We start from the raw sequence: 115,343 nt of genomic DNA, 5'->3' as shown, positions 1-115,343 counted from the left end.
GGGCATCTGCATGTGCCTTATGGGTTGCAAACTTGCTGGATGAGTCCGGTACGTCACGCGCATAGCCTCCTCCTGGTGGCGTGCCGTCTTGTAAGCGCTTTAGATGTTGCTCAGGTGTAGTTTGAGCGCCATGATCCTTATAAGAGTGGCCTCCTGCATCATCTGCCCTCTGTGCATTTTGTTTATATTGCCGCCGTCTTGTCCTGACGCTTGTAACAAGAGTTTTACTAGCGATCATAAAGATTGAGAAAGCATCGCTAGATTTTGGCTCTGCCTCAAAAGTATTAATCCACCTATAGCGGGCTTTGAGCGGTATCAGCGCGGCTACAATAGCAGGTATGGGAACTCCTGTAGCTTCTAGGGACTTGGCAATAGCTGTCGCCTCTGCAAGTGCTTGTGGCATTTCAGCAGCCTTATTAGCTGTTTCCTTGGTAGCTTTTTCACCAGTTTCTTCAGCTGTTTCCTTGGTAGCTTTCTCACCAGCTTCTTCAACTGTCTCTTTGGTAGCTTTCTCAGCCCCTTCTTCAACTACCTCGCTAGCTGCGCCTTTCTCAGCCCCTTCTTCGGCTACCTCCTTAGCAGCTTTCTCAGCCCCTTCTTCAACTACTTCGCTAGCTGCGCCTTTGGCTGCTCTACCTAGCAGTTCGTCAGCAAAGGTAATCAGCTTTTGCCCAATCTCACCCAGAGCATCCAGGATGACTTTTGCCGCACCACCCGCCTTGTTTAAAAGCTTGCCTAATCCCTTGATGCCATCCAGGATAAAGCCACCAACTTTAGCCAAGCCCTTAAACGCCAAGCCCATTACTTCGCCTGTCCAGTCGAGAATCTTGGCAAAGAGCTTGAGTCCTTTCATCGCACCCTTGGCGGCTGTCCAGGAACCTGCTGTTAGAATGCCGAGAACGACTTCAAAGGCGATCGTTCCGGCTAACCAACCGACTGTTTCGCCCATCTGGCCTTCGGCGCTATCCTGCAACATGAATTCACACACTTTATCAGCCAAAGTACCGCCTGCATTCATTAACGCTGTTTCTACAGCACCCCAGGCATCACCAAGTTTCTGCATTAATTGCTCGAACGACATACCACCGCCGCCGCTAAATACCTCCTGCACGGCTGGCATAAAGCCCTGACTAACCTGCTCTACAGGCGGTTGCAGTTCTCCAGCCATTTGCTGCATCCGTTCACCCATTTCCACGTTGTTGTTAGCAGTGGTTGCCGGCGATGCTGTTCCTTCTTGGGCTGATGCTGGTTGCTCATTTGTCGGTGTGGGAGAAAGCGCTTGGTTAGCCACATCACTAAGCCAAGTGACTAAATTGCCCAATCCTTTAATTGCTTCATATATCAACACAAATGGGTCAGTAAGACCTTCCCAAATGCCCTGGAGTAGTCCCTTGACAAATCCCAGAATAAATGCAGGACTGCCACCACTGATGATTTTAGCTAACTTGTTGGCGATCGCAACCTTTTGGTCATCTGACTTGCCTTTCACTCCTTGAAGGAAACCAAGGACACCTGCCTTAATCATTGGCCAGAGCAACCCAAACATGGGTAATGACGGCGCAGCCTGCAATATACCAATAACAATGTCAAGTAAGAAATTAATAATTGGCGCTTTGTAGCAGTCATCTAGCATCTGCCAAGCTGAACCTGCCAAGATTACCGGAATCATTGCCGGATTTACAATGGCTAACCCCAATGAAGTTAGCACGCTAATATATGGTTTAATCTTCGTGACAATTTTGCTGGCGAATTCTTGGACTGACTTAGCGGCTGATTGGAATCCTTCTTGACACCAAGTTATGAATTCCTTTACGCCATTGGATACTGTCTGCACTAGGCTTTGTGCCATGCTTAATAATGGCACGCCGCTAATTGAGCCTAGCAATTCTAAAACTGCTTCACTGAGTTGAACTGCTTGATTTACCAAACTGGTAACTGTAGATTGCATCGTTTGGCTAAATCCTTCTACAGTACTCAGCAGTTCCGGCAAAATCGTACCGCCCATTTCCTCATGAGCTTTTTTGACAATATCTTTATCGTCTTTGTGCGCCCATAACCATTGCACCGCTTTGACTAGCTGCGGCACATATTTAACGATGAGGTAGATTGAACCCACTGGTGAAAAAGCCAGTAATACACTGCCCACAGTCTTCAATGGCCCAAGCACTGGAGCAAGAACGCCTTTAATTTCTGTCCACACCTGGGAAGCTTTAGTCTTCAGCCATCCCAGCACGCCACCTTCGCCATCACCACCAATGCCGAGTTGTTCTTTCACCCAATCCCAGGCAGCACCTAGAGTATTGCGAACGGGCGCACCCCATTCCCAGATTGTAGTTGCCAATCCTTTAACGGTATCAAATACGCCCCCGGCAACATTCATCAAGGCATCAAAGGCTGGGGCAATTACTAAATCAGTAACTTTTTGGAAAACGCCTTTAACTTGAGAAAACACTGCCTGAATTTGCTTAACAGCAGGATTTTCCATGAAGGCGTGTCCCAAGTCTTGCAACGCCTTTAAACTATTGGCAAAATTACTACAAGAGGCTGGATCGCCTTTGACAGCATTCTGAATCCCTTCAAAGACCCCTGTAAAACTGCCCCGCAGCTGGGCAATTATACCAGCAATATCGATGTTTCCGGTGATACTAGATACCCAGCTTTTGATGCCGTCTTTGATTTTTTCACCCAATAACCCTATTGGGCCTTGGCGAATCAAATCAGCTAAACCTGGGGCAACTCTCGCAACTAGGGCAGCAAATGCTTCTTTGCCCATAGATGCGACATCACTAGCCCTATCCCCAACCCATTCAGCGCCTGCACTGGCTTTATCTCCAACCCAATTAGCAGTAGCACCTGCTGCATCCGTGATATCGCTCCAACCCAGTTTTTGAATTGATTTGTTGTCTTTGTGGGGGGTGATATTCTGGGCGATCGCCTTACGTTGTGCGCTATCCTCTTGATCACAAGCACTACATTTCATCTGTACTTTGTTAGTCTGCGGTTGTGCTTGGATGGTCGAGTGGGGTTGCGAAGTAACTGAAAGAGTAGGGCTAAGTTTGGTTTGCAGAGTTGTTTTATTAGATAAAAAATCATTAGCAGGTTTGCGTTGTAGCGTTTTTGCTTCTACCTGTTTAGTTTGAACTTCTATCTGTGCATTGGATTCATCTTCATTTTGAGAAACTTTTTCTGGGCCACACTGTACTGGCGTTACTCCTGTACCTTGAGTCAGCCCGTGCTTAGTTGTGGTATCGTAAGTGGTGTTATCAGTATTTGCTTTGGTATAAGTATTGTTAAAAATATTGTCGGCTTCTGAAGGTTTTTTACCAAGCAACTTTTTGTGTAAATCTTTAAAAGCTTTCTCATCAATACTGATATGCCCATTTTCGTGGGTATTTAAAGCGCTATAAAACCTTGCCCATTCTTTTTTAACTGGTTCGCACTGCGTGTCAAGTTCAGTCCAGACGGGCATTGCCTTGGTTTCTGTTACTGAAACGTCTGCCTCGTAGACAATTTCATCAGATTTATCATCAGCTTGGTAAGTTTTGACATCTTTTTCCGGGGCACAAGTAACACTACCAGCTTCGCCCTTTCCTTGCGATGTTAAGTTGGTAATTGCTTCGGTAATGTTTTTCCCGGAGGCAGTAATTTTGGTATCCTTTTTGTCAATTTTAGTTGTGCCTTTTTTGGGAGGCATTGCATCTGGTGCGCGTTGAATATGAGTTGGCGCTGGGGCAACATCACTTTTTTTCTGCACTGCGCCTGTTTGTTGCACTACATGAGTTAATTCGTGGGCAGTCAACTCATTATTACCTGGTGATTTTCCTGCACCAAAGTAAACATCGCTACCATGAGTAAATGCCTGCGCTCCTAATGATCTACTCATTTGGATAGCATTGGAGCCAGTATGTACTCGCACATTGTCGAATTTACTACTAAAGCGAGGTTCCATAAAGTCTCGGACTTCAGCAGATAACGGACTCCCACCGCCCTTACTACTATTCAATTGACTCTCAATATTAGCCTCACTATGGACACTGCCATCATTAGCGGGCTTAGTTTGTACTTCTTCTTCCTCACAAGCTGCACACTTTCGCTGCATTATATCTTGTGAATTCATCCCACCGAAATTGATCTTTGGCTCAGGTCTAGCCATCCGCATGATTTGGTTGGCAACTGAGTCGGCTTCCTGCTCATACTGATCTCCTGGCTGGCTAACTGTCAGTTGCGGCTGTAGACGACGCAAGGATATGCGACTTATGTCGTGAACCAGAGGTTTTTCTTTGATGGCTTCTGGTTCTAATGATTGCTCATCAGCAGACTGGGCTTCTTGAACGTCTGCTACCTCGGTGACTGTGGTGAGTGGAGTATTCGTTGGTGCAAAACCGCGTGTTGGATTTGCCAATGTGGGAGTAGTTGGTGAGACAAGGGATGGATTGGTAAAATTTGATGTACCTGCGTTGTGTCGCCGAAAAGTGCGATCGCTCATCTCTCACTTCCTACATTAATTTAGCAAATCCCTTATCTTTTTTATCTACGCCTCTTGTATCACATTTTATAGTTGTATCTACATAGAATTGCTCTAGACTAAAGTCTAATCGTGAATTACCTCTACCTTCAAGGTGTATGTTCTTGTTGGGGACGTAAGGTCTTAATTGTAGCGATTAAAACCAGGGCAATTGCTAAAATCAATGCCGCATTTCTGAGTATAGGGTTATTCCAGTGCTTGATTGCGATCGCCACCAATGCCCAAAGCATTACTCCTGTATAAGCCATGTCTCGACGCTGAATAAGAAGAGTTGCTGCAATTGCTGTTGCGATCGCTAACATGATTAGAGTCCATATTACAGGAGAAATCCCCCAACCGTTCCACCCTTGAAAATACAAGGTACACGCTATGTTGACAATGGTCGCCACGCTAATCCAACCTAGATAAATGCTGATTGGAAAGTGAATACACCATTTCATGAGTCGAGTTACACGCTTGTTACCAATTTCTAACTGCACATAAATACCAATCAGGGGTAACAAAATCAAGAGCATTGCAATTATAGAAAGAGCAAAAAGTCTAGACAAGAATAGATACACCCAAATACTTTGGGCAACACAGGCAATTACTAACAAATAACCTGTCTTACGTAAATCAGGCTCTTGTCGTTGGTTAGGTAGAGCTTGATATACTCCAAAAGCAAACAAACCAAGGTAAATTAGTCCCCAGATGGCAAAGGCGTAATTGGCAGGGATAATCAGGACATCTTTAAACAAGGTATTGGAAATTTCCCCTATGTTTATTCCATTGAGTGGGAAAATGTTCGATACTACGTTGATAATGAAAGCTCCAAGGATTGCAACCAATGTAGCAAGCTGCCGCCAAAAATCCCGGTTATTGCCTCTTGTGGACTGCTGCATAGGATGTTAACTCATTTCTTCTGTGCTTTTAGCTTACATCTGAAGAAGAGTGATGCATCATATTAAGTCAATACGGTTCAGTTCAAGCTAAAACTCTTTGCAAAAGTCAATTTTTTAACGAACCGCCAAGAACGCCAAGGACGCAGAGAGAAGAAATAAATGCTTAATCCAAGGGTATTGGCATTTGAAAAAATAATGCCATTTGTAGAGACGCGATTCATCGCGTCTTGACTTTACGTCAAAAATAGCCCAAACCTTTATTTCTCGGTAGGGGTAATTCATGAATTACCCCTACTGCGTGTATGGCGTAAGTCCTAGAACAAACTAAGCCACAATGCTAGGAGAGAAAACGAAGTCATTTGCACTCAGGCTAGTTGAGGTAATTCCTAGTAATGAAACCAACTCTGTATTTCCGGTTTTAACTAGAGTGTCATTGCCTTGTTGCAATAGTGCGATCGCGCTAAACTCACTTACGCCGATACCACCTAGCCCGATTTTATCAGTGCCGATGGTAAAATCAGTAACAATATTTTTGCTAGTTGGCAGACTGGCGTTAGCAATCCAAAATTGGTCTGCACCAGTACCACCAGTGAGGCGATTACTGCCCTGTTGACCAGCAAATAGCACATCATTGCCATCGCCACCAAATAACGAATCATTGATATTAGAGAAGAGTGTATCATCTCCAGAACCGCCGTAGAGACGGTTATTGTTACCGCCACTACGAAGGGTATCGTTACCTGAGCCACCGAATAATGATTGACGTGAACCTTCAATTACTGTGAGAGTATCATCGCCTTCTGCCCCAAACAAATCATTACTACCACTGGCTTCCACGACGGTAATAACATCATCACCATTGCCTCCATCAGCGCTGGTATTTTTAGCTGGGCTATTTTGACCAATAAATATGCGATCGCTACCCTCATTCCCTGATACTGAAGATTCACTCCCTGCAAGCACAGTGTCATCACCGTTACCAGCTTCGATTGTGTTACCTTCAGTACCTTCGATAAAGTCTGCTCCGTCACCTGCATTAAAAAATTGCCCTGACTCAAGATTGACAGTATCGCTGTTGTTAGAACCAAAACCGTCCGGGAAAGTAGGCTCTACAACTGTTAGGTTATTTGGTAGTTCGAGAATACCGAGTTTCTCAGTAGGCGTATTACCTGTAACGTTGAAATCGTTGTCGTTAATCAAAGCTAGAGTGTTCGGTGCTACCAGTGCCAGACCTTCTAATTTTTCTACCCCGGTGTAACCCAACTGAGCAGCATTAGCGATTAGACTTTTGGTGACGGGCGTAATATTGGCAGCAGCTAATTCCTCGGTGTTGAGTTGTTCAATAGTTTTACCATCTGGCAAGGTAAAGTTAGCTGCGTTGTTGATGTTGGTCGCCCCAGCTAAATCAATTTGGTAAATTAATTTATTGCCAGCAGACGTAGCATTGTCATCTCGCTCAACTACTGCAAATTTGCCGTTACCCAAGGAAACTGCATCGCCAATCTTATCGGTTGCTGGTAAACCTTCTAAACGATATAAATACTCCCCTGTTACTTCCTTGCTGACAATATCAAACTCTAGAATTCGCAGGTTGAGAGAAGCTTTGGAAGTTGCATCATTGGCGACATCGGGATTATCAATTGGGCTTTGGATAAAGGCATATAATTTATTACCTTCCAAAGCTACAGCTTCAAATCCTCGGTTATTGCGGCGTTGGGCATAAACTTCTGGTAATATCTCTGTACCATAAGTCCCGGCGGGTTCGTCTGGGTTGGCAGTTCCTTGAGGAATAAAGCGCTCAAGTAATTTACCATTAACATCAAAGTGGTAAATTGCCGGACGGTATTCATCTACCATCCAGTAGTCCCCATTTTCGGCAATTACAATCCCTTCTAAATCAGCACCCAAAGGATCGTTAGCTAAAACATTGTTGTCTAAATCAACGGCAATTTCATCAGTGTAGGCAGTACCATTTGCGCCAGCTTGCAAATTAGGCAATCCCGTTAATGGAGTTGTCCCATCTTGGCGGAATAGTCCCGTTCTCTTGGTAATGCTGATTTCGCCTGTGGTGCGGTTGAGTTCAAAGCTAACTATTTCTGGCTGGAAGTCGGGTAATAAAAATGGTCTGTTGACACCATCAGGTTCTCCATTTGGGCCACGGTCTGTATGGGTGACAAATTTCAGGTTGCCGTTTGCTGCAAATCCTTGGAAATACAACCCAGAAAAACCACCTAAGAAAATATCTTGATTTTCAGAGGTCGTACCTAATTTGGGTAGGTTTTCAAATTCATAAATTGTCAGCTTGGGTTGAGCAACTGGATTTCGTGGATCGTAACTAGTGGTGTCAATATCTAAAGAATTGGGGAAGGAATTGGCTATATTCTCCCAAGGTACGAGCTTGAAGTTAGAACTGATATTTTCTTCTTCACCTTCATCGCTAACTATTTTGGCAGGTTCATTGGAACCATCTTGGGTAACAAATAAACCAAATGGAAAGTCAGACCCCAGTGGTACGTTAATGACATCTGCGCCGTCTGACTCTTGTACGCTGTCGATTGACCCACTGTTACCAACGGCAAAGTTACCCACATATTCGTTATTACCTTCACGGGTGTAAGTAACAAAGGTATTGTCACCTTGGCTGGATGCTAGCAAGTAGCCTGTGCCATTTTTGCCGTAATAAATGGTCAGTCCTTCCACGTCATCGGTGAGGTAATTACCGCCCAAGTCTTTAACTTTATCAATTAACTTGCCAGTTGTGCCGCCGTTTGGTTCTGCTTGGAACTTCCAGATACCGACATTTTCCTGACCGATGTAGAGAAAGCCAGTTTCCTGGTCTACTACCATACCCTCGGTTTGAGGATCGCGTCCCTCAATTGTGGGTACAGTGAACTCCCGCACCCGTTCAGCCCCAATTTGACCATTACCTTTGTCAATCAGCTTAAATTGAGCGATATCTCCGGTTTCTCGGCGACTGGTAAAGACGTAATAATCATTGGTGATGGGGCTACGGTACAGAGTAAGTCCGTAAGCACTTCGAGAGGATGAAGAATAAGGTTCTGCAAAAGGTGCTGCTTGGAAGATAGTTCCAATGGTGCTGTCGGTGATATTTTCGAGGTAATTGCCGTCAGCGCCAGGGTTTGGGTTAATTTTGAAGATTGCTAGTTTATCATTGCCGCGATCGCTAGCTACGGCAATATCAATAGATTGATCGCCTAATTTGAAACCGTATTGCAAATCAATATTGTTGTAGCGAATACCACCAGGATTAACTGTTTGCAACAAATTACCAGACAAATCATAAACCCGCAATCCAGCATTTTTGACTGAGGTTAAGACTAGACTATCAGCAGCATTTGTGGCATTGACATAGATGGCAGGATCGTCAGCATCGGCATTTTGATCTACAACAGCAAGTGCTGGATCATCACTATCTAACAAATCGGGACGGGTTTCTACTGTAGGCGTAACAGTGGGAACTAAGTCTGCATCCAAGGTGAGAATTTGGGTAAATTGGCTGCCACTAAAGTTGTTGTCACTCACCAGCACAATGGATTGACGACCATCTTCTAATTTGGGGCCAAAGGCAAGACCTTCTATATTATCTAGTCCTGTAATCGGGTGATTTGCATCGGTGGGCAAATTCAAATCGTTTAAATTTAACAGCAGACGTTTTTGAGCGAGTTGGATAGCTGCTAGTTGTTCAGTACTCAAATTATTGAGAGAATCGTAGAAGCTAATATCTGTTGCACCTTGCAAAGATACTTCGTAAATTTTGATGGTGTTGCCTACACCTTGGGCAAAGGAACGTTCTAACGCTAGGAAAGTACCACGATTATCTATTGCTAATAAATCTACCAAACCATTGTCAGCAAAGCCTGTGCTAGGGTTGGGTACATCTGCGATCGCATCCGTAATATAAAGATATTCTTTTTCTGGTTGTCCAGTTACCAGATTGTATTGCAGAATCCGGGAAGGACTACCACTGTTAAGCGAAGCCCTTAATCCATCTTGGGATAGGGCGTTTTCGGTGGCAGTAAATAAGGTTTTTTGGTCGGGTGTGATAGTGAGGCTTTCAAATGCCAGGTTATTGTATACACCTGATGTCTGCGTATCTCCTGTATTTACAACACCATCGTTGTTGGTATCTTCAACTACTGGTAGGAATTTGCTGGGGACTAATAGCGATCGCACTTCTTCGCCTGTAGTTAGTGAAAACTCTTTAATAAAGGGATCGCTAACACGACCTGCACCAAGATTAACTTCACCTTCAGAAGAGATGAAAACAGTACCATTGTTAGTTAAAGCAATGCCTTCTGGGTCAATACTAAATGTTGCAAATAAGTTGCCATTGCTATCTTTCAGGGGCGTGACATTGGTAAAAGTCACCCCAGTATCAGTAGTAAAAGTATAGAAGCGGGCGGGGCCAAATTGAGAGCGATCGTCTGAGATGGCGTAGTAACGATTGTTAACTGCATCGTAGGTAATGCCAGACAATCCACCTAATGGGGTTTCTACACCATTCACACTTCCCGCAGCGCCAGCAGGAATAAAGCCAGTAGCGAAGGTAGTCTGTCCTACGAATTCTATATTAGGAATGGTTTTACCCGCTTCAGTTGGCCCTGTTTGCACATCTGCAAACACTAAACGATGGTCAGAACTAGGAAAGGGGAAAGTACCGACTGCGGAGAATGTCGGGTCAGTATTCAGTGGCCAAAATACTCCTGAGTTGGCAATTTGCAGGTCAGCAGAGGGTAGCACGTAATCTGTCCGCAGATTTCCCGGAGTCGTATCGGCAAAGTCTGCGGTATCAAAGCTAGGATTACCTTCTTGGTTGACATTTGCACCACCTTGTAACTCTGCTTGTTGGGAACCACCAAGACTGGTAGGGATGACATTAGTATTAATATTAGGATTTTGTAATAGTTGCCGGATAGCATTGTCATAACTATCACCATCCACGGGGTCAGCATTTTGATCGCCCATAATTACAAAGTCTGAACCAGCAGCAAGACCGCCCGTTTTACCTGCATCATCGTAGATGTAATCGCCTTTACCAGGGGTTATGTAATCTGACCAAAAGCGGATTTCATCATGGTTGCGCTTGCCGTTGCGGTCTTCTTCGCCGTCAAAGGTTGGTGGTGTCGGGTGGCTGGCGAGGACATGAATTGTCTCGCCATTTACTTGAATGGGTACATCCCAGTGGCTTTTAGAGGAGAGGCGTAAAACTGCCAATTCATCCTCAGAATACCAATCATTCGGTTGTGGTGTTGTAGGATCGTCGGGAAGTAAAGCATCGGGCATATCTTCCCAGAGGAAGTTTTGGAAGGTGCGGATGTTTGCAGTGTCAATGGGATATTTGGATAATAACAACATCCCATATTGACCAGAAAAATTACCGAATCCAAAGGCATCATCACCATATCCGGCTGCGCCTGGGGTTGTAACTGCTGTGCCGTTGTTGTTCAAGTCATAGCCAGAGGCAATACCTGTGTTGGAAGGGGCGATGTAAAAGTAGGGATAGTCAACGGGGGTTGCACCATTCTGGCTAACTGCAAGGTAATTTTGCTTGAATAGTTGAACTGCTTCTGGGGAATAATCAAACTCATTAATTAGCAGTACGTCTGGGTTGTTACGTTGGATAATTTCTGCAACTGCTTTTGCTTGAGGATTATCGGGGGTGGAGAGATCGGTTACTAACTCTCCTTCTGTGTTGCGATTTAAGGAAGCATTGAACTGAGAAAATCGAATTGTGTTTGTAGTGACCATAGTTTATGAAGTTGATTTGAGAGGTTTTGAAGATTAGATTTATGGAGGAGTTATACCAATTCTTTAGGAAGATGCACTTAATCTTTATTGGACGAACCGCAAAGGACGCAAAGGAAGAAATAAGTTAAGCATTATTCAGTGCAAGTTTACAGAGAATTGCTATTAGGAACCGCAGAGGTGTAGAGAAGGTAGTGCGCCTTTGCGGTTTCACGACTTGTTAGCTCTTAGGAGTCGTGTAAAAATAAGTGGAGCAATTTAATATTTGTAGTGCGAGCATCTTGCTCGCACTACTTATTTTTACTTGATGCCTAAACAAAGACGAAACGAGTATCTGTTGCCAAATTGGTGTTGCGGTTTAACCCGTTTTCTACAACAGCAATCAATTCTGTACCATTGTTTGTGAAGATACCCACAGCAGATTTATCGAGAGATACGGCTGATGCTGACCCTAATGAGTAATTGGCCGCAACTCCCTTGATCTCGATGCGATCGCTTGCTTGGAAGTTGACAATATTGGCATAGTCTCTTTTGCCGGAACTGGCATAGAAAACTGAAGTTGCATCACCCAAGACGTAGGTATCTGCGCCTTGATCGCCGTTGAGAAGGTCAATTTCATTCGTACCGCCTCCCCAACCAGTTAGCCGATCGCTACCATTACCGCCAGAAATGATGTCACTGCCAAGCCCACCAAAGATTGTGTCGTTGCCGTCACCCCCAAGGAGGATGTCGATACCGCCTTTACCATCAATGTAATCATTGCCTGTTCCACCATTGATTAACTCGCTGGTATTAGTGCCGATGACGCGATCGCTCCCAGCTAGTGCATTGACTATGTATTGGTTTAAACCCGTAAGTTCGCTGACAAAAATGATATCGTTGCCAGTTGTCGCCTGATTATTGGCAACTGTCAGGTCAAAGGTATCGCTGACATTGCCACCTTTGTCATCATTTGCGGTAACTGTAACTGCAAAAATGCCGACTTGGGAAACAGTACCGGATATCACACCTGTGTTTGCAACGATACTAGAACCAGTGGGTAAACCTGTAGCACTGTAGCTGAGGGTGTCAGCTTGATCGATGTCAGCAAATTTGTTACTGATATTGAAAGAAAACGATTTGTTTGTAGAGATGATTTGGTCATCAATCGGTTGCACCACCGTAGGGGCATCATTAACACCAGCGACGGTGACGCTAACGATCGCAGTAGATTGTAAACCTTTACTGTCTGCGATCGCATAAGTAAAACTATCGCTGGCTGTTTGCCCAAGGGATAGATAGTCAAAACTAGAGGCTGTGTAAGTCAAGTTTTGGGTATTCTGATTAAAGGAAACTTGCCCTTTTGTACCTGTGGTATCAACAGCAATGATGTTTTTGGTATCTCCCTGATTGGGGTCGGTGTCGTTACTTAGTAAGTTGAGATAGAGATTGGATGTGGTTGCATCTTCAGCGATGTTGACTGTATCAGCTACGGCTGTCGGTGCTTGGTTTGCAGGTAGATTAAACCTAGCTAGGCTAGGATCGTGATCGCTATCCTGATCGGCAAACTCTGAGTTGATGTGAACGACATCATACCCATCCAGGCTAGTAAGCAAATTGCTACTAACTAAAATGTGGTCAAGGGTTTGGGCGTTACCTTGAAAGTTGTAGGTGTAACGCTCATTTTCCGGTAAAGTTTCAATTAAGGAAGTCAGTCCAGCGCTTTCTAGGGTAGTAATGGGGTTGGAAAACTCAAAGTCATTCAAATCACCCGCTACTACTACATTGGCATTGGGGTCGATCGCTAAAATGCTTTCGACAAAGTTTTTCACCAACGTGGCTTGTTCTTGGCGCTGCGCTTCGCTGCTAAGGGTTGGGGGTTGATTTGGGCCGTATAACGGTTGGTCGCCACCTTTAGAATTAAAGTGGTTGCCAATTACATACACAGTTTGACCATTAAAAGTAAATTGCCCAACTAACGGTTTGCGACTGCTGGTAAAAGCTGAGTTGGTGGGTTCAATCAAACCAGGGCTAGCAGAAATGCTGGGAACACCTTCAACTTCTGTGACTGTAGTGTTGGAGGTGGAAGTACCACCGGGAGTATCTACAAAGCTGACGCGATCGGGATTAAATAAGAAGCCAACGCGGATATTTCCCCCAGGTTCACCGCCGTTGGTATCATCCACTGGGTTAATTTGGCGATATTGATAGGTTGGGCCACCAGCAGCAGCGATCACATCAATTAATGTTTGGAAGGTCAGGCTAACATCAACTACGCTATCATTCGTCGCCCCATTATTGTCCTGAATTTCTTCTAGAGAAATGATGTCTGGGGATTTCAGGTTATTGACAATGCGGTAGGCAAGGTTATTAAACTTGGTTGCGCCATCCCCTGGATCGAGGTTTTCGACGTTGAAGGTAGCAATTGTCAATTGGTCGTTAGTGGGAGTTAAATTAGTGACTTCCCTAGTTAGCGTGTTTGAAGTTACTGTAACCGAGGTAGGCAGAACTTCATAGTTGCTGAAGTTATAATCAACCACACCTGTAATCGTGTCTAAAGTAGCACCGACGTTAACTTTGGGTGAACTACCAGTAAGCAGCGTGTCATCAATTTGGATACGCTCTGGATTAAAATCGTTAGGGCTAACAACGATACCGCCACGGGCTGTACGTCCGGTGGCATTAGCGCCATTGTCTGCTAGTACCCAAATTTCCCCAAAAGAATTTGTCGGGCTAACTGCTACAGGATTGTTTACCTGTACTAGCATTCCTTCTAAGCTTTCGTAGAAATCAATGCCATCCTGGGCGGGATCAAAGGTGGTAGTTCCAGTTTCGATATTTCCCGTAGTGTCGTTATCGATTACCGAAGTTGGAATAGTTCTGCCACCATCACCCAAAATTGTCGCAGTTGGTAAAGCATTGCCACTGGAGAGTTTGACTATGGTGGGGCTAGTAATTTGGGTATTCGTCAAGTTATTGGCATTATTACCTGGACGAAACTCGCTCACCGTACCGCCAACGAGTAATGAATCACCTACTTGGACAGTTGGTGCTGATGAGGTAAAAACAAAAATTCCTTCGGAAGTGCGATCATTGTTGTCTGGGGTAGGATCTTGTAAATAGAAGCCATTAGACCTGATGACTGTGACAATTCCCGCTACATTGCTAACGGTTTGACCTCTCAAGGGTGAGATATGCGCCGTTCCCTGAATGTCGCTAATCCGAACGGATGGTGTTACTTCAAATACAGAAACCGTTTTGCTGACTTCGGCTGTGGTGACTAACAGAGGCTTACCTGTGGGACTATCAGCCGCCGAGACAAAAGTTACCCCTTCGATCGCAACATCTTCGGGAGTGTTGATATATTGAACGAAGCTTGGCTTGTTGGGATTTGTCACCTCGTAGACGATGACATCGCCAGTACGTTCTAAACCAATAAAAGCATAAGTGCGGTTGTTGATGGCTCCGATCGCTACGCCTTCGGGTTCTGGCCCTTTATTATCGCTGCGCGTATCAAAGGTATTAGCTGCACCATCTGAGTTAAACAGGGTTGGTACTTTGGTTGCGGTGATTTGTTCAAATTGGTCGCCACTGTCGAATATCTGATTACCGCTTGCATCCCAAATCGAAAAGGAACGCGCCCCAAATGATTCGATGCGATCGAAATCTCCGTCTCCGTCGGTGTCACCTGTGGCATTTGTAACTGCTAAGCGTCCCAGATTGGTGTTTTGCTTCAGGGTTGCGGCATTGGGGAAAGCAGTTGAATCTAAAACATATCCGGCTGCACCTACCCGGATTTCTTCGCTAAAACCAGTATAATCACGGGAATCTCCTTCGTTGGCGGTGATGTAATAGGTTTGTCCGTTGGCGGAAAAGCTAGCGATCGCATCGGGTTGATATAAGCCAAACACCGGCGCATTCTGAATATTAATCCCACCATCGCGATCGCTCGCATCTAATCCATTGCCTGGAAGATTGTAATTTTTCGTACCCAGAGGCAAAATATCGGTAATGGTAGCACTAGCAATATCCAGAATAGCGATCGCATTGTTTTCTTGCAGAGTAATCCATGCCGTTTTACCATCTGAAGATACAGCAATATACTCTGGTTCTAGGTCTTGCGCGACTGTCGAACCGGGGCCAGTAATCCGCACACCTGCGGCTTTAAGTGCGTCAATTTGACTATTAAAGCTTGTAAATGTGGCTTGGGTAACGGTTGCACTCGCCACGCCACCGGAAACATCAATAATGCTAACTGAACCTTCAGGATCTACCGAATTGGCTTGTCCGTAGCTATTAGGTTCTCCCTCATTTGCTACCAATACCTTCGTACCATCGGGCGTAAAAGTGAGCATATCGGGTAATGCGCCCACTGCAACCGAATTCAAGAAAGTACCTGCGGCATTATAAAAACTCACCTGTCCTGTCTGTTGGGCGTTTGTGGTGGTGTTTTGAATGGCGTAGGCGACTGCGACAATCCCATTTTTGACTGCAACGCTGTTGGGAATCGCTTGTGTACCTGCGGGGGGTGTAAATCCCGTTGTCAAGGAACCAGCTAAGGTTAACGTGCCTGTATTGCTGACATCATAGATTTCAATTGTGCTGGTAGCAATTACAAATAGGCGATCGCTTCCAGAATCAAAGGCGGATATTTCGGCTCCATTAGTGCTGGTGAAGCCGCCAACTTTCTGCAAAAAGCTGGAGTTATTATTAGTAATCGTAATATTTTGCGAAGTGGTGCTACCCAGGATAATACCTGCCGAAGGTGTAGCAATGGTTAATATTGCAGTTTCTGTTACTTCTGCGATCGCATCATCGGCAACAATAAAGGTAACAGAACCACTGGTTTGTCCGCTAGGAATGGTGATGATATTGTTGGTCAGGTAGTAATCCCCAGTGGTAATACCTGTTCCTGAAACCCCTAAGCTAACGGTTTGATTACCAGATACGGCGCTGGATGCAGTAGCAGTAACGGTGATGGCTGTTGTGTTTGCTTCTAAACCAGTACTAGTGCTGACAGATAAGTTAACAATTGGAAACGCAGGAATATCGTTATCAGCGATCGTGATATTTTGGGAAACGGTAGTACCAAGACCAATATCAGCAGAAGGGTTGCTGATGGTTAGAGTAGCGGTTTCTGTACCCTCAACTAGAACATCATCTACAACGGTGAAGGTGACAGAACCTGTGGTTTGTCCGTCGAGAATTGTGATTACAGTATTGCTGAGGCTGTAATCTTCGGCGGTGATGTTAGTTCCGGTTACGCCTAAGTTAACTGTTTGATTACCGGAAACAGCACTAGAAGCCGTGGCTGTAACTGTAATTTCGGTTGTATCTGCTTCAGTTGCTGAATTAGTATTGACGGCTAAGTTAACTGTGGGATTTCCACTGGCGATCGCAAAGTTTGTAGTATCAGGAACTGTCGTAGCATAGTTACCATTAACAGTATCGACTGTCCAATTACTGACGTTGTTAACAGAAAGTTTATAGTTGGCAAAACTTGACTCTCCACTGCGTGCGCCATTGTATACACCGTAATCAGCGCTACTATTGAGCAAAATTGCATTAGTGCCAATAGTCAAACCCGCAGTAGTTAAATCAGTTGTTCCTTGTGCATTAGTATCATTTGATATGCCCGACAAGAATACAGTCGGACTATCAGCACTCGTTCCGAGATAAGCATAAATAGTCTCATTAGTTGCACTCAGGCCATAGTTACTACTACCCGAAACGCTAACCCGACTAAATGCCCCAATTGACGCTGCTAGATTAGTAGCATTGTCAATTGCACTGAAGCGAATTACAGTACCAGCAGTAATTGTATTAGCTCCTGAGTTCCACTGAAAATAAGACTCGCCAGTGTTAAAAGTTGTAAGGCTACTAGCTTCGTTATCGGTAAAGTAAATTATGGTATTGGGATCTATGTCTACAAAAGTGACAATAGACCAGCCATCTTCATCGGCATTGAAAGAGATAAAAGCAATATCGCCTTGTGTCAAAGCCATTAATAACGTCTCCTTCAATTTATTTTGAGTTGTATTTAACTTGAAACTGCCAGAGAGTTTTATGTTGTTTGAAGAAAACCGCCTGTAAATTTGGTATTCAGGAATAATTTGCAACCGTAGTAAAATCGTATTGCCTGATATTTTTTACACAAGCGAAACCATTCAATATCCATCCGAATTATTGATAACTCAGCAGCTGATGGTGGCGATAAAGTTAAACTACTGGCGATCGCTTCGCATCATCATATTTTTACTAAGCATTACAAAAAGTTAACCGCAAAGATGCACTTCACAGCTTGAGCGATCGCAATACCACCATAAAAAACCTGTTTTTTTAGTAAAAAAGACTACATAAATTAATAGTATTAATCCATATTTACCAAGTTCAAACTATCTTAGTAATGTTAAGAAACAGCTAGGGAAAGGTTAAAAAAACAAATATTTGGCATGAAGTTGCATCCAGATACACAAGCTGGTGTTTTGGATGCACCCAATTTGTATAGACACACAGCCGCAATACAGCCCAAAACCTCATGTAGAGACGCGATAAATCGCGTCTTGATTCATCGCGTCTTAAAATACCAATTATCCAAACCGTATTTAGCTATAACGATGAAGAGTGTGGTTATAGCGATCGCTCTAACTATCCCAGCTTAGATTAGCAGTCCGGCAAATACTTATATTATAAATTACAAGCTTACAACTTTCATGTCCAAAGCTTTCTAGGCTTTTCGTAATTATTTTGACACTATAAGTACTAAGTATTGACAGCTTGAGAATTTTCAACTCTAGACTTTAGCTACAGATTAAAAAATATCCTAAAATCAATTATTCGGTAAAAATACGTATGCGGTTTTAAGTCATCTCACTATATGAATAGTAGAATTAGCCCATATAGGAGAAGACTGTGACGCTCTTAAATCAAGCTCAAGTAGAGCAGCTAAAGGAAATAAGCACACACTTGCGACAAGTAAGACAAGAAAAATCCATACGCATAGAAGAAATAGCCGCTCAAACCCTGATTCGAGCAGGTGTTTTACAAGCTTTAGAAGAAGAACGATTTGAAGAATTACCTGAGCCGATTTTTCTTCAAGGATTCATCCGTCGCTATGGAGATGCTTTAGGGCTGGATGGAGATGCTTTGTCACATACTCTAATCAGCAATGTAGTCCGCCAAGACTCCGATAATCACAAGAATTCAGGCAATAAACCAAATACATATATATCCCTTGTTCTCACCTATATTCTTTTATTAGTAGCTGCATCTGCTGGTCTTTTACATATACTGAATCCATCACAAATTACATCTGAATCCCCGACTCCAGAAGTTATTGGTCAACAGTCAATAGTGACTAATAAGTGAACAGTAATCAGGGAGTAGGGGACAAGGGGACAAGGGGCAGGGGGCAGGGGGCAGGGGGCAGGGAGCAGGGGGAAAGAGATAATGTTATTTATTCTTCCCAATTCCTAATTCCCATTTTCAAGATATTTGTGGTTTCCGCAGATGCCAAGTAGTAGATTGCTCATAAGCGTAAGCTACTTGAAACAATTGGTCTTCTCGCAGCACATTGCCAATTAGCTGTAATCCTATTGGTAAACCCTGATCGTCAAAACCGCATGGCAAACTTAAACTAGGTAAACCAGCAAGATTTACAGGAATAGTCATCAAGTCAGTTAAATACATGCTCAAGGGGTCAGTAGTTTTTTCCCCTGCTTTGAATGCTGTAGTGGGAGACGTGGGACAAATTAACACATCAACCACACCAAAAGCCTTTTCAAAGTCTTGCTTAATTAGGGTGCGGACTTTTTGCGCTTTCAGATAATAAGCATCGTAATAGCCAGCCGAAAGTGCGTAAGTGCCAATCATAATTCGGCGTTTGACTTCTGTACCAAAACCAGTAGCACGGGTACGAGTATACATTGATAGCAGATTATCGGCATCAGGAGCGCGGTAGCCATATTTAACGCCATCGTAACGAGCCAAGTTTGCTGATGCTTCGGATGGGGCGATGATGTAATAGGTGGGTAAGCCATAGCGGAAGCGAGGACAAGAAACTATATGAATTTCTGCTCCCAAACTTTGTAATACATCTACTGCTTTGGTAACAGCTTGTTCCACTACAGAATCTAAACCTTCACCAAAAGTCTCTTTAATGATCCCAATCCTTAGCTGACCTCTAGGTTTGAAGTCTGGTTTGAATTTGCTGGCATAGTTGGGAATGGCAACTTTTAGACTGGTAGAGTCTTTCGGATCGTGACCTGCGATCGCACCTAATAATATTGCCGCATCTTCTACCGTGTTTGCAAATGGCCCAATTTGATCCAAAGACGAAGCGTAAGCCACCAAACCATAACGCGAAACCAAACCGTAAGTTGGCTTCATCCCCACCACACCGCAAAAAGATGCAGGTTGGCGAATCGAACCACCAGTATCAGAACCGAGAGCAACTACACATTCTTGCGCTGATACCGCCGCCGCAGAACCCCCCGAAGAACCACCTGGAACTCGTGACAAATCCCAAGGATTAGCCGTCACTTGGTAGGCAGAGTTTTCTGTGGAACTACCCATTGCAAACTCATCTAAGTTGGTTTTGCCTACCATTACCGCCCCAGCATCTGCCAGTTTTTGCGTCGCTGTTGATTCATAAGGCGGCACGAAATTTTCCAAAATTCGGGAGGCGCAAGTGGTAGGGATTCCCTTGGTACACATATTGTCCTTAATCCCAACAGGAATGCCCGCTAGTAGCCCGATTTCTTCACCGGCAGCGATTTTTGCATCCACAGCCCCCGCCTGCTCTAATGCCCTTTCTGCCGTCACACATAAAAAGCTGTGCAATTTCGGCTCTAACGCTTGAATGCGCTCTAAAGCTTCTTGGGTTATTTCAACGGCAGAACGTTCTTTCTTAACCAGCTGTTGGTGCAACTCGCGGATGGATGCCATGATTGCTCTCTTTGTGACTCAAATCATTGATTTTAGTACATATTGGCTGGGGTTGGGAATGGGAAATTGGGAATGGGAAATTGGGAATTGGGGAAAGAATTCTCATAACTCTTGTACAGACGCGATGAATCGCGTCTCTTTTGTAAGATTCATCGCGTCTCTCCTTCGCCAGCATCGATAAATAAGACTGATACCTCTGAAGAAATAAGTAATTGTGGGGTTGGAAAAATTGGGAGGCTTAAACAAAATAATATTAGGAATTTAACATGATCCGTAAATAGAGGGACTACAATCAAAACGGACAAATGTCTCATGCTCCAATAAAGAGAGGATTACAAAGCTATGTCCGATTTAAATCGAGGAATTATGAAATTTGAGGGTGCAGATTCTCCAAAAGTAGTGACTATCTCTACCGTGCTGCTTCTGGGATCGATCGCTGCTCTCATCATTTGGGCGCTGCAAGCTGCATACGCGCTAAACTAAAACCATTAGTAGTCTAGAAGGGCACTTGTCTTAAACGGTTTCCGTCGTAGCCAAGTGTCCATTCCATGACTAATAATTGAAGAAGAATCCAGAATCCAGAATCCAGAATCCAGAATGTTTTTCCTTTGGGGATTCAAACCACCGCCTGATCGTAGACCACTAAATCTATGATTTGAATCGTTTTAAACCCCTGTGTTCATCCTTTAGCAATACTCGAATCCATTCTGAATTCTGACTCCTGACTCCTGAATTCTTTCTATTAAAAGCCTCTTAATAACCATCAAAAATTTCAGAAAAACTTTAGATTTTAGATTTGAGGTTTTAGATGGAAAATTTAAATCTAAAATCAAAAATTCAGAATGTTTGAACCTTGGGGTATTTTAGCTATTTTAATTATCTGCCCCCTCTTGGGCGGATTACCCCTGATTTCATGGATCACTTACGCGCTGACGAGGAAGCAATTATCACAAGTTGGTACACAAAACATTAGTGTATCAGCTGCTTTTTACCACGGCGGCAAGTTTGTCGGAATTCTGGCAGTCTTGTCAGAAGCACTTAAAGGAATTGCGGCAGTTTTCCTCACCCGCGTTTTCTTCCCAGAGGGATCGTTTTGGGAATTGATTGCTCTCATCGCTCTGGTAATTGGAAGATATTGGATAGGCAAAGGGGCAGGTACGACAAATGTTGTTTGGGGATTTGTCGTACATGATCCCCTTGTGGCAATATTTGTCTCTTTCTTTGCAGGGATTAGCTTCACAATTTTGCAATCAAAACAAACGGTAAAATTTGGGGTTTTACTTCTGTTTCCGTTGTTTGTAGCAATTTTGCACATTAGTGATATCCCAAGAATTCTTGCTGCTGTCGCCTTAGCTGGTTTAATGGGATGGATTTATAGAAAAATTCCTGATGATATGAACCTACCAGTTCAACAGGCGCAAACCGAATCGCAAGCGATGTTGGAATTTTTACGCGGCGATCGCGCTATGGTTTCTCTAGATGAAGAGTTAGATGCTGCCATTGTCGGAGAAAAGGCGGCTACGCTATCCCAAATTAAGCGCTGGGGTTATCCAGTTCCCAAGGGATGGGTTCTAGCCCCAATTGATGATCCGCAAGCGTTGACAGAATTCCTCCAACCATCAGAATTATCCCCTTTGGTAGTCCGTTCCTCTGCTATTGGCGAAGATTCAGAACAGGCTTCTGCGGCTGGACAGTATGAAACAGTTTTAAATGTTACTAGCCCAGAGGCATTACAGCAAGCGATCGCTCAAGTTCAAGCTTCTTACAATCATCCATCTGCTGTCCAATATCGACGCGATCGCGGCTCAGATGATACAGCAATGGCTGTGTTAATTCAACAACAAGTCCAAAGTGTATATTCTGGCGTTGCTTTCAGCCGCGATCCCATTACTCAACAAGGTGATGCAATCATTATTGAAGCCCTTCCAGGCAGCCCGACGCAAATCGTTTCGGGAAAAGTCACACCAGAACAATATCGCGCTTTTGTCGTTGAAGCAGAAAAATCTTCCTCTGTACAATTAGAGGGTACTGGACGAGTCCCACAAGCATTAATCAAACAAGTTGCATACTTAGCTCACCGACTCGAAAAACGCTATCATGGCACTCCTCAAGATATTGAATGGAGTTACGACGGTCAAACGCTTTGGGTATTGCAATCTCGACCAATCACTACTCTACTGCCAATTTGGACACGTAAAATTGCCGCCGAAGTGATTCCTGGAGTAATTCACCCATTAACATGGTCAATTAATCGTCCTTTAACTTGTGGAGTTTGGGGAGACTTTTTTACTTTAGTTTTGGGCGATCGCGCTTTGGGTTTAGATTTTAATGAAACAGCAACTCTGCACTATTCCAGGGCGTATTTTAACGCATCCCTCTTAGGAGATATCTTTCTCCGCATGGGATTGCCGCCGGAAAGTCTAGAATTTTTAACTAGAGGAGCAAAATTAAGTAAGCCGTCCTTGCAATCAACTTGGGAGAATTTGCCAGGACTAGGGAGGTTGCTGAAGCGGGAATTAAATTTAGAAAAAGACTTCAAGCGGGATTATCACCAACGATTTATTCCTGGGTTGTCGCAGTTGGCGCAGGAAAATGTAGATAATTTAGAACCAGCCCAGCTACTAATCAGAATTGACTTTATTTTAGAGTTGCTACGCCACGGGACATATTACAGCATTTTAGCTCCCTTAAGTGCCGCCCTGCGACAGGCGATTTTTCGGGTGAAGGATGGCCAAATTGATAATAGCGTAACTCCAGAAGTGGCGGCATTGCGATCGCTCAGTGCCATAGCTACAGATGCCAAGCAAGTATTGGGTGAGTTTGAACCACAGCAGGTATTTGAGCAGTTAAAGCAAACCCCGGAGGGAGAAAAGATCCTGCAAGCATTTGATGAATTGCTTCAGGATTATGGCTATTTAAGTGAAGTGGGAACTGATATCTCCGTTCCCACTTGGCGGGAAAATCCCCAGATGATTAAGCAGATGTTTGTCCAGTTAATGCAGGGAAATGAACCCCAATCAGGCGCTAAAGACGCGATTAATAGCATCTTTGCAGGTAAGCGCAAACGAGGATTTGTGCAACAGCGTGTGGATATCAAGGGGCGAGTTACCGAAGTTTATTCACGGTTGTTAGCTGAATTGCGTTGGAGTTTTGTCGCTTTAGAGAAGATTTGGTTAAAGTCCGGCTTACTCCAGAAAACCGGAGATATCTTTTTTCTCAACTTTGATGAAGTGCGGCGTTTAGTTGGGGGTGAAGATTCTAGATTAATTGAGGAGTTAGATAAATTAATAGAATCAAGGCGATCGCAATTTGTCCAAGATAGCGAGTTTATTCAAATACCTCTTTTAGTCTACGGCAATACACCTCCTCACCCCTTAGCTCCTTCTGTGCTTTACTCTGACCAAATTTTACAAGGCATTGGAGCCAGCCACGGGCAAGCCGAAGGCCGAGTAAAGGTGTTACGAAATTTACAAGACGTGCCAGAGATTGACCGAGATACAATTCTGGTAGTACCTTACACAGATTCCGGCTGGGCCCCTTTGCTATTAAGGGCTGGAGGACTAATTGCCGAAGTTGGGGGACGGCTTTCTCACGGTGCGATCGTAGCTCGTGAATACGGTATTCCTGCGGTCATGGATGTTCGAGGTGCTACATGGATTTTGCAAGATGGTCAACGAGTAAGGATTGATGGGTCTAGGGGTATCGTGGAATTATCTAACGATTTAAGACCAGAATGATTACCAATTCTCTGAAAGACTTGCCAGAAGAGTCTGTTTCTCACAATCCCGAAATCAAGAAAAAGGTGATGCTACGCTTCGGCGATTTGCCTCACCTAACTAACTTTTCTCAAGCGCGTTTTGCTCCCGGACAAACCGCACCAGCACACGCACATCAAGATATGTGCGAAGTATTCTTTGTAGAAGCTGGTTCGGGAGTAATTCACATTGATGGTACAGAATACCCCCTGCTTCCAGGGAACTGCGTAGCGATAGAGCCGGGAGAAGTACATGAAGTTGTCAATAGTGGCTCAACTGAGCTTGTTTTGACCTACTTTGGTTTGCGAGTGGAAAAATCAGCGTAATTATTTTTAATGTGAGTTCGACAAACCTCTCCCTGCCTTGAACTTTAGTTCAAGTCTGTCCCTCTCCGACTCGGAGGGGGAAAGGTTTTGCGTAGTAAAACCAGGGAGAGGTCTTTTTCTTTTGGGCGGACATGATATGATGTCATATTCGGCAAATCACTTAATACTTATGTCATTGCGAATGCAACGAAGTGGAATGTTCGCGTAGCGTCTCGTAGAGATAGCAATCGCAAAGGTTTGGGATTGCCGCGCTACGCTCGCAATGACATAAGTATTAAGTGGAACATGATATGACTCGTCGAACTCACGTTAATACAACATACATTGAGGGCACAATATTATTATGCCCTCACAAAAGTTTGCGGATTGTGCTTATAAACAAAGATAAATTTGCAAAATCCTAATATACCAAGGGTGTCACGCCGCGCATCTGACGTAAAGAATTTATACAAGCAGGACAATCGCAGTTAAATAAGTTGACTGCCACATCGCTTTCCTCGACATTGAACTCTAGCATGGGAGAATCTTCTTGAGAAAACTCTATTTCGCGCTGATAGCTAGGAATTTGAGCCAATACGGAAGCCCTTGCACATACTAAACCCACTTTATGTTTATTGCGGATACAAGATAGACGGTCTGTGCTTTGGGCTGCTGGTTCTGGCTCCATAGCTTGTGCTTGATTGAGCATTACTCCCATAGAGAGAATAGAGCTAATTAGTATAGGAGAAGAAAGCAAACTCAGTAGGAATTTATTCATTGATTTCTTAAAAAACAATCTTAATCGCTTAGGTTATCCGATTAAATCTTACAGTGCAAGTCAACGTTTATCAGGAACATCGCCAGTTGTATCATCCGGTAACTTCTGCCTTACTTTATGAGAAGACCGCGCTTGCTCCCTGACTCGCTTTCACCCGTCATTTTTGGGTTGGTCGAGTACTAGTTACTTTCTGCGTCGCTCTTGCATTTCTTGCTGACGCATAGGCATAGCGTCAATTTGATCAAAAATTGCTGTCGCCTGCACTGTTGTAACATCACTGCGTTTAACACCACCATCTTTACCCACCAAAATCAGGCGGAAATTTTCTTTGTCAACCCCAAAGGACTCGCGCAACTTGGCAGCAGAAGACTCATCTATTGGCTGTCTATTGACATAGCTTTCATCTGTTGCGAAAACCTGAACGAGAACTAAATCCCGATCTGCAAAACCCCCGGTATGCTTTTGCAACAGTTGCATTTGCTGCTGATAGGTATGGTTATCGGCAGATGGTGCAAAAACTAGTAGTACACGGCTCTTCCATTTTTGGGAACTGAGGTTAAATGAAGACATTTTGATGGCATGATTGGTTGAACCTTGGACAGTATTAGCTTTGCTAACTGGCGACAGGGCTATACACGCTAATAGGCTCAAGGAAATTAATACTGAATTATTCACAATAGGTTTTTATCTGTTTTCTATGCTCTCAACCTATCATTATCCCTAATTTTTCTCTATCTGTTGATGGTTTGGTAAGTAACTACGCAAAATTAATTACAGTCATTGCGAGCGAAATGAAGCAATGACTGTAATTAATTATGTTTACCTACTTATTAGGTAAGTAGGTTGGTGAGAATCACTCAAGCTATAACAGGCTGACGGTTTATCAAAATCTAGCGTAGAAAAACTCAAACTTTGCCCTTCAAAACGGTTTGGGTTTTGAGGGGCAAACACCAGTTTAAAAACTGGTAATACTTAAGTTTCTACATTTACCCAAAGTTATTTAACGAAAATTAGAATTGTGCCGAATCAAATTCATAAATTCCTCACGAGTCCGCACATCTTCTGCAAAAATACCACGCATTGCACTAGTGACAGTCCAAGAACCAGGTTTCTGCACACCACGCATGACCATACACATGTGAGTTGCTTCTATCACCACCGCAACCCCTTGAGGTTTGAGTAATCTTTGTAGGGCATCAGCAATCTGCACCGTCAGACGTTCTTGAACTTGTAAACGTCGTGCATACATCTCGCAAATCCGAGCAATCTTAGATAATCCGATTACTTTACCATTGGGAATGTAAGCAACATGAGCGCGACCAATAATTGGCAAAATGTGATGTTCGCAGGAACTGAAAATATCGATGTCCCGTACTAATACCATTTCATTGGCATCTTCTGTAAAAACTGCTCCGTTTAGCAGTTCATCCAATGATTCATGATATCCTTTGGTGAGAAACTGTAAAGCTTTCATTACCCTTTTCGGAGTATCTTTTAATCCTTCGCGGTCTGGATCTTCTCCTAATCCAATCAGCAAAGTACGCACAGCCTGCATCATTTGAGCTTCTGTGACAGTTTCTTTTTGCCCAGTCGCTAAAGATGACAGTACCTGATCGGCAGAAGTTAGATCGGGACGAGTCGATAGAGTCATTTTGTCAGTTCTGTGGGAAGGTTTGATAAATCAGCTTGGTGTCAGATTTCGGTTGCGATCGATTCCTGACTCGTAACCAAGTGTAACATAACTTTACACTTCTTAATTATGTTAAAAATTTTGTCACCTAACTTCCGATAGAATTTCCGATCTTTCCTCCGCGTTCTCTATGCCCCTGTGGTTCGAAAACTACTTTTAACCGCAGAGGCGCAGAGGACACAGAGTGAAAAATTTAAAGAGGAATTAATTGACCAAGTTTTTTACTCACCTTGAAAGGGCTTATTCTATCTACTGTTCGGTATAGCGACGCGGTGTATAAACCCAGAGATTACCATCACTGCGTTTGATGGTTCGAGTTTTTGTGGAACCAATGAGAATAATTGTCCGCATATCAGCGCTTGCTGGTACTAGCTGGTCAAGTGTAATCACTTTCACCGTCTGTCCTGGTCTACCGAGATTCTGCGCCAAGACTACTGGGGTATCCGGTGTTCTATGTCGCAGCAAAATATTTCTCGCTTCTGCTAGTTGCCAAGTACGATCTTTAGAAACAGGATTGTAGAAAGCAATGACGAAATCAGCCTCGGCAGCAGCAGTAATTCGTTGGGCGATCGCAGACCAAGGCTTCAAGATATCAGATAGGGAAATAGCACAGAAGTCATGTCCAAGGGGCGCACCAATGGCTGCTGCTGCTGCCTGCATAGCTGAAATGCCTGGAGCTACATGAATATCGATAGTGTCCCATTCGGGTTTGGCATAGCGATCGCACACTTCAAAAACTGCGGTTGCCATTGCATAGATACCAGGGTCGCCAGATGAAACCACAGCGACATATCGCCCCGATGCTGCCAAATCAAGAGCCATTTTTGCCCGTGCTTCTTCTTCGCGGTTGTCGGACTCATGCCGTTGCTTACCATCAGCCAGAGAACCAATTAAATCTAAATAAGTTTTATAACCTACTAGGTCAGTTGCCGATTTCAGTATCTCTTTCACTTCGGGAGACATCCATTGCGAACCACCAGGCCCCGTGCCAATAATCGCTAACCGTCCGCGTGGTTGACCGATGGTATTGGGGTCAATTGGTTGAGGGGCAATGGCGATCGCAACATCAGGAGATGAGGAAGATAATGGAGATGTACCTGTCGCGGCGATCGCAGATGCTTGGGCGGGGCTATAACCTTGTGATAACAGTCTTTCTAGCTGATTTGGGGTAAAAAAGCGGGTAGGCAGTCCCAAGGCGCTAGCAACAGCGCGGATTGCGGGATTAGCGGCGGCGGTGATGGGTGCAAATATTCCAGCGACTGATGCTTTTTCTAGTTTGGCATCAGCTAGTAGCTGCTGTACTAAAGTGACTGCATCATCAATGGGGGCGCTAATTGCGATCGCGATCGTTGCTGGGTGGTAGACAAGACAGTTGCCTGTAGGAGTCACCAAACGTTCCGTAACTTGAATGGTCAAATCTCCCTGTGAATCTATGGGTAGTTTGCTATGGCTTAACCAAGGCGCTACTCCTTCTAGTTTGACTTTTGCCCCGGCTAGCACATCTGAGATAAATTTCTTCGCATCGTCTGAGTTTGCTAAACGGTATCCGGGGGGAGGAGATAACAGCGTTGTACCCAAACGTAAATCGCCTGTGGTCGTAATTGCAGGCTTGACATCAAGGGCTTCGGCAATGCGACGGGCCATATCATTTACCCCACCAAGTCCGCCCAAGAGGGGGACAACAGCACTGCCATCTTCAGCCACAGCTAGCACTGGTGGTTCCTGTTGTTTATCTGAGAGTACAGGAGCTAGCGTCCTAATTAGAATGCCGGCGGCACAAATGCCAATTAGCGGCGTTCCTTGGGCAAATAATTCGCGTAACGTCTCGCCAAAGTTAGTAAAGCTGACATCAACTCCAGATGTGCGATCGGCTAAACCGTATAGTTTCGCTCCTGGTAGAACGCTGATTATTTTGCGTGCGACTGTCACGCTATTTTGACCTAGTATTACAATGGCGGGTGCAACGTTCATCATAAGTAGATATCTTGCAAAATTTGATATCCTTCAAATGAAAGCATAGATTGAGATATGTATGCTCAAAAACCTATTTTGGGTTTATTCCATATTAGGTTTTAGAATTTAACTGAGTTCAGTAATATGTACTAACCCTCATCGAGATCGAATAAACCATCGCCAGAAAAAAGGCAAGCTAAAGTGCCTAAATCAGTTTTCAGCAAATTCTTATAGCGATTACCAGTTAAGTGAGGTACAGATAATATTTTGAAACGCAAAGGGACGCGAAGTAAAGCGCAGAGGTACGCAGAGATTTGTACCTCAGCAGACTAGGAAACGCTATATCTTTTAAGGGGAATATTAAATAACTAAAATTCAATCGGTTCCTGATTTACTAAAACTATCGATATCTAAAAGCCAATTTTCATCAATAAATTCCAAGCTTTCATTGTAAACAAGAACTAACTCACCAATCTTTTGAGTATGATTACTTTGCATTTGTGTAACATCGGCACCATCAGCTATAAGTGAAAACTTTAGTTGTAAAAAACGTTCAGCGTGAGTAACACCAATAGAACTGCTAACTAATTTTGCTTCTAGGGGACGAGGCAACGTAATTGTTTCATAATATTCATCTTGCTCATCCCAGTAACCGCATACTTTATAATCACATTGGTTAAGATGTTCTTGAACAAGAATGTTGGTATCTAAATTTTCTAATATTTCAGTTAAATCTCGCCAGACTTGATGATTTTTTAATTCGAGTCTTGTCATAGTTATATGGGTTTAATGTTCTGTTACCAAACCAGGGAAATGTAAGACACCATCAATAAATTTTGCATGAAATCGGCGATCGCCACCTTTACCTAAGACTTTAGATTTCAAATCATAGCCGGATTCCTGGGAAGCCACCAACCCAACATTACCACGAGGGGAGACTTGCCCTTTTTCAATGGCTTTTAAATGTTTGCCTTTACGATCATATTTTAATCCTAGTTTTATCTGTGACTCTGCAAATGAAACTAGCATACCAGTGGGAGAAAAATATGCAATATCAGGTTGGATATCTGCCCAGTTATCGGGTAAAGCTTCCATTAAATTAATACTGCTATAGTTAAGCGGCTTGAGTTACCGGGCTTGAGTTTTAAGGTAACTCCAGATTCCACAATTGGTGGTTGTCCAATCGAAGCATTCGATATCCCACCAAGGGCAAGTCATCCAGATGGTGAACCTCGCTATGATTTGTTGAACTTCCGGCTGAAAACTAAGTTAGACTGTTCTCATTTTCACCGTGGGCAGAAAGTTTTGGTTGAGAAGCTTCTGCTGCTTGAGTAGTTTGAGATGGTTGGAAGCGATCGCTATTTTTGGCTGGTTCTTTTCGGGCATCTCCTAAGCGTGTGATGTCGTCTTCCTCACATAACACGACATTCTGCATATCTACACACAATATGACAATTTTCTGAATAAATTTTTGCTTTACTGCGTTCTGAAGGCGATCGCATTTTTTACAGGAAATGCGATCGCTTGCTTCTTATTTCAATTAGCTTTCCGTTCTTTAAGGACTTGATCTAGCAAATTTCTTGCAGGTTGGGCTTTAGCCAACGCTATTTGATGGTCATTATAAGCCTTAACAAGACGAGAAAGACTGCTCACACCTGCCTTAAGTTGCTCAAGTTCTTCACCAGCAACTAATTCGCCATCAAGCATCCGCCCAATTAACGGTTTGATATCACCCACTTCCTGCCGAACTTTTTGGAGCTTTTCTAGGCTACTCAGCAAAGTTTTGAGTGAGTTCAAGATGTCGTCAATATCCTGCACATCCTCTACTTGTTCCGGTAAATCTTCAATTGTCACTGTATCTTCATCTGAGATTGTAGGCAATTCCTGTGCAGACATTTCAGTTTGAACCCCGTTTGACCGTGCCATTGACGCTTCCTCAAGGAATTTTCCTTAGTGTATCGTTGATTTAGCTTATGTTAAGCAATTTCGCCATAGCTAACCGTTGCAGTTTCCCGGTAGCACCACGAGGTAGTTGATCCAAAATGTGAATTTGCTTCGGAACTTTGAAGTCTGCCAGGATGGTTGAACAGTGAGCTAAAAGTTCTTTTTCGCTAGCGTCTCCCTTGAGGACAACAGCAGCGTGGATATCTTCACCTAAAGATTTGTGGGGGACGGCAAAAGCTAAGGCTTCGGCGACGGTGGGATGGCGCAGCAACACATCATCCACTTCTAAGGGAGAAATTTTTTCCCCGCCCCGATTAATCAATTCTTTAATGCGTCCAGTTAAGTGGAGATAGCCGTCTGCATCCACAGTACCTTGATCTCCTGTACGGAACCAACCGTTGACAAAAGCTGTGGCGTTAGCTTCTGGGTTATTTTCGTAACCATCTATGACATTTGGTGCTTTTACCACCACCTCACCCAAGCTTCCTTGAGATAATAGGTTGCCTTCGGAGTCCATAATGCCGACATCCACACCAAAACCATAACCGACACTACCCGGTTTCCGTACTTTTGGCGGTAGAGGGTTGGTAGTCATTAAGTGGGATGCTTCAGTCATGCTGTAAGATTCCACCACGGGAGCATTGAGAGTTGCCTCCAACTGTTCAATAATAATCGGGGGCAAGGAAGCGCTACTAGAGCGAATGAAACGAAAGGGATTAGCTTGGACAATTTCTGTGTTGCGGCTAGCGCGGGCCAAAATTGTCTGGTGCATAGTTGGCGCTGCGGAGTACCAAGTAGGTTTATAGGTATCGACCAGTTTCCAAAACTCCAGGGCGTTAAAACCATTAGGACAAATTAGTGTGCCGCCCGATGCTAGGGTTGACAGCAAACAACCCACCAATCCGTGAACATGGAACAGGGGCATCAAACAAAGTGTAGTATCGGCTGCTGTGAGTGAGTAAGCAGTAATAATGTTGCTGGCTGAAGCGATTAAATTGCGATGACGAATTGGCACACGCTTAGGACGGCTGGTAGTGCCACTAGTGTGGAGAATCATCGCCAGATCGTCGGCGTTGGGTGGTGCTGGATTCGATGATTCAATTGGTTTTGAGCCTGTTTTGACTAATTCAAAGCTCAATGTGCCGTCAGTGTTTACCTTGGCATTAATCACCATCATATCGGGTGTGACGGCGGCGATCGCTGCTTCTGGTTCCTCAGACAAGGTAATCAGGGCATTTGCTTGAGTATCTTCGTAGTAAAAGGCAAATTCGTCTTGTTTGTATTTGGGATTTAAGGGTGCAGCCGTGCCACACAGGGCGGCAGCCAAAAAGGTAATAGCCATTGGTGTACCGTTAGTCATGGCAATGGCAATGCGTTCGCCCTTGGCGTTGGCGGAGCCATCGCCCCGTTTCAATCCAAATCTGTTAAGTTGAGATATTAGTCCAAGAATATTCTCGCGCAATTGCTGATAGGTTAGCGATCGCCCCCCAGGTGTAACTAAGGCTAGATGATTGTCTTCCCCTGCTAAAAGCTCAAATAAGTTCATTAGTTTTTCCGCCCTGTCAACAGATGATTCAATCAGTTTTAAGAATAAAGTACACGCCACGCCTAAACAATGTTTAGATAGTCTTCATCAGTATGGTAATATTTATTACATCAAAACTTTTACTTAGTATCATTGACAAAAAAATGACTTAATCATAGTTTAAAAAGGGTATGAATACACATGAATATTTAATAAGTTTAGATACCCCAAACAAGCTCTTATGAGTCCTATAAAAATTACTATGTTAGGCGAAAGCTTAGAGCGGCAAGGTGGGATAGTTTCTGTGCAAAGGCTTATCCTTGAAGAAGCTACTTCAGATATTAAATTTACGCATATTACTACTTTACCCAACGGCTCTGCTTCCCAAAAACTATTAGTTTTTGTACAGGCAATAGGGGAGTTATTTTGGAACTTATTAAATAAAAAAGCCGACCTGATTCACATTCATGTTTCAGATAGAGGCAGCGCTTTTCGTCACTCAATCACTACTGTTATTAGTTGGCTATTTCAAAAACCACTAATTATTCATACTCATAGTGCTGACTTTCATTTATTTTACTCCCAGCTTCCTCAATTTCTTAAGAAATGGCTCAGTTGGTCATTTTGTAAGTGTACCCGTTTTATTGTTTTATCAGATAGCTGGAAAAAATTTTATATAGAAAATCTTGGTTTGAAGCCAGAGCAAGTTATTGTTCTTCCTAACGCGGTAAGAATTCCTGCCCAAATCCCACAACGTTTAGATTCTAACGAGGTATTTTTCTTATTTCTAGGGCGTATTGGTGAACGCAAAGGTGCATTTGATTTAATTCATGCATTCGCTTCTATACCGATTGAAGAGAAAAGTAAAGCAAAGTTGGTGATTGCGGGGGATGGAGATGTAGAAAAAGCTCGTAGTTTAATTCAAAGTCTAAATCTCGTTGACTACATTACTATTTTTGACTGGGTGAACCAAGAAAAACGCGACGAGCTTCTAGCTAAAGCTGATGTATTTGTTTTACCTTCTTATAACGAAGGTTTGCCTATGGCACTACTAGAAGCAATGAGTTGGGGTTTGGCTGTTATAACTACTAAAGTAGGAGGAATACCAGAGGTAGTTACTCAAGACCACAATGGTTTATTAATTAATCCAGGTGAGATTCAACAGTTGTCGGAGGCAATGCAATCTTTAATTGCAGATAAAAATTTGAGAATGCTCCTCGGAAATAATGCAAGGATAAGAGTTAAAGACTTGGATATCAACAATTATCTTGCATCTTTAAAATACATTTATACATCAGCAGTAAGTTGAGATCCATATTTTTAAGGTAATTGATTAACCATAAGCTTGTCTAAAATAGATAGAAAGGAAATAAGAATGCAAATGAAAACTTTCCCTGAAATAAAGTTGTTTAATACAAGAATCCATAAAGTTAAAGTACAAGAATTAATCGATTATTTAGTAGAATCAGTAAAAAGTCCGAAAAAGACAATTGTAGAATATGCAAATGTCAAATCGATGAATTTTGCATACGAAAAATCTTGGTATAGAGATTTTTTAAATAATGCTGATTTAGTATTTTGTGACGGATTTGGTGTATTGTTAGGAGCTAAATTAAGCGGTTATTCCGTGCAATCTTCACATCGGATGACAGCACCAGATTATATAGAAGATTTAGCATTAAAATGTGAAAAAGAAAATGTTTCTTTATTTTTATTAGCTGGCAAACCCGGTATAGTAGATCAAGCAATTACTCAGTTACTATCAATTGCACCTAATCTGCGGATCGAAGGACATCATGGTTATTTTGATAAATCAGGAAAAGAGAATGATTTAGTAATAGAAAAAATTAATGATTTCCAACCAGATATTTTATATATTGGTTTTGGTACGCCATTACAGGAACAGTGGATTTTAGAGAACTTTAATAAAGTTGAAACTCGTGTATTTTTGCCTTTAGGCGCTTGTTTAGATTTCTATACTAACTCTGTATATCGCGGCCCTCGTTGGCTGACTGATAATGGGTTTGAGTGGTTGACACGCTTAGTTACTGAACCTACTCGTTTATGGGATCGTTATATTATAGGTAATCCATTGTTTTTTTATCGTGTACTTAAACAACAAATCACTCAAAGATTAATAGTAAATCGTTGAGGCTAGTTTCTCCAACTTTTTTTATGCTATGGTTGTGACTGGTGAAAAGTCATAGCATAAGCAAGATATAAAAGCAGGTTTAGTTATTTCTAAAACCAAGTTTGTAGTCAACACAGTTAAATTAAGGCTAAGACGCTTTCCCAAGGTGAATTTCTTAACGTAGATGCAAAGCGGTTTGCCGCAGGCTACCGCAAATGACGTTTTAGACAAAGATGCCAAATTAGTTTATTAGGCAAGAGTCTTTGAACTAGTTTATTGCTGCTCTCTGCCTTTGTTTGTAATATTAATTTACTTTATCAATCTGCGATCGCGGTTTTGTCAAAAAGCTGGCTTTAAATATACGCTTTCTGAAAAAATGTTGTGATTGTCTATAATATTATCATTTTTGTAAATTAAAGGGTTTAATACCCCAATCGTAAAAGTAGCTCGGAGCAACGGTTGTTCCAACTCCGCTCGGTTTAAGTCGGGGTTCAAACTCCCGTATCTTCGCGTAGCGTGCTGTAGTAAAAATATCTTTAATGTAAGAATTGTTAATTGCTTTTTTCTCAAGTAAGTTGACGGCAGAAATAAAAAGTTAAGATTAGCTAAATAACTAATCTAAATCGGTCTACCATTAATTATGGGCAATCATAAAAATCTTTTTAACAGATAAACTTATTAATAAAATATGGATCGTCGCAATTTTCTAAAGTATGTCACTTTAGCAGGATCTAGTTTTGCCTTAACGAGTTGTACTCAAGACAAAAATTCCAAATTGCCGGGTGAGATGCTTCCCTCAGCGTCACCTGTGGCAGTAAATGAACCTCTGAAAGTGGGATTTGTTTATCTAGACCCTGTGGGTGATTTTGGTTGGACTTATGCCCATGATTTAGGACGCAGAGATATGGAAGCCAATCTTAACGATAAGGTGAAAACTACCTTTATTGAAAATGTCAACGAAGGTGCTGATGCTGAAAGAGTAATTCGCCAACTAGCATTAGATGGTAACAAGTTGATTTTTACAACTTCCTTTGGGTACATGAACCCAACAATTAAAGTTGCTAAAGACTTTGATGATATTATCTTTGAAAACTGTGCAGGATACAAACGTGCTGCTAATGTTGGCACTTATTTAGGACGCTTTGAAGAACCGCGTTACTTAACCGGCATGATTGCTGGCAAGATGACAAAATCAAATGTAGTTGGTTTTATTGGCGCATACCCAATTCCAGAAGTAATTCGGGGAATAAATGCATTTACTCAAGGAGTAAAACTTACAAATTCCCAAGCAAAAGTTAAGGTACTTTGGGTACAAAGTTGGTACGATCCCGCCAAAGAAAGAGAAGCAGCTATTGCTTTAATCAATTCAGGTGCAGATGTACTAACGCAGCATACCGACTCTGGTGCTGTTGTCCAATTAGCTGAGGAAAAAGGTATTTATGCTTTTGGCTACAACAGTGATATGAATAAGTTTGGTCAAACAACCCATTTGACATCAGTGATTAACAAATGGGGTAAATTCTATACAGATAAAGCTTTGGCTGTAATGAGTAATACTTGGAAATCTCAAAATGTTTGGGATGGGATTGCTGAAGGAATGGTAGATATTTCCCCGATGAATCAGGCGATTTCTGCGGATGTGCAACAACTGGTGAATGCGAAGCGGGATGAGTTTATTCAGGGTAATGCACATCCTTTTGATGGGCTAGTGAAAGATCAAAAAGGGGTGGTGCGAGTACCCAAGGGTAAGGTGCTGGACGATCGCGGACAACTGGCGATGGATTGGTATGTCGAGGGAATTGAAGGGTCTATTCCTCAGAATAAATTATAGTCAGTAATTCAATACGGTTAGCGATCGCGTAGCTTGCTTCCCCATCAAAATAAGGAAATCAAAGAGGTTATCGCACTAATACTTACAACTTTGACAAGTGGTTGTCAAAAAAGCGATCCGGCTGCAAATGCTCAAAACCCTCCACCATCGCCGATGAAGAGTGCTGAGTTCCAAGTGCTGAGTGGGTAAAAGGTCACGCTACAACCCCAAACTCAAGGCCGGATCAAGTACAGATCCAAAAAATTACTGAACTGTTACTTTAAAAATTTCCTTCAAACTTTCTGGCTGTGTTACTGCCAAATATTGAGCCGACATTTCTGGTGTGAGTAGTTCTATCATCACTTTGTTTTCTAACCAGAACTCCATAACATCAAAAAAAGAGTCGCGGTTACAACGTAATACTCTCCAGCCTTCTCGTTTACCAATCAACTCAATTTTTTCTTGGCTAGAAGAAACTGAGATTGCTGCATGAGTAGCTGTAAACCCAGAAGATGTGGCATTTTCTGCAAATGTACACTGGTTATCTCCTTCACCAGGCATTAGCTGAGTTTTTAATGGATAAACTTCAATCCCCGTTCCATGTTCGTCAAGGGGAAAAACCATATAGCTGCCAGGGTTAGGGAAAAAGGGAAAAGCTTGACCATTCAAAACTTCAGCTAGAACTTCGGCAACGTGCTGCGGGTTGTTAACAGAAATAGATATGTGATGAATCATACTTAATTACCTCGTACCCCATAATCATGACGGGGTTTATAAATTTTTTGGTTTGTGGAGTGCTTACCTTCCACGAGTAGCTTGATTATTTCTCATCGCATTTTGATTAAATTATGCACAGAGAAAAAAATTATTTGTCACTGATTCGCGCTAATACCATTTCACGAAAAATCTGATCCAGATGTAATATCATGTCCGGCTAATTAGTTATAATTCTCACATCTGTGCAAAAAGCGGGAAACCCTCTTTCCCCCTGCTCCCCGCCCCCTGCCCCCCTGCGGTCTTAATTGATAAGTCTTTAACCGGACATGATATAACCCCTGAAAGCTTTCCTACGTCTAACGCTCTTTTATGACTCTGATGAGAGAAAAAAATGTAGGTTGGGTTGAACTTTAGTGAAACCCAACAAAACCAAGGATTTTTCGTGTTGGGTTTTGTTCCTCAAACGCCACAGTCCTATATACGCTCTTGTCTATGCAAGCCAATTGGCTTGTATAATTGCGATTTGACATCCCAGGGTGGATTCGTTCACCATTCATAATGACAATTGTCTAACTTAGCTGCAAAAAATTTACAAATTCTCATTATTATTTATTAACTATTTTAAATATTTTAATTATCCACTTAACTGTCTTAACTGTCTTAACTGTCTTAATTTTTAACTATCTTAACCTCTTAACTTTCTTAACTGTCTTAACTGTCTATTTAATCATTGACTTACCTGGGTTTAACTGCTGTTGCATTTTTTTGATAAATCTGAGACTATTTGTAGGGCTAACTTATAGACCTTAAGTAAAAAGAGCTAATTAATCTATTTGTGGAAAATTTTAAAAGTTAAAAGCATTCATTTATAGGGCTTACGAACTTTCAATTACGAGTAATATAAATAGATAAAAAACTCGGATTTTATTGGATTCTAGTATTTTCTAAAAACTAAATTTAATTTGCTGTTGGAGATTAAACTCTTGTGTCAAATAATGTATATAGCCAATCATTATTAACATTTGATGGCAAAGATGATTACATAGATTTTGGTAAAAAAGATTTTGGCGGTGTTTTTGCTCAGGGAAGTTCAGCCTTTACCATTTCGGGATGGGTGAATCCTCATGAGCTAACAAATATCGATGAGTTGTGTGAAATTTTATCTAAATAAATCTTATATGAGATAAGTAAAACAATGGAAACCCTTCCCATCAAAATTTACGATGACACGCTGCGAGATGGAGAACAACAAGCAGGTTTATTTTTCTCTTACCAAAATAAACAAAAACTCGCCCATTTAATTGCTCAGACGGGAGTTGATGGAGTCGACATTATGCCCTGTGTATGTGAGCAAGAAGCTGAACTGGCTAAAACACTAGTATCAGAGGGTTTAGAGATTTTTTCGGCTACTTTGATGAATAGGCAGTTTATTGATCTAGCCAAAGACTGCGGAGTTAAGCGAATCATCCTTATCTATGCCGTTTCCGATCGACTACTGTTTTTACGAGATCCGCAAATCAGGCAGGTGAAAGAGTTTAAAGGGAAAACCATTGATGACGATATCTCCGGTAATGTCATCGAGCAAATTCGCCAAAATGCTATCGATGTAATTGCGGAACATTTGCATTATGCAACTGCGATCGCGGGATTGAGAGTAGATTTTGCCGCAGAGGATGCTTCTAGAGCCGATTTTGATTTTTTAGTGCAATGTATCCGCTCCTTTAGCCCTTATATTGAAAACTTCATTCTCTGTGATACGGTGGGGATTCTCACTCCAGAAAAGAGCTATATCTGGGTTAACGACCTGCTCCAATCCACGACAGGGGTGGCTTTTGGGGTACACTACCACAATGATATGGGCATGGCACTCGAAAATACCCTCCAATCTCTCTTGGCTGGAGCAACTTTAGTATCAGGTACGTTTTGCGGCATTGGAGAACGTGCGGGAAATATTCCCATTGAGCAGGTATTGAATGGGTTGCGAGTGCGCTTTGGAATTGAAGTCAAGGGCATTAACTATGATGCGATCGCACCTGTGACTGATTACATTGAAAAATTAGGAGTTCGCCCAGCCCCTCCTTACTCTCGAACTTCTCAATCTCATGAAACGGGGACTCATGTCAATTGTTTGTTTTCAGACCCCAACAGCTTTGCAATTTTTCCTCACGGCAGTATAGACGTTGTATTTGGCAAATGGAGTGGAGCTAGTAATTTTCAATATCTGTTTGAAAAGCAAATGCACAATCCTCAACCCAGAACGCAATACGAGAAAATGCGCTCAGTAATCAAATCTCTTGCTGTTGAACAAGAACGCTATTTTACAGCCAACGAAGTATTGGAGTTATGGAAAAATGGAGTCTTTAAGTAAGCGATCCTATCGGATTGCTGGTATTCCAGGGGAAGGAATTGGGCCAGAAGTTGTGGAAGCTTCCTTAAAAATTCTCCAAAGTGTCGCTCAAATTGAAGGATTTATCTTACAGGTAGATTATGGTTGGCTTGGTGCAACTGCCTTAGAGCAGTTTGGTAGTTACTTCCCTCAAGCCACCGCTCAACTATGCGATGGAGCCGATGGGATTGTATTTGGTGCTGTTAGTCAAGGGGGATTATTAGAACTGCGAAAGCATTTTGACTTTTTTTGCAATCTTCGCCCCATCCGTAGCGTTGAAAGTCTTCTGCATAAATCTAGTCTCCGGCCAGAGAAAGTTGAAGGACTCGATATCCTGATTATTCGAGAACTAGTCAGTGGCATCTATTTTGGCCCATCTGGACGAGCTTCAGATGACCAGGGAACTTACGGATATCATACGATGCGCTATTACGATGAAGAAATTCGTCGGATCGCTCGTAAAGCATTACAGCAAGCCCAAAACCGCAGAGGATTACTCACCGTAGCCCATAAAGAAAATGCCTTGCCCCATCTGCCTTGGACTCGTTTAGTGCAAGAAGAAGCTAGAGAGTTTCCCGATGTTGTTATTGAACCAATGCTGGTGGATAACTTAGCCATGCTTATGGTTCTGAATCCACAACGGTTTGATGTGATTTTGGCGGGAAATTTATTTGGAGATATTCTCAGCGATATTGGCGGTGCATTAGTTGGTTCCATCGGCTTATTAGGATCGGCCAGCCTAAACGCTGACGGATTTGGTCTATACGAAGCCATTCATGGTACAGCCCCAGACATTGCAGGTTTAGGAATTGCTAATCCTTTGGGAACTCTCGCAGCCTGCGTTTTAATGCTTCAGCAATGGGGAGAAGTGCAGGCTGCCCAACGGATTATCCAAGCACAAGACCGAATTTTAGCCAAAGGATACCGCACAGCCGATTTGTCTCCTCAAGGAGAAGAAATTTTGGTCAACACTCAAACCTTAGTTGACCTTTTATTAGAAGAAATTTCAGTTGGGGAATATTCGGAATTAGGAGCTATCTATGCATGAGTAACACAAATAAAGTTTTGCATCTGGGAGATGATATTAATACTGATGATATTATTCCGGCTAATCGGGCCACAACAGATGACCCTGAATATTTAAAACAGTATGCTTTAGAACACCTGATTGGCGAAGGTGAACTGCAAAAATATGATGTGATTGAAGCCGGAGAAAATTTCGGCTGTGGTTCTAGCCGAGAAGTTGCCCCCATTGCTCTCCAAGCTGCGGGAATTAAGAAGATTCGGGCGCGATCCTTTGCAGAGATTTTTTATCGCAATAGTATCAATATTGGACTTTCCCTAGAAATTTTTGGGGAAAAAGAGCAAAATCCAGTAGTTGATGCGATCGCAACAGCAGGTGGGCTAATGGCTTTTAATCAGATGCGTCGTCATGGTCAGATTACCATTCCTCGCAGCCTGACATCTACTAGACCCATGACTTTAGTAGAAAAACTCTTAGCTAAAGCCTCCGGTAATTCCTACGTCAAACCGGGAGAGGTGGTTTTTGCCCAAATCGATTTAGCTTTATCCCACGATGCTGTAGCTGGCCCTGTGGCTAAAACATTTTATAAACACTTTGGCGAAGAGGCAAAGTTATGGGACTCCCAACGAGTGGTTTTGGTAGCAGATCACTTTATCCAAGTTAACGACATCCGTCCAGATAACAAAGCCCATCTGATGTACGAACAGATGGTTAAGTTTGCCCAAGACCAAGAATGCCACTTATTTGATGTGGTTTCCCCAGGTGAAGCAGCAGGTATTTGTCACGTTTTACTCCCAGAAAAAGGATTTGTCCGGCCAGGAATGGTGATTGCTGGTACAGATTCCCATACCTGCACCTACGGGGCATTAGGGGCCTTCTCTACGGGCGTAGGTACGACAGATATGGCGAATATTTATGCCACAGGAGATATGTGGATTCGGGTTCCCCAAACTTTAGTATTTGAGTTGTCTGGAACCTTACCTTCTAAAATCAGTGCCAAGGATATTATTCTATTTATTTTGGGACAAATCGGCTGTGCTGGCGCTACCAGTAAGGTAATGGAATTTAGAGGTTCAATCCTCACCCAACTACCATTTGATGAACGGTTAACTCTCGCTAATATGGCAGTTGAGTGTGGCGCAATATGTGGTTTAATCGTTCCTGATGAGGTAACACGTGAATATGTAAAAAACCGTAGTTCTCAAGAATTTGAAGAAATTAGTGGGGATGCTGATGCTGAGTATGAAAGGATTTATGAGTTTGACCTCAGCGATTTAGAACCACAAGTTGCACGTCCTCCAAAACCGGATCAGGTAGTAGGTATTAGTCAATTAGAAGATATTCCGATTACCAAAGCCTTTATTGGCTCTTGTACTGGCGGAAAACTTTATGATTTGGCTCAGGCTGCGGAAGTTTTGAACGGTCGCCACCTAGCAGACGGTGTAAACTTGTTTATTGTACCTGCAACCATTGAAATTCGAGATCAAGCTCAAGAGTTGGGCTATCTCGACATTTTTGAACAAGCAGGGGCGCAGATTCTCAAAACAGGTTGTGGGGCTTGTATCAATTCTGGATTGGGAGTTTTAGCAAAAGAAGAAACAGGCATTTATGCAACCAATCGCAATTTTAAAGGACGCAGTGGCGATCCAACGGGCAAAAATTATTTAGCCTCACCTAGAACAGTGGCTATATCTGCCGTTAATGGAAAAATTAGCGATCGCTTGAATTAAAGACTGAACTACTTATCTAGCCTTGTGTAGATTCTAATACCAATTCTGTATAAAGATGCGCTAAACCGTATTTAAGTACAAGGAAGAATGGCACTAAGTTAATCTGAAAGGTAAGCGGCGTAGGGATTGCAGAGGGGAATTTCTAAATATCTGAACGCAATGCCTAAAATTTCTTCTTTCTCCCCTGCTCCTCCGCTCCTCCGCTCCTCTGCACCCCTGCAACCTCTTAACCCTAAAAAGGCATTATCTCAGATCATCTAAATAGATTATTAGGAAAATATCGCAATTTATATACTAATTTTATGGAAAACATTATTATCAACAACTCTACTCAGTCTCTTCATAATAATTCTGCTTTAACTGAACAGGAGCTACACAAAATATTAGTTGAATGGAATGATACGAGAACAGATTACTCCAAGGATCTATGCATACATGAATTATTTGAAGCACAAGTAGAAACAACTCCAGAGGATATTGCTGTTGTTTTCAAAGAACAACAACTTACTTATCAAGAGTTAAACCACCGAGCCAATAAAATAGCATATTATCTACAAGCTTTGGGTGTAGGTTCAGAGGTGCTGGTAGGGATTTGCGTTGAGCGATCGCTAGAAACGATTGTAGGAATGTTGGGCATCCTCAAAGCGGGTGGAGCTTATGTACCTCTAGATCCAACGTATCCCAAAGAGCGGCTATCGTTCATGCTCTCAGATTCGCAAGTCCAGGTGGTGTTAACTCAACAAAAATTCGTGGAAGGGTTGGCTACAAACGGGGCGAAGTTGGTTTGTCTAGATAGTGACTGGGAATTAATTAACCACCATCAAGAGAATCCTACTAGCAACACCACGGCTGAAAATCTGGCTTATGTCATTTACACCTCTGGTTCTACAGGAACACCAAAGGGAGTAGCTGTACCGCATCGGGCTGTCAATCGGCTAGTATGCAACACTAACTACGTAAACTTTGTGCCTAGTAATCGCGTTGCTCAAGCCTCAAATACTTCATTTGATGCAGCTACATTTGAAATCTGGGGATCTCTCTTGCACGGGGCTAGGCTGGTGATAATTCCTCAAGATGTTGTGCTTTCGCCGCAGAAGTTTGCAGCATACATCTGTGAACAAGGCATTAGCGTATTATTTTTGACGACAGCCTTATTTAATCAGTTAGCCAGCGTTGTCCCCCAGGCATTTAAAAACCTACAACACTTACTATTTGGAGGCGAGGCTGTAGATCCAAAGTCAGTGAAAGTGGTTTTAAGAAATGGAGCGCCACAGCGATTACTGCACGTTTACGGGCCGACTGAAAGCACAACATTTGCTTGTTGGTATCTAGTACAAGATATTCCAGAAGGGGCTACAAATGTGTCGATTGGTCGCCCAATTTCCAATACACAAATTTATATACTAGACTCTGAACTTCAACCAGTTCCAGTTGGTACTCCTGGCGAATTATATATTGGTGGCGATGGCTTGGCCAGAGGCTATCTGAATCGTCCAGAGTTAACCGAGGAAAAATTTATCTCCAATCCGTTTGAGGAGTTAGGAGGGAGTAGATTATACAAGACTGGTGATTTAGCCCGTTTCTTACCAGATGGCAATATTGAGTTTATTGGGCGAGTTGATAATCAAGTGAAGATTCGCGGCTTCCGCATTGAACTAGGAGAAATTGAGGCGCTTTTGAGTCAACATTTTGATGTACAGCAGGCTGTGGTAATCGCCCGTGAAGACATCCCTGGTGATAAGCGTCTTGTTGCTTATATTGTTCCTAAACAAAAAGTTGATTTAAGCGTCAATACTCTCAAAGGCTTTCTTCAAGAAAAACTGCCCCACTACATGATGCCAGCAGTCTTTGTGATTCTCGACTCCTTGCCCCTTACTCCCAATGGTAAAGTTGATCGTCGGAATCTTCCAGCCTGCGATCGCACCCGCCCCGATCTTGAAGAACGCTTTGTTGCGCCTCGTAACCCAGTTGAGGAAAAGTTAGCTGCGATTTGGGCTGAATTACTAGGGCTTGATCTGATTGGAGTCAATGATAATTTTTTCTATCTGGGTGGACATTCGCTAATTGCAACTCAGATGCTTTCTCGCGTGCGCGAAGTTTTCCCAGTCGAGTTATCCTTTGGGCAAATCTTTGAAAACCCTGCGATCGCAAGTTTAGCTCAACTGCTCACCCAAGGTAATCAAGAACAACACGAGCAACGTCTGGCCATAAGAAGAATTCCCCATGAGGGACTATTGCCAGTTTCCTTTGCTCAAGAGCGAGTGTACTTCATTCAGCAATTAGCGCCGGAAAATAGTGCTTACCAATTCCAAGCAAAGATACTATTTCGAGGTCAGCTTGATGTCACAGTCTTACACCAATGTCTTGATGAGATTGTGCAGCGTCATGAAATTTTCCGCACAACTTATCCGGCAGTAAATGGTAGGCTATTTCAGGTAATTAACCCACACGAACCAATTAGTTTTAAAGTAATTGACCTCCAGGCATTCCCAGAATCTGAGCAAGCAGCCGAGGCTCAAAAGCTATGTGAGGCAGAAGTGCAGCAGCCCTTCGATATGAATCAGCTACCCCTGGTGAAGTGGGTTTTATTAAAGTTGAGTGAACAAGAACATGAATTGATCCACATTGAGCATCACATGGCTCATGATGGTTGGTCATTCAATGTGTTTTTGGGTGAGTTGCTGGAACTTTATCCAGCCTTCTGTGCCGGTAAACCTTCCCCACTAACTGAACCAAGGTTGCAATTTGCAGACTTTGCCCATTGGCAGCGTGAATGGGTGAATACCGCAGAAGCTCAAGCGCAATTAAGCTATTGGCAGCAAAAATTATCAGGTAGTTCGCCCCTGTTAGAATTACCCTACGATCGCCCACGACCGACGGAACAAACTTACAATGGCGATCAAGTCAGAATGGAACTTCCCAGCGATTTGTGCGAATCCCTGAGAGTTATGAGTCGTCAAGCCGGTGCAACTTTATTTATGACGATGCTGGGAGCTTTTCTAGTTCTCTTGCACAGATACACAAAGCAAGATGATATTAGCATCGGGACTGCGGTTGCCAATCGACGGATGCAGGAAATAGAAAAGTTAATTGGCATGATTGTCAATAACTTGGTGTTACGCACCGATTTATCAGGTAATCCCACATTTCGGGAATTACTCGACCGCGTGCGTCAAGTGACACTCGAAGCTTACGCTAACGAGGACTTACCTTTTGATAAAGTGGTAGACGTTCTCAAGCCAATACGCAACTTGAGTTACAATCCCCTGTTTCAAGTAATGTTCAGCTTCCATGATTCCGCTATGCCGGATTTGAGTCTGCCAGGTTTGGACATCAGTTTGCATGAACCTATCAGTAATAAATCTGCAAAGTTTGATCTAGATTTTCTCGTCATACCGCGTTTTGAACAAAGCGTGCAGAACGGTGCTAAAAGGGGAGCAAAAGGAATCACCTTAGTTTTAGAATACAATAGCGATCTTTTTGATGCTGCCACAATCCAACAAATGCTAGAGCAGTATCAAAAGTTACTAAAAGGAATTGTAGCGAATCCAGAGCAGCGAATTTCCGAATTACCACTGCTAACGCAGACTCAGCAGCAATTATTGGTGGAATGGAATCAAACTCACCGAGAGTATTCCTCAATTAAATGTGTGCATGAGTTATTTGCAGCCCAAGTGGAGTTAACTCCCGATGCTGTAGCTATTCAGCAAGAAGGTCAACAATTAACTTACCGCCAATTGAGCGATCGCGCCAATCAATTAGCCCACTATCTCCAAAGTTTAGGAGTGAAAGCAGAAACGCTAGTTGGTATCTGCGTTGAGCGTTCCCTAGAAATGATTGTCGGCTTACTTGGCATTCTCAAAGCTGGGGGTGCATACATTCCCCTCGATCCTGCCTATCCCAAAGAGCGATTAACTGACATTCTTGAAGATACGCAATTGGATATTTTGCTGACTCAAGCAAGATTTCAGGACAAACTAGCAGATTATCCCGGAACAAAGATTTGTTTAGATAGCGACTGGGGAATAATTGCTCGACAAAATACAAGCAACCCGATTAGTGACGTTCAACTTGATAACCTTGCCTACATTATTTATACCTCTGGTTCTACGGGAAAACCGAAAGGGGTTATGGTTGAACAGCGATCGCTAATAAATTTCGTCATGACTGCTACTCATGAATATGGAATTAATGCAGGCGATAAGATTCTCCAATTTGCATCTATTTGCTTTGATACATCCATTGAAGAAATCTTTCCTTGTCTTTTAGTAGGTGCAACATTAGTACTACGTACCCAACAGATATTGCACTCTAGCAATGAGTTTTGGCGGTGTTGCCGAGAATGGCAGTTGACTGTTTTGGATCTTCCTACAGCGTACTGGCATCAATTAGTAACAGAACTTACTCATGAAGACTCCCGCATTCCTGAAAGTCTTAGGGTTGTGATTATTGGGGGAGAAGAAGCTCAACTAGAAAAAGTTAAGCATTGGCACAGTAGTATTGCTCATTTTCCCCAGCCACCGCAATTATTTAATAGTTACGGCCCGACGGAAGCAACGGTTGTAACCACTTTAGATTGCTTAACCCCAGCAGCCACCTCTGTTAGCATTGGACGACCTATCAGCAATATTCAGGTTTATGTTTTAGATCAATATCTGCAAGCAGTACCGATTGGAGTTCCCGGAGAACTGTACATTAGCGGAGCAGGTTTAGCTAGAGGATATTGGCAACGCCCAGAACTCACATCTGAGAAATTTATTGAGAATCCATTGATTAATTTCGGATTAGGTAACGAGCAAAATCCCAAATTAGATCGTCTTTACAAAACTGGTGACTTAGCACGATTTCGCGCAGATGGCAACCTAGAATATCTCGGTCGAGTTGACAATCAGGTAAAGATTCGCGGCTTCCGCATCGAGTTAGGAGAAATTGAGACGCTGTTACGCCAACATCCCCAGGTATTTCAGACTGTCGTGATTGCCCGTGAAGACATCCCTGGACAAAAGCGCCTTGTGGCTTATGTTGTCTTGCACGAACAGCAACCAAATACTGATGAACTGCGCGATTTCCTCAAGCAGAAACTGCCGAATTATATGGTTCCCTCGGCTTTCGTGCTGCTAGAGGCGCTACCGATGACACCCAACTGCAAAGTAGATTACCGCGCTTTACCAGCCCCTGATCTTTCTCGAAATGCAGAAAATAACTTTGTTGCTCCCCAAACCCTGATAGAAGAGAAATTAGCGGCGATTTGGTCAGAAATCTTGCGACTAGAACAAGTTGGCATTCATGATAACTTTTTTGAACTGGGTGGAGATTCGATTCTCAGCATTCAGGTAATTTCTCGTGCCCAGCAAGCAGGAATCCAAATTATCCCCAAACAGTTATTTCAATACCAAACTATTGCTGAGTTAGCTGCTGTGGCGGGTATAACTTGCCAAGTTACAGCTGAACAAGGATTAGTCACTGGCAAAGTGGCGCTGACACCGATCCAACAGTGGTTTTTCGAGCAGAAATTGCCGGAACCTGATTACTTTAACCAGTCAGTGTTACTGGAAGTATCGCCAAACTTGCAACCAGGGTTATTACAGAAAGTGGTGCAGCAATTGTTACTGCATCATGATGCTTTACGTTCGCGCTTTGCACGTCTCCCCTTGGGAGAATCGCGGTTTTTGCAAAAAGGGAAAAACTGGCAGCAGTTTAACACCGTTCCCCAGGAAACAGTGCCATTTAGCGTAATCAATTTGTCGCACCTGTCGCCAGCAGAACAACAAACAGCAATGAAAGCTGCGGATGCTGAACTTCAAGCTAGTCTGAATTTATCTACTGGAGCGATCGCACAAGTAACACTATTTCAATTAGGTAACGATCGACCTGATTGCTTAATATTTATCATCCATCATTTAGCAGTCGATGCTATTTCGTGGCGGATTTTGCTAGAAGATTTGGCTACAGCTTACCAACAAATCAGTCGTGGTGAAGCGATTAAATTACCAGCGAAGACAACTTCGTTTCAATATTGGAGCGATCGCTTGGTAGAATATGCCCAATCAGATGCGATCGCTGCTGAGTTAGATTACTGGCTAGGTGAGTCTAGTTTTCAAGTTACTCCACTACCAAAAGACTATCTTGCATCTGACGACAACACAATCGCTTCCGCCGCTTCTGTATCCCTTTCTTTAACTGAAGAACAAACTCGCGCCCTTTTGCAGGATGTCCCTGGAACCTACAACACTCAAATTAATGATGTGTTGCTGACAGCTTTAGTGCAAAGCTTTGCCCAATGGACGGGAGAAAATTCACTACTGGTTGACTTGGAAGGTCATGGAAGGGAAGATTTGTTTGAAGATGTGGATTTGTCGCGTACTGTTGGCTGGTTTACCACTTTATTCCCAGTTCGGTTACAGCTAGCAGAAATTGAGCATCCTGGAGAGGCTTTAAAGTTAGTCAAAGAACAACTACGGCGCATTCCCAACCGAGGTATTGGTTATGGGGTATTGCGTTATTTGCGGCGGGATGATCTCAGAATACAAGCGCTACCTCAAGCACAAGTTAGTTTTAACTACCTTGGACAGTTTGATCAAGTGCTTAAAGCTTCCGAGGCGTTAGGTTTAGCTAAAGAAATGAAAGCGCAACAAAGTGCAATTAATAAGCGCAGCCATCTGTTAGGAATAAGCGGATTCATTCGCGCCGGCAAATTGGAGATGACTTGGGCTTACAGCGATCAAATTCATCAACAAGCCACCATTGAACGTTTAGCTTTTGGGTTTATTGCAGCATTAAAAACTCTAATTACTCACTGTCAGTCGAAAGAAGCTAAAGGCTATACACCCTCGGACTTTTCGGCCGCTAAACTCAATCAAAAACAGCTTGATAAATTCTTATCTAAAGTCAATAAGAATAAAACGAAATAGTCATTTGTCATTTGTCATTGATTATTTCTCCCCAATCCCCAATCCCCAGTCCCCATCCATTCCCAATCCCCAATCCCCATGAACAATATCGATGATCTTTATGAACTTTCGCCAATGCAGCAGGGGATGCTGTTTCATACCCTTTATGCACCAGAATCGGAAGTCTATTTTGAGCAGTTGCTTTGCATCCTCTCTGGAGAATTAAATTTTTCTGCCTTCCAGCTAGCTTGGAAGCAGGTTGTGGCGAGACATCCAGTTTTACGCAGTTCTTTTTATTGGGAAGAGATAGAAAAACCCTTGCAAATGGTAAGTAAGCAAGTGGATCTTCCGTGGGAAGAACTGGATTGGCGTAATTTCACAGCCGATGAACAGCAACAACATCTAGCAGATTTTTTGAAATGCGATCGCCAAAAAGGATTGGATCTTGCTGAATCTCCCTTAATGCGCTTCACTCTAATTTATCTAGGGAAGCAGACTTATCAATTTATTTGGAGTCATCATCATATCCTTTTTGATGGCTGGTCGATGCAGATTATCTTGAAAGAAGTTTTAGCTTTCTATGAGGCTAATCATCGAAGCGAATCTTTACGCCTTAAACCTTCTCGTCCTTATCGAGATTATATTCATTGGTTGCAACAACAAGATATTGCTCAAGCAAAAAACTTTTGGCAAAAAACTCTTCAGGGATTTGAGGTTCCTATCTTAATTGGAAATAGGGGACAGGGAATAGGGAATAGGGAACAGGGAACATATAACGAGGAGCATTTTCAGTTATCTCAAACGGTAACTGAGAAATTGCAATATGCTGCTCGACAACACCATTTAACTTTGAATAATTTGGTGCAAGGTGCTTGGGCATTATTACTTTCCCGTTACAGTGGAGAAAGTGATGTAGTTTTTGGTGCAACTGTATCCGGCCGCCCACCGAATTTTGAGAATGTAGACTCGATGGTGGGGTTATTTATTAACACTCTCCCCATCCGGTTACAAGTCGATGGCAAAACAGAATTATTATCCTGGCTGAAGCATTTACAAACTCAACAATTTGAACAAGAACAGTATGCTTATTTTTCCCTAGCAGAAATTCAAAAAATAAGTGATGTTCTTGCCGGAATGCCATTATTTGAAAGTATTCTAGTATTTGAAAATTATCCGCTAGATTCTGCTGAAGAAAAAACGAAAAAAGCTTTAGAAATTAGTGATATCTGCTGTTTTGAACGGACGAATTACCCTCTAACGGTGGTTGTGAATCCTCAATCACAATTGTCTGGAAGGATTGTTTATGATACAAAGCATTTTGAGCAACAAACAATTACCCGGATGATTGGACATTTCCAAACACTGTTAGCAGGGATGGCAGCTAATTTACAACAATGTATTTCTGAAATATCCATGCTCAGTGCAGCCGAAGAAAAAGAATTAGTGCTGCAAGAAAATCATCAAAATATAGATTCTATTGAATATAAATGTATTCATATTTTATTTGAAGAACAGGTAGAAAAAACTCCTGATGCAGTCGCAGTTGTATATGAAAAAGAACATTTAACTTATCGGGAGTTGAACAACCGCGCCAATCAATTAGCCCATTATTTACAAGCGCTGGGAGTTAAACCAGAAGTACGGGTGGGAATTTGTGTCGAGCGATCGCTTTTAATGGTGATAGGAATACTGTCTATCCTTAAGGCGGGTGGGGCTTATGTACCGCTAGATCCTGCTTATCCTTCAGAAAGATTGGCGTTCATGATGGCAGATGTACAAATGCCCATCTTGCTAACACAAACTAAGTTACAAAATAGACTCCCACTCAATAATCAAACTGTGCTTAATCTTGATTCAGATTGGGAAAAAATTGCCCAATATCAAGAATATAATTTACACAGTGAAGTTAAGCCAGAAAATTTAGCTTTTATAATTTACACATCTGGCACGACGGGAACACCCAAGGGAACAGAAGTTATTCATCGAAGCATTATTGGTTTGATGTGCGGGGTTGATTACATTCAGTTTGATGCAGAACAAATTTTTCTGCAACATTCATCAATTTTCTGGGATATGCTAGCTTGGGAACTTTGGACACCTTTAGTTTACGGTGGGCGTTGTGTGCTTTATCCAGAAAAAATTCCCACACCTGAAGGCTTAAGCCAGATTATTCAAGAACAAAAAGTTAACATCCTATTTCTGACTACAGCTTTATTCAATCTCATGATTGACACAATGCCGGAAGGATTGTCAGAAATTAAACAACTGATGTTTGGGGGAGAGTCAGTTTCTGTACCTCATGTTCGTCGCGCTTTAGAACTATTGCCGGGAACACAAATACTTCATGGCTATGGCCCGTGTGAATGTACAGTAATTACCTCTTGTTACACAATTCCTAAACAAATCGCTGAAAACATCTATTCAATCCCCATTGGAAAACCTATTGGCGATAGGACAGTTTACATCCTAGATGAGAATTTACATAGAGTTCCAATTGGTGTTCCTGGTGAACTCTATGTGGGTGGAGCGAGTGTTGCTAGAGGTTACTTAAATCAACCAATATTAACTCGTGAAAAATTTATTGCTAATCCTTTTATCGAGGGAGATACACTTTACAAAACCGGAGATTTAGTCCGCCGTCTCCCTGATGGAAATTTGGAATTTATCGGTCGAATTGATACACAAGTAAAAATTCGCGGTTTTCGGATTGAATTAGCAGAAATTGAAGCGATTTTAATTCAACATCCAGATATAAAGCAACTCGTAGTTATTGCACGGGAAGATGAACCTGGAAACAAGTATTTAGTGGCTTATCTCGTTACTAAAGATCATCAAGTGAGTCCTAGTACCCTGCGAAACTTCCTCAAGACAAAGCTACCTGACTACATGATTCCTAGCACATTCGTTTTTCTAGAGGTATTCCCCCTCACACCTAATGGTAAAATCAATCGCCGCGCCTTGCCTACCCCAGATACTTCCCAAAGAAGTGTAGAAGTTGATTTTGTTGCTCCTTCTACAGCCACTGAACAAGAATTAGCCATGATTTGGGCTGAAATTTTACGATTAAAACAAATTGGGATTCATGATAACTTCTTTGAGTTGGGAGGACATTCTTTATTGGCAACTCAAGTAATATCCCGATTAAGAGAAGCCTTTTCTCTAGATTTCCCTCTGCGTTACTTGTTTGAAAATCCAACCATTGCGGAACTATCTCAAAAAGTAATTGCTCAACAAATTGAACAAGCGGAAGATGATGATTTAGCAGAAATTCTAGCAGAGGTTGATCAATTATCAGAGGCTGAAGTGACGCAGCAATTGCTTTTGTGAGTTTTTTAAACGCAAAGGTACGCGGAGGAAACGCAAAGGTACGCTGAGTATTTCTATAGAGAATTTGCATATTATGAGCGATATATTAAAACGTCTTGAAACTCTTTCGCCAGAAAAGCGAGAATTAGTCTTACAAAAACTGAAAAAGCAACAGCAATCTCCACAAAATGACAATAGACTAATTCCTGTTCCGCGCAAACAACCGCTTCCTCTTTCTTTTGCTCAACAAAGATTGTGGTTTATTGACCAATTAGAAGGCAAAAATTGTGTCTACAATGTTCCATTTTTCTTACAAATTAGCGGATGTCTTGAGATAGTAGCTTTAGAACAAGCTATTAGAGAAATTGTTCAACGTCATGAAGTGCTACGTACCACTTTCTCATTTGTCGATGAGTCGCCTATACAGATAATTCACGCCCATCCTCAACTGACGATGCAAGTCTTAGATTGGCGACAATTGACTGAACCAGAGCAATTAGAGAAAGCGCAGCAGTTAGCGATAGAAGAATTACAACAACCCTTTAACTTATCAAACCCACCTTTGCTGCGGGTAAAGTTGTTGCAATTGAGTAACCAATCTCATCTGCTGTTGCTCGTTATTCATCATATCGTTTGCGATGGCTGGTCAATGCAGATATTCCGCCGCGAATTATTCACGCTTTATACTGCCTTCTGTGCTGGGGAACCTTCTCCTTTACCAGAATTATCGCTGCAATATGCCGATTTCGCTCACTGGCAAAGACAATACTTACAGGGAGAGGTACTCCAAAAGCAACTCAATTACTGGCAAAAACAATTAGCTGGAATCCCGCCACTGTTAGAATTACCTACACAACCCCGCCCGTCAACTCAAACTTATCGGGGGCGTAGCGAGTTTGGCGTACTTAATCAAGATTTAACTCAAAAGTTAAAGCGTTTGAGTCAGGAGTCAGGAACAACTCTGTTTATGACCTTACTCGCAGCATTTGTGCTGTTACTTTCACGCTACAGTGGACAGGAGGATATCGTTGTTGGTTCTGCGATCGCTAACCGCACCCTTCGTCAAATAGAACCATTAATTGGCTTTTTTGTCAATACCTTAGCATTACGTACCAACTTGCAAGGGAATCCCACCTTCTTAGAATTACTGGAACGGGTGAAGCAAGTAACCCTAGATGCCTACGACCATCAGGATTTACCCTTTGAGAAACTGGTTGATGAATTGGGTTTAGAGCGATCGCTCTCTTATCATCCCCTATTTCAAGTAGCTTTTGGCTTCCAAAATGAAACGCAAGAGACACTAGAAATCCCTGGATTAACCCTGAATCCCTTGAAATGGGAAAACACAACAACGCTGTTTGATTTGTCCCTAATGGTTCGGGAAACTCCCCAAGGGTTAACAGGTGAATGGGAATATGCCACCGATTTGTTTGCAGCTACAACTATTCAACGGATGGTAGGAAATTTTGCAGTTTTGATTCAAGGAATTGTTGATAATCCTCAACAACCAATTAATACTCTACCGTTGCTCACAGAAGTTGAATGTCAACAACTACAACATTGGAATCAAACAGAAACCGATCATCCTCTTAATCAAACTTTGGTTGACTTGTTTGAGGCTCAAGTTGCGAAAACTCCTGATAATCTCGCTTTGGTGTTTGAATCCCAAAGTTTAACTTATCAACAACTTAATCAAAAAGCAAACCAACTTGCTCATTACCTAATTCAAAATTACCAAATTCAGCCAGATACCTTAATAGGTATTTCTGTTGAACGGTCTTTAGAAATGATTATTGGTGTACTTGGGATCATGAAAGCGGGTGGTGCTTATGTACCGATTGATCCTAATTATCCTCAAGACCGGATTCAGTGGATATTACAAGATAGTGGAACTGCGGTGTTGTTAACTCAAAGTTCCCTAGTAGATAAATTCCCTTTAAGCCAACTAGAAAATCCCTGCCAGGTAATTTCTTTAGATCAAACAGATTTTTCACAGGAATTAATAGATAACCCCAGTTCCAAAAGTAAACCTGATAATTTAGCTTATATAATCTATACTTCTGGCTCAACAGGAAGACCAAAGGGGGTAATGATTGAGCATCGCGGGCTGACTAATTTCGCTTTAGCAACGGCTTGTATTCTTCAAATTCAACCTCATAGCCGTTGTCTGCAATTTGCTTCTTTTAGTTTTGATCTGTCTATTGGTGATATATCGCAAACTTTAGCTATAGGAGCTTGTTTATATCTGGCAAAAAAAGAAAATTTAACTGGTCAAGGTTTGTTTGACTTTTTAGCGACACACCAGATTTCCCATATTATGCTCCCCCCTTCGGTTTTATCTGTATTACCTCCAGGGATGTTGCCCAATTTACAAACAATAGTAGTTGGTGGGGAAGCTTGTTCAGCCGAATTAGTAACAAAATGGGCAACGGGAAGAACTTTATTTAATGGCTATGGGCCTACAGAATCTACAATTGGTGCTGCGATCGCTGTTTGTGAGCCTAATGGCAGAAAACCTCCCATTGGTCAACCATTATCTAATATCCGCATCTACATTTTAGATGCTCACAATCAACCATTACCCACAGGAATACCGGGGGAATTGTGCATTGCAGGAGTAGGTTTAGCACGAGGCTATTTACATCGTCCCGATTTAACCGCCGAAAAGTTTATTCAAGTTAATTTATTCGGTAAAACTGAGCGGATTTACAAAACTGGTGATTTAGCAAGATGGAATTATGATGGTAATCTTGAGTATCTAGATCGGATTGATGCTCAGGTTAAATTACGGGGTTTTCGTATTGAATTGGGTGAAATTGAATCGTTATTATTGCAACACACTTCAGTTAAAGAAGCAGTTGTTATTTTATATAAAACTGATAGTGATTCCAGATTGGTAGCATATATTACGGCAGCAGAAAAATCTAGTAATTTAGCTAATCAACTCAAAGATTATCTGAAAACTCGTCTGCCAAACTATATGCTTCCTAGCCAGATTATAGTATTGGATCATCTGCCACTTACCCCTAACGGTAAACTAGATCGAAAAGCACTACCAGCACCAGATTTGATCGCTTCCAATGACTTTGAAATACTTGTTACGCCAACAGAAGAACTTCTGGCTATTTTATGGCAAAGTCTTTTAAAAGCTAAGTCAGTTGGTCGCAGAGACAACTTTTTTGAACTGGGTGGACATTCCCTATTGGCGACTCAATTAGTTACCCGTATTCGTGAGAGTTTTGGTGTGGAAATACCTGTACGCAAGGTATTTGAGCAAAGTATTTTGTCTGAGTTGGCAACAGAAATTGACAAAGCATCTTCAGGAATCGCTTTACCTCCCATCACTCCACAGCCGGAAAATGCTCCCAAAACTCTTTCTTTTGCTCAATCAAGACTCTGGTTCTTAGCCCAACTTGAAGGCACTGGAACCTCGACTACTTATAATATGTCAACGGCTTTGCAACTTGATGGCAAGTTAAATATAAAAGCGTTGCAAGCAAGTTTTAATTATCTCCTCGATCGCCATACCATTCTCCGTACTTATTTTCCAGCGTTGGAGGGAGAAGCGCAAGTAGTTGTCCAAAATCTAGAAGACATTGAAGTGTTGGCGATCGCAGATTTACAAGAACTCGATTCTCAGACTCAAGCCGAAACTGTACAACGCTTATCAAATAACCACGCCCAAGAACCTTTTGACTTAAATACTGGCCCTCTTTTCAAAGCCAAACTTCTGCAATTAAGCGAACATAAAAATGTGTTGCTGCTGAATATGCACCATATTATCAGCGATGGCTGGTCAATGGGGGTATTTAAACGCGAATGGGAACAGGCTTATTCGGCTTTTGCTGCGGGTGAGACTCCAAAATTGTCACCATTGCCGATTCAGTATAGTGATTATGCAGCTTGGCAGCGCAATTGGTTACAAGGGGAGATTTTAGAAAGTCAGGAAAATTACTGGAAACAACAACTAGGCGATGCTTCCCAATTACTAGATTTGCCTACTGATTATCCCCGTCCAGCCCAACAAAGTTATCAAGGTGGACGCGAGGAATATCGTTTAAGTCATGAACTGACTCAGAAACTCAAAATCTTGAGTCAAAAATACGGCGTTAGTTTGTTTATGACTTTGTTGACGGCTTTTAATATCTTGCTATCGCGTTACAGCCGTCAAGAGGATTTATGTGTTGGTTCTGCGATCGCTAACCGTACTCATAGTTATACAGAATCACTAATTGGCTTTTTTGTCAATACCTTAGTATTGCGGAGCAAAATCAAGCCAGAGCAAGGATTTAACGAGTTACTCCAACAAACACGCCAAACTTGCTTAGATGCATACTCTCATCAAGATATTCCCTTTGAGTATTTGGTAGAACAGTTACAACCAGAACGCAGTCTCAGCCATAACCCTTTATTCCAAGTAATGATTGTGTTGCAAAACACCGAAGGGGCGGGGACAAATGTCAGTCTACCAGGGCTTGATATTAAATGGTTGAATCAAAGTTATCCTTATGCCAAATTTGATTTGACACTCGATCTTTGCGAAAGGGACGAGCAACTACATTGTATGTGGGAATATGCCACCGATTTATTTGAGGCAGAAACCATTCAACGGATGGCGGGACACTTTGAAGTCTTACTCGCTGCGATTATCGAAAATCCCCAACAGCCCATCAGTAAGCTGCCCCTGATGACAACAGCAGAAATTCAACAACTGCGAGTTTGGAATCAAACTAACATCGATTATCCTCAAGACCAAACGCTCATAACTCTGTTTGAACAACAAGTTATACAAACCCCCGATAATATTGCCGTGGTGTTTGAAGATTCCAGCCTGAGTTATCAAGAACTGAACCAAAAAGCTAATCAACTGGCGTATTCGCTATTAGAACTCAAAAAAGAGCAACAATTACCTGATAATCCTTTGATAGCGATTTGTGTGGAGCGATCGCTAGAGATGGTCATTGGCTTATTTGGTATTCTCAAAATGGGCGGGGCTTATGTGCCAATTGACCCCAATTATCCACAAGAACGGATTCGTTTTATGCTGGAAGACTGTGGGGCAAAGGTTTTGCTAACTCATAGTCAACTTAAAGATAAATTGGCGATTGAAGAATGGGATCGGCAATACCAAATAATATGTCTAGATAAAGATAACTTTGCAAATCAATCTACAGATAACCCACCTTGCCAAAATCAAGATGATTTAGCTTATGTCATTTATACATCAGGTTCTACTGGGCGACCAAAAGGCGTAGAAATACTGCACCGTGGTTTAAGTAACTATTTGCACTGGGCAAAGGAATTTTATGCAGTAGCGCAAGGACAAGGTACGCCTGTACAGTCTTCTCTGAGCTTTGATGCAACCATTACCTCACTCTATCTACCTCTAATTTGTGGACGTACCACCACTTTGGTGAGAGAAAAACAAGAAATTGAAGCTTTAGCAAACATCGTCAAACAAAACAAACATCTTTCCCTTGTCAAAATTACACCGTCCCATCTGGAAATATTAAATCAGCAACTCAGCCCTGATACTATGCCAAATCGGGTTAATGCCTTTGTTTTAGGTGGTGAGGCATTACACTCTAACCAAATAATACCGTGGCTGACTCATGCTCCCGATACCCGCTTGATTAACGAATATGGGCCTACAGAAGCGGTTGTGGGGTGTTGTGTTTACGAAGCCACTGGAAAAAGGGATGTAGTAGGCGATTTGTTGATTGGACAACCAATTGCCAATGCACGAATTTACATTTTAGACAACCAAAACCAACCCCTACCTCCTGGAATTCCTGGCGAACTTTGTATTGCGGGTGCTGGTTTAGCCCGTGGCTATCTAAACCGTGCTGAACTCACCGCAGAAAAATTTATCGAACTGGAATTATTTGGGGAAAAAGAACGAGTTTACAAAACCGGAGATTTAGCAAGATGGTTGCGAGATGGAAACTTACAATATCTAGGGCGGATTGATAACCAAGTTAAACTGCGGGGCTTTCGCATCGAATTGGGTGAAATTGAAGCTTTATTAGCTCAACACCCCAAAATTGGACAAGCTGTTGTGATTTTAGCAGGAGAAAGTGCGATCGCTCAACGCTTGCTAGCTTACATTGTACCCACGCCAACAGATAACGATCTAGAAGACAAAAGTCTGCAAGTTGAACAGGTTGAATTATGGCAGCAAGTTTTTAATGATAGCTACTCTCAGCAACAAACCCCAACCGAAGATCCAACCCTGAATCTAGCGGGCTGGAACGATAGCTATACAGGAGAAGCGGTTCCCCAAGCAGCGATGCAAGAATGGCGAGATACAACAGTTGCCCAAATTTTGGAATTGCAACCACAACGGATTTGGGAAATTGGTTGTGGAACAGGACTGTTATTATTTAAAATTGCGCCTCATTCTCAGCAATACTTTGGTACGGATCTTTCACCTGAAGCATTGCACTATATTGAACGACATCTCAAACAGCAATCTCTTGAAAATAAAGTTAGCTTAAAAGCCAGTGCCGCGAACCAGTTTGATAACATTGAAGCAAATGTTTATGACTTGGTAATCATGAATTCAGTGATCCAGTATTTTCCCTCATTGGATTACTTTTTGTCAGTACTGGAGGGAGCTATCAAAGCGGTGAGAAATCAAGGATCAATCTTTATTGGGGATGTACGAAATCTGCATTTGCTAAAAGCTTTCCACACAGCAGTCGAGTTTCATCGCGCCCCCGATGAATTATCAATTAAGGACTTGCGGCAACAGATTCAAAAAAGCATTGCAACCGAAAGCGAATTACTGATTGATCCTAATTTCTTTCTCGCCTTAAAACAAAAGTTTCCCCGAATTAGCCATCTGCAAATTCAATTACAACGGGGTTATGCCCAAACGGAAATGAGCCGTTTTCGTTATGATGTTGTTTTACATTTGGATCAAGTAGATATTCCCGTTGCATCACCTCAATGGTTAGATTGGCAAGGTGAAGAACTGAATTTGGAAACAATCGAGAAAATTTTAACAATTCAGCAACCTGATTTGTTAGGTATCAAGAATATTCCTAATGCTCGTCTAATCTCAGAAATGACGCTATTAGAAGAAATTGCTCAATTAGATGGTACTGTTGCAGATTTAAAAGCGGCAATTGCCCAAGCAAAAGCGGGTATAGAACCCGAAACATTCCGAACTTTAGCGGTAAATTTGCCTTATACACCTTTTATCCAATATAGCCCCACAAATTTTTCTGATTACGATGTAATTTTTCAACGAAATCTTCCTGAAAAAATGACATTGCAACGATTTACTCAAGAAAAGAATTTGCAACTCAAACCTTGGCAAGATTATGCAAATGAACCATTACAATATCGTACCAATCAAGTCGATCCAACTTTATTAGCTGAATGGCGGGATTTTCTAGGGAAAACGCTCCCTGATTATATGATTCCTAGCCATTTCACTATTTTAGAGCAACTGCCATTAACACCAAATGGTAAAGTAGACCACAAAGCCTTACCTGCGCCAGATAAAGGAGTTTCAAGAACAGATATTGAATTGCCTGTAACAGCAACAGAAAAATTGCTATCTGAATTGTGGGCGAAGCTTCTGAAATATGAAGCACTCACTCGACAAGATAACTTCTTCAACTTAGGGGGACATTCATTATTAGCAACCCAACTGATTGCCCGCATCCGTGATAAATTCAAGGTGGAACTTCCTTTGCGGAAGGTATTTGAATTTCCGATCCTCAGTGAACTAGCTAATTATCTTGATACCTTGATTTGGGTTAATTCTACTGACGAAAGTATGGAATCTCTCAATTCAGACGAAGAGGAAATGGAATTTTAAAGTACCACAGTTAAAACACGTCTTCAATTAAAATTTATCTTTAAGTTAACCCATGATTGCCCTATCTGATTCTGTTTTTATTACACCTGAAGCATACCTAGAGCTAGAAGAAAAAAGCAACATCAAACACGAATATATTGATGGTCAAGTTTATGCAATGGCAGGAACAACTGACACCCATAACACCATTGCCCTAAACCTAGCTTTATTGATTCGTAATCACTTTCGAGGGTCAGAATGTCGAGTTTACTTTGCCGATATTAAAGCCCAACTTGAAAAACGTAACCGCTTTTATTACCCTGATATCATCGTAACCTGCGACCCTAAAGATCGAGAAACCCCGACTTATAAACGCTTTCCTAAACTTATTGTCGAAGTTTTATCCGAGTCCACCGAAGGCTTTGACCGAGGCGACAAATTCAACGACTATCAAACCCTTGATAGCTTAGAGGAATATGTTTTAGTTAATAGCAAACACCAACGAGTTGAAACCTTCCGTCGTAATGAACAAGGCTTATGGGTGCTACAAACTTATACACCTGATAACCAAACATTTGAACTCCAAAGTATTAACCTAACTGCCCCTTTTACCGAACTTTATGAGAATGTAGAATTGGAAGCCATGTCTACGCCTACAGCCCAAAATCAGAGTTAGGTTAACATCTGTAAATTTTTTCAAATTATTACTATTTTCTGTTAAAAGACACCCACTAAAATTGACAATCAATTGTGATTGTGTGCGATTAAAAATATGACTAAAAATGAGCAAGTGGTTGATTTAATGCTGCGTTTGCAGAATATAGGATGCCGAATTTGGGCTGAAGATGATAAGCTGCGAATTCGGACTAGTAAAAACACCCTAACTTCTGAACTCAAGCAAGAAATTCAAACCAGCAAAGCAGATATATTAGCATTTTTAAATTCTGCCAAAGCTACAACCGTCATGGCAGAAGAAATCCCGACTTTACCAGATGATGCCCCAAAGTATCTTTCATTTGCTCAACAACGCCTCTGGCTTTTAGCGCAACTTCAAGGGCCTTCAGCTAGTTACAATATGCCGATGGTTTTACAACTGGACGGCAACCTCAATATTGATGCTCTACACTCCAGTTTTGCTTATCTGCTTAACCGTCATACCAGCCTACGGATGTATTTTCCTACAGTAGCGGGAAATCCCCAGGTTGCGATGCCTGCGGCGGTAAACTACGCAAATTTAGGGGACATCGAAGCTTTAACAATACAAGACTGCCGGAACCTTGATGAACATCCTCAATCCTCAACCATTCAACATTTTATCGATGCTCATGTTCAAGAACCCTTTGACTTGAATACTGGCCCTTTATTTAAAGCAAAACTGCTGCAAATCAAAGAGCAAAAATATGTGTTGCTGATTAATATGCACCATATTGTCAGTGATGGCTGGTCAATGGGAGTGTTTGTTCGTGAGTTCAGACAAGCTTATACCGCTTTTGCCCAAAATCAGACACCAAGCCTTGCACCATTACCCATTCAATACAGCGACTACGCAAACTGGCAACGAAACTGGCTACAGGGTGAGGTATTAGAAACTCAAATTAACTACTGGAAACATCAACTTAAAGATGCTCCCCCATTACTAGAATTACCTACCGATTATCCCCGTCCAGCATTGCAAAGCTACCGAGGCGCACGTTATCTCTATTTCCTAACGCCGGAATTAAGCGCTGATATTAAAGCTTTAAGCCAAGAACAAGGCACAAGCCTATTTATGACTTTGTTGGCGGCTTTGAATATTCTACTTTCTCGTTACAGTCGCCAAGAAGATTTATGTATTGGTTCTCCCATTGCTAACCGCACCCATAGCCAGACAGAATCATTGATTGGCTTTTTTGTCAATACTTTGGTACTACGTAACCACATCAAACCAGAGCAAAGCTTTATTGAGTTTCTTCAAGAAACTCGCCAAACTTGTTTAGATGCATACTCTCATCAAGATATTCCCTTTGAGTTTCTGGTAGAAAAGTTACAACCAGAACGCAGTATGAGTCATAATCCTTTATTCCAGGTGATGTTAGCCCTGGAAAATAATGAAAGTCCCGACTTGAGTTTGCCAGGATTAAAGATTCAATGGCTTGATTTATATTGTCCGTTTGCTAAGTTTGACCTCACACTTATGGTCATAGAATCTGACAATCAGTTAAATTGCTATTGGGAATACGCTACCGATCTTTTTGAGAAAAGTACTATCCAACGGATGGCAGAACAGTTTGAAGTTTTGCTGAAAGGAATTGTTGATAAACCTCAGCAACCAATCAAAACTCTACCTTTGATGACAGCAGCCGAACTTCTGCAACTACAACGCTGGAATCGAACGGAAACTAATTATCCCCACGAAAAAACTTTAGTTGATCTATTTGAACAACAAGTTGATAAGAATCCTAATAATTTTGCTTTGGTGTTTGAATCCCAAAGCTTAACTTATCAACAGCTTAATCAAAAAGCGAACCAATTAGCTCATTACCTGATTCAAAATCACCAAATTCAGCCAGACACCTTAATTGGTATCTGCGTTGAACGCTCTTTGGATATGATTATTGGTTTACTCGGTATCCTTAAAGCGGGTGCTGCTTATGTGCCGATTGACCCCAATTATCCTAAAGAGCGTATTGGGTTTATGTTGGAAGATTCTGGAATATCGGTGTTGCTAACCCAAAGTTTTCTCAAAGAGCAATTACCTCTAGATGAACTGGAACACCAAATAATCTGTTTAGATGAAAGTACTTTTAGTTCAGCGTTAACAGAGAATCTTAATCTTCAAATTATACCTGATAATTTAGCTTATATAATCTATACCTCTGGTTCGACAGGACGACCAAAAGGGGTAATGATTGAGCATCGCAGTCTGACCAATTTCGCTTTAGAATTTGCTGATAATTTTCAAGTTAATTCCCATAGCCGTTTCCTGCAACTCGCTTCTTTCAGTTTTGATATCTCTATTGCTGAAATTGCCTCTCCTTTAGTTACAGGAGCTTGTTTATATCTTGCTAATAAAACAACTTTATTACCTGGTAAAAGCTTAGTTGACTTCTTATTTACACATAAGATTTCACATATTATTATTCCTCCTTCAGTTTTATCTGTATTACCTCCGATGAGCTTACCCGATTTGCAAACCATAGTAGTTGGTGGGGAAGTTTGCTCAAGCGAATTAGTCACAAAATGGGCAAAGGGGAGACGTTTATTTAATGGCTATGGGCCAACAGAATCTACAATTGGTGCTGCGATCGCTCTCTGTAATCCTAATGGCAAAAAACCGCCCATTGGTAAACCAATATCCAACACCCGCATCTACATTTTAGATGCTCACAACCAACCATTACCCCCAGGAATGTCAGGGGAATTATGCATTGCAGGAGTGGGTTTAGCACGAGGCTATTTAAATCGCCCTGATTTAACCGCCGAAAAGTTTATTCAAGTTAATTTATTCGGTAAAACTGAGCGAATTTACAAAACTGGTGATTTAGCAAAATGGAATTCTGATGGTAATCTTGAGTACTTGGGTCGCATTGACGATCAGATTAAATTACGAGGATTTCGGATTGAACTCGGCGAAATTGAATCAATTTTATTGCAACATCCCTTAGTTAAAGAAGCAATTGTAACTCTATATAAAACTGAGAAAAACCAGAGTTTGATTGCATATCTAACGGGAATTACTAGTGATTTATCTACCCAATTAAAAAATGATCTTAAATCCCGTCTACCCGATTACATGATACCTGCTCAGATTATTATTTTGGATAAGTTGCCTTTAACTCCCAATGGTAAAATTGACCGAAAAGCTTTACCCGCTCCCAATGGTGAGATTGAAGGCTTATATGAAGCTCCACGCAACGAGGTTGAACAACAGCTAGCGAAGATTTGGTCTGCTGTCCTCGAACGTCAAGAAATTGGAATTCATGATAATTTCTTCGACTTGGGTGGACATTCTTTACTAGCGGTAAAACTGCTCAATAATATTCAACACATATTTAATCGACAACTTGCTTTAAGTAGTTTATTTCAGAATCCTACTATTGCTCAACTGGCACAACAACTAAGTAATCATGAGGTTCAACAGCCAAATCCCGATTTACTTGTACTTCAAACTCTAGGAAATGCAACCCCTTTATTTTGTCTTCCTGGCTCAAATGGACACAGTTTCTACTTTCGAGATTTAGCAATCAATTTCACAAATGAACGGCCAGTGTATGGACTCGAAACTCCAGGAAGAAACGATTCTACCGCGCTACCTGAATCGCTTGAACTTCATGCTAGTCAACTGATTGAGCAATTACGTCAACAGCAACCCAACAGTCCGTACATACTGGCAGGATATTCTTCAGGTTGTGCCGTTGCTTTTGAAATGGCTTCCCAACTCGAACAGCAAGGTGAAACGGTGAGTTTACTGGCTATCTTGGATGCCGGACTAGTTTCTCGACCTGAGTGTATTACTGATAGAACAGACCTTGATTGGATTTGGCAAACGATTCGACGAATTGAAGCATTGAAGGGAATCTCTTTAGGTCTGCAATATGCTGATTTGGCTGCTCAAACTGATGATCAAGCCAGATGGCAACTGACGGCAGAATATTTGTACCGTCATAATGTTTTACCGGAACACTCAACCCTTTCCTTACTGAAAACAAATCTGCAAGTGATGAAAGTACTGACGCTCAATTATGCTAAATATCAGCCTAATCATCCAATTTCTGCACCCATTGTTTTATTCCGCGCTCAAGAAGTTCAGGAGATTGTTTTGCAAGAACTACAAGCTTTTTCCGACTGCGATCTACCTGATTGGGGATGGCAACCCTATACTCAACAACCTGTCAGAGTGATTGAAGTCCCTGGAAACCACGGTCGAATGCTTTATGAACCCAATGTAAAAACCTTAGCCAAACAATTACAGCTTGCGATCGCAGATAGCGCACAGTAGAAATTACTAAAATCTACCTTATTACTCACCTAATTTTATAGCTTCTTTATTTCTTTGCGTCCTCTGCGCCTTGGCGGTTCGTTTCTCTTAATTATATTTAATATAAAGCTAATTAAACTAGCTAAGTCTTTTATTTTGTTACCCAACTAAACAAAAACTCGCCCCTTGAATTGCCTGAAACAGGAACACAAAATGCAATCTACAACTTCTCGCGCTCAACCCTTAAAAAAGGATTCTCTTATTTCAACTTTTACTCAATTTTGGGAAAATGTGAAGGCGATCACAGGGCCTTACTGGTATCCTACAGAGGCACAGGGAAGAGTTTTCTCAAGTGTGATTCGCGCCTGGGGAATGTTGATTATTTTAATAATATTAATAATTACACTCGTGGGTGTCACGGCTTTTAATAGCTTCGTTAGCCGTTATTTGGTCGATGTGATCATTCAAGAGAAAGATTTTGATAAATTTGTTGATACGGTATTGGTTTATGGTGCTGCGCTTCTCTGCGTAACACTCCTAGTCGGATTTACGAAATTTATCAGAAAAAGAATTGCTCTTGATTGGTACGAATGGCTAAATAATCACACATTAGAAAAATATTTCAGTAACCGTGCCTATTATAAAATCAATTTTAAATCTGATATTGATAATCCAGACCAACGTCTATCCCAAGAAATCGAACCTATTACCAGAAGCGCTCTCAACTTTTCAGCTACTTTACTAGAAAAGACGCTGGAAATGATAACTTTTTTAGTAATTCTCTGGTCAATTTCCCAATTTGTTGCAGTTGCTTTAGTTGCTTATACTATCATAGGCAATTTGATTGCTGTTTACTTGACTCAAGAATTGAATAAAATTAACCAAGAAGAACTCGAATTTAAAGCCGACTACGCTTATGCTTTGACCCATGTCCGAAATCACTCTGAGTCCATAGCCTTTTTTCAGGGAGAAAAACAAGAATCTAATATTATTCAGCGTCGATTTAGTAATATTATAAAAAATGCCACGCGCAAGATTAATTGGGAAAGAAACAAGGATATTTTTACTAGAGGATATCAGGCTGTTATCCAAATTTTTCCATTCATAGTACTTGGGCCTTTATATATTAGAGATGAAATTGATTTTGGACAAGTGGGACAAGCAAGTTTAGCTTGCAATCTGTTTGCTACTGCTATGGCAGAAGTAATTAATGAATTTGGAACTTCTGGGAGATTTTCTAGTTACGTTGAGCGTTTAAGTGAGTTGTCAGATGCATTAAAAGCTGTCACCAAAGAACCAGAGAATGTAAGTACGATTAAAACTATAGAAGAAAACCGTCTCGCTTTCGAGCATCTCACCTTACAAACTCCAAACTATGAGCAGGTAATCGTCGAAGATTTATCACTTGCTGTTCAGCCTGGAGAAGGTTTACTGATTGTCGGGCCGAGTGGTAGAGGTAAAAGTTCTCTGTTGAGAGCGATCGCTAGTTTGTGGAATGCTGGAACTGGCCGTCTGGTGCGACCCCCCTTAGAGCAAGTGTTGTTTTTGCCCCAGCGTCCTTATATAATTTTGGGAACTTTACGCGAACAGTTACTCTATCCTCAAACAAATCGTCAAATGAGCGATCGAGAACTAGAAGGAATTTTGCGACAAGTTAACTTGCAAAACTTGCTAAGTCGAGTAGATGGTTTTGATACTGAAGTTCCTTGGGAAAATATACTTTCTTTGGGAGAACAACAGCGTCTCGCATTTGCACGATTATTAGTTACTCATCCTAGCTTTACTATATTAGATGAAGCCACAAGTGCTTTAGATTTAAACAACGAAGGAAATTTATATGAGCAGTTACAATCAACTAAGACAACTTTTATCAGTGTTGGACATAGAGAAAGTTTGTTTAACTATCATCAATGGGTTTTAGAATTATCACAAGATTCTAGTTGGCAACTTCTAACTGTGGAAGATTATCGCCTTCAAAAATCCCAGCTAATTGTCAATTATTCCCCCAAAAATTCTGAGACAGCAATAAATACCTCACCTAATAATCAATCTCCAATTCAACCAGATATATCAATTGAGGTAGACACAATTGCAGAACTTTCTCATAAGGAAATGCAAACATTAACAGACTCTACTATCAATACTATTCGCAGCAAGGCTAGTCAGGGAAAATCCATTACTACTAAAGATGGCTTTACATACCGCTACGACAAAGACCCCAAGGTATTAAAATGGGTAAGAGCTTAATAAATATTCATATCTTTAAAAATTAATCAGATGCTAAGTAAACAGCAAAGGCAATTAATCGCTTACGAGAATATTTCCATTTACGAACAAAACTATCAACTGCCTATCCTCAAAAATAACGGTGTAAAAATAGTTCAAAAAAAAATTAGAGAACGTCAAAGACTAATTAAAGAAGGTGTTCGATATCATCATAAGTTTGGAGGAATAATTAACTGGAAAGAAGAAATTAGTCAGGCAGAGATTTTTGAAGAGATCCAACTTTTCATTAAGGATTACATTAATATTATTGATTTGCTAGAAAACTATAAGGATAGCTATCATAATTTTTTGTTACAACTTACAGATAACTTAAAGAAGTTATTTAGACATAAATATCTAGAAATAAAAAATTTAGAAGATGAAAGAATCAATTTAGAGATAAAAAATAAACATAATCTAAAAATTGTTGAAGATTTAAGATGTGAAAAAGAAGAAAACTTTAAATCAGTTTTACTATTAACCAATGCTTATTTTATGATGCTAGAAAAAATAAAATTGCTTGGTGAAGGAATTAAAAAACTGACGGAAGATACCAAAGTACAAGAAGAAATTGTTCAGCAAATAATTAAAGATATAGAAGTATATCAAGAAATTTATGAATATCAAATGAAAGCTAATAAGATCCGGAAAGAAATAGCTAAAATTGCTCATACGGCAGTCAATTTTGAAAATTCTTTGCAAGATTACTTTAGTCCTTTTCAGTCTCTGATAGATGAAGCTGTTAAAGTAGATGAATATTTCTACACGACTGTTGGAGATATTAAAATCTTAGGGGATAATATTTTGAAACATAAATCAAATTTATTAAATATTGGAGGCAACGAGGCAATTTCTGAAACTTTTCTTGATTTTATGGTGACAAGTTACGATAAAACAACCCGATTAAAAGATGCCTTTATTGAATCTCAAGTATTTGATTGGCAAATTGATAATTTAGACTTGGGTGAAAATGGTGTCTTTTTAGATAAGGGAATTGATTTAATCTCTAATTACATATCTAAGCAACTCACCGAGCAAAGAAAAGTACTAGACATAGCAGAAGTAAATTTTGTCTCTACAGCACCTGTTCAAGAAACAAGATTTATGGAACTGACTAATAATAATGTTACCTTCCTAAGTAATCCAAATATCGATTATACACAACTGCGGGATCTATTGGCACAGCATAATTGGAAAGAAGCTGATATTGAAACTACTAAATTAATCCTACAAGTCATGAAAAAGGATTATTGGAATGAAGTTTACAAGGAAGATATTGATAACTTTCCTTGTCAAGACCTCTACATTATTGATCAACTTTGGGAACAATACAGTTATGGTTATTTTGGCTTCAGTGTTCAGGAAAGTATCTGGAGCGAGATGGGTAGTCAAGTAGACTACGAAGCAGAAAAGAGACTTGGCGATCGCCTTGGTTGGCGAAAAGATGGAAACTGGTTAGACTATGAACAACTAACTTTTAAATTGTCCCCGATGACACCGATGGGACATCTACCGGCTCAATGGTTACACTATGACCAAAAAACCTTCGATTTATCCTCAAACTCATCTACCAAAGACCTCTCAATGGGAGCGTGGCGGGTGGGGTCTTGGTTAATTTGGCAGATGCACTTATTTTTTTCTCGGACAAGAATTTGTAAGCAAACATCAATACTTTAAAAAATTCAAAATTTCAATATGAATAATATTAATCTTTCTGATACAGACATAGAAATTTTACTTTTTGGTAAATGGCGTTTTGATACTTCCTGGGAAAAAATATCTATTGTTTTTAAAGATGATATGACTTATGAGCAAACTAGAGTTCAAACATTTGTTTTATACAAACCTAGAGAACTGATAACAGGTAATAAATTTAATGGTATCTGGTATGTAAGCGATCGCAAGCTGCATTTAAATATTAAGAGTATTCCCAAATCGTTTTTTAATTTACAGATACCGCTAGCTTTTAAAATTTCTCTTGCAGATGTTGTAGCCACTTTGGGTTCTTTGTTTACAACAGAAAAGTATGAAGTCGTTGAAATTAATAGTTCTAAATTTTTACTTAGGGATGGCGAACAATCAATTATTGGTACGAAAATAAATATCCCATCGGGTATGCGGGGTAGAGACTATGGCAAGTAATGTACTAACTACTGTAACCTCTAAACTTTGTTACGATTAAAAAAGTGTTTTTCGAGACCGCACTATCTGCAATTGTCCAGCATTTGTACAATACTTGCTAAACTATCTCTAACCCTTCTTCCTATGTTTCTATGGAGAGAAAGGTTTAACACTAACATTAGTATCATTTGATTGGGAGTCAGTAGTTGCACCAACTGCCATGACTGGAGACCATTCACTGACGCGGTTGTTATCTAAGATAGCTCGTACTCGATAGGCAAGCTGAATCTTATGCATTAATAAGATTAACTCACGGTTAAATAATCCTTGTGATTTTTTGTTTTCATTCGATGCAGCTTGTATACGAAAACAGCGATCGCTTTGACGTTGCAACTTTGGAGATTTGCCATCCACAAGCACCTTTTGTAGTTCATATTCTTTAGCTTCGGGATATGGTTCCCAACAAAGTTGCCAGTAAGTTGACCAGCGAATTAAGTCTGATGGTAATTCCTCGACTTCATCCAATAATGTAGAAACAAGTCCGGTGACTGACGGTTGTACTATTTGAGGCTGATTGGAGGATATTTCCGTCTGTGCGGCTATAGATGAACTCTCATCAAAACTTAGTACCAGCCCAAATATGAAAGTGAACAGCACAATCAATCGTAGGTATTGCGATCGCACTAGCGATAAAATTTTTAGGTTCATAAATTATGCAAAAGTCAAGAAGAAGGGTGTGGGGTGTGCGTCGTGGCGTGGCGCGTCTACCCTTTACACCCTAATTTTGGTCAATTGTACTCAAAACTCAAATGAACATTTAGTAAGAGTTCTGGAAAACTTTTCAGTCTATCGAAAATTAATCTCTTATACCATTTCACAAAATCGCCTTGCTCCCCAACCACCCTGTGCTTGCCATTTATATCAGTTTTAAGGTGAAACGGTATTACCACTCCACAGGTAAAATCAGGTTTCCGTTGTCGGCATAGATTGTCCGAGAACGGATACGCGTTCTCGGAGGTATTGTAGAGTTGAAGACTGCGCTTTTTTGCCCAACTGCTGAGTTTTTACCGATAACTGCACTGTATATTATGGAGTTCGGCCCTAGCCCGACGTTATTACCTACGCTAGTTTCAGGGCCATTAGAAACACCATTGATAACCTGCCTACCGCCATGAACTAGAACGCGAGGCCCATAACCAATACCATCACCAAGAGTCAAGTTAGTTGTTGCTAACGCATGAAAGACAACATCGTTTGCCATACCAGCAATTTTACCAATATGAAAAGGTTCACCCTCATCACCACGCAGCGAAATTCTATTAGCTAGTTTGTTGTTGAGCGTTGCTAAAGAATCTTCCGTAATCACATTACCGACGATGCGGTTACGAAAGTTTGGATTACGGGTCGTAATTCCACCTATCTTTGGCAGACCTCCGGGGTTAAAAGCTGTGACGGGAGCATAATTAATTCCTTTTACATTTGACAAGTCTGCTGCGGCTAATGCTGCGTAACCTTCGGCCAATGCTTGATTGACTTCAACGACACCTTCCATCAATGCAACGTCGGCTTGTGTCAGGTTTGCTACTTTGCCCAAGAGACCGCTATTAGCTTCTAGGTTAGTTGTGACGTTTTTACCAGGCAAGACAACTTTACCAGCCGGTAAGGTGACACCAGGGCCAACCCGCGAGAGAAAGTTGACTACTGTGTTTCTTTCTATAGTCGCACCGTCTACTTCACAGTTGAAGGCGAGAAATGTCTCTGGAACAGTGTTGCTAAACTGAGTATTGGTAACTGGGTCGGTAAAAGGCCCGGTTGAGCCTTGAAGCCCGATTCTAGCTGCACCTTTGATTGTGGTCATGTGTGCTATAATCACACGCTCACCTACTTGCACTCCTGCTCCCGAAGCTGTAATTTTCGCTTGGTCTTGGACGTTAGAACCGGCCGCAATGCTAATGGGGGCATTAGTAGCATTTAACTGGGTAAATGGGGCAACGTAGACCTTTCCCCCTAAAGTAATATTTGTGGGATTGATGATTGTTGCAGTTGGGTCAATGAAATTAGCTGACGCAACAGGCGCTGTACTGGGGCATATAGGTAGGTTTCCCACAGTTGGATTACACGTTCCTCCAGCAGCTAGTGCGGGTTGTATATATATCTGTGTGCTGATGGCAAACGCTAGGATAATTGCGTTTAAGGCACTAAAAATTGTGCGAGGTTTGAACATAGAAAGAAAAGTCCTCACGGGTGATGAAATATTTGGCTACGGGATAAATCTGCGTTGATGAATACGAGGTATGTTGAAGGGATTTCTAGCGACAAGACACTCTGCGTCTACGCAGAATGAGAAATTACCAAAAAACTACACTGCAACAGCGTCTAGACTCTTATTAGGTATGAGACAAAGAATTAACCGCCCCAATAACCTGCCAAGTTGTAGAAGACATCTAAGACAAGTGATAATAAAGGCTGCAAAAGCGGGACTGAAATTGTCGTTGTTGCTCCGGCTACTGCATCATTGTAAACAGTCTCCCAAGCATCTGGCCCAGGTGTGGACTGTCCATATACTTTAGTAGTCACAGCCAACGTTAAGCCTAGTACAGCTAAACCAGCTAGTATTGTGCGACGTTTCAACATTATGATACCTAAATAGTTCACGAATTGTTTTTGGCATAGTGAAATAGAAAGTACACGCAAAGCTTAAGCTTTTTCGTTTACCTGATCTAAATAACTGCCAATTTTAGTTAATTAAAGCAAGGATGGCTTCAATTAATAATTCACTAAGAATTAATTGTAGTGTTACTTGCTGCTTAATAAAAGACTATTAATATTGATAAAAATGATGATAATCATAGAAAAATTTGTAGGTTTAAGACTTCAAACCTTTAGTAAATATAATATTTGATATCCAAAATCAACTATCTTAGGGAGGATATTATTATGCTAAGTTTGGTAACTCATGATTAGGCATATACGCCTTTGTATAGCAATGGATAAATTTTGGTCGCTAAGGAACCCAATGCTGCTGAAAGTTAAAATTTTTGTCAGAACTAGCAAGTAAACGAGAATGCTGGCTTGTTGGTAATACCTGTAAATGTAAACTCATCTGGTACAAGCCCCCGTTGATTATCTTTAATGCGCGAATTGCATCTACCACTGCTAGCACTTGTTTTGGGGCTGTCTCTCCATCTGCGGCAATCGCTTGTGCGAGTAAAGGATTATCTAACTGAAACAAGCCTCTAGTAAAGTGAACATCATAATTAAATGTCACGCGAACACATTGGTTAATTGGTTTAAGATTAAAAACGGTTTTTTGCTGAATAGCCATTGGAATATTACTACTTATTAAGTAGGTGTAAATACATCAGTACTGTATTTGAAATGATAGAAAATTGGAAAAGAAAGTCTTTTAAAAGCTAAAATTTAAAATATTTTAATATCAAAACTGGGCTAAAAATACATTCACTAACAACTTTATTAGTTGTCTGAACTTTATATTTAAGATTGTATATAAATATGATTATTACATTAAATTTTAATTTTATTCCGTAACAAAATTTGATCCTTTATCTAATCGAAATGGGATCTTTACACTATCTTCTCGAAAGTCAGGAGATTTTTATAGATTCAGTAAAGTTATAATCTAAGTAGTATCTTATCTAGCTGCTTGAATCACAAAGTATCAAGTTTAGTGCTAGATTTTATACTTAGTTGCCATAAAAAAGTCGGGCAACTTTTCCTAAAATTCATCATGAGTAAAGTAAACGAGTTACTGCATCACTGGCTGTTAAAGTCTGTTTCAGAGAAAGCTTTTGCTTGGCTGGAACAGAAGCAAGCACAAATTGCTAGCGGCGCTGCTGAGAGAGTGTTTTTTACGGCTTTTAGTGCTGTGCCGCGTTATCTAGGTAAAGAGGATTTGCAGCTAACATTCCAGGACTTGGAAGCAGCCCAGGATGTGATTCCTGGTTGGTATCCTGGTCATTGGAGTGTAGATCAAGCAGGTCGTACACTCTTGCTTCTAGCTTTGCCCCATGATGATGCTGAGGGCTATGTGCGATCGCTTGATAAATTCTTCTCCACTGCCGATATGGGGGAGTTAGTTGTCCTTTATCAAAGTTTGCCATTTCTACCACATCCAGAGCTACATCGCCATCGCGCTGCTGAGGGAATTCGCAGCAATATGAGTAATGTATTCCAAGCGATCGCACTACATAACCCTTATCCAGCTAATTATTTAGATAATGCTGCTTGGAATCAGATGGTGCTGAAAGCTGTGTTTGTCGGTAGTCCTTTGCATCTAATTTGGGGACTCGATCGGCGTGCTAACCCAGAATTGGCGAGGATGTTAGCAGACTATGCCCATGAACGTTGGGCAGCTAAACGCTCAGTTACGCCAGAACTTTGGCGACCTGTAGGACGGTTTGCGGATAGTGCAATCATCACAGATTTAGAAAAAGTACTGGCTAATGGGGATATAGACGAGCAAAAAGCAGCAGCGTTAGCTTGTGCTGAGTCTTCTTTACCCCAAGCGCAGGCATTACTTTCTCATTACCCAGATTTACGGTCATCTATTCAACAAGGTAATCTGACTTGGAATAATTTTAGCCGCGATGGCCTTTTTGTTTACAAATAAAAGGGAGTGGGGATGAGGGAGACTCAAATCAGTGAACAGTTATCACAGACGATTTTCTTAACTAATAACTGATAACTGCCCAATTCCCAATTCCCAATTCCCAATTCCCAATGCCCAATCATTAAAACCATGATGTTTATCGATCCTCACATTCACATGTGTTCGCGCACTACTTACGATTACTTAGTAATGCGGGAATATGGCATTGTCGCCGTTATTGAACCAGCTTTTTGGTTAGGACAGCCACGAACGAACGCTGGCACATTCAAAGACTACTTCAGCAGTCTTGTGGGCTGGGAACGGTTTCGTGCTAGTCAATTTGGCATCCAACATTACTGCACAATTGGCCTAAATCCGAAAGAAGCTAACAACGAAGCATTAGCAGCAGAAGTTATAGAACTGCTACCACTTTATGCCTGTAAAGAGGGAGTTGTTGCTATTGGTGAAATTGGCTACGACGACATGACAGAAGCAGAAGATAAGTACTTTTGTCAACAGTTAGCATTAGCTAAAGAACTCGATATGTTGGTGCTAATTCATACGCCTCATCGTAATAAAAAGGCGGGTGCTAGTCGGAGTATGGATCGCTGTATTGAATATGGCTTAGATCCTTCACAAGTAATTATTGACCACAACAACGAGGAAACCGTTGAGGAAGTATTAGGACGGGGTTTTTGGGCAGCTTTTACCATTTATCCACAGACGAAGATGGGTAACGCCAGGATGGTAGAAGTTGTTCGTAAGTATGGACGCGATCGCATCATTGTAGATAGTAGTGCTGATTGGGGTATTAGCGATCCTTTGGCAGTCCCAAAAACGGCTCAGTTGATGTTAGATAGGGGCATTCCTGAAGAACATGTACGAGCAGTTTGTTATGAAAACGCCCTAGCTGCTTACAGTCAAACTGGGCAGATGAAAGCGTCAGACTGGCTCAATCCCGAATCTGTTGATCAACGCGAGTTGTTCAATGGCAATTCTGTGTTGCGGGGACAAGAACCAGGAATCAAATCAGTTTCAGATTATGTGTTGATTGAGTAATAAATTGGGAGTGGGGAGTGGGGATAAGGAATTGCATAAATATCTGATTCATCTGTAATATGCGGTTTTTTTTGATAAATTATTAGGCACGGAGGCAGATAAGTGAATGTTGCAAGCTTAAATTTTCGAAGCTGGCGGGGTTATCTAGAATTGATGCGTCCTGCTAATATTGTTACTGCCTGGGCGGATATTCTTGTTGGTTTTGCTGCTTCTGGTTCTGGGGCTATTTTTGCTCAATTAATCAATGGAGAAGCAAGTTTTACCATACTAATTCCATTAGCGTGGTTGTTATTAGCTACAACTGGTTTATACGGCGGTGGTGTAGTTTTTAACGATGTTTTTGATGCTGAATTAGATGCAAAAGAGCGACCGAATAGAGCAATTCCCAGTGGTCGCGTGTCTCGTGAAAATGCTACTTTATTGGGAAGTATACTATTTGCGATCGGCATTATAGCTGCTTTTCAAGTATCGTTGGTGAGTGGTGCGATCGCTATATTTATCACTCTTTCATGCCTACTATATAATTCACTCGCCAAACATCATCCTTTTTTTGGCCCTTTAAATATGGGCTTGTGTCGTGGCAGTAACTTATTATTAGGCGTAAGTGCTGTACCAGCAATGATAGGAGAACGTTGGTATTTAGCGCTGATTCCTGTTATTTACATTGCTGCTATCACCGCAATTAGTCAGGGTGAAGTTCACGGAGGTAAGAAGATTACAGGAGTACTCGCATTACTGCTGATTGCAATAGTTTTAACAGCAGTTTTAGCTTTAGGATTATTAGGAGACTATGCAGCGACTATAGCACTGCCATTTGCTGTTGTATTAGCTATCAGAGTCTTGCCTAATTTTATCAAAGCTGCGCGTGAACCAGTCGCCGAAAATATCCGAACTGCCGTAAAAATAGGCGTTTTATCTCTAATAGTTTTAGATGCAACTATTGCATCTGGTTTTGCTGGTTTGTATTACGGCTTATTCGTTCTAATTTTGTTGCCATTTTCGATGAAGTTAGCAAAAGTATTTGCCGTTACTTAAATTTGAATGTATATATCCAGTAATACCATAAATTGGCTATGTGGGCGCACATCTATGCGCCCATACAACTGAATATGTGGCAGATATTTTGTGAAATAGTATAAGCCGAAAAAATTACATATACAAGGGATAAAGCTAGAAAATGAAAATTACAAAAAACAATAATCACTTAACTTATTGCAGCAATATTCACCCTGGTGAAAGTTGGTTAGAAGTTTTTAGCAATTTAGAAAAATATGTTCTCAATCTCAAATCACGTTTATCGCCAACAGCACCTTTTGGTATTGGTTTAAGATTAGCAGATGCAGCTGCCAAAGAACTGTTACAAAATAATAACTTGGCTCAATTCCAAGCCTGGCTTAGTCAAGAAGATTTATACGTTTTCACTTTAAATGGATTCCCTTATGGCGGATTCCATAGACAGGTAGTAAAAGACCAAGTTTATGCACCAGATTGGTCTACACAAGAACGGGTCGATTATACATTAAATTTGGCACAAATTTTAGCTACTCTATTACCAGAAGAACTTGACGGCGGAATTTCTACGCTGCCATTATCTTATAAACCTTGGTGGCAAAAAGACCAATCAACTTTCGACACAGTTCTGAAAAAGAGTTGTTTAAATATAGCATCAGTAGTTGTAGAAATGATTCGCATCTGCGAAGAAACAGGAAAGATACTCCATATTGATTTAGAACCTGAGCCTGATGGATTAATTGAAAACACCTCAGAAGTAATTGATTTCTATCAAAACTGGTTATTGCCAATCGGTGGTAGTTATTTATCAGAGAAATTAAATATTGAGCAGACTTTAGCAGAAGCTAAATTGCTAGAACACGTTCGGATTTGTTATGACACCTGCCATTTTTCAGTTGAATACGAGGAACCACAATCTGTATTTGCACGTTTCCAATCCGCAGGAATTAAAATTGGCAAGGTTCAAATCAGCGCAGCAATTAAACTAAAAATACCTGCTGAGGTTGAAAAGCGTAGTTTGATAGTTGAACGCTTACGTCCTTTTGCTGAATCTACTTATCTCCACCAAGTAATAGAACGTCGCACTGATGGTACACTGCATCACTATCCTGACTTAATAACTGCGTTACCGCATTTAGAGCAATCTCTAGCTGAAGAATGGCGGACTCACTTCCATGTCCCAATTTTTATTCATGATTATCAAATTTTGCAATCTACGCAAGATGATATTGCGACTGTTTTGCATCTACTTCAAACAAACAATGCTTGCTCTCATTTAGAAATTGAAACTTATACTTGGGATGTATTACCAGGAGAGATGAAGATAGATTTACTAACTTCTATTCAACGTGAGTATGAGTGGGTATTAAAATTAATTCGTAGTTCGTAATTCGTAATTAAAGGTTTAAACTTAGTTTTCTAGTTTAAATCTTTAGAGATACATTATTGTGCGTTTCTAGTTATTTTTTCAAATTACTATAAGAGAGGATTAAGTTTATGCAGAAAACTGTTGTTCTAAATGTTGTGGGATTAACGCCCAGTTTACTAGGAGAAAACACACCATTTTTATCTTCTTGGGCTGCGAAAGGACAGGTAGCGTCAATTGGAAAAGTGTTACCTGCTGTGACTTGTTCGGTTCAGGCTACTTATTTAACAGGAAAATTGCCCGATGAACATGGAATTGTCGCTAATGGTTGGTACTTCCGCGATGAATGTGAAGTGAAGTTTTGGCGGCAGTCTAATAAACTAGTGCAAGCTCCCAAAGTTTGGGAAATAGCTAAATCAATTGATCCAACTTTCACTTGTGCCAACCTTTTTTGGTGGTACAATATGTACTCTTCAGCAGATTATGCGATTACACCGCGCCCAATGTATCCCGCAGATGGGAGAAAATTACCTGATATTTATACCCATCCTAGTGATGTGCGATCGCAAATTCAATCTGATTTAGGAAATTTCCCTCTGTTCGATTTCTGGGGGCCAAAAACTACCATTAGTTCTAGCCAATGGATTGCCAATTCCGCAAAATGGATTGAGGAACGTTACAGCCCGACATTATCACTGGTTTACTTACCACATTTAGATTACTGTTTGCAAAAATTTGGTCATGATAAAAAACACATCCAAGCTGATTTGCGAGAAATTGATGCTGTTTGTGGCGATTTAATTAAATATTTTGAAGCACGTAATACTCAGGTAATTATTCTTTCTGAGTATGGCATTACCCCAGTTTCTAAAGCTGTGGATATCAACCGTGTACTACGGGAAAATGGACTAATTGCTGTGCGAGAAGAATTAGGGCGAGAACTGCTCGATTTTGGTGCTAGCATTGCCTTTGCCGTTGCGGATCACCAAATTGCTCATGTTTATGTGAATGATCCGGCGTATATCCCAAAAGTGCGATCGCTTTTAGAAGCGACTGAAGGCGTAGCGCAGGTATTGGATGAAGAGGGTAAACAAGCCTACCACCTTGCTCATCCTAGATCGGGGGAGTTGGTAGCGATCGCACAATCTGACGCTTGGTTTACCTATTATTATTGGCTTGATGATGCAAAAGCGCCTGATTTTGCTAGAACTGTAGATATCCACCGCAAACCTGGTTACGATCCTGTAGAACTTTTCCTTGATCCGCAAATTAAATTTCCTCAAGGGAAAATTGCTCTCAAGTTACTTAAGAAACAACTGGGTTTCCGCTACCTGATGGATGTGATTCCTCTGGATGCTTCTCTGGTGCGTGGTTCTCACGGTAACATTACCACTTCCCCAGATGAAGGGCCTCTATTTATCACCCATCAAACTCATTTAGTTAATGAACATCCAATTGAGGCGACAGATATTTGCTCGTTGATTCTCAAACATTTAAATACCTGAAAGGCGGTATAGAGACATATATCGTCTCTACATCTTAGGAACTTCCAAATAAAAAAATGTCCCAAAACTGACGAAAAAACCCTCTCTATTTCTCCTCTCTCCGTGTTCTCTGTGTCTCTGTGGTTCGTTTATTTGGATAATTTATTTCTTGGAAGTCCCTTACCAAAATACAAAAAAATTTATGGTAATTCATAATCATATCGAGTATGATTTATATATAAACTCGTTATGACTATGAATTAGAGTGTTCTATCAGTAGGCAACCGTCAATCTACTGTGGGCAATCTGAGTAACTTACATGGAGAGCTTCTTTACGCATGACTGAACCCCAAAACTTGACAACTGCTGACGGTATTCCAGTTAGCGATAATCAGAACTCACTCACGGCTGGAGCGCGTGGCCCTGTGCTAATGCAGGATTTCCACCTTATAGAAAAGCTGGCTCATTTCAACAGAGAACGTATTCCTGAGCGCGTTGTTCACGCCAAAGGTGCGGCTGCTCATGGTACTTTGACTATTACCAATGACATTACCCGTTATAGTAAAGCCAAACTTTTTTCTGAAATTGGCAAAAAAACGGAACTTCTCTTGCGTTTCTCTACAGTTGGAGGAGAAAAAGGTTCAGCAGATGCCGAGCGCGACCCTAGAGGTTTTTCCCTCAAGTTTTATACTGAGGAGGGTAACTGGGATCTTGTAGGTAACAATACCCCTATTTTCTTCATCCGCGACCCTTTGAAGTTTCCTGATTTCATCCATACCCAAAAGCGCAATCCCCAAACCAATTGCAAAGACCAGAATGCAAAGTGGGATTTTTGGTCACTCAGTCCAGAATCGCTTCACCAGGTGACAATCCTGTTTTCAGATCGGGGAATTCCCAAAACCCATCGACACATGGACGGTTTTGGTAGCCACACCTTTAGTTTAATTAATGCTGAAGGCGATCGCGTTTGGTGTAAATTTCACTTTAAGACTCTGCAAGGACATCAAACCTTGACGGAGGAAGAATCCGCTAAGATTAAGGGTGAAGATCCGGATCATGCGACTCATGATTTGTTTGAAGCGATCGCTAAAAAAGATTATCCTAAGTGGCGGATGTGTATCCAGGTGATGACCGAGGAGCAAGCGGAAAAACATCCTGACAATCCTTTTGACTTAACCAAAGTTTGGAAACAAGGGGAATATCCTTTAATTGAAGTTGGGATATTAGAGCTAAATCGGAACCCTGAGAATTATTTTGCCGAAGTAGAGCAAGCCGCTTTTAGCCCTAGTGCAGTGGTTCCGGGCGTTAGTTTCTCTCCAGACAAAATGCTGCAAGCTCGAATTTTTTCTTACCCAGATGCTCAACGCTATCGCTTGGGTGGTAACTATCAGCAACTACCCGTTAATCAGCCCAAATGTCCAGTGATGCATTATCAGCGAGATGGCTTTATGGCATCGGGGAACAACGGCGGTAGCGTTCCTAACTATGAACCGAATAGTGCTGAGGGTACGCCCAAAGAAAATCCAGCTTATGCAGAACCACCTAGTCATTTGGGCGATGTCACAGTCGATCGTTACAGTCATCGTGAAGGAAACGACGATTATACGCAAGCAGGTAATCTGTATCGGTTACTAACTCCTGAACAGCAAGAGCGTCTGGCTAAAAATATTGTCGGTAGTCTCTCTCAAGCAAGGCAGGATATCCAAATGCGCCAACTTTGCCACTTCTTCCGGGCAGATATTTCTTATGGTCGTCGTGTAGCTGAAGGATTGGGCATTTCAATCGATCCCTCAATGCTAGGTGCTACTGTTCAACCTGTAGGTAACTGGTAGCTTATCCAATTTTGTTGGGTGGGACGAAATACCTGCCCCACAAGACTTTGATTTAATTTGGAGCAAATTAGATGTGGTAGAACAGTTAATTACTTGATTTGCGGATGAGCATCTTGTCCCATCACAATAAACTAAGGTTAGGTGTAGCTGTAGTTTTAGCCTGATAAGCCTTTTTGACACCAACCCAGTTACTAGCAATCGGCATTCGCCAACCGGTTCCAAAAGCGCGATCGGTGATTTTTAAGCCGGGGGGTGCTTGTCGCCGTTTAAATTCAGCCCGCGCCACCATTTGGATTACTCTATCTACAATCACCGCATCGTGACCGGCTGCAACAATTTGGGCTGCTGATTGGTGGTTGTGAACCAAGCGTTGCAAAATATCGTCCAAAATTTCGTAAGGCGGTAGAGAGTCTTGATCCACTTGGCCTGGTTTGAGTTCAGCGCTGGGTGCTTTAGTCAAGACGTTTTGCGGGATGATTTCATTATTGCGATTTAACCAATAGCAAAGTGAATAAACGCGGGTTTTAGGAACATCTGCAATCACAGCTAACCCACCGTTCATATCGCCATAGAGGGTACAGTAACCAACTGCCATCTCTGACTTGTTACCAGTAGATAAAAGAAGATAGCCAAATTTATTAGCGATCGCCATTAATAAATTACCGCGAATCCGAGATTGGATATTTTCTTCAGCCAATCCAAACTCAGTACCTGCAAACAAATTACCCAAAGTTTGATCGAAGCCTTGCATTAACTCGCCAATTGGTAAAAGATTAGTCTTAATCCCCAAATTTTCGGCTAATGCCAAAGCATCGCTAATGGAATGCTCCGAACTATAAGGGGAAGGCATGAGAACACCCAGGACATTTTCTTTACCAAGTGCAGCCGTGGCGATCGCAGCTACTATTGCAGAGTCAATCCCGCCACTTAAACCCAATACTACTTTAGAAAAGCGACACTTCCGAGCATAATCTCGCACTCCTAAAACCAACGCTTGCCAAATTTCTTCATCTTCCGATTCATAGAGAGGCGCTACAGTACTTAATTGAAAATCCCGTTGCGCCTCGTCAAATTCAACTATTACTAAATCGGTGTCAAAACCACGGGCACGACACATAATTTCACCTTGACGATTCAAGGCAAAACTACGTCCATCAAAAATTAGATCATCATTTCCGCCAACCTGATTAGCATAAATAATCGGTTGTTGAAAACGTACTGCACTATGCCTAAGCATTGTTTCACGAAACTGTTGCTTGTCGGCAGTGTAGGGGGAAGCAGACAAATTTACAACCAAATCTACACCCAGAATTGCTAAGTCAGCAATCGGATTCACTGCATAACTACGTTTGCCCCAGAATTCCTCATCATTCCATAAATCTTCGCAAATAGTTACGCCAATATGGATATCATCTAGGGTGAAATAATTAGCTTGCAACCCTGGTTCAAAATAGCGACGTTCGTCAAATACATCATAAGTAGGCAAAAGTCGCTTGTGAAAAACTTGCTTAACTTGGCTATTTTCTAACAAAGCCATGCTATTAAATAAAGTTTTACCACCACTAATATGTGCATTGAGGTTCGGTTCAACAGTCCCTACCAACACGGCTAAATTTGGTGGTAAATCTTGAGCTAGGTTTTGTAAAGTGATGCCCATTGCTTCCACAAAACTAGGATTTAGTAATAAATCTCTTGGTGGATAGCCACACAAAGAAAGTTCTGGTGTCAACAACAAACGCGCCCCGCTAGATGCTGCGCGTTGTGCCGCCTCTAGGATTTTTTGGGCATTTAAAAGCAAATCACCGATAGTAGGATTAATTTGTGCGATCGCAATTTTCATATTATTTGTCATTAGTCATTGGTCATTTGTCATTTGTCAAGAGTCATAAGTTACTCAGGACTTTGGATGCAAAGTAACGTGAGTTTGACAAGTCTTATTTGACCTCTCCCCCAGCCCCTCTCCGCATCGGAGAGGGGAGCAAAAAGCTGAATTAATTTTTTGTTGCTCCTCCCTTTCCGTTTCGGAAAGGGAGGCTGGGAGGGAGAGGTTCATCGAACTTACGTTCAAGTAATTAGCTAAATAAACACCAAAGGTTTATCTTTTAGGGGAGCAAAAGCTTCCGCATCAAACTTATACAAACTAGCCGGACGACCAGCACCCCGTGATACCTTAATTCCGGTATCGCATAAAAAACCTAACTTGAGTAGACGCGCCCGAAAATTAGAATAATCGGAAAAGTTATCACCTAAAACTGTGGCGTATAACTGATATAAATCATTCAAGGTGAACATTTCTGGCAAGACTTCAAAAGCCACTGGGCTATACTCTAATTTATTTCGTAATCGCCTGTGTCCATAAGCCAGAATTTCATTATGGTCAAAAGCTAATTGCGGCACTTGTTTTACTGGATACCAAGCTATGCCAGTCATGCGATCGGCAATTAATTCGGCTTCCTCAAATCGCACTAGGGCAAAGTAACTAACTGATAAATAACGCACACCATAACTATCAGTTGCTTCCCGTGGATCGCGATTCGGTCCGCCAAATGTATAGAGTTGTTCTAAATAGAGATTGTTGACTTTAATTTTCTCTGCCATAATGCGATAGGCGGCATCTTCTAAAGACTCTCCGGGACGCACTAAAGTACCGGGAAGACTCCAATGATTTAGAAAAGGTTCTTGCTGTCGCATTACTAGTAGAACTAACAGCCGATTTTGTACAGTATCTACAGAAAAAATTACATTATCAACACCAACCTTGAAATCGGCCAAAGGTTGTTGGTTTAACGGAGTTGGTATCTTTTTTTGTGAACGTCCTGGCATTCGTACAAATGCTCTTGATTAATATAGGCAACTACAGGGGCGGTGAGGGCTTGAGAATCTCCATGTTCGCGGTACGCTGTTGAGGAAACATTCAGACCGGTCAGACTAGCGATCGCAATTTTCCCTCCCAGCTTTTGCACTACCTCTGAACTAGACTCATCTATTGCATATCCGGGTCGCGGTACAATCAGTAGTTGCACTTCCTGTAACAAATCTTCAATGCGATACCAACGTGGTAGCTGAGTCAGTAAATCTGAACCAATAATCAACGTCAATTCAGCATCTTCACCCCAAATAACCTTCGCTTTTTCCACTGTTTCCAGTGTTCTGAAGCTACTCAATTCTTGTTCCAAAGCAATATTGTGTCGTGGCGAGTCTATATCCGCAATCAACAGTCGCAACATTGCCGCCCGATGTTCCAAGGGCGTTTGATGGGACTTGAATGGATTATCCGCCGCCCAAACCGCTACCCAATCATAACGCTCAGACAACCAGCTCAGAATTTTTTGATGTCCCGCAGTTGGCGGATCGGCACTAGTACCAAACAAAGCAACTCTCATAGTAATTCGTAATTCGTAGTTCGTAATTCGTAATTAAGACAGACTGAAAGAGTACTTTTACTTATGTGTTCTCTGTGCCTCTGCGGTTCGTTTCTTAGTTTCTTCAGTCAACACCCGTAACTCCTCAGAAATTTCCACTTCTACAGCCACAGGATGATCCAAAAGCCGTGTTTGTTGTGGCAAACTGGCAACTGAGGCTGCGGTACGTTGACGAATTGTTGCCAAAGACTCTAACGGTTGCACCCGTTGACCCTCTTGCACTACTAACTCCAACAAAGGTTCTTCTTCTTGAGGAATTTCACCTAAGAGTCCCAACCTGTCTGCTTTTACCTTACCTCCCGTAAACGAGCGAAAAATCTGCTTGCGCCCTGGATAAGTAACTTTACCACTAGACTGCTTCATCACTGGGATGCCATCAATGTCTACAAGTTTATAAACTCCATTGACAGGCGAACCTGTAACTAGTCGCGTTCCCAATCCGTAACCATCAATTTGCGCCCCAGCAGCTTTTAATCTGGCAATTTCCCACTCATCCAAGTCACCACTGGCAAAAATTGGCACACCGGGAAGGAGCGATCGCACCTGTTTTGATAAGGTAACTAAATCTCCTGAGTCTAATCTCACTCCTGTTAATTGCATTTCCCCGGAATTTACTTTTTCGGCCAAGCGTTGGGCAGCAGCAATGGTATCGTAAGTATCAATTAGCAAGGGCGCACCCGGAAAATATCGATGAAATGCACTAAAAGCTTGTTCTTCAGTGCCTTCGATTGCTGACAGCGCCATCACTAGGGCGTGCGCCATCGTACCACTTGGCTGTTGTCCTAGTTGTAGCGCTGCTAACACATTGGAGGTGGAATCCAACCCACCCGCTAAAGCCGCCCGCGCCGCCCATAAAGACCCTTGCGGGCTAAATGCTCGTCTTGTGCCAAATTCTAAAAGTGTTGCTGATTCCCCCGCTACATCCCGCAACCTTGCTGCTTTTGTGGCAATCAAAGTCTGGTAATTAATCGTATTTAAGATGTAAGTTTCTACTAGTTGCGCTTGCCAAAGTGGTGCTTCCACCCGCAATAGTGGTTGATTGGCAAAGACGGCTGTCCCTTCTGGCACTGCCCAAACATCACCCGTAAACTTTCCGTCAGCTAAAAGTGACCAAAAGCGATCGCCTGCATGAGCAAAAATTCCCGTTGCCTGTAATGCCGCAATTTGCGCGGAACTAAAGCGAATTTTGGCTAAATATTCCAATGCCTGCGTTAGCCCCATTGCAATTAAATAACCAAAACCCTCTGGCAATCGTCTGACAGATAATTCAAAGCTAGCCCGTCGTTGTTCGATACCAACGCCAGTGTAACAAGCTGCCATTGTTAACTGATAAAGATCGGTCAACAAGCTGTAGTCATCAGCCGAGAGGTTTAGTTCCTGGTTATGCTGACTTTGCTGTTTATATACATAGTCCAAATCTGGCAAAGTTGTCATGCAAGAGATTCCTTACAAGATGCTTCTTTTATTTATGGTAATATTTACCATAAATAATGTCAACTAACTAGTAAGGATATTTCAGAGATTGCCGTGTAACAGTAGATTTATAAGTAACTTTATACTAGCTTTATAAAATACTTAATATTTTTTAATAGTAAAAGCTAGCAATAATGTTAACTTGACGGCTGTCTAATGAAAGAGAATAATATCCTTCCAAGGCAAGTTTGTTTACCAACCTCTTTCCCTGAGTGGATTTGGAGAAATAGATAAATTTCAATTAGAATAAAAGAGAAACGTTTGGCTTTTTAACAAGCTAAAGTATTGCGAAGTTATCTGAATAAAGATTGCAAATATTCTCAATATATTGAGAATAGGAGCTAGCTAAGAATATTGGTATTAAAGTAGAGGTAGCACAATTAAATAGACTCAAAAATAAGGAGTCAAATATGACGGCTATTTCCCAAATCATTGCTAATATAACCCGGTATATTTCTGAAGCTGCAATGCGGATTTTTGGGCCTAATGATGATGCTTATCCTGCTAGTGGGGTACAACCTTTTACAGGTGAGCCTTATGATAAGCGTAAAGATGATAATTAGTAGGTACTAATATCGGATTTGAAAAATATTTATGAACCAAAAGATCCCCGACTTCTTCAAGAAGTCGGGGATCTGATTCTTTTGGTGGAGAGCCAATCAAATAAGATTGCTATATTTGCGTTGTGATTGAAATAAGCTACTTGGAAACAGGTTGCACAGCCGTAAAGATTTTTTGTGCCGTTAATTGCAAATTGGGAAAGATTGGGGAAATAAGTTTCTCGTTGTTTTGAAACAACCGTTTTTGATACTCATCCTCTATTAGGGTACAAATTGTCACTGTTGGCTGTTTTGGCTTACCAATGTATTGTCTGCCACCAATGCCCAGAAAATCAACAATCCAATATTCAGGAACTCCTAACAGGGCATAATCTTCAGCTTTGCGGGCGTAGTCGTTCTGCCAGTTTGTGCTGACAACTTCAGCAATTAGTTTAATCGAGTTTGCTGATGTAATTACAGGTTCTTGTTGCCACAAGGGTTCATTAATTAATTGAGTTTGGTCTAACACAATCAAATCGGGACGAAAAGCTGTTTCTGTTCCTAATAGTTTGATTAGGCAGCGATGGGGGATAAAGTAGCTTAGATCCTGACGATCAATTTCTACATTGAGTTTTCGCCCAATCAATGCAGATACTTGCTCGTGTGGCCCGGTTGGTTCCATCTCAATTAATTCACCATCAATTAGTTCATAGCGATCGCACTCACCATAGTGGCTAATAAATTCGTTAACGGTTAGAACTTTTGGGGCTGATTGAACCATTGTGATTATTCCTCATAATAGATTTATTGACGCTTTGCCGCTTTTAAGATAAATAATTAAGTTATGGCTGATATCGTCCGTCAAAAAACCCTGAAAGTCTATGCTACCGAATATGGCAAGGAGCCGTACACCGAATGGCTAGAAAACCTTAAGGACTATGCGATCCGTTCGAGGATAATCCGACGGATAGAGCGGCTCAAACAGGGTAATTATGGGGATTGCAAGTCGGTTGGCGAAGGCGTTCAAGAACTGAGCTTTTTCTTTGGCAGTGGCTAGCGCGTGTACTTTGGAGAATCCGCAAATGATCTAGTGATTCTCCTGTGTGGTGGCGAAAAGGACAGCCAGGACAGGGACATAAAAAAAGCGAAGGGATATTGGCAGGCTTATCAGGAGAAGATGAGCAAGAAACTGAGAAACCATGAAGAGGTCGTAATTGAGCAGCTGCGAAACCCGGAAATGGCAAAAGCGTACCTGGACGTTGCCCTTGAAGAGTACGAGCAGGATGGTGATCTGGCGTTTTTTCTAGAAGCGCTTCAGAACGTAGCCCAAGCACGGTCGGGTATAACCCGCCAAAATCTTTATCGGGACTTGTCGCCAGAAGGCAACCCGGAACTGCGAACCATCAGCCTTATCCTGCACAATCTCGGCTATCGCCTGAGTGTACAACCGATTCAGTGATCGTCAGGGAATTAACAAGACGTTATAGCGATGAATTCTGCTCAATATAAAAAGGCGTGAGTTTTTCCTCACGCCTTTTTATTTAAACTTTTTTCCCACCGCCTGCTAAGAGTTCCAAAATCACCCCATTTGTCCAGCCGAAGCCAACTTCGTTAGAACTATATCCAAAGGTGATTTCGTCAGAAACGTTGGCAGAACAGCGTTCAACATCATATTTTTCAACTAGGGTATTGTGACGCTCGAATTCTTTAATCACCATAGTCAGGAATTTGTTAGCAATGCGATCGCCTTCTGTATGAAAACCATAACGGTGAAGTCCCTGGACAGCAATAAATGTCAATGGGGCCCAACCAAAAGGTGCATCCCACTGGTTCCCGGTGACATGAGTACTGGTAAGAATTCCGCCTGGAGCTTCAAACAAAGAGAGATTGTCAACGACGCGCTGGGCTTGGGCTTGAGAAGAGATTCCTAGCCACAGGGGATAGAATGTGGTAGCAAATTCGTAGCAACGGCGTTTTCCACTCTGGAAGTGATAGTCACAATAGAGTCCCCGTTCTTCATTCCAGAGAAATTGATCGATCCGATCGCGCCGATATTCGCCGCGATCGCGCCATTGTTTTTCTAGTTGTTCGTTCCCCAAAATATTGTTAATTTGCGCCAAGTCTTGTTCTACCTGATATAGCAAGCTGTTGAGGCACACAGGAGCGTAGTGGAGGATATCAGCACTGAAGGGGCCAAATCGGTTGGTGATATCAAAACCGGACTCGCGCATGGTGCGATCGGCTTTGTAAAATAGGTAGGTCAGTTTGTCATTTTCCCGATCGTAGTAAAGATTAACGTCGTAATCTTCAACGTCAAAGGTTTGGTAATATTCCTTGACGCGATCGTAGTGGCTTTTTCCCTCATCATCGCGTTCGGAAAACACAACTTCTGGTGCGGGGCCTTCCCCAAAGGCATAAAATCTGGATAAGCCGGTTCCAGAATTCAAATGGGGCGGTACTACCCAGTAATAGTAAAACTGCTCTAAAAGCGGGACGGTTGTCCTCAACCACTCTTTATCTTGGGTGTGCTGGAATAGTGCCAAAACCATCATGCTGAGGACGGGGGGTTGCGATCGCGAGAGCATATAAGTTCGGTTGGCATTGAGGATAGTGCCGTAATGCTTTACCTGGTAAAGTAATTGGTCAACCTGACTTTGGGCTAGTTCCCATTCTTCATCGTGCAAAAGTCCCAGTAATATAAAGTAGCTGTCCCAGCCATACATTTCGTTAAATCGACCACCTGGTACGACATAAGGCCCTGGTAGGTATAGTAAGCCATGCTCTTTAATCGCTTCGACTTCTGAGGGCAAAGTGCGAATTTCTAGCTGTTGCATATCTTTGGGATATAGCGATCGCTCTAACACACGCTGAATGGTGGGACAATCTTCTAAGGGGGAAATGTAGACGATCCAGGGAGTGTTGGTTTTGTGGTCTAGTTTAGTATCCTTGGCAGACTGTAATAAGTGTTCGTGCGATCGCGTTAAGGTTTTCCACGTTTTTTTGATATGGAAGCGCACTTTGTTTATCTGCGTGGTACTAAGTTGTGGGGGAGTTGTCATATTTAGAATTTTTTTAACGCAAAGGAACGTGAAGGGAAGCGCAGAGGAACGCTGAGGTTTTACAGGGTTCTCTCTGCGTGGGATGAGATTTTTGTTTTTACTCGGCAGTGCTGATTAAGAGGGCAACTGGGAAGTGGGTGAGGGCTGTTGCGATCGATAGGGTTTCTGTAGCTTGTAAGGGTTGCTGAGTTAGGACGTTTGTCCAATTTAGGGGAGCTCCAGGGGGTAATTGCAGGTGCGTATCTTGCCATGACTCGCCTAAAGGGTTGTCTCCAGGTTGGATGAGGCTGGTTAAGAAGCGAGGCGCGATCGCGATCGCTGTTTGATTCCCTTCTCGCCGCGCAAAGGCGATAATGTGATTGGCGTAGGTTCCCTGAACTTCTAAGGGCAGATAGTCGCCATCCTGAAATAATGAGACATAGTTTGTTCTGGCTTTGAGTAATTGAGCCGTTAAAAACAGTTTGATTCTGCCGTCGGTTTTGTCGTTTAGCAACTCTTGAATTAGTCCGAGAATATCTGTTTTAACTTGTTCGCGGATCTCCTTTAAGTAAGTACGTCGCTGTTCAAAATCTACAGGACGGCGATTATCTGGATCAACTAGACTGAGTTCCCAAAGTTCTGTTCCTTGGTATAAGTCGGGTACGCCGGGTGCGGTAATCTTTAGCAGAGTTTGAGAAAGGGAATTGAAAATACCATATTCTGCAATTCGGTGTTGAAAGGGTTGAAAGGCATCTAGAAATTCCCTGGAGATGGAAGGGTCAAGTACCTTTTCAATGAAGGAAGTACAGGCTTCTTCATACTCGCTATCAGGTCGCAACCATGCTGTATGCACTTTTGCTTCTCGAATTGCTTTAATTATATAATCCTTCACCCGTTCTACGAAGGATGCGTGTTCCTGTTCCACAAAGGGGAACGCCCCTACTAGGGTTTGATAGATAAAATACTCATCGTTGCGATCGGGCATAGCGAACCCGTGGCGATGACTGCGATTTCCGCGATTAATGGCACTCCAGGTATTTACCTGCTGATCCCATTGATCAGGGATTTCTGAGAGGACATTCAATCTGGCCCGCACATCTTCGCCGCGTTTGGTGTCGTGGGTAGCTGTGGTGTTCATTGTATGGGGCCAAGTTGCTTGGTGCTGTTTGTTAAAGCTATGAAATTTGGCTAAATCGATGCCAAAATGACCGGGATTTCCCCCGACTTCATTCAGTGACAGCAAGCGATTGTAAACATATAGTGTGGTGTCTTCTACGCCTTTAGCCATTAGCGGGCCGCTATATTGCTGCATCCGCAAGACAAAATATATCCACTGTTCGCGTTCTGTTTGAGTCAGAGAATTATCAAAATCTAGCACCATTAACTTTTCAATAAAGGTTAGTTCGTGCTGCAACAGGGGCGCTTGGTCTTTCGCTTGGCGAATTACTTCTTGAATGGTAGCGCGATCGCTCTCCCCAATTCCATCTGGTGTAATATATGTACGGTAAATTGGGAACAGGGTTAGAACTTCGGCGATCGCTCTTTTTAAGCCATTGAGTGTAAAGTCATTGCCATAGCGATATTTACTGGAAATGTTCTTTAACAAAAGAGCCAAATTGTCAATATCACCGGCTAAATTCTTTTCTAGTATCAAATGCTTTTTATCTTTCACTACCGAGGAATAATCTACTCTTGAACCAATAAAGTTCTGATAAATTTTATCGAAGGATGATTCATTTTCAGTTTGACAAAATACGCCATTTACATAGTTAAGAAAGTCATATCCCGATGTCCCTTCAATTTCCCAGTTTTCTGGCAATTCTTCGGTGATTTCTAAAATCTTCTCGACCGTAATATAAACATCTCCCGTCTTTTCCCGCAGTCTTTCTAGATACTGGATTGGGTTGTAGAGTCCATCAATATGATCGATGCGTAAGCCTGTAAATTTGCCTTCCTCAACTAGCTTTTGAATTAGGCTGTGAGTATTATTAAAGACCCGCACTTCTTCAACTTTAACGGAAATCAATTCGTTGACAGTGAAGAAACGGCGGTAGTTCATTTCTTCCGCCCCAACTTTCCAGAAGGCGAGACGGTAAAATTGATCATTTAGTAATTCATCTAGCAAGTTAAAGCTATCGGAATTACCTGGTTCTCCGTTGAAGGTTTGGATATTTTCGTCAATAAACTCGCGGATAGCATCGTTTATGGTGTAGAGTTCCCAAACCAATCCTTTAATAAATGCAATTTGGTCTTGTCGCTGTTTTCCTGCAACTTCTGAGGGCACACTTCTGAGAATATACAAAATACCCAACAGCTTAATAAAATCGGGGTGATTGCGTCCGAGTGTGCGTGTGAGTTTACCTAAGTTATGGGTAATAAATTTTGTGTAAGATTCTAATCTTAAGGGCAGTTTTAAGCTGTAATAGTTTACGGTTAAACCGTTTTGTTCGTATTTTAGTTGAATGTGTCCGCTTTCTAAGGATGCACCATAGAAATCTCCCAGCAAAGGAGCGAGAATTCGCTCTTGGCGATCGCCAAAGGGAGCATTCCAAGAAAGATCGAAGTAGTCAGTATAACTGGAATCTGGGCCGTGTTCCAATATGTCCATCAAGTAATCGTTTTCGCTGCTATAGGCCATGTGGTTTGGCACTATATCTTGTAACCAGCCCATACCAAGAGATTGGACTTCACCAACTAAGGCATCAAAGGATTCAGTAGTTCCCAATTCTGGGTTGAGTTGAGTGGCATCTACTATATCGTAACCGTGGGTACTCCCAGATCGAGCTTTGAAAATGGGAGAAGCATACAAATCGGAAACACCTAAATCTGCTAGATAAGCTGCGATCGCTTTAGCGTTGTCAAAGCCAAACTGGGGTGTAAACTGAATTCGATAAGTTGCGGTAGGAATTCGCATGAGTTTGTTGTGATAAGAGATGGGGCGATACGGTTCGGTTAACGTGTTTGTCTCTGGAAGATCCCCCCAACCCCCCTTTTTAAGCAAGGGTGTATACACAAGTCTGAAATAGCTGATTAACCAAGGTTTTACCCCACCCTAACCCTCCCCTTATAAAGGGGAGGGAACTAGATTTTCCGGTTTCCCCCCTTTATAAGGGGGGATTAAGGGGGGTAATTCGACTTGTATCAACACCGTAGCCTTTTAAGGGGGTTGCCGCAGGCGGGGGGATCTTATCTGATATCGAGAGTTGGGGGAGTTTGAGCCTTTTTGCTCGGACGTTGAGCCTTTTTACTCGGACGTTGAGCCTTTTTACTCGAACATTGAGCCTTTTTACTCGAACGTCGAGCCTTTTTGCTCGAACGTTGAACCTTTTTACTCGAACGTTGAGCCTTTTTACTCGAACGTTGAACCTTTTTACTCGAACGTTGAGCCTTTTTACTCGAACGTCGAGCCTTTTTACTCGAACGTCGAGCCTTTTTACTCGAACGTCGAGCCTTTTTACTCGAATGTTGGAGTTATGAGGCTGAAACTTTAAGTTCTAACCCTCCCTTTCATCCTTTTTCATAGAGTACTAGACTAGTAGGTTGCAATTTTACTTCTTGTCCCACAGACAGATGTTCATCCGCTTCAGAACCTACCCCAGACCATGAGGTATCAGCAGAGTCTAACAATTTATTAGCATTTTGCTCAAACGGCAGAGTCACTGTCACTGAAGACGAATTGAAATTCATCGCAAATATTAGTTCACTTGATTCGCACCAACGACGCACAATAACCACCTGTTTGTCTTCATCGCTAGTCGCTTCGATGAAATTGCGGTCTTGATTTAAAAGTGCTGGATGCGTCTTGCGTAAATTAATTAACTGACGATACCAATCCCAGAGAACTTTGTGCTTACCGTTATTACGTAATTCCCAATTGAGTTTAGACTTTAGGAAAGTTTCTGCTGATTCGGGATCTGGGGGATCATCTGCATAGTGAAATGCTTCAAATTCTTCTCTGCGTCCGGCTCGAACTGCTTGAATTAAGTCGGCATCGGAGTGACTGACAAAGTAAATAAAGGGTGCAGTTTCGCCATATTCCTCACCCATAAATAACAGGGGTAAATTAGGCGATAGCAGCACAGCGCCAGCAGCTAACTTCAATCCTTCAAAAGAGATCCTCTGAGTGAGGCGTTCTCCTTTCATTTGATTGCCGATTTGATCGTGATTCTGAATACAGATTGTAAATTGTGATTGGGGGCGATCGCGGCAAGACATACCATGAAATCGCTTGCGATGTGGTGCATACTTCCAATCGTAGACAAAAGTATCACTGTAAGCTTTTGCTAACTGAGCTACTTGCCCAAAATCTTGATAATATCCTTGGCGATCGCCTGTCAACAGTGCGTGCAATGAATGGTGAAAATCATCACTCCACTGGGCATCAAGACCATATCCACCCAATTCTATTGGCCGAATGATTTGCGGATTATTCTGGTCGCTTTCAGCAATTAAATGGCGTTTCCATTTTTGTCCTTGTTGTGAAAAATGATGAACCGCTTCCGCCAGTTCCCAAAGAAAATGCTTCGCCCCCAAGTCGTAAATTGCTTGAATAGCATCAAGCCGCAATGCATCAATGTGGAACTCGCGCAACCAGTAAAGCGCATTTTCAATAAAATAATTTCGCACACCCTGACTATGGGCATCGTCGAAATTTAGCGCTTCGCCCCAAGGTGTTTTATAGGTTTTAGTAAAGTAGGGCGCGAACTGACTCATATAGTTGCCTTCTGGCCCAAAGTGGTTATACACCACATCCAACACAACGGCAATTCCGTGTTGGTGGCAAGCATTTACCAGTTCCTTTAGTTCGGCTGGGCTACCATAAGAATTTTGCACCGCATAAGGGTAAACGCCATCATAGCCCCAGTTGCGATATGCCAGAGACGCTTCAATATGGGTGTCTCCCGGAAACTGGGAAATGGGCATAATTTCAATCGCATTAATTCCCAGTTCCCGCAGTTCCGGTAGACGAGGAATAATCGCAGTGAAAGTTCCTTCAGGTGTGAAAGTACCAACATGGAGTTCGTAAAAAATCATCGACTCCACAGGAATACCAGTCCACCCTTCATCTGTCCACTCAAAATGATGATCGACAATTTGAGACGGCCCATGCACTCCTTCCGGTTGATACTGCGACGCGGGATCGGCAAAAGCGTCTTGACCATTCAAAACATACCGATAAAGCGTACCTGGATATACATCATTCACTTTCGCGTGCCAGTATCCCTCAGACTGAGGCTTGAGGGGAATAACCTGCTCCTGTGGTGTCAAAGTTTTTACAGTGACGCTATCTAATAGCGGCGACCAAACTGTAAATTCACATTCTCCATTACCCAAGTAGTTAGCACCAATTCTCACGCAGTATCCCTCCCGCCAGTATGTTGTGCCGAATTGTGGTGCGATCGCAATATCATTGATTGCACAATGTTTACAAACACGCCAGATAGCATAATGGTTGGTCTACCGGGCTTTTAGCTAGCACCTGTAGGCGGATTTTTTACCAGGATAAATTCTGTCTAATGACCAAAGAGGCAGGGGAGCAGGGGGCAAGGGGCAGGGGGAAAAAGATGCTGGAATTCCCCAACAGTCTAGGGTTACGAGCTAATAAATATATTTATGCTTAAGGAAAAAATATTTATTTAAGCGGAAAGTGCCACGATAAATAATAATGCGTACTTGTCTTAGAACCAATACATTTATTCAATACATTTATTATTTATGGGGTTTCCCCTCATCTCCCTGCCCCCTGCTCCCTGCCCCCTGCTCCCTGCCCCCTGCCCCCTGCCCCCTGCCCCCTGCCCCCTACCTACGGCTTGCAGCTACCATCAACACAGTATGCCGACTCATAAGTATTGGAACGCTTACCAAATATGGTGTAACGATTATCGCGGATTTGTTCGTAAAAGCGATCGCCTGCCCATTTCATCCCCGGTAAGGCTCGATAAGCGTCCACAAATATACTTCCTGCTGGCAATAACCGCCCAATTTCTTCAGCAGCGTTACTACCTTGCCAACGTCTTTGAGGATCGTTAGCATCAATTAAAATCATCCCCTGTTCGCAGTCTTGGGCTGTAATTCCCCACCGTAAAAGTGTCTGCTCATCTTGCATAGGACTGTAGCGAAATAACTGTCCTTTGTCTAAGGTTTCTAGCGATCGCACCAAGGTAACGCAGAGATTACAATTTCCATCGTAGATTACGTAGTAGTTCATAGGAATAATTATTCTAGTTTAGAAAACCATTGCGATCGCTCTTACCGAAGGTAAACAATGCGATTCACCTCAGCCACAACAAAATCTTATTTATTAAATATGCATGATGTCATCTAGTTTAAGTTGTAGATTTGGCAATAATTCCGAATGAATAATATCCCCTAAGCGATATTGTCGCTACTGGTACGCCTTTACTTTGTACGTTGGCTTATCCACTGACCAGTTGCGCGAATTGTACCTCAGTAAAAAAAGGTCTTACTACGCAAAACCGCCCCTCTCCGACTCGGAGAGGGACAGACTTGAACGACAGTTCAAGGCAGGGAGAGGTTTCTTAAACTCGCTGTTTCAGCAAGTAGGGACAGCTACTTTCGCATGCTTGTTAACGTAGTCCACAAATAATTGCTTCAGCCGGGGACTAACGCCAGCATGTTCAAAGAATCCAAAACCCAGATTCTTAGCTTTTGCCAAGGTTTCTTCTGGTGTTAATCCTTCTTGGATAGCAATACTTAAAAGCGCAATTCCAGTTGATCTCATCCCGGCTGCACAATGCACAACTGCTGGTTTAGGGATTTGTTCAAGTGTTCTGAGGATTTTGGTAATCGCCTCTTCATTTAAATTTTTTAAATCCACCTTGAGTGGAACATTTGTATAATGCAGCCCCAATGCTTCCGCTACTTTTTGCTCATCCTGGGAAAATCCTAGCTCATCAGGCGATCGCAGATTTAGGATGGATTTAAAACCTTCTTGGATAGCTTGCTCAAGCTGTTTTGGTATGACTTGTCCTGTAGTCGTTAAGTTTTCGTTAATCTGTATGGCGTTGATCACATTCACTCCTTTTTACTTTTTAATAGCTTCCAGCTTGGTAAATAATCGAATCAGCAAGCTTTGAGAAGATTATTCAAATAAGCAGTGCAAAATTAGCTAAATATCAAACGATATTGCTTAATTAATTCAAAATCTGCCTTTTGAAGCCGATTATTTTATTGCTTTATCCATAATATACGGTTTGCCGATAGGATTAATGATGATTAAAAGTAATTATAGCTTTTGTCATCATATTTACATTTACTTATATTTATCCCTACGGCATTAGAACTCCTGCACGAATAGATAGTATGGAAAAATACGGGCCAAGAAAGAGCGACGAGCTACGAACAAATAAAAACCTACCGTCAGCAGAATTTAAACGGCTATACTCCGATGCATATTGTCATACTTGGGCGAATGGTAGAAATACTCAAAGTGGGGCGATCGCACTTATTAGTGGTATTGGAATATTGGCAAAAGTGTAGTTATACGAATTTATCTGAAGATAATTTGATAATTTTCTAAATAACCTAAAGTTATTGCTTAAAAGACCTATAAGAATCTGGTTTTATTCTAGAAATTAGGGAACATTCCAATTTGGCAAAAATATAGGAAACTGATGTAAAAACCCTTTAAATATTCTTCTTTTTGTGTCCTTTGTGTTCTAACCTGCGGAAAGCCACTTTGCGTCTATGCGGTTCGTTTTTATTCTTTGGGATAACTCAGAATCCCGTATGTAAATTAAACTTGTACATTTGAGATGCTCCCTAAAATTACTTGGCTTCGTAGGCAACAAGATTACAGAAGATTAAGGTGTACCAAGTTTTATTTCAAAAATTTCAGTATAACAAAAAGAATCTTTTCTCCTATGCTCTTGCCTTTTAAGCTAAATGAGCATTGCTACACCGCGCTGCACGAACAGAAATCAAAACTAACTCTTGTATAAAAAATATTATGGCTTATTAAGTATCTTAAACTTCTTCACAAGTTCCTCATTTTTCTAAATTATAGTCAAAACATAAACACGTTTTTTAAATATCTAAGGGCTTACCGACTAATTACTCTAGTTTGCAACCCACTTTTAGTAACAGGATTTTACAAAAAGATGAATTACTGTCCTTGCTGTTCAAATTTACTTTTAGAACATATAAGCCGTACAAAGAGTTACTGGTTTTGCCGCCACTGCTGGCAAGAAATGCCTGTTTATAATTTGAATGAATCTAGCTCATTTACCGAGGCTGTCACAGGAAATATATCTAGAAAACCTCAAAAACAAAAACGTATAAACACTACTGTTTACGCAAACCAATTGCAACCTATCAACGAATGGATAGGGCTGCAAAACTTGTCCGCCTAATATCTAATTACTGGAATCAATTGAGTGTGATTTTTTGCCATTTTTCAGTAACTAATTGTCAGGAAATACGAGGACGTAGCCCATCTATAAGAGACCATTTATAAAGTAAACCTAAAATTGTAGGGTGCGTTAAAGCAGCGCGTAACGCACCTAAAAATATGGTGTTTTACGGCTAAATTAAACTTTCTCAAACCCTCAAATTCCTAAACAGCCGTAACACACCCTACTTAATATTTACTTTATAAATAACCTCTAAGGTATTCACTGACATAGCTAAAAAGTTGAAGGAAGCAGGAGTAATAAATCATCCGGGGTTAAATCCTCGGATGATTTTGAGCTACTGAATGAGAGTGATGATCTGAACTTCATATTACTTCAATAATCTCTTGTTTAAAACCCCCGATTTAACTCGAGGATTTTAAATTATGAAAAATGAATTTTTAACTGTGATTTTATTAATATATTTCTCATGTGTTACGGCTTCTATATGCACCCTCAATCATCTTCCCAAGATTCGTGATTGAGCAAGTCTATAATTCTATCTCTGAGTAAAAATTCATTTTTTTCTAACTCAAGTTCAAAATTAATCCATTCACGATGAGGAATATATTTACACAGGGTATAAATTGCCTGTTGACGGTTAACAAGTCTCTTTTTAACAAGTTTAAGAGCTTCTTTCTTGATAACTTCGATGTCGTATTTAATCGTAGTGTTCATAGGTCGTTCCTTTATTTTCAATCAAGGAATTAAGAATCAAAACAATAATTTATTTGACTCTACCTTAAACTTATCAAATAAATTGGCGAGAATTGTGAAGAATCAAGACATTAATTCATGCTAAAAGTTAAATATCTCAGTAAGCTCGTATTCAAGTCTTAAAATATACCTTTTACCACAGAGATTATTGCAAATAAAGAAAGCTAGCAGAAGAAGTTGTAAATACCAAAAGAGGATGTGGATGCTCTCTGTGCGACTTACCCAAAGGTAGGTTAGGGTAAATAACATTCTCTACAAAACTTATACTATGCTTTTAAATCTTGATAAAGTTCGTCAATATTTTCCCGCTCTCGCTGGTGAATGGACTTTTTTTGATAATGCTGGCGGGTCACAAACCCTAAAAAAGGTAGTAGATAGAATTAGCGAATTTCTTCTGAGTTCTGATGTCCAGTTGGGAGCTTCTTATGCCGTTTCTCAACTTGCGGGAGAACGATTGGCTTTAGCAACTAGGGGAATGGCTACTTTCGTTAATGCTAATTATCCTAAAGAAATAGTTATGGGCCCATCTACGACAATGATGTTGAAAGTTCTCTCAATTTGTCTGGGTCAAACTTTTACACCTGGTGATGAGATTATTGTAACTAATTGTGACCATGAAGCCAATATTGGCGCTTGGGTCGCTTTGGAAAAACAAGGAATGAAGGTTAAAGTATGGCAAATTCGCCCAGATACCTTAGAACTTCATTTAGCAGATTTAGAACCATTGATGAGCCAGCGTACAAAACTAGTAGCTTTGACTCATGCTTCTAATGTTTTAGGAACTATCAACCCTATTAAAGAAATTGCTACATTTGTACACGATCGCAATGCAATGATTTGTGTGGATGGTGTAGCTTATGCACCACACAGATTAGTTGATGTCCAAGATTTGGATGTTGATTTCTATGCTTTGAGTTGTTATAAAGTCTACGGCCCACACCATGCCTTACTTTATGGCAAAGAAGAACATTTGTTAAGATTGCCTGGACTTAATCATTATTTTATTGACCAGACAGACATACCTTATAAATTTCAGTTAGGGAACGTCAATTTTGAATTAAGTTATGGAATGTTAGGTTTATGCGATTATTTAAGTGAGTTAGCGCAACTGCACTATGGCGATCGCACTGCACCTGATTTGAGAAGTCAAATGGTGCAGGCATTTGATTTAATGAGCATACATGAAGAAAAGATTAGCGATCGCCTCTTAAGCTACCTCAACAGCAAGCCGAATGTGCGAGTAATTGGTCAATCAAAGGCTGACCGAGAATTTCGCGTACCGACTATATCTTTTGTAGTAGACGGAATGAATAGCTCAACCATTCCCGCAAAAATTGACCAGCATTACATTGGGATTCGCTACGGAGACTTTTACGCTAAACGGCTCATCGAATACCTGGGGTTAGCTTCACAAGGTGGAATAGTCCGGGTGAGTATGGTACATTACAACACCCTTGAAGAAGTTAACAGCCTAATTGAGGCTTTTGAGCAGTTATTTTAAGATTGGGAATTGGGGACAAGGGGAAAGACTTGTTTCAAGTTCTCACCTCTTGTCCCCTTGTCCCCCTGCCCCCTGCCCCCTTGCTTCTTCCCCATTCCCAATTCCCAATTACCCATTCCTAAGCCGCAAAACTTGCACCTCTTCTTGTGGGTAAATTAATGTTTTACCCACCGGGAGAACAGCTAAGGCATCGGTTTGAGCTAAATTAATTAAATTGCCGGAACTGTGACTACCACCAGCTTTGTGAAATTCATAAACTCCATCAATTAAATGCAATTTACCCCAAAGGTAAGTTTCCCGCTTGCCATCCGATCGCAACTCATCATGCGATCGCACTTTCAAAAATGCTGGTTCCCAACCTTCAGTAATTCCCGAAAGTTTCTTGATTGCTGGTAGCACAAACCGCCAAAATGTCACTAGTACAGCCGCAGGGTTTCCTGGTAAACCAAAATAAAGTGGGGAGTTTGTAGAGACGCGATTCATCGGGTCTGTACTGGGGAAAGTGGCGACAGTCAGGGGTTTCCCTGGTCTCATTTCCACGGATCGAATGTGGATTTTTGCTCTTAGTGACTCTAGAATTTTATCAACATAGTCATAATCTCCCACTGAGACACCACCAGAAGAGAGAACTATATCAGCGATCGCAACGGCATGGGCAATAACTCTCTCTAGAACAACTGGATCATCCTTCACAATGCCTAACAATATTGGTTCTGCGCCACTCTCCTTTACCAAAGCTGCGATCGCATACTGATTGGAATCCACAATTTGCCCTGATTGCAACGGTTGATCAACAGTCACCAACTCATCACCAGTGGAAAAAATTGCTACACGCGGACGACGGTAAACATTTAATTGCGGACATTGCGCTGCCGCCAATACAGCTATTTCTGAGGCATTTAACTTAATTCCGGCTGGTAATAGTTGTGTTCCAGCTTGGTAAAAAGATGCTTTATGTCTGACAAATTCTTGTGGTTTTGGTGCAGCCAGGATAAATACGCGGTTTTCCTCTCGGCGTGTTTTCTCTTGCATGACTACAGTATCCGCACCGGCTGGAATCACCGCACCTGTGAAAATCCGCGCGGCTTCTCCTGATTGAATCGTAGATTTGGGCTGATACCCAGCCGGAATATCTTCAACAATTTCTAAAACGGCGGGTTGTTCGGCGCTGGAATGCTGCACATCTTCATAGCGAACTGCGTAACCATCCATTGCCGAATTATCCCAATGGGGGAAATCTAGCGGACTGGTGACAGGTGTTGCCAAAATCCGGCTATCGGCTGCCAATAAATCTACAACTTCTGTATTCCGTTGATAATCCAACGGTTGTATTAAATTTAAAATAATTGCTTGTGCATCGCTGACTGATACCATAGCGATCGCCTCCAACTTTTTACTTTATCCCTCTGAGCAATTTTAGATTTTAGATACTTCGACTTCGCTCAGTACAAGTTTTGGATTTTGGATTGAATTTCTCTTTGAGGGTAAATCCTAAACTCCACGCTGCTAGTAAACCGATAATTATGCTTCCTTCGGGGACTTTGGATACCTGAACCGAATTGTTACTCAAATCTAGTATTTGCTTTGCGCCTGCTGCATCCCTATTGTTAAAACCAAATTCTTTAGCTAGAACCTCATCGCTAAAACCTTCATCTATAAGTGCGAGATTATTATTAAGCCAGGTGTCGCCAGGAAGTTCATCATCCTTACCAACATCGAAGGGGCCAAAGATTTGCTCGGTAGTGTTATCAAAGTTAAATCTCAAAAAGTTGTAGTTAGACACACTATTAACCACTGGTGTGAAACTATTTATTAAAGTATTCAATGGATTGAAGAAGTAAATAGATAAAGACTGCAAGTTCTTCATAGTCCCCAAACCTGTTTCCGAAATGACACTGGGAGCAGTTGTTGTATCGTAGTTAAATGAACCCTTAACTGAATAACCAGCGTCTCCCTTCCAGCTAAAGTTGAACTCAGCAGCATCAGCTAGATCGTGGGTGGTTATGGCGATCGCTAATGCTACAGTAGTCGCCACCATCTCAATAGCCGTTTTAGAAAATAGATGTGTCATAAATACAACTTCCAAATAGTTTTTACAACAATACAATACGATATTTTTCAAAAGCAGACTCTTGTGCAATGGGCAGCATGAATGCCCTAATTATGAGACTTTTCTCTGTAGGTAACGGTTTAAACGCCAAACCCAAGTCATCACTTTAATATAAAAAGCAAGAGCAATCATTATTCTCCAATCCCTAAATAAAAATACCTATTTTGTATGACTCTTGAACGACTTCCCCAAAAACACTACCCCAAGGCTGAAATAGGGCGGCGAGCTATGGCATTAGGACTTGATTTCCTCGGTGTCTGGTTAGTCAGTTCTCTACTGGGAGGCGGCGATATCGGTATCCAATTTTTGCAAATCCTAGTTTTTGTGATATCTTGGCTGATTTTGCGGGTACTAGTGCCATACAACAATCAAGGGCAAAGTTTAGGGCGTTGGGCGTTCGATTTAAAGGTGTTAGAAGTCGAAGATGGAGAAGTAGTGAGCAGAATTCCAGATTTGCTCTCACTAGTGAAGCGAGAGGCAATTATCGGCTTGGGTGCTTTATTAGTGTCAATTGCCCTGAGCAATATTAGAGCCAATCCCACTGCTATACTGCTAGTACTTCCCCTAGCAATTGATTGCGGCACTGCCTTATCTGATACCCAGATGCGGCAGGCTTTACACGATCGCTATTGTGGAACTTTCATCGTTTCGTCGCGTCGTGGCTACTCACTTGATATAAAAATTAAAAGATTAGTTGAAAATATGCGACGGAATGTGAGAAGATAGTCATTTGTGTTAAATCTCTTCAGGCTCCACTGTTTGTAAGATTATGGCTAAGAGTAAAGGTGCCCGCATTATCATCACACTAGAGTGTACTGAGTGCCGGACAAATTCAGATAAGCGTTCTGCTGGTGTTTCACGCTATACCAGCACCAAGAATCGCCGCAACACCACCAACAGGCTAGAACTGAAAAAGTTCTGCACCCACTGCAACAAACATACTGTTCACAAGGAAATTAAGTAGAGATGAGTTATTTCCGTCGTCGCCTTTCTCCGATCAAGCCAGGAGAACCAATCGATTATAAAGATGTTGATTTACTGCGTAAGTTTGTCACCGAGCGGGGTAAGATATTGCCACGGCGGATTACTGGGCTTACGTCTCAGCAACAGCGAGAGTTGACATTAGCAATTAAACGTTCGCGGATTGTGGCTTTGTTGCCATTTATCAATGCGGAAGGCTAAAAAGAGTGATGAGTTATGAGTCATGAGTGATGAGTTAAGAATCAAAACTCCTAACTCCTAACTCCTAACTTGAAACTATTTAAACTGTTCACCAAAATTAAAGTGCGAGAGTTGTGGAGAAGGGGACGCTAGTTGAATTTAGGGTTCAAGGCGATCGCCGTCTGGGGATCGTAGAACGCCCAGACGGTAAAACCCGCTGGTTTGTGGTAGACGACCGTGGTCAGTCCCACAGCCTCGCGCCTAGACAAATAACTTATACAGTTACCGGACAGACCTACAAATCCTCTGAGATTGCCAGCTTTTTGGAGCAAGTCAGCCCTTATTTAGACCCATCTAGCTTAGAGGTAGCTTGGGAAATATTGGTTGAAGATGGGGAAACAATTACCCCAGACCAAATGGCGAATCTGCTATTTTCCGAATCAGCCGCGCCTCATTGTTACGCCGCCTATTGCTTGTTATCAGACGACAAACTTTATTTCAAGCAAAAAGGAGACGCTTATGAAGCCCGAACTGCTGCTCAGGTAGCAGAACGCAAGCACCAGATGGAAGTAGAGGCATTAAAAGCTAAAGGACAGCAGGAATTTTTAACTCGTGTAGAGCAGGCGCTCAAAGGTGAAACAGTAGAGTGGGGTCGCCACGATCGCCAGCGCCTAGAAGGACTCGAAAAATACGCAGCGTTGCTTGCTGATACAGTGCGGACAGGGGTAAATTATGACTCCTTAGCTCGCGCTTATCCGCCCAGCGCTCCAGTATTAGAAACTATGACCATGCTGGGACGACCCACAACGCCTCAAGGGGCCTTTCAACTATTAGTAGATTTGGGTTACTGGAGTCCTTATGAAAACTTGTTCCTGCGGCGTTCTTCAATTCCGATCCAATTTCCTAATAAGGTATTAGAAGTGGCGCAACAGCGTTTGGATTTCCCCCCAATTGACTCAGATACAAACCGCCTTGATCTGACTCACCTAAAGGTCTACACCATAGATGATGAAACCACCACAGAGATCGACGATGGTCTAAGTTGGGAAATTCTGCCCGATGGACGGGAGCGCCTGTGGGTGCATATCGCCGATCCCACTAGATGGTTAGTGCCGGAAGATGAATTAGATTTGGAAGCCAGAAAGCGCGGTAGCACAGTCTATTTACCTACGGGGATGATTCCTATGTTCCCAGAGGTATTGGCAACTGGGCCAATGAGTCTAATCCAGGGACGAGTTTGTTGCGCCCTCAGCTTCGGAATTATTTTAGGTACAACTGGGGGAGTAGAAGACTACAGCATTCATACCAGTTCTATTAAGCCGACTTATCGCCTCACCTACGAAGATGTAGACGAAATGCTGCAATTACGGGTACAAGCAGAACCAGAAATTGCTGCGATCGCAACTTGGGCACAAAAACGCAAAGCTTGGCGTTATGCTCAAGGGGCAATTAGCATCACAATGCCCGAAGCGATGATCAAAGTCAAAGATGACGAGATCAACATTGACATTTTGGACGATTCCCCATCACGGCAAGTAGTCGCAGAAATGATGATTGTTGCCGGTGAAGTTGCGGCTCGTTATGGTAAAGCTCATAACATACCTCTGCCCTTTCGCGGTCAGCCCCAACCGGAATTACCACCAGAGGAAGAATTGCTGTTACTTCCCGCCGGATTCGTTCGCGCTTGCGCCATGCGTCGTTGTATGCCCAAGAGCGAAATGAGCATTACGCCTCTGCGCCATGCTGGTTTGGGTTTGGATACCTACACTCAAGCAACCTCTCCCATCCGCCGCTACAGTGATTTGCTTACCCACTTTCAACTTAAAGCCCATTTGCGGGGTGAAGTTTTACCATTTACCGCAGATCAACTTAAGGAAGTGATGATGACAGTCACCAGCATTACTCAAGAGGTGACGATGGTAGAACGGCAAACTAATAGATATTATGCTCTAGAGTATTTACGCCGTCATCCAGAGGAAACTTGGGATGTCACGGTGTTGATGTGGTTGCGGGAAGACAGCAACTTGGCCCTAATTTTGATCGAAGATTTGGGCTTGCAGTTACCAATGGTTTTCAAACGTTCTGTGAACTTGGGCGAACAGATATTGGTGAAAGTTAGCCACGCCGATCCGCAAAAAGATATGATTCAGTTTCAAGAAATAGTTTATCAAGAAGCCCAAACAGCAGCGAATTAACTAATTTGTCATTTGTAATACTCGTTAAAGGCTAGTCTTATCAATTACGAATTGTTTTAGCCTTGCTCTAACCCCTGTCGGTTAGGATATAGGGTAAATGGAATGAGGTAATAGTCGTGAATATATCTTTGACCCCAGAACTGGAGCAGTTGGTTAAGGATAAAGTTAGTAGCGGTAAATATCACTCAATTAGTGAAGTGATGGGTGAAGCATTGAGATTGCTAGAAGAACGCGATCGCATTCGAGATCAGCGTCTAGCAGAATTGAAAGCTAAAATCCAAGTTGGTATCGAAGAGCTCGAACGTGGTGAAGGAATTGATGGTGAAGAGGTATTTGCAGAAATAGAAGAAGACATTCGACGTGCTGAAGCCCAAATACAACAACCTGAGGCTGCTAAATAATGAGTAGGTGTATTTTAGCGCCTTCAGCTAGATTAGATTTGAAAGAAATTAGCAGCTATATTGCCCGCTTTAATCCTGATGCGGCTCGAAGACTCAACAAAAAAATTATACAGCAGTGTAAACTGTTGGCTGATTTTCCTAATATGGGGCAAAGTTGCGATAATTTTGCCAGCGCTTTACGGAGTTTCCCTGTAGAAGATTATTTGATATTTTATCGTCCCATTGATGGCGGTGTGGAAGTTGTGCGTGTTGTCAGTGGTTATCGAGATTTAGAGACAGTTTTCTTAAATGACGATATCCTTTAGTAGTTGTTTAAATCCTTTATTTAATTTCCATTACAGCAATTTTATTAGTATAATAATGGATCGTGTCGAATTAAAGCTATACCATGCCTAAACTCAAGACTCGTAAAGCCGCAGCGAAGCGATTCCGTGCCACCGGCACCGGTAAAATCGTCCGTCGGAAAGTTGGCAAAAGCCACCTTTTAGAACACAAAACTTCCGACAAAAAGCGTAGCATGTCCAAGACTGCCCTTGTACATGAACGCGATGAACTCAACGTGCGCTTGATGCTCCCATATTTGTAAGTCCTTCAGGAAATAAGTTATGACTCGGGTAAAACGCGGTAATGTAGCTCGGAAGCGCCGCAATAAAATTCTCAAACTAGCTAAAGGTTTTCGCGGTTCTCACTCAACCCTGTTTAGAACTGCCAACCAACAAGTAATGAAGGCACTACGCAGTGCCTACCGCGATCGCAAAAAGAAAAAGCGCGATTTTCGTCGCCTCTGGATCACCCGCATCAACGCGGCTTCAAGACAACACGGCTTGAGCTACAGCCAGTTGATCGGTAACTTGAAAAAAGCTGATATCCAACTAAATCGCAAGATGTTGGCACAATTAGCAGTCCTCGATCCGGCTAGCTTTGGCAAAGTTGCGGAACTAGCAAGTCAAGCTAAAGGATAAAGGTGGCAAGGGATGTATAACAGATGTAACGGATGGCAAGTAATTTCTCGGTTACATCTGGTATTATCCGCCATTATTTTTTGGATATCTTGCTTTTCCATAGTAGGGACAGGATTTACTGCATCTGCCGCCGAAATGCCAGAAATTCAGCAGCGTGGCTATCTAACTGTTGCTGTCAAAGATAACTTGCGTCCCTTGGGATTTAGAGATGCTAACGGTAATTTGCAAGGCTTAGAAATTGACTTAGCACAGCGATTAGCCCTTGATTTAGTTGGGAAAGCAGATGCTGTCAAATTGGAACCTGTAGCGAATCGCGATCGCCTGTCTGTAGTCTTAGACAAGAAAGTTGATTTTGCGATCGCTAGGGTGACAGCAACTGAATCTCGCAGCCGCATAGTTAGTTTCAGTGTTCCCTACTATTTGGATGGCACTGTATTAGTTACAAAAGATGGCTCTGTGCAGCAGTTAAGTGATTTGGCAAAACAAAAAATTGCCGTCTTGAATAACTCCAGTACCATTGCTAGAGTTCGGTACTATGTGCCAAACGCCGAGTTGGTAGGAGTAAATTCATATCAAGAAGCACGAGAGAAAATAGAAAGTGATGCCGCCGTCGCCTTTGCCGCCGACGCTACCGTTCTAAGCGGTTGGGTACAACAATATCCTCAATATCGGCTACTGCCAACTAAGCTATCAACTGAACCCTTGTCTGTAGTTATGCCCAAGGGATTGCAGTACGATGAATTAAGACGAAACGTGAATCAAGCGATCGCTCGTTACCTAGAACAAGGTTGGCTCCAGCAACGCTCTCAATATTGGGGTTTACCTTAAGTTGGTCATTAGTCATTAGTCATTAGTGAATAACAAATGACAAAGGACAAATGACGAATAACAAACTTTATAATATTTGTATTTACAGCAATGGATAACAGTCTAGCCGTTGTTTATCTCTCAGTTTTGGTGGGTATACTCACAATCGCAGCCGTGGGTGTTTTTCGCCAAATTTTCAAAACTCGCAAGATTGAAGGCTCCTTTGCAAAATTGCGAAAGAAGTTAGAGAAAGAAAAGGGTACGACTCAAGAATATTATGAGTTAGCCAGTATTTATTCAGAAAAAAAACTGTATTCCCAAGCGATCGTGCTGTTTCAAAAAGCAATTAAAACTGCCGAAGAAGAGGGAGAAGAAAATATTGCCCCTATTTACAACGGGCTGGGTTATATTTATTTTGCCCAAGAGCAATATGATCTCGCAATTCGCCACTATAAAGAAGCCCTGAAAGCTAAACCAGACTATGTAACAGGGTTGAATAATCTTGCTCACGCTTACGAGAAGAAAAAATTAACTACTCAGGCGTTACAAAGTTATGAAGAAGCACTAAAGTTGGATCCAAATAACCCTATTGCTAAACGCCGTGCTGAATCTTTACGCCGTTTGGTTTCAGCTTAATTTCAAGGGTATCAAATAATTTTGGATTTTATATTTCAGATTGAGCAACGCAAGATAAATGCGCTTGCTCTTTTTTATCCAACAGAATTCAGGAGTTATATCATGTTCGACTTAATACTTATGTCATTGCGAGCGAAGCGCGGCAATCGCATTTGCAAATTAATTTGGCTTTAGCTTCTATATTTTATCGGGTTTCAATTTGAGACTTGGAAATAGATAACTATAAGTCTTTTGTAAAAGTGTAAAAGATGATATAGCGGTTCCCAACCTAGTGAGGTACGTTTTCAAAGCTACTAACCTTGGTAAACAAGATTTGGGTGTACCTCAGTAGACTAGGAAACGCTATAAAGCGGCTAAAGCGTTTTTGGTGGCTAGCTATTGCCATCATTGTTGTCATTTCTATCTCATTAGGACTAATGGGAATACTGACGGCTCAACAACCTTCGATTTCCCATCCTCTCGCTTCGCTAACAGAGGCAGAAATTAATACAGCTGTTTCGGTCATTCAAAGAGAAAAAACTTTGAGCGAAATGGCAGCTTTTCCACTTATTGCTTTACAAGAACCAGATAAAGAAGAAGTTCTAAAATTTACACCTGGTAAAGCTTTTGGACGAAAAGTTTTTTTGGCAATCTATGAGCGATCGCAAAACAAAACTTATGAGGGTATCGTTGACCTGAGAAGCAAAACCTTAAGTTCTTGGAAAGAAATCCCCTCTGTCCAACCTGCGATCGTTACTTCAGAATATGAACTGGCAACTCAGGTAGTTAAAGCCGATCCCCGATGGCAAAAAGCGATGCGAAGGCGGGGAATTACCGATTTCGATCGAGTCAAAATCAGTTCATGGGCCCCAGGAATCCTAAGTCAGCAGGAAGAAGCGGCAGGTAATCGTCTTTGCCGCAGCTTATCTTACTACCAGGGCGATCGCTGGAACTATTACGGTAGTCCGATTGAAGGAGTGGTGGCAACTGTCAATTTGAACACAGGTAAAATCGTCAGTTTCGTTGATCAGGGAAACGTACCTTTTTCTAAAGAAAACTGGAACTACGATCTAAAATCTTTGGGCAAATTACTTTCACCGCTTAAAGTATTAAAACTTCTTCAACCTAACGGTAAAAGTTTTCAAATCAAAGACAATGAAGTTAGCTGGCAAGGTTGGAAGTTTCGGTATTTAATGCATCCCCGTAGTGGATTGGCGTTGTATCAAGTGACATACGATGACGGGAAAAATGTTAGACCAGTTTTATACCGCGCTAGCCTATCCGAAATGGTAGTTCCTTACGGCGATCCAGATCCCACTTGGTCGTTTAGGAATGCATTTGACGTTGGGGAATATAATCTTGGTTTGCTAGCAAATACGATGGAGTTAGGTAAAGAAATTCCTGAAAACGGGCTTTTGCTGAATGCTGTATTTGCTAATGAGCAGGGAGAACCTTATAAGATACCAGGGGTTATCGGTATCTATGAACGCGATCGCGGCATGTTATGGAAACACTATGATTACAATACTCAGCGCAATGATGTCCGTCGCAGTCGAGAATTAGTGATGTCAATGACTACGGCCATTGACAACTATGATTACAGCCTTAATTGGATCTTTCACCAGGATGGGACTTTGGAAGTCCAAAATGAGTTAACAGGTATCGTGCTGACGCAAGGAACGGCTGCTCAAGCACAATCTGAGGATAATCCCTATGGTCGGCTAATTGCTAAAAATATCTTTGGAGTAAATCACCAGCACTTTTTCAACTATCGCCTAGATTTCGATGTCGATGGTCAGGCTAATTCTGTGATGGAAATGAACGTAAAAGCTTTACCAATGGATGAGAAAAATCCATTAGGAAATGCGATCGCAGTTGCAGAAACCCCACTCCCTAAAGAAACGGCTGCTGTGCGCGATTTGGATATGAAAAGCAGTCGGGAATGGATGATTGTTAGTGCAGACAAGAAAAATCCGCTAGGGGCTGCACCTGGATATATGCTGATGCCTGAAGGAAATTCTGTATTTTTCCCAGTGGAAGGTTCAAAAATCCGTCAAAAGGCAGAATTTGCGACTCATCACCTTTGGGTAACAAAATATAAGCCTACTGAACTCTATGCTGGTGGTGATTATCCCAACCAGACTCAACCAGGACAGGGTTTACCTAAATATATTGCAGACGATGAATCCTTGATGGGTGAAGATATCGTGATATGGTACACAATGGGCGTAACTCATATTCCGCGATCGGAAGATTGGCCTGTGATGCCCGTTCACCGGGTTGGCTTTAAGCTAGTTCCGAGAGGGTTCTTTAGCCGGAATCCAGCGATAAATTTGCCAGAGTAAAATATTCCTTTGCTCAAGTTTTCTTCATTCAGTTTTTTGTCATGTCTAAAGGGAGCAACTTGAATGCTGATAAACTTATATAGGTCAAATACAGGCAGTTGTTAAAATAGGATATCTAATGAACTTTCCAGAAATTAATATTCCCGGTAGTGGCAAGCTGCACGCTCGTTTAATTACTTCCTTGGGTGAAATTGTAGTTCGTTTAGAGGAAGAACGAACTCCCAACACCGTCAAAAATTTTGTAGGTCTAGCAACTGGAACAATCGACTGGAAAGACCCTAAAACTGGTGAATCTGGTAAAGGAACTCCAGCTTACGACGGAGTTCGCTTTCACCGAGTAATCCCTGATTTTATGATTCAGTGTGGTGATCCCCTGAGTCGTTATCAAGATATGGCTAACCGATGGGGTACTGGTGGCCCAGGATATCAATTTGAGGATGAGTTTCATCCTGAATTGAGACATACTGGTGCAGGTATCCTGTCGATGGCTAATGCTGGACGCGGTACAAATGGTTCGCAATGGTTCATTACAGAAGCACCAACGCCTCATCTTGACAACAAACACAGTGTTTTTGGTGAAGTTGTCCAAGGTTTAGATATAGTCAGCAAGATTGCTAATGTGCCTACGACTAGAGATCGTCCAAATCAAGAGATCGTGTTACAAAAAGTAGAAATTTTTCGGCAATAGCTAACACTATTTCCCTGAAAGACAATACGCTTGGGTTAAGTCTAAAAACTACAACTGGCGTAGGTTGGGGAGCCACTGCGCCCTTGCGGTTCCCCGACTTTAAGCAGGTGGCGTTTGAGGAGCGAAACCCAATATTATCGAGGCTTTGTTGGGTTTCGCTGCCGCTCAATCCAACCTACTATTTTTCTTAACCCAAGTGTATTTCCCTAAAATCTATATGTCTCAAGATTTTAGGGAGACGGTAGGGTAGGGAACTGTCTAGCCTGACTCTCTTCAACTTATCTAGTACAGAATGGTTATCGATTTACCAATGACCGTATAAAGGCAAATCCCTCTCTGGTGTCAATAGTGAGGGATTTTTAGGTATTGGGCTGCTAGTTTAAATTATTTGCTTTCTCAACTGCTTCCTTTAACTCTTTAAAGGTAATACTACCGTCTTTGTCTAAATCATAATTTACTAGCAATTCCTGGGGACTAGTACTATTTGTTTCTGATGAAATAATTGCACTTAAGCCAGGACTTAAAAAAAGATCATTAATGGATATTTTGCCATCTTGATCGGTATCTAAGGTATTAAAAAGAGATTGAAGCTCTTGCTCGGTTGCCATAGGTTTCTATCTAAATTAGTTTTTCAACTTAATATCTCATTAATTTCTGATCAATGTATCAAAATTAAATAAACTTGTATCTTTAGACGTAGAAACAGCTATCACTGGGGTTTAGATCGAGTGTACGCCGTGGGTTATAGGGTTTACAGTCTGACGATGAAAATAACTTGATTCTAATAAACTTGGTCTAACTGATAGAGAACTTCGACTTCCGGGCTATTTGGTAAAAAATTCAGCCCACATTGACCAATTAATTTGGCAGTAGCTTTTTCTACTACAGCCCACACACCAAAACCGTGCTGTTCCCAGTGTGTAATAAAAAAATTTAATATTTATCGTGTTACTTTTGTGACCTGACCTTTAGGTATAGTCCATCTAGGTGAATACCTCATAACTGCTAGGTTAGTCAAAATGGGAGCAAGTTCGTCCAGGTCTTGAGGAGTATAAGGTCTTAATAGTAGTCTTGCGGTTTCTATCTCAGGCATGGTATCAGAGTAGGAGGCCAAACACTACTTTAAACAAGAGTATTTTTTTTATAAACATTAATATAATGCTCTTACTATGAGCATCTACCAATCCCTGAAAAAATCTTATACGCAACCTCGTCGGCGTGAAAATGACTGGCGATTGTTTTTGCGTTTAGTGCCTTATGCCCGTCGTAACGGGAAACTATTGGCGCTATCGATGTCCTTACTCGTACCGATCGCACTAGCTAATGCCATCCAACCTCTGTTGATTGGCCAAGTTATCTCCCTAATTCGCAATGAACCTAGCGCTTACGAATTTCTCAGGAATCGTCCCTTGTCGCAAGGGCTAAATATTCTAGAGGGATTATTGTTGGTTGCGATCGCAATCCGATTGCTTTTAACAGGCTACCAGGGTTATTTAGTACAAAGACTAGGGCAAGAAATCACCGCCGCAATTCGCCAAGACTTATTTCAACACGTAACATCCCTAGCAGTACGGTTTTTTGACCGCACACCCGTAGGTAAATTAATCACCAGAATCACCAGCGATGTGGAAGTGCTAGGCGATGTCTTTTCTACTGGGGCAATTGGCATTGTGTCCAATATATTTTCTATGCTGGTGATTTTGGGGTTAATGTTCTCCATCCAATGGCAACTCACTTGCTTGTTGCTATTCATGCTGTTACCAGTAAGCTGGTTAATTGTTTACATTCAGCAACAGTACCGCAAAGCCAACTACAAAGGGCGGGAAGAACTTTCTATATTGAACTCACAGTTACAAGAAAATGTCCTCGGTATTAACGTCGTCCAGTTGTTTCGCAGAGAAAAATTTAATGCCGAACTGTTTCGCGCCACCAACAGCCGTTACACTCAGCAAATGGATCAAACCATTTTTTATGATTCATTTATTTCAGCAACTTTAGAATGGATTGGGCTGATTGCGATCGCAGCTGTTTTGTACATGGGTGGTTGGTTACTGTTAGGAAAAAGTTTAGCTTTTGGGACTTTATCTGCATTTATCTTGTATGCCCAGCGATTATTTGACCCTTTAAGGGATTTTGCCGAAAAATTTACAGTCATTCAAGCTGGTTTTACTGCCATTGAGCGCGTAGGCGATATATTAGACGAACCGATCGAAATCCGCGATCGCGCCAATGTGCGCTTCTCAATATTTGATGCTAAATTCGGTTACATAGACGAGATCGTTGCAAATTTAGAATCTCCAGATATCACTTCCCCGCCTGAACTGGGAGAGATTCGGTTTGATCACGTTTGGTTTGCTTACAAAAATGATGATTACGTAATTAAAGACTTAGATTTCACCATTCGTCCTGGAGAAAAAGTGGCATTAGTCGGCCCTACAGGTGCGGGTAAAACTTCGATCATCCGGCTTTTGTGTCGCCTCTACGAACCCAGCCAAGGACGTATTCTCATTGATGGCATAGATATTCGAGAAGTGCCACAAGCTGAACTGCGGCGCTACATGGCAGTAATTTTTCAAGAAGGCTTTTTGTTTGCTGGCGATGTTAAAAGCAACATTTCTTTAGGAGATGGCTATACCATTGAACAGATTCAACAAGCAGCAGAGCAAACCAATATTGCCCAGTTTATAGAAGAACTACCCCAAGGTTATGATACTCAACTTCGAGAACGGGGGACAAATATTTCTAGTGGTCAAAAGCAACTTTTAGCCTTTGCGCGGGCTGCTATTCGCGATCCCCAAATTTTAGTACTAGATGAAGCTACCGCTAGTTTAGATGTTGGCACAGAAGCTTTAGTTCAAGAGGCATTAAATCAGCTATTGCTCAGGCGTACTGCTATTATTATTGCTCACCGCTTATCTACGATTCGCAATGTAGATCGGATTTTTGTTTTGAAGCGTGGCGAATTAATCGAACAGGGAAGTCACGATCAACTACTGGAAGAAGGAGGACTTTATGCCACTCTGCATAATTTGCAGATGTTGGGAACTTAGGATATTTTCAGAATAAGCTCAACGGATAAAACAGCGATGTTTTCTAATGCGATGATTATTGGAGATTGAAGAAGAATTCAGGAGTCACAATGGGCTAAACCTTAGCTATACCATGTTCAGCAAATCACTTATAATATGTCATTGCGAATGCAACGAAGTGGAATAAAGCAATCACAAAGGTTTGGGATTGCCGCGCAACGCTTGCAATGACATAAGTATTAAGTCGAACATGATATAGCGGTTCCCATTCAGATGCGGTACAAGATTATATTGCAAGGTGTAGGGGCACGGCAGTGCCGTGCCCTTACGGGTGTACCTCACGTAAACGAGAACCGCTATATGACTCCTGAATTCTGTTTCGATAAAATGCTTTATCTCTCTTTGCTTCCTTCAAGTAATTTAGTTGTTTCTCCACTCGAACCATATAGCTCGACAAATCTTTTAAACAGCAATGCAGTCTCGTGATTTGAAGCCTTACTTGATTTGAATAAACGCCCGATGTTTTTATCAGCTAAAGCTCTTAGATAAGGCAAATCTTCAAATAGTGTCAAACAAGAAGCGAAATGCAATATTATTTGTAATAATGGCTTGGGCCATTCTAGATCACTATAAATATCTATAAAGAAGTGATGCTCTGAGTCATTTAACGGAAAAGCATTAAATATAACAATTATCCTTTTGTTATTGTAGACTGGAATACTCAGTTCAACCGTGTAAGGAGTATGTAATATTAAATCTACTTCCACAATCGGTTGTCGCCACATCCTTAAAGGATTAGCTGGCGAGTCTAGTATTGTTTGGAATTTGATTATTCCACCAGTATTAGTTGGCTGAAAGTGGCTAATCTGAAAAATTTTCAGGTTATTAAGGCTAAAGTTATGAACGGTTTCTAAATGTTTTAAGTTTAACAAATGATAAATTTGGCAAATATAAGGAAACGGTAAAATATACTCCTGGCTAATCATGTGAAGCTTTTTTACTTGAAGCTTATTAGCCTGAGTACGGGCGATATATTCTTGATACTGGCTAGGGTCTAAATCATTGCTGTTGAAGCTTTCATCTGGCTTGAGATATAGCCAACTGACAAAAAAGAAAGAGGCTGTAAATAATTGAAATGCCTCTATATAAGATAAATAACCATCAGCAAATGCAGCTATAGTTCTATCGGTTATTCCAAAAAGCCAAGATGGAATTCCAAATGCCCAGATATTACTTTTGATTCTATCTATAAAAAGTGCTATATCAACATTTGAGATATTACTGTCTTTATGTATACTTAATTGATTATTCTTCTTCAAACAACTAGAAAACATAATCTGTCGATTAACTTAATACTAGTAATATCATGTCCGG

78 protein-coding genes (1 of these 78 running past the window's edge) are annotated in these 115,343 nt (G+C 41.7%); 44 read left to right on the top strand and 34 right to left on the bottom strand.

Annotation, left to right across the window (positions count from 1 at the left end; all coding sequences use genetic code 11):
• From VB732_RS09250 to VB732_RS09235, 4 genes are all read right to left on the bottom strand, one after another.
• Positions 1-4,486, bottom strand: partial view of an eCIS core domain-containing protein gene (locus VB732_RS09250; RefSeq protein ID WP_323230530.1) — the 5' portion only. Its footprint begins 284 nt before the window's first position; the window shows 4,486 of its 4,770 coding nt (coding positions 1-4,486); the start codon lies at positions 4,484-4,486; the stop codon falls past the left edge of the window.
• A 128-nt stretch (positions 4,487-4,614) separates the two neighbouring features.
• Positions 4,615-5,406 (bottom strand): tryptophan-rich sensory protein, encoded by a 792-nt coding sequence (locus VB732_RS09245; protein WP_323230529.1) that lies wholly within the window; start codon positions 5,404-5,406, stop codon positions 4,615-4,617.
• Positions 5,407-5,730: 324 nt separating this feature from the next.
• Positions 5,731-11,175, bottom strand: a complete 5,445-nt coding sequence (locus VB732_RS09240; protein WP_323230528.1) for a phytase — start codon at positions 11,173-11,175, stop codon at positions 5,731-5,733.
• 308 nt (positions 11,176-11,483) lie between these two features.
• Positions 11,484-17,156 (bottom strand): choice-of-anchor I family protein, encoded by a 5,673-nt coding sequence (locus VB732_RS09235; RefSeq protein ID WP_323230527.1) that lies wholly within the window; start codon positions 17,154-17,156, stop codon positions 11,484-11,486.
• 447 nt (positions 17,157-17,603) lie between these two features.
• On the opposite strand from VB732_RS09235, the gene VB732_RS09230 reads away from it, so the two are divergent.
• Complete coding sequence (locus VB732_RS09230; RefSeq protein ID WP_323230526.1) at positions 17,604-17,813, top strand: hypothetical protein; 210 nt, start codon at positions 17,604-17,606, stop codon at positions 17,811-17,813.
• 250 nt (positions 17,814-18,063) lie between these two features.
• Positions 18,064-18,519, top strand: a complete 456-nt coding sequence (locus tag VB732_RS09225; protein ID WP_323230525.1) for a helix-turn-helix domain-containing protein — start codon at positions 18,064-18,066, stop codon at positions 18,517-18,519.
• Between the two features lie 117 nt (positions 18,520-18,636).
• Here the strand turns inward: VB732_RS09225 and gatA are convergent, their stop codons facing one another.
• On the bottom strand, positions 18,637-20,097 hold the full coding sequence (gene gatA, locus VB732_RS09220) for an Asp-tRNA(Asn)/Glu-tRNA(Gln) amidotransferase subunit GatA (protein WP_323230524.1): 1,461 nt from the start codon (positions 20,095-20,097) through the stop codon (positions 18,637-18,639).
• Positions 20,098-20,439: 342 nt separating this feature from the next.
• Here gatA and VB732_RS09215 point away from each other — a divergent pair, with 342 nt between their 5' ends.
• From VB732_RS09215 to VB732_RS09205, 3 genes are all read left to right on the top strand, one after another.
• Positions 20,440-20,580 (top strand): hypothetical protein, encoded by a 141-nt coding sequence (locus VB732_RS09215; protein ID WP_041565237.1) that lies wholly within the window; start codon positions 20,440-20,442, stop codon positions 20,578-20,580.
• Between the two features lie 359 nt (positions 20,581-20,939).
• Complete coding sequence (locus tag VB732_RS09210; RefSeq protein WP_323230523.1) at positions 20,940-23,834, top strand: glycerol-3-phosphate acyltransferase; 2,895 nt, start codon at positions 20,940-20,942, stop codon at positions 23,832-23,834.
• Positions 23,831-24,178 carry a cupin domain-containing protein gene (locus VB732_RS09205; protein WP_323230522.1) on the top strand — a complete coding sequence of 116 codons (348 nt, stop codon included), beginning with the start codon at positions 23,831-23,833 and terminating at the stop codon, positions 24,176-24,178. Before VB732_RS09210 ends, VB732_RS09205 begins: the two co-directional genes overlap by 4 nt.
• A 400-nt stretch (positions 24,179-24,578) precedes the next feature.
• Here the strand turns inward: VB732_RS09205 and VB732_RS09200 are convergent, their stop codons facing one another.
• The 9 genes from VB732_RS09200 to VB732_RS09160 form a co-directional block, all read right to left on the bottom strand.
• Positions 24,579-24,935, bottom strand: a complete 357-nt coding sequence (locus VB732_RS09200) for a hypothetical protein (RefSeq protein ID WP_323230521.1) — start codon at positions 24,933-24,935, stop codon at positions 24,579-24,581.
• 183 nt (positions 24,936-25,118) lie between these two features.
• Positions 25,119-25,610 carry a DUF4174 domain-containing protein gene (locus VB732_RS09195; protein WP_323230519.1) on the bottom strand — a complete coding sequence of 164 codons (492 nt, stop codon included), beginning with the start codon at positions 25,608-25,610 and terminating at the stop codon, positions 25,119-25,121.
• Between the two features lie 325 nt (positions 25,611-25,935).
• Positions 25,936-26,586, bottom strand: coding sequence for a GTP cyclohydrolase I FolE (gene folE / locus VB732_RS09190; RefSeq protein WP_323230517.1), 651 nt, complete (start codon positions 26,584-26,586; stop codon positions 25,936-25,938).
• 288 nt (positions 26,587-26,874) lie between these two features.
• Positions 26,875-28,599, bottom strand: coding sequence for a precorrin-3B C(17)-methyltransferase (gene cobJ / locus VB732_RS09185; RefSeq protein WP_323230515.1), 1,725 nt, complete (start codon positions 28,597-28,599; stop codon positions 26,875-26,877).
• Between the two features lie 354 nt (positions 28,600-28,953).
• The gene (locus VB732_RS09180) at positions 28,954-29,352 is read right to left on the bottom strand and encodes a hypothetical protein (protein ID WP_323230514.1); all 399 of its coding nucleotides are present in this window, start codon (positions 29,350-29,352) and stop codon (positions 28,954-28,956) included.
• Between the two features lie 12 nt (positions 29,353-29,364).
• Positions 29,365-29,673, bottom strand: a complete 309-nt coding sequence (locus VB732_RS09175) for a hypothetical protein (RefSeq protein WP_323230513.1) — start codon at positions 29,671-29,673, stop codon at positions 29,365-29,367.
• Between the two features lie 169 nt (positions 29,674-29,842).
• The gene (locus tag VB732_RS09170) at positions 29,843-30,013 is read right to left on the bottom strand and encodes a hypothetical protein (RefSeq protein ID WP_323230511.1); all 171 of its coding nucleotides are present in this window, start codon (positions 30,011-30,013) and stop codon (positions 29,843-29,845) included.
• A 101-nt stretch (positions 30,014-30,114) separates the two neighbouring features.
• Positions 30,115-30,504: a hypothetical protein gene (locus VB732_RS09165; RefSeq protein ID WP_323230510.1), complete on the bottom strand. Its 390-nt coding sequence runs from the start codon at positions 30,502-30,504 to the stop codon at positions 30,115-30,117.
• Positions 30,505-30,544: 40 nt separating this feature from the next.
• Positions 30,545-32,068, bottom strand: coding sequence for an acyl--CoA ligase (locus tag VB732_RS09160; RefSeq protein ID WP_323230509.1), 1,524 nt, complete (start codon positions 32,066-32,068; stop codon positions 30,545-30,547).
• Between the two features lie 220 nt (positions 32,069-32,288).
• Here VB732_RS09160 and VB732_RS09155 point away from each other — a divergent pair, with 220 nt between their 5' ends.
• The 3 genes from VB732_RS09155 to VB732_RS09145 all read left to right on the top strand — a co-directional run bounded on the left by VB732_RS09155 (position 32,289) and on the right by VB732_RS09145 (position 36,009).
• On the top strand, positions 32,289-33,356 hold the full coding sequence (locus VB732_RS09155; RefSeq protein ID WP_323230508.1) for a glycosyltransferase family 4 protein: 1,068 nt from the start codon (positions 32,289-32,291) through the stop codon (positions 33,354-33,356).
• Positions 33,357-33,392: 36 nt separating this feature from the next.
• Positions 33,393-34,199: a WecB/TagA/CpsF family glycosyltransferase gene (locus tag VB732_RS09150; RefSeq protein WP_323230507.1), complete on the top strand. Its 807-nt coding sequence runs from the start codon at positions 33,393-33,395 to the stop codon at positions 34,197-34,199.
• 667 nt (positions 34,200-34,866) lie between these two features.
• Positions 34,867-36,009 carry a BMP family ABC transporter substrate-binding protein gene (locus VB732_RS09145; RefSeq protein ID WP_323230506.1) on the top strand — a complete coding sequence of 381 codons (1,143 nt, stop codon included), beginning with the start codon at positions 34,867-34,869 and terminating at the stop codon, positions 36,007-36,009.
• 243 nt (positions 36,010-36,252) lie between these two features.
• Here VB732_RS09145 and VB732_RS09140 read toward each other — a convergent pair whose 3' ends face one another.
• Complete coding sequence (locus tag VB732_RS09140) at positions 36,253-36,723, bottom strand: hypothetical protein (RefSeq protein ID WP_323230505.1); 471 nt, start codon at positions 36,721-36,723, stop codon at positions 36,253-36,255.
• Between the two features lie 967 nt (positions 36,724-37,690).
• Between VB732_RS09140 and VB732_RS09135 the strand changes: the two genes are divergently transcribed.
• The 12 genes from VB732_RS09135 (at position 37,691) to VB732_RS09080 (ending at position 69,215) form a co-directional block, all read left to right on the top strand.
• The gene (locus VB732_RS09135; RefSeq protein ID WP_323230504.1) at positions 37,691-37,876 is read left to right on the top strand and encodes a hypothetical protein; all 186 of its coding nucleotides are present in this window, start codon (positions 37,691-37,693) and stop codon (positions 37,874-37,876) included.
• 24 nt (positions 37,877-37,900) lie between these two features.
• Positions 37,901-39,073 carry a 2-isopropylmalate synthase gene (locus VB732_RS09130; protein ID WP_323230503.1) on the top strand — a complete coding sequence of 391 codons (1,173 nt, stop codon included), beginning with the start codon at positions 37,901-37,903 and terminating at the stop codon, positions 39,071-39,073.
• Complete coding sequence (gene leuB, locus VB732_RS09125; protein WP_323230502.1) at positions 39,057-40,139, top strand: 3-isopropylmalate dehydrogenase; 1,083 nt, start codon at positions 39,057-39,059, stop codon at positions 40,137-40,139. Before VB732_RS09130 ends, leuB begins: the two co-directional genes overlap by 17 nt.
• Positions 40,136-41,845 (top strand): aconitase/3-isopropylmalate dehydratase large subunit family protein, encoded by a 1,710-nt coding sequence (locus VB732_RS09120; protein WP_323230501.1) that lies wholly within the window; start codon positions 40,136-40,138, stop codon positions 41,843-41,845. The genes leuB and VB732_RS09120 overlap by 4 nt, the downstream gene beginning before the upstream one ends.
• Positions 41,846-42,147: 302 nt before the next feature.
• The gene (locus VB732_RS09115) at positions 42,148-48,756 is read left to right on the top strand and encodes a non-ribosomal peptide synthetase (protein WP_323230500.1); all 6,609 of its coding nucleotides are present in this window, start codon (positions 42,148-42,150) and stop codon (positions 48,754-48,756) included.
• 78 nt (positions 48,757-48,834) lie between these two features.
• Complete coding sequence (locus VB732_RS09110) at positions 48,835-52,062, top strand: amino acid adenylation domain-containing protein (protein ID WP_323230499.1); 3,228 nt, start codon at positions 48,835-48,837, stop codon at positions 52,060-52,062.
• 73 nt (positions 52,063-52,135) lie between these two features.
• Complete coding sequence (locus tag VB732_RS09105; RefSeq protein WP_323230498.1) at positions 52,136-59,872, top strand: non-ribosomal peptide synthetase; 7,737 nt, start codon at positions 52,136-52,138, stop codon at positions 59,870-59,872.
• A 52-nt stretch (positions 59,873-59,924) separates the two neighbouring features.
• Complete coding sequence (locus VB732_RS09100; protein WP_323230497.1) at positions 59,925-60,527, top strand: Uma2 family endonuclease; 603 nt, start codon at positions 59,925-59,927, stop codon at positions 60,525-60,527.
• 96 nt (positions 60,528-60,623) lie between these two features.
• Positions 60,624-64,829, top strand: coding sequence for an amino acid adenylation domain-containing protein (locus VB732_RS09095; RefSeq protein WP_323230496.1), 4,206 nt, complete (start codon positions 60,624-60,626; stop codon positions 64,827-64,829).
• Between the two features lie 192 nt (positions 64,830-65,021).
• Complete coding sequence (locus tag VB732_RS09090) at positions 65,022-67,055, top strand: ABC transporter ATP-binding protein/permease (protein WP_323230495.1); 2,034 nt, start codon at positions 65,022-65,024, stop codon at positions 67,053-67,055.
• A 30-nt stretch (positions 67,056-67,085) separates the two neighbouring features.
• On the top strand, positions 67,086-68,750 hold the full coding sequence (locus VB732_RS09085; RefSeq protein ID WP_323230494.1) for a GUN4 domain-containing protein: 1,665 nt from the start codon (positions 67,086-67,088) through the stop codon (positions 68,748-68,750).
• Between the two features lie 18 nt (positions 68,751-68,768).
• Positions 68,769-69,215, top strand: a complete 447-nt coding sequence (locus VB732_RS09080) for a hypothetical protein (RefSeq protein ID WP_323230493.1) — start codon at positions 68,769-68,771, stop codon at positions 69,213-69,215.
• A gap of 129 nt (positions 69,216-69,344) precedes the next feature.
• On the opposite strand, the gene VB732_RS09075 is transcribed toward VB732_RS09080, so the two are convergent.
• From VB732_RS09075 to VB732_RS09060, 4 genes are all read right to left on the bottom strand, one after another.
• Positions 69,345-69,902: a hypothetical protein gene (locus tag VB732_RS09075; protein WP_323230492.1), complete on the bottom strand. Its 558-nt coding sequence runs from the start codon at positions 69,900-69,902 to the stop codon at positions 69,345-69,347.
• A gap of 235 nt (positions 69,903-70,137) precedes the next feature.
• A complete protein-coding gene (locus tag VB732_RS09070) occupies positions 70,138-71,418 on the bottom strand; it encodes an acetyltransferase (protein WP_323230491.1) in 1,281 nt (426 codons plus the stop codon).
• A gap of 182 nt (positions 71,419-71,600) precedes the next feature.
• A complete protein-coding gene (locus VB732_RS09065) occupies positions 71,601-71,828 on the bottom strand; it encodes a hypothetical protein (protein WP_323230490.1) in 228 nt (75 codons plus the stop codon).
• A gap of 370 nt (positions 71,829-72,198) precedes the next feature.
• A complete protein-coding gene (locus tag VB732_RS09060; protein ID WP_323230488.1) occupies positions 72,199-72,519 on the bottom strand; it encodes a hypothetical protein in 321 nt (106 codons plus the stop codon).
• Positions 72,520-72,942: 423 nt separating this feature from the next.
• Here VB732_RS09060 and VB732_RS09055 point away from each other — a divergent pair, with 423 nt between their 5' ends.
• The 6 genes from VB732_RS09055 (at position 72,943) to VB732_RS09030 (ending at position 80,555) form a co-directional block, all read left to right on the top strand.
• Entirely contained in the window at positions 72,943-73,824 is an 882-nt protein-coding gene (locus tag VB732_RS09055) for an EboA family metabolite traffic protein (RefSeq protein WP_323230486.1), read from the top strand.
• A gap of 129 nt (positions 73,825-73,953) precedes the next feature.
• On the top strand, positions 73,954-74,862 hold the full coding sequence (locus VB732_RS09050) for a TatD family hydrolase (RefSeq protein ID WP_323230484.1): 909 nt from the start codon (positions 73,954-73,956) through the stop codon (positions 74,860-74,862).
• Positions 74,863-74,964: 102 nt separating this feature from the next.
• Positions 74,965-75,897, top strand: a complete 933-nt coding sequence (gene eboC / locus VB732_RS09045; protein WP_323230482.1) for a UbiA-like protein EboC — start codon at positions 74,965-74,967, stop codon at positions 75,895-75,897.
• A 142-nt stretch (positions 75,898-76,039) separates the two neighbouring features.
• The gene (gene eboE / locus VB732_RS09040; RefSeq protein ID WP_323230481.1) at positions 76,040-77,263 is read left to right on the top strand and encodes a metabolite traffic protein EboE; all 1,224 of its coding nucleotides are present in this window, start codon (positions 76,040-76,042) and stop codon (positions 77,261-77,263) included.
• Positions 77,264-77,370: 107 nt separating this feature from the next.
• Complete coding sequence (locus tag VB732_RS09035) at positions 77,371-78,744, top strand: nucleotide pyrophosphatase/phosphodiesterase family protein (protein ID WP_323230480.1); 1,374 nt, start codon at positions 77,371-77,373, stop codon at positions 78,742-78,744.
• 317 nt (positions 78,745-79,061) lie between these two features.
• On the top strand, positions 79,062-80,555 hold the full coding sequence (locus VB732_RS09030; protein WP_323230479.1) for a catalase: 1,494 nt from the start codon (positions 79,062-79,064) through the stop codon (positions 80,553-80,555).
• Between the two features lie 121 nt (positions 80,556-80,676).
• On the opposite strand, the gene VB732_RS09025 is transcribed toward VB732_RS09030, so the two are convergent.
• From VB732_RS09025 to VB732_RS09010, 4 genes are all read right to left on the bottom strand, one after another.
• Complete coding sequence (locus tag VB732_RS09025) at positions 80,677-82,395, bottom strand: NAD+ synthase (RefSeq protein ID WP_323230569.1); 1,719 nt, start codon at positions 82,393-82,395, stop codon at positions 80,677-80,679.
• A gap of 236 nt (positions 82,396-82,631) precedes the next feature.
• Positions 82,632-83,378: an NUDIX hydrolase gene (locus VB732_RS09020; RefSeq protein WP_012411955.1), complete on the bottom strand. Its 747-nt coding sequence runs from the start codon at positions 83,376-83,378 to the stop codon at positions 82,632-82,634.
• Positions 83,339-83,938: a nicotinate-nucleotide adenylyltransferase gene (locus tag VB732_RS09015; RefSeq protein WP_323230477.1), complete on the bottom strand. Its 600-nt coding sequence runs from the start codon at positions 83,936-83,938 to the stop codon at positions 83,339-83,341. The genes VB732_RS09020 and VB732_RS09015 overlap by 40 nt, the downstream gene beginning before the upstream one ends.
• 57 nt (positions 83,939-83,995) lie before the next feature.
• Entirely contained in the window at positions 83,996-85,411 is a 1,416-nt protein-coding gene (locus tag VB732_RS09010) for a nicotinate phosphoribosyltransferase (protein WP_323230476.1), read from the bottom strand.
• A gap of 449 nt (positions 85,412-85,860) precedes the next feature.
• Between VB732_RS09010 and VB732_RS09005 the strand changes: the two genes are divergently transcribed.
• On the top strand, positions 85,861-86,013 hold the full coding sequence (locus VB732_RS09005; protein ID WP_323230475.1) for a hypothetical protein: 153 nt from the start codon (positions 85,861-85,863) through the stop codon (positions 86,011-86,013).
• A gap of 136 nt (positions 86,014-86,149) precedes the next feature.
• On the opposite strand, the gene VB732_RS09000 is transcribed toward VB732_RS09005, so the two are convergent.
• The gene (locus VB732_RS09000) at positions 86,150-86,770 is read right to left on the bottom strand and encodes a Uma2 family endonuclease (RefSeq protein ID WP_323230474.1); all 621 of its coding nucleotides are present in this window, start codon (positions 86,768-86,770) and stop codon (positions 86,150-86,152) included.
• Positions 86,771-86,833: 63 nt separating this feature from the next.
• Between VB732_RS09000 and VB732_RS08995 the strand changes: the two genes are divergently transcribed.
• Both VB732_RS08995 and VB732_RS08990 read left to right on the top strand, forming a co-directional pair.
• Complete coding sequence (locus VB732_RS08995) at positions 86,834-87,046, top strand: hypothetical protein (RefSeq protein ID WP_323230473.1); 213 nt, start codon at positions 86,834-86,836, stop codon at positions 87,044-87,046.
• A 33-nt stretch (positions 87,047-87,079) separates the two neighbouring features.
• Complete coding sequence (locus VB732_RS08990; RefSeq protein ID WP_323230472.1) at positions 87,080-87,448, top strand: transcriptional regulator; 369 nt, start codon at positions 87,080-87,082, stop codon at positions 87,446-87,448.
• An 82-nt stretch (positions 87,449-87,530) separates the two neighbouring features.
• On the opposite strand, the gene VB732_RS08985 is transcribed toward VB732_RS08990, so the two are convergent.
• From VB732_RS08985 to VB732_RS08965, 5 genes are all read right to left on the bottom strand, one after another.
• Positions 87,531-89,048 carry a trehalase family glycosidase gene (locus tag VB732_RS08985; protein WP_323230471.1) on the bottom strand — a complete coding sequence of 506 codons (1,518 nt, stop codon included), beginning with the start codon at positions 89,046-89,048 and terminating at the stop codon, positions 87,531-87,533.
• A 97-nt stretch (positions 89,049-89,145) separates the two neighbouring features.
• Positions 89,146-91,941: a malto-oligosyltrehalose synthase gene (treY, locus tag VB732_RS08980; protein ID WP_323230470.1), complete on the bottom strand. Its 2,796-nt coding sequence runs from the start codon at positions 91,939-91,941 to the stop codon at positions 89,146-89,148.
• 593 nt (positions 91,942-92,534) lie between these two features.
• On the bottom strand, positions 92,535-94,382 hold the full coding sequence (gene treZ / locus VB732_RS08975) for a malto-oligosyltrehalose trehalohydrolase (protein ID WP_323230469.1): 1,848 nt from the start codon (positions 94,380-94,382) through the stop codon (positions 92,535-92,537).
• Positions 94,383-94,830: 448 nt separating this feature from the next.
• A complete protein-coding gene (locus VB732_RS08970) occupies positions 94,831-95,235 on the bottom strand; it encodes a thiol-disulfide oxidoreductase DCC family protein (RefSeq protein ID WP_323230468.1) in 405 nt (134 codons plus the stop codon).
• A 345-nt stretch (positions 95,236-95,580) separates the two neighbouring features.
• Positions 95,581-96,060, bottom strand: coding sequence for a protein tyrosine phosphatase family protein (locus VB732_RS08965; RefSeq protein ID WP_323230467.1), 480 nt, complete (start codon positions 96,058-96,060; stop codon positions 95,581-95,583).
• A 290-nt stretch (positions 96,061-96,350) separates the two neighbouring features.
• On the opposite strand from VB732_RS08965, the gene VB732_RS08960 reads away from it, so the two are divergent.
• On the top strand, positions 96,351-96,527 hold the full coding sequence (locus tag VB732_RS08960; protein ID WP_323230465.1) for a hypothetical protein: 177 nt from the start codon (positions 96,351-96,353) through the stop codon (positions 96,525-96,527).
• A 1,367-nt stretch (positions 96,528-97,894) separates the two neighbouring features.
• Here VB732_RS08960 and VB732_RS08955 read toward each other — a convergent pair.
• Entirely contained in the window at positions 97,895-98,116 is a 222-nt protein-coding gene (locus VB732_RS08955) for a DUF4327 family protein (protein ID WP_323230464.1), read from the bottom strand.
• 307 nt (positions 98,117-98,423) lie between these two features.
• On the opposite strand from VB732_RS08955, the gene VB732_RS08950 reads away from it, so the two are divergent.
• A complete protein-coding gene (locus VB732_RS08950; protein ID WP_323230463.1) occupies positions 98,424-99,656 on the top strand; it encodes a cysteine desulfurase-like protein in 1,233 nt (410 codons plus the stop codon).
• 108 nt (positions 99,657-99,764) lie between these two features.
• On the opposite strand, the gene glp is transcribed toward VB732_RS08950, so the two are convergent.
• Positions 99,765-101,030, bottom strand: coding sequence for a gephyrin-like molybdotransferase Glp (gene glp / locus VB732_RS08945; RefSeq protein ID WP_323230461.1), 1,266 nt, complete (start codon positions 101,028-101,030; stop codon positions 99,765-99,767).
• Between the two features lie 49 nt (positions 101,031-101,079).
• Positions 101,080-101,727 carry a hypothetical protein gene (locus tag VB732_RS08940; RefSeq protein ID WP_323230459.1) on the bottom strand — a complete coding sequence of 216 codons (648 nt, stop codon included), beginning with the start codon at positions 101,725-101,727 and terminating at the stop codon, positions 101,080-101,082.
• 207 nt (positions 101,728-101,934) lie between these two features.
• On the opposite strand from VB732_RS08940, the gene VB732_RS08935 reads away from it, so the two are divergent.
• The 12 genes from VB732_RS08935 to VB732_RS08880 all read left to right on the top strand — a co-directional run bounded on the left by VB732_RS08935 (position 101,935) and on the right by VB732_RS08880 (position 110,940).
• Entirely contained in the window at positions 101,935-102,492 is a 558-nt protein-coding gene (locus tag VB732_RS08935; protein ID WP_323230458.1) for an RDD family protein, read from the top strand.
• A gap of 43 nt (positions 102,493-102,535) precedes the next feature.
• Positions 102,536-102,730: a 50S ribosomal protein L33 gene (rpmG, locus tag VB732_RS08930; protein ID WP_012411241.1), complete on the top strand. Its 195-nt coding sequence runs from the start codon at positions 102,536-102,538 to the stop codon at positions 102,728-102,730.
• A 2-nt stretch (positions 102,731-102,732) separates the two neighbouring features.
• Positions 102,733-102,948: a 30S ribosomal protein S18 gene (gene rpsR / locus VB732_RS08925; RefSeq protein ID WP_012411240.1), complete on the top strand. Its 216-nt coding sequence runs from the start codon at positions 102,733-102,735 to the stop codon at positions 102,946-102,948.
• A 113-nt stretch (positions 102,949-103,061) separates the two neighbouring features.
• A complete protein-coding gene (locus tag VB732_RS08920; RefSeq protein WP_323230457.1) occupies positions 103,062-105,122 on the top strand; it encodes a ribonuclease R family protein in 2,061 nt (686 codons plus the stop codon).
• Between the two features lie 116 nt (positions 105,123-105,238).
• A complete protein-coding gene (locus tag VB732_RS08915) occupies positions 105,239-105,523 on the top strand; it encodes a type II toxin-antitoxin system ParD family antitoxin (RefSeq protein ID WP_323230456.1) in 285 nt (94 codons plus the stop codon).
• Positions 105,523-105,828, top strand: coding sequence for a type II toxin-antitoxin system RelE/ParE family toxin (locus VB732_RS08910; RefSeq protein ID WP_323230455.1), 306 nt, complete (start codon positions 105,523-105,525; stop codon positions 105,826-105,828). The genes VB732_RS08915 and VB732_RS08910 overlap by 1 nt, the downstream gene beginning before the upstream one ends.
• An 83-nt stretch (positions 105,829-105,911) precedes the next feature.
• On the top strand, positions 105,912-106,109 hold the full coding sequence (gene rpmI / locus VB732_RS08905; protein WP_323230454.1) for a 50S ribosomal protein L35: 198 nt from the start codon (positions 105,912-105,914) through the stop codon (positions 106,107-106,109).
• Positions 106,110-106,128: 19 nt separating this feature from the next.
• A complete protein-coding gene (rplT, locus tag VB732_RS08900) occupies positions 106,129-106,485 on the top strand; it encodes a 50S ribosomal protein L20 (RefSeq protein ID WP_010997578.1) in 357 nt (118 codons plus the stop codon).
• 12 nt (positions 106,486-106,497) lie between these two features.
• On the top strand, positions 106,498-107,313 hold the full coding sequence (locus VB732_RS08895) for a transporter substrate-binding domain-containing protein (RefSeq protein WP_323230453.1): 816 nt from the start codon (positions 106,498-106,500) through the stop codon (positions 107,311-107,313).
• 90 nt (positions 107,314-107,403) lie between these two features.
• Complete coding sequence (locus tag VB732_RS08890) at positions 107,404-107,928, top strand: tetratricopeptide repeat protein (protein WP_323230452.1); 525 nt, start codon at positions 107,404-107,406, stop codon at positions 107,926-107,928.
• A 299-nt stretch (positions 107,929-108,227) separates the two neighbouring features.
• Positions 108,228-110,252 (top strand): primary-amine oxidase, encoded by a 2,025-nt coding sequence (locus tag VB732_RS08885; RefSeq protein WP_323230451.1) that lies wholly within the window; start codon positions 108,228-108,230, stop codon positions 110,250-110,252.
• A 118-nt stretch (positions 110,253-110,370) separates the two neighbouring features.
• Positions 110,371-110,940, top strand: coding sequence for a peptidylprolyl isomerase (locus tag VB732_RS08880; RefSeq protein ID WP_323230450.1), 570 nt, complete (start codon positions 110,371-110,373; stop codon positions 110,938-110,940).
• A gap of 374 nt (positions 110,941-111,314) precedes the next feature.
• Here VB732_RS08880 and VB732_RS08875 read toward each other — a convergent pair whose 3' ends face one another.
• Positions 111,315-111,548 carry an EF-hand domain-containing protein gene (locus VB732_RS08875; protein WP_323230449.1) on the bottom strand — a complete coding sequence of 78 codons (234 nt, stop codon included), beginning with the start codon at positions 111,546-111,548 and terminating at the stop codon, positions 111,315-111,317.
• Between the two features lie 561 nt (positions 111,549-112,109).
• On the opposite strand from VB732_RS08875, the gene VB732_RS08870 reads away from it, so the two are divergent.
• Positions 112,110-113,990 (top strand): ABC transporter ATP-binding protein, encoded by a 1,881-nt coding sequence (locus VB732_RS08870; RefSeq protein ID WP_323230448.1) that lies wholly within the window; start codon positions 112,110-112,112, stop codon positions 113,988-113,990.
• A 371-nt stretch (positions 113,991-114,361) separates the two neighbouring features.
• Here the strand turns inward: VB732_RS08870 and VB732_RS08865 are convergent, their stop codons facing one another.
• The gene (locus VB732_RS08865; protein WP_323230447.1) at positions 114,362-115,303 is read right to left on the bottom strand and encodes a hypothetical protein; all 942 of its coding nucleotides are present in this window, start codon (positions 115,301-115,303) and stop codon (positions 114,362-114,364) included.
• Between the last annotated feature and the right edge of the window lie 40 nt (positions 115,304-115,343).

Origin of the sequence: Nostoc sp. UHCC 0252, from assembly GCF_034931145.1 — a bacterium.
GTDB lineage: Bacteria > Cyanobacteriota > Cyanobacteriia > Cyanobacteriales > Nostocaceae > Nostoc.
Note: the sequence above shows the minus strand (reverse complement) of the source record. Positions and strands in the feature narration are given on the sequence as shown.

Excerpts from the sequence above, each read along its gene's own strand:
- VB732_RS09075 (WP_323230492.1), bottom strand. The coding sequence starts at position 69,902 with ATGAACCTAAAAATTTTATCGCTAGTGCGATCGCAATACCTACGATTG.
- VB732_RS09200 (WP_323230521.1), bottom strand. The coding sequence starts at position 24,935 with ATGAATAAATTCCTACTGAGTTTGCTTTCTTCTCCTATACTAATTAGC.
- rpmG (WP_012411241.1), top strand. The coding sequence starts at position 102,536 with ATGGCTAAGAGTAAAGGTGCCCGCATTATCATCACACTAGAGTGTACT.
- rpsR (WP_012411240.1), top strand. The coding sequence starts at position 102,733 with ATGAGTTATTTCCGTCGTCGCCTTTCTCCGATCAAGCCAGGAGAACCA.
- treY (WP_323230470.1), bottom strand. The coding sequence starts at position 91,941 with ATGCGAATTCCTACCGCAACTTATCGAATTCAGTTTACACCCCAGTTT.
- VB732_RS09175 (WP_323230513.1), bottom strand. The coding sequence starts at position 29,673 with ATGGAAGCTTTACCCGATAACTGGGCAGATATCCAACCTGATATTGCA.
- VB732_RS08895 (WP_323230453.1), top strand. The coding sequence starts at position 106,498 with ATGTATAACAGATGTAACGGATGGCAAGTAATTTCTCGGTTACATCTG.
- VB732_RS09010 (WP_323230476.1), bottom strand. The coding sequence starts at position 85,411 with ATGACAACTTTGCCAGATTTGGACTATGTATATAAACAGCAAAGTCAG.
- VB732_RS08910 (WP_323230455.1), top strand. The coding sequence starts at position 105,523 with ATGAGTAGGTGTATTTTAGCGCCTTCAGCTAGATTAGATTTGAAAGAA.
- VB732_RS09035 (WP_323230480.1), top strand. The coding sequence starts at position 77,371 with ATGCAGAAAACTGTTGTTCTAAATGTTGTGGGATTAACGCCCAGTTTA.
- VB732_RS09215 (WP_041565237.1), top strand. The coding sequence starts at position 20,440 with ATGTCCGATTTAAATCGAGGAATTATGAAATTTGAGGGTGCAGATTCT.
- VB732_RS09230 (WP_323230526.1), top strand. The coding sequence starts at position 17,604 with ATGAAGTTGCATCCAGATACACAAGCTGGTGTTTTGGATGCACCCAAT.
- VB732_RS08950 (WP_323230463.1), top strand. The coding sequence starts at position 98,424 with ATGCTTTTAAATCTTGATAAAGTTCGTCAATATTTTCCCGCTCTCGCT.
- VB732_RS08875 (WP_323230449.1), bottom strand. The coding sequence starts at position 111,548 with ATGGCAACCGAGCAAGAGCTTCAATCTCTTTTTAATACCTTAGATACC.
- VB732_RS09005 (WP_323230475.1), top strand. The coding sequence starts at position 85,861 with ATGACGGCTATTTCCCAAATCATTGCTAATATAACCCGGTATATTTCT.
- VB732_RS08960 (WP_323230465.1), top strand. The coding sequence starts at position 96,351 with ATGGAAAAATACGGGCCAAGAAAGAGCGACGAGCTACGAACAAATAAA.
- VB732_RS09020 (WP_012411955.1), bottom strand. The coding sequence starts at position 83,378 with ATGCCAGGACGTTCACAAAAAAAGATACCAACTCCGTTAAACCAACAA.
- VB732_RS09160 (WP_323230509.1), bottom strand. The coding sequence starts at position 32,068 with ATGAACTTATTTGAGCTTTTAGCAGGGGAAGACAATCATCTAGCCTTA.
- VB732_RS09060 (WP_323230488.1), bottom strand. The coding sequence starts at position 72,519 with ATGGCTATTCAGCAAAAAACCGTTTTTAATCTTAAACCAATTAACCAA.
- cobJ (WP_323230515.1), bottom strand. The coding sequence starts at position 28,599 with ATGATGAACGTTGCACCCGCCATTGTAATACTAGGTCAAAATAGCGTG.
- VB732_RS09100 (WP_323230497.1), top strand. The coding sequence starts at position 59,925 with ATGATTGCCCTATCTGATTCTGTTTTTATTACACCTGAAGCATACCTA.
- VB732_RS09015 (WP_323230477.1), bottom strand. The coding sequence starts at position 83,938 with ATGAGAGTTGCTTTGTTTGGTACTAGTGCCGATCCGCCAACTGCGGGA.
- VB732_RS08880 (WP_323230450.1), top strand. The coding sequence starts at position 110,371 with ATGAACTTTCCAGAAATTAATATTCCCGGTAGTGGCAAGCTGCACGCT.
- VB732_RS09205 (WP_323230522.1), top strand. The coding sequence starts at position 23,831 with ATGATTACCAATTCTCTGAAAGACTTGCCAGAAGAGTCTGTTTCTCAC.
- VB732_RS08935 (WP_323230458.1), top strand. The coding sequence starts at position 101,935 with ATGACTCTTGAACGACTTCCCCAAAAACACTACCCCAAGGCTGAAATA.
- VB732_RS08995 (WP_323230473.1), top strand. The coding sequence starts at position 86,834 with ATGGCTGATATCGTCCGTCAAAAAACCCTGAAAGTCTATGCTACCGAA.
- VB732_RS09170 (WP_323230511.1), bottom strand. The coding sequence starts at position 30,013 with ATGCAGAATGTCGTGTTATGTGAGGAAGACGACATCACACGCTTAGGA.
- VB732_RS09025 (WP_323230569.1), bottom strand. The coding sequence starts at position 82,395 with ATGAAAATTGCGATCGCACAAATTAATCCTACTATCGGTGATTTGCTT.
- VB732_RS09030 (WP_323230479.1), top strand. The coding sequence starts at position 79,062 with ATGACTGAACCCCAAAACTTGACAACTGCTGACGGTATTCCAGTTAGC.
- VB732_RS09085 (WP_323230494.1), top strand. The coding sequence starts at position 67,086 with ATGCTAAGTAAACAGCAAAGGCAATTAATCGCTTACGAGAATATTTCC.
- VB732_RS09140 (WP_323230505.1), bottom strand. The coding sequence starts at position 36,723 with ATGATTCATCACATATCTATTTCTGTTAACAACCCGCAGCACGTTGCC.
- VB732_RS09065 (WP_323230490.1), bottom strand. The coding sequence starts at position 71,828 with ATGTTGAAACGTCGCACAATACTAGCTGGTTTAGCTGTACTAGGCTTA.
- VB732_RS09165 (WP_323230510.1), bottom strand. The coding sequence starts at position 30,504 with ATGGCACGGTCAAACGGGGTTCAAACTGAAATGTCTGCACAGGAATTG.
- VB732_RS08955 (WP_323230464.1), bottom strand. The coding sequence starts at position 98,116 with ATGAACACTACGATTAAATACGACATCGAAGTTATCAAGAAAGAAGCT.
- VB732_RS09070 (WP_323230491.1), bottom strand. The coding sequence starts at position 71,418 with ATGTTCAAACCTCGCACAATTTTTAGTGCCTTAAACGCAATTATCCTA.
- VB732_RS08870 (WP_323230448.1), top strand. The coding sequence starts at position 112,110 with ATGAGCATCTACCAATCCCTGAAAAAATCTTATACGCAACCTCGTCGG.
- VB732_RS09145 (WP_323230506.1), top strand. The coding sequence starts at position 34,867 with ATGGATCGTCGCAATTTTCTAAAGTATGTCACTTTAGCAGGATCTAGT.
- leuB (WP_323230502.1), top strand. The coding sequence starts at position 39,057 with ATGGAGTCTTTAAGTAAGCGATCCTATCGGATTGCTGGTATTCCAGGG.
- VB732_RS09130 (WP_323230503.1), top strand. The coding sequence starts at position 37,901 with ATGGAAACCCTTCCCATCAAAATTTACGATGACACGCTGCGAGATGGA.
- VB732_RS09090 (WP_323230495.1), top strand. The coding sequence starts at position 65,022 with ATGCAATCTACAACTTCTCGCGCTCAACCCTTAAAAAAGGATTCTCTT.
- glp (WP_323230461.1), bottom strand. The coding sequence starts at position 101,030 with ATGGTATCAGTCAGCGATGCACAAGCAATTATTTTAAATTTAATACAA.
- VB732_RS09115 (WP_323230500.1), top strand. The coding sequence starts at position 42,148 with ATGGAAAACATTATTATCAACAACTCTACTCAGTCTCTTCATAATAAT.
- VB732_RS09235 (WP_323230527.1), bottom strand. The coding sequence starts at position 17,156 with ATGGCTTTGACACAAGGCGATATTGCTTTTATCTCTTTCAATGCCGAT.
- VB732_RS09105 (WP_323230498.1), top strand. The coding sequence starts at position 52,136 with ATGAGCGATATATTAAAACGTCTTGAAACTCTTTCGCCAGAAAAGCGA.
- folE (WP_323230517.1), bottom strand. The coding sequence starts at position 26,586 with ATGACTCTATCGACTCGTCCCGATCTAACTTCTGCCGATCAGGTACTG.
- VB732_RS09120 (WP_323230501.1), top strand. The coding sequence starts at position 40,136 with ATGAGTAACACAAATAAAGTTTTGCATCTGGGAGATGATATTAATACT.
- VB732_RS09110 (WP_323230499.1), top strand. The coding sequence starts at position 48,835 with ATGAACAATATCGATGATCTTTATGAACTTTCGCCAATGCAGCAGGGG.
- VB732_RS09095 (WP_323230496.1), top strand. The coding sequence starts at position 60,624 with ATGACTAAAAATGAGCAAGTGGTTGATTTAATGCTGCGTTTGCAGAAT.
- rplT (WP_010997578.1), top strand. The coding sequence starts at position 106,129 with ATGACTCGGGTAAAACGCGGTAATGTAGCTCGGAAGCGCCGCAATAAA.
- VB732_RS08985 (WP_323230471.1), bottom strand. The coding sequence starts at position 89,048 with ATGACAACTCCCCCACAACTTAGTACCACGCAGATAAACAAAGTGCGC.
- VB732_RS09210 (WP_323230523.1), top strand. The coding sequence starts at position 20,940 with ATGTTTGAACCTTGGGGTATTTTAGCTATTTTAATTATCTGCCCCCTC.
- VB732_RS08940 (WP_323230459.1), bottom strand. The coding sequence starts at position 101,727 with ATGACACATCTATTTTCTAAAACGGCTATTGAGATGGTGGCGACTACT.
- VB732_RS09000 (WP_323230474.1), bottom strand. The coding sequence starts at position 86,770 with ATGGTTCAATCAGCCCCAAAAGTTCTAACCGTTAACGAATTTATTAGC.
- VB732_RS09055 (WP_323230486.1), top strand. The coding sequence starts at position 72,943 with ATGAGTAAAGTAAACGAGTTACTGCATCACTGGCTGTTAAAGTCTGTT.
- VB732_RS09240 (WP_323230528.1), bottom strand. The coding sequence starts at position 11,175 with ATGGTCACTACAAACACAATTCGATTTTCTCAGTTCAATGCTTCCTTA.
- VB732_RS08865 (WP_323230447.1), bottom strand. The coding sequence starts at position 115,303 with ATGTTTTCTAGTTGTTTGAAGAAGAATAATCAATTAAGTATACATAAA.
- rpmI (WP_323230454.1), top strand. The coding sequence starts at position 105,912 with ATGCCTAAACTCAAGACTCGTAAAGCCGCAGCGAAGCGATTCCGTGCC.
- VB732_RS08890 (WP_323230452.1), top strand. The coding sequence starts at position 107,404 with ATGGATAACAGTCTAGCCGTTGTTTATCTCTCAGTTTTGGTGGGTATA.
- VB732_RS09050 (WP_323230484.1), top strand. The coding sequence starts at position 73,954 with ATGATGTTTATCGATCCTCACATTCACATGTGTTCGCGCACTACTTAC.
- eboE (WP_323230481.1), top strand. The coding sequence starts at position 76,040 with ATGAAAATTACAAAAAACAATAATCACTTAACTTATTGCAGCAATATT.
- VB732_RS08970 (WP_323230468.1), bottom strand. The coding sequence starts at position 95,235 with ATGAACTACTACGTAATCTACGATGGAAATTGTAATCTCTGCGTTACC.
- VB732_RS09180 (WP_323230514.1), bottom strand. The coding sequence starts at position 29,352 with ATGACAAGACTCGAATTAAAAAATCATCAAGTCTGGCGAGATTTAACT.
- VB732_RS09080 (WP_323230493.1), top strand. The coding sequence starts at position 68,769 with ATGAATAATATTAATCTTTCTGATACAGACATAGAAATTTTACTTTTT.
- VB732_RS09155 (WP_323230508.1), top strand. The coding sequence starts at position 32,289 with ATGAGTCCTATAAAAATTACTATGTTAGGCGAAAGCTTAGAGCGGCAA.
- VB732_RS09245 (WP_323230529.1), bottom strand. The coding sequence starts at position 5,406 with ATGCAGCAGTCCACAAGAGGCAATAACCGGGATTTTTGGCGGCAGCTT.
- gatA (WP_323230524.1), bottom strand. The coding sequence starts at position 20,097 with ATGGCATCCATCCGCGAGTTGCACCAACAGCTGGTTAAGAAAGAACGT.